The sequence below is a fragment of the Pseudomonas sp. TKO26 genome (assembly GCF_003225665.1).
Taxonomy (GTDB): domain Bacteria; phylum Pseudomonadota; class Gammaproteobacteria; order Pseudomonadales; family Pseudomonadaceae; genus Aquipseudomonas; species Aquipseudomonas saponiphila.
Window position 1 is genome coordinate 558,063 of the sequence record NZ_QKLN01000001.1, and the last position, 95,652, is coordinate 653,714.

Sequence of the window (95,652 nt, forward strand, 5' to 3'; positions counted from 1 at the left end):
GGTGCAGATGCCCAATGTCCTGCAGTACCCGATCGCGGTGTTCGGCGCGCTGCGGGCCGGGCTGGTGGTGGTCAACACCAACCCGCTGTACACCGCGCGGGAGATGCGTCATCAATTCAAGGATTCCGGAGCCCGGGCCCTGGTCTACCTGAACGTGTTCGGGCAGAAGGTTCAGGAAGTGCTGGGCGACACCGACATCCAGTTCCTGATCGAAGCCAAGATGGGCGACATGCTGTCCAGTGCCAAGGGCTGGCTGGTCAATACCGTGGTGGACAAGGTCAAGAAGATGGTGCCGGCCTATCACCTGCCCCAGGCCATTGCCTTCAAGAGTGCCTTGCGCCTCGGGCGTGGCCAGGGGATCAAACCGCTGCAGGTCGGCCTGGAAGATCTTGCCGTGCTGCAGTACACCGGTGGCACCACCGGCCTGGCCAAGGGGGCAATGCTGACCCACGGCAACCTGGTGGCCAACATGCAGCAGGCCCGGGCCTGCCTCGGCCAGCACGGACCCGATGGCCATACCCAGTGGCGCGAAGGCCAGGAAGTGATGATCGCGCCGCTGCCGCTCTACCACATCTATGCCTTCACCGCGAACTGCATGTGCATGATGGTCACTGGCAACCACAACGTGCTGATCACCAACCCGCGAGACATCGGTGGCTTTATCAAGGAGTTGAAGAAGTGGCGGTTTTCCGCGCTGCTGGGGTTGAACACGCTGTTCGTGGCACTGATGGATCATCCGGAGTTCAAGCACCTGGATTTTTCCAGTCTCAAGCTGACCAACTCCGGTGGCACGGCCCTGGTCAAGGCCACGGCGGAACGCTGGCAGCAGCTCACCGGATGCCGGATCACCGAGGGCTATGGCCTTACCGAAACCTCGCCGGTGGCGTGCACCAACCCTTATGGCGACCGCTCGCGGTTGGGCACGGTCGGTCTGCCGGTGCCGGGCACCACCTTGAAGGTCATCGATGACCAGGGCAGCGAGCAGCCACTGGGCGAGCGCGGCGAGCTGTGCATCAAGGGGCCGCAGGTCATGAAGGGCTACTGGAACAAGCCTGAAGCCACCGCGGAGGTGCTGGACGCCGAAGGCTGGTTCAAGTCCGGGGATATCGCGGTGATCGATCCGGACGGTTTCGTGCGTATTGTCGATCGCAAGAAGGACATGATCATCGTCTCGGGTTTCAACGTGTATCCCAACGAGATCGAAGACGTGGTCATGGCTCACCCCAAGGTCGCCAACTGCGCGGTGATCGGCGTGCCGGACGAGCGTTCGGGCGAGGCGGTGAAGCTGTTTGTGGTGCCCCGTGAAACGGGGGTCAGCCTGGAAGAGCTCAAGGCCTACTGCAAGGAGAATTTCACCGCCTACAAGGTGCCCAAGCACATCGTCCTGCGTGAGTCGCTGCCCATGACGCCCGTGGGCAAGATCCTGCGCCGCGAGTTGCGTGACATCGCCTGATCCTTGAGTTCCTCCCTCGGGGGGCGGCCGGTTGACGCAACGGGCTGGCCCCCGAGTCATTTCAGGGGCGCAAAGCCCCGAGCTAGAGCGGAATTCACAGCGATAGAATTTTTACTCTAAAAGTGACCATTAAATGTTCTTGAGTCACAAGTGTGACTATTCAGGTCTTCTTTGGCTCTAGGCGGCCTTTTTCAAAGCTGCTACTCTCGGCGCGCTTTGTGACTTCTCGGCCTAAGTAAACAGCCAGACTCACCAACAATAGACACCAATAAAAAACACAGACAAATAATAATCGCATCAACTGCGGTGATGAATTCGCGTTGCTGAGGAGTGGGCTTCCATGATCGAAGACTTTTGGAAGGATAAGTACCCAGCTGGAATTGCTGCCGATATCAATCCAGACGAGTATCCGAATATTCAGGCGGTATTGAAACAATCCTGCCAACGTTTCGCTGACAAACCGGCCTTTAGCAACCTTGGCAAGACAATCACCTATGGTGAGTTGTATGAATTGTCCGGTGCCTTCGCCGCGTACCTGCAGCAGCATACCGATTTGCGGCCCGGCGATCGAATCGCTCTGCAACTGCCCAACCTGCTGCAATACCCGATCGCGGTATTTGGTGCGATCCGCGCCGGCCTGATCGTGGTCAACACCAACCCGCTGTACACCGCGCGGGAAATGGAACACCAATTCAATGACTCCGGGGCCAAGGCCCTGGTCTGCCTGGCCAACATGGCCCATCTGGCAGAAAGCGTGGTGCCCAAGACTGGGGTCAAGCATGTGATCGTTACCGAAGTGGCGGATCTGCTGCCGCCACTCAAGCGCCTGCTGATCAACAGCGTGATCAAGTACGTGAAGAAGATGGTGCCGGCCTACCACTTGCCCCAGGCGGTCAAATTCAATGATGCCTTGAGCAAGGGCCGCGGCCAGCCGGTGCAGGAAGCCAATCCCGCCGGCGGCGATGTGGCCGTCTTGCAATACACCGGCGGTACCACCGGCGTGGCCAAGGGCGCGATGCTGACCCACCGCAACCTGGTGGCCAACATGCTGCAGTGCAAGGCGCTGATGGGCTCCAACCTCAATGAAGGCTGCGAGATCCTCATCACCCCGCTGCCGCTGTACCACATCTATGCGTTCACCTTCCATTGCATGGCCATCATGCTCATGGGCAACCACAACATCCTGATCAGCAACCCGCGGGACTTGCCGGCGATGGTCAAGGAACTGTCGAAGTGGAAGTTCAGCGGTTTTGTCGGCCTCAACACCCTGTTCGTGGCTCTGTGCAATAACGAAGCCTTCCGCAAGCTGGATTTCTCTGCGCTGAAAGTCACCTTGTCCGGGGGCATGGCCCTGCAACTGGCGGCCGCCGAGCGTTGGAAGGAAGTGACCAACTGCCCGATCTGCGAAGGCTACGGCATGACCGAAACCAGCCCGGTGGCCACGGTCAACCCGATCCAGAACATCCAGGTCGGCACCATCGGCATTCCGGTGCCTTCGACCCTGTGCCGGGTGGTCAACGACGCCGGCGAAGAGCTGGAGCTGGGCGAGGTCGGCGAGTTGTGCGTGAAGGGCCCGCAAGTGATGAAGGGCTACTGGCAGCGCCAGGACGCCACCGACGAAGTCCTCAGCAGCGAAGGCTGGCTGAAGACCGGTGACATTGCCCTGATCCAGCCGGACGGCTATATCCGCATCGTCGACCGCAAGAAGGACATGATCCTGGTGTCGGGCTTCAACGTTTACCCCAACGAACTGGAAGATGTGCTGGCCTCGCTGCCGGGCGTGCTGCAGTGCGCGGCAATCGGCATACCGGATGAAAAATCCGGCGAGATCATCAAGATCTTCATCGTCGCCAAGCCAGGGGTGAACCTGACCAAGGAGCAGGTGATGGAGCACATGCGCGCCAACGTCACCGGCTACAAGGTGCCCAAGGCCGTGGAGTTCCGCGATGCCCTGCCGACCACCAACGTCGGCAAGATCCTGCGCCGCGAACTGCGTGACGAAGAGTTGAAGAAGCTCGGCGTGAAGAAGTAGGCCGCAGTGCCCATGAAAAAGCCCCGCCAGTGCGGGGCTTTTTCATGGGCGCGCGCCAGGAGCGGCTTACTGCTGGAACTGGGCAAAGCTCACGCCGGTGCCGGCGGGGCGCACGTCCTTGAGGAAGGAGTCCTTGTCGGCGCTCAGCTCCAGGCTCAGGGCGGCCTTGCGCTTGCCTTGGTTGCGGATCACCAGGCCTTCGAGTTTTTCCCGCAGGAACACCGTCGGCACTTTCAGGTGCAGCAGCTGGTCGGTGTCCGGGGTGTGCAGCAGCAGGTGGACCCATTCGTACTGACCGATGGCCAGGCGGGTGACTAGGATATCGAACCACCAGATGTTGCGATTGCGGTTCAGCTCCGCGAAATGGCAGTTGTTGACGCCCAGCACCGCACCGCCCAGTTCCTGGTTTCTGCGGGCGATGGCCTGCTTTTTATCGAGTTTCATAACATTCCTACGGGGATTGGATCTTCAGTGCTTGGCCTGAACAGGTCGAGCATTCTCCCGGGTTGCCCGGCAAACATAAAGCGCAACCTGGCACCGCTGATGAAATGCCCGATGAAAAATAATTGAAACTCTGCGCAACGGCCACGAGTCAACCTTGGGTAACGACGCAAATCCTCTTTGTTTGATCAATGAATGTTCTACGGAGAAATACCATGGGCAGCACAGCAGATAAGGCAAAAGGTCTGGCCAACGAAGCCATTGGCAACGTCAAGCAAGGTATCGGTAAGGCCACCGACAACACCAAACTGCAGGTAGAAGGCAAGCTGCAGGAGAAGAAGGGTGAGGCCCAGCAAGCCTTGGGCAAAGCCAAGGATGCGGTGAAGAAAACCATCGACAAAGCCTGAAAACCTCGGGATCGATGATGCACGGCAGCGGCCATCCCAGGATGGCCGTTTTCACGTGCCGGCCCAGGGAAGCGATCAGCCAATCCACGTGTTGTCATGGTTGCGGTTCGCCAACTGAGCTAATTTGTTGTAGAAAACGCCCCCTGAGTCGCTTTCGACTTCAACCTTTTTGCGGCGAAAGGAGACGCTATGATTTTTCCGGACCTCAAAGGTTTGCCCTTGCATCGTGTGCTGATTCGCACGGTGCATGAATTCATCGCGGACGAGATGTCCACTTACGCCTCGGCACTGGCCTACCAGATGCTGTTCTCGCTGTTCCCCTTCATCCTGTTTCTCATCGCCCTGATCGGTTTCTTGCACTTGCCGGACTTTTTCAGCTGGCTGCGCCTGCAATCGGAACTGGTGTTGCCGCCTCAGGCACTGGAGCAGGTCAATCCGGTGATCGACCAATTGCAGCAGTCCAAGGGCGGGCTGCTTTCCGTGGGTATCGTCATCGCGCTGTGGACCGCCTCGGCGGGCGTGCGCCTGATGATGAGCGCGATGAACGCGGCCTACGATGTAGTCGAGGGGCGGCCGATCTGGAAGCGTTTTCCGCTGTCGATCTTCTACACCGTGGGGATCGCCGGCATGCTCCTGGCTGCTGCGGCACTGATGGTGCTGGGGCCGCAGGTGATGACCTGGCTGGCCGGGCAGGTGGGCCTGGAAGCGTTCATCGTCACCCTGTGGACCATCCTGCGCTGGCCGGTGATCGTGCTGCTGATGATGGTGGCCGTGGCCCTGATGTATTACGTGATGCCGGATGTGAAGCAGAAATTCCGCTTTATCACCCCCGGTTCGGTGTTGGCGGTGGTGGTGTGGATCGTCGCGTCCCTGGGGTTCGCCTACTACGTGAAAACCTTTGCTAACTACAACGCCATGTATGGCAGTATCGGCGCGATCATCGTGCTGTTGCTGTACTTCTATATCTCTTCGGCCGTGCTGTTGCTGGGAGCGGAGATGAACGCGGTGATCGAACACATGTCGGCCGAAGGCAAGGACCCTGGCGAAAAGGACTTTGACGGGCTCGGCGATAAACAACACGTTTCTGGACTGGGCCGGGACCACTCGCGCCATCCCACTACTGACGAAGCCTGAACATGATCCGTGAAATCCTCAAGATGGGCGATGAACGCCTGCTGCGTATTGCCCCGCCGGTGCCGCCCGAGATGTTCGACAGTCCGCAGTTGTGGGAGCTGATCGACGATATGTTCCAGACCATGGAAAGTGTCGGTGGCGTGGGGCTGGCGGCGCCGCAGATCGGTGTCGACCTGCAACTGGTGATCTTCGGCTTCGAGCACAGCGAACGTTACCCGGACGCCGAAGCGGTCCCGCAGACCATCCTCATCAATCCCCTGATCACCCCGCTGAGCCCGGTGCTGGAAGAAGGCTGGGAAGGCTGCCTCTCGGTTCCCGGTCTGCGTGGAGCGGTGCAGCGCTACCAGCATATTCGCTACGAGGGCTTCGATCCCAAGGGCGAGCCGGTGGTGCGCGTGGCGTCGGGCTTTCACGCCCGGGTGGTGCAGCATGAATGCGATCACCTGATCGGTCGGCTGTATCCGTCGCGGATCAGTGATTTCAGCAAATTCGGCTTCACTGAGGTGCTGTTTCCCGATCTCGATCCCAACGCCGACGACTGATCTTGCGGCCCCGGTTCATGGGGTCTGGTCGAAGGCCGGGGCGCCCATGGCCAGCAAAGGCTTGCTGCGTTGGTAGCGGGCCAGGCGCTCGGCCAGGGGCGCCGGCAGGTGGGGGGCACGGGTGAAGCCCATGCGTTGATACAGAATTTCCAGGTCCGGGTGGCAGAACAGCCAGAGCGGACCTGGCACAGCCTGTCGGGCTTGCCGCACCAACTGCGCCGCCAGCCCCCGGCCACGGAGCGATGGGGCGACGAACAAACCCGTCAGCCAATGCCCTTGAGCCACCGGGGTCAGGCTCATCCCGGCAATGATCTCGCCCTCTCTTATCACCCACAGCTGGCCCTCGGCCGAGGCGCGCATGGACGAACGGTGCTGGCGGTAGAACTTGTTCAGCAGGGGACGAGAGGCCTCGTCGAGCGGGCCGATCTGCAGGCAGGGCATGGTGTTTCCGGGGTTGTGACTGGGCGCGGCGGATTATAGAGGAACCCCGGCTGCCCCTAGGTGCTATACCTGAAGCTTATCCGGCATCAGTGGAGTCGCAGTCATGTCCAAAGGTATGAACGCCAAGAAAAACGCCAAGAAGAAACCGGCCAAGAGCGCGCACGAGAAGCGCGTCGAGAAAAAGGCCAAGAAAACCGAAGTGAACATCTTCGGCCATTGATCGCTTTGACCAAGCCCGCACGGCGGGCCTGGTCTTGTCTGCCCTTGAGCACGCCCCGGGCCTTTCCTGCTCCTCTATGCCAGCTCTAGCGCCAGTGCTTCTCGCACTGTCGGGCGCTGCTCGATTCGTGCCTGGTATTTCAGCAAGGCTGGCCAGGCGGCCAGGTCGATGGCAAACACCGCGGTCCAGCGCAGCACGGTGAACAGGTAGGCATCGGCAACGCTGAACTGTCCACCCTGCAGGTAGTCCTGTCGTTCCAGGATCTGTTCCAGCAGAGCCAAACGCTTGAACAGCTTTTGCCGGAACAGGTCCTTGGCCTGGTCATCCAGCGCTGAGTTGAACAGCCAGCCCATGATCCCGTGAACCTCGCTGGTGATGAAGTTCAGGGTTTCCTGCAGCCGTACCCGCTGCCAGCTGCCCTGTGGTGCCGCCAGACCGGCCTCGGGCTTGAGGTCGGCGAGGTACTGCAGGATCGCCGGGCCCTCGGTGAGCACTTCACCGTTGTCCAGTTGCAGGGCGGCAACGTAGCCCTTGGGGTTGATGGCGAGGAAATCCTCACCTTCGGCCGTGCGCTTGCTGCGATTGTCGACACGGATCGCTTCGAATGGCAGTTGCAATTCCCGCAGCACGATATGGCAGGCCAGGGAGCAGGCTTGAGGGACGTAGTAGAGTTTCATCGGCGGCTCTCGAGTGAAGGTTCGAAGCAGTGTCGGCGAGGCTGTGGGCATGGGTAAAATTCATTTTTCAGAAAACTGCCATAAGGATAGCTACTGCCGTGATGAACCTGATGCACTGGCGCCTGCTGGTGGCGATCGCTGAATGCGGCACCATCACCCGTGCCGCCGAGCAAGTGGGGATGACCCAGTCCGGGGCCAGCCAGGCTCTGGCGCAGATGGAGGACATGCTTGGCGTACAGGTGTTCATCCGCGAGCGTCGTCAGGCGCTGCCTACGGCTATCGGCCTGCAGGTGCTGGAGCAGGCGCGGGTGATGCTCGGTGCACTGGCCCAGGTGCGGCGCCAGGTCGACGCGGCCCGGGGCATGCCCCATGGCAGCCTGCGCCTGGCGGGGTTTCCCATGGTCCTGGCGCAGGTTCTGCCACCCTTGCTGCGACGCTTCAGGCAGTTGCACCCGGGGATCGAGGTGGTGCAGTTGGAGGTCAGCGACGATGAGGTCGAAGCCCTGCTGGAGGCGCAACTGGTGGACCTGGGGGTGGTGCTGAATCCCGCGGCCGGGCGTCGTTCGTGGTTGCTGGGGCTGGACTCGTGGGTGGCGGTATTGCCCCTGGAGCACCCCTGGCGGGCGGCGAGCATCGATCTTGCGAGCTTGCTGGCCCAACCCTTTGTCCTGGCCACTGGCGGTTGCTCGGTGAACGCCCGCAGTCTGGCTGCCGACGCCGGCCTGCCACTGGCGGACGTGCGGATCGAAGTGCGGGAGTGGAACAGCGCATTCAGTCTGGTGCGTGAAGGGCTGGGGGTGACCCTGGTACCGGAAAGCACCCTGCCGGAGCAGCGCCAGGGTTTGCGGGTGTTGCCGTTGAGTCGGCCCGTCGAGCGTCAGTTTGCCCTGGTAGCGGCACCGGGTCGTGAGAGCAACGGTATGGTTCAGGCGTTTGTGCAGATACTTGAGGGAGGTTAGTCAGAACATTCTTTAATGTCTTGTTGGGTACTTTTTGAGAATGCTTCCAATGATTTTGAAAGTTGTGAAAACCGACTGACTGGTGGCCTTGCATAGGGGGCGCGGCTGTCTATGCTCAGTTGTGAAAAAACCTATGTATTGCGTTGTCCGGTACTGTTCCTCACCCCCTGATGTTTGCCCTTGTACCGGTTGTTTGCACATTGTTTACCCGAGGGCGGCACCGAAAGCATGAACAAAGACGAGAGTGCGCAACTAGAGGCACCAGAGGTTCAGGAGTAATTAATTAGATGGAGTTTCTTTTCTTTGTTAGGTCGGCCCGTTTATAGGGCATCAAGAAAAGGATGGCTTGATAAGAGCGTTGCAATATGAACTCTCCGATTGAACATCATTGATCACCTGACAATTCCTCTCTCATATGAAGGGGGGTGTTTGCCGTGTTTTATCGAACGTTGTAGTGGCTCAGTTGAAAGACTAGGAACTTCCGTCAATCAAAAGACAGCGTTGAAGGTGATACAACCATGTTTAACCTACATCACAAGGCTGACCTGCAAGAGATCGAGCGTTTCAATTGTGCGCTGGCCGAGGCCAACGCCAAGCTGGCGGCAATCAGCCGCTCCATGGCGATGATCGAGTTTTCTCCCGATGGCATCGTGCTCGATGCCAACGACAACTTCTGCCAGACCATGGGTTATTCCGCTGAAGAGATACGTGGCAAGCATCACCGGATCTTTTGCGAGGAAGAGTTCTACCGCAGCGAGGAATACGCCAAGCTCTGGCGCGACCTGGGGCGGGGTGAACCGGTCAGTGGCACTTTCCTGCGGCTGAACAAGCGCGGCGAAGAGATCTGGCTCGAAGCCAGCTACATGCCGGTGTTCGATGCCGATCGCCGGGTCAAGAGCGTGATCAAGGTGGCTTCGGACATCTCCGAACGCATCCATGTCGAACATGAAAACCAGAGCCTGCTGAATGCCATCGGCCGTTCCATGGCGATCATCGAGTTCAGTCCGGACGGCAAGATCCTCAAGGCCAACGACAACTTCCTCAAGACCATGCAGTACCCCTTGAATGAAATCCTTGGTCAGCACCACAGCATGTTCTGTCACCGGGCTGAAGCCGAGTCATCGGAGTACAAGCAGTTTTGGGCTTCGTTGAACCGTGGCGAGTATCACTCCCATCGTTTCGAGCGGGAAAACAAGTACGGCCAGACGGTGTTCCTTGAAGCCTCGTACAACCCCCTGTTCGACACCAAGGGCCGCTTGTACAAGGTGGTCAAGTTCGCCAGCGATATCACCCAGCAGATGACCAGCCTGCAGTCCGCCGCCGAATCCGCCCATAGCACCTCGGTACAGAACGACGCCTGCGCCCAGAAGGGCTCGCAGGTGGTGCAGCAGACGGTGCAGATCATCCAGCAGATCTCTCACGACCTGAACGAAGCGGCGCGCAGCATCGATGCCGTGAGCAAGCAGTCGGAGATCATCGGCAGCATCGTCCAGACCATTCGCGGAATCGCCGACCAGACCAACCTGCTGGCGCTCAATGCGGCCATCGAGGCGGCTCGGGCCGGCGAGCACGGGCGAGGCTTTGCGGTGGTGGCCGACGAGGTGCGCAGCCTGGCGGCGCGAACCAGTCAGGCCACGGTGGAAATCGTCGAAGTGGTGCGCAAGAACCACGACCTGTCGATGAGCGCGGTCACCAGCATGCAATCGAGCCTGAGCCGCACCGGCGTCGGGGTCGAACTGGCCAACGAGGCGGGGGAGGTGATCCTGGAAATCCAGCAAGGCTCGCGACATGTGGTGGATGCCATCAGCCAGTTCAACTCGACCTTGCAGTTGCAGTGATCGGGTTGCGTCAGGCACAAAAAAGGGTTCCCGCTGGGAACCCTTTTTCGTCGTGCGCCATTACAGCGAGGCGAGGAATTTCTCGTCGATCGGCTTGGCGCTGGTCTTGGTATCAGCCTCTTCCTTGGCCAGTTGCATCTTGTCCTTCAGGCGCTGGGCGATTTCCTGGTTGATTGCCAGCTGGCGCTCCGGCGGCAGGTTTTTCAGGTCTTCTTCGGTCAGGCCCATATCCTTGAGGATGTTGTCGCGCAGACGCTGTTCGGGCGTCTTGCTCATGTAGTCCTTGAATTCGCTCAACGCGCTGGATTCGGTGGCGCTATTGGCCTGTGGCGTGCTGGCGGTCGGCGGTGTGGCCTGGAGCAGGACGCGGGTCTTGGCGAACGCGGCATTGACGTTGTCGTCCACGGTATTGCCTTGCAGGCTGGACTGGGACGTCGGCACGGTGACGGAGTTCTGGGCCTGTTGCAGCATGCCGCTGTACAGCGCGCTGGCGGCTGCAGTGGTCGGGTCCATATCGGTGCGCGAGGTGGGCTGCACCGAAACGGATTTCTGGGCGTTGACCAACATGATCGGGAACCTGTGTGAGAGAACTAGGCGAGTATTCCAGCAAGATCCATGCCTAATAAAATCACCCTTTAATATCAATGGATTGACGCCATCGAGTGCTGCCGGGTGGCCCGCGGGCGGACAAGTCTTGCCGCTTTCTGGCAAGCGCCGCCCGGGTTTGCCGAGGGCCGCGCTCAGTAGGTGATGGGTATGCCGAAGTCCTCCTGGAAGGCATCGTCCACTGGCTCATAACCGAGGACCCGCGTGGTTTCGCTGAGGTCCAGGCGCTTGAAGCGATTGTTGGAGATGCCGTGGCCGATGAAGTGCTGCACCCCGGGGGCTTCCACGGCCCGTTGCAGCAGTTGCAGGGCGTCTCGGGGGCTGAGCCAGGCGCTGAGGTCGCGGGCGCTGGTCAGCTCATGATGCTCGGGGAACTCGAAGGCGCCGATGCGCAGGGCAATGCAGGACAGCCCGCGTCTGGCGGCATAGAAGGCGCACAGCGCCTCGCCATAGCACTTGCTGACCCCATACAGGTTGGCCGGCATCACCGGCATGTTCGCCGTGATCTGTCGATCCACCGGGTAGCCTTCCATGGTCTGGGCGCTGCTGGCGAACACCAGGCGTCGGCAGCCGGCGTTAACGGCGGCCTCGAACAGGTAGGTGGTGGCGAGGATATTGTTGGGCAGCAGTTGCTCGAAACTGGCGCTGGCATGGGGGATGCCGGCCAGGTGGACGACGACGTCGATGCCCGGCAGGAGACGGCCGATGGTCTGCGGGTCGTCAAGATCCAGGCGCACGAAGCGGTGGGGCGCCGGGATCTCGAAGTCCGGTTCGACGCGGTCGGTCAGGGTGAAGCGGTAGCGCTCCTGCGAGCCCTGGAAGAATACCTTGCCGATCCGGCCACAGGCGCCGGTCAGCAATACATTGAGTCCATTCATGTCCAATCTCCGGTGGCCAGGTAAGGGCGTGGCTCAGGCTATGGGGTGCCGTTGCGTCCGTGCAGGCGAAAGCCCGGACGCAGGCTGAGGCGTTCGTAGTAGGCCTCTATGGCGGGGAAATCAGGGTGCTCCATGGGCGTCATCTTCCAGCGGTTGACCGAGAGCCCGAGGACGATGTCCGCCAGGCTCGGCTGCTCCCCGAGGACATAGGCTCCGGAGCGCTGCAGCTGTTGTTCGAGTATCGCCATCTTGGCGTTCCAGGCCCGCAGGCTGGCGTCGATGCGCCGAGAGTCCTGGTAGTCCGCATGCTGGCGCACCAGGCCCATGAAGGCGTAGCTCCAGGCCGGGTTGAGTTCGCAGGCCTGCCAGTCCATCCACTGTTCCACCAGGGCCCGGGCCCGTGGAGCGATCGGCAACAGGCCGCTGCCGGGATGCAGGTTGGCCAGGTAGCGGCAGATGCTGTTGGACTCCCACAGGGCGCCGGCGGCATCGATCAGCACCGGAACCTGGGCATTGGGGTTGAGGGCGAGGAACTCGGGAGTGTGGGTCGATTGGAAGCCGCTGCCCCAATCTTCCTGTTGGTAGGAAAGGCCAAGCTCCTCGCAGGTCCACAAGACTTTTCTGACGTTGATGGACGAGGCTTTGCCGAGAATTCTGTAGGGGGTTCCCATGACGCTTCCTTGTTCGTGGCTCAAGCGGGCCATGGGAATCTATCAGTGTGCCCGGTCCTCGGCGATGGCCAATGTGCCTCTGGATGTTTGTCCGCGCTTCAGGCCGGGTCGGGCAAGGCCGAGGCCGGCAGGCCGAAGACCCGGTCGAACAGCCAGTTGAAGACGAAGGTGTAGCAAGGGATGAACAGGATCAGCGCCAGATCCAGGAGAAAGGCCTGTACCAGGCTGATGCCCATCCACCAGGCGATCAGCGGGATCAGGAACACGATCAGGGTCAATTGAAAGCCAACGGCGTGGGCGATGCGTCGCTTGACGGTGCGGGTGCGTGACGGCTGGCGGCTTTCCCAGCGTTCGAACAGGCTGGTGTAGATGAAGTTCCAGGTCACCGCGATGCTGGTGATCACCACCGCCAGTGGGCCGGTACTGCTGGGCGAGGTGCCGGACAGCAGGGCCAGGCCGAGGGCCGAGAAGGTCATGCCGAACACCTCGAACAGGGATACATAGAGCAGTTTGCGTTTCACGCCTTGCATGGGAATTCCTCGGTATTGAATACAGGTGGCCAGGGCTGGGCTGGCACGGGGCGCGAAAGATAGCTTCAATGTCGATGACAGAAAAAGTCGGAAGCTTTCAGTTTTGCTGATAGGTTGTGCCCATGAATTTCTCCAGCGACAGCATCCAGTTGTTTCTCGCCGTGCTTGAGCGCGGTTCCTTTTCTGCGGCGGCCCGCGCGCTGGGCAAGGTGCCCTCGGCGGTGAGCATGGGCATTGCCAACCTTGAGGCCGAACTGGGCTATGCCCTGTTCGATCGCAGCCATCGCGAGCCGGTGCCGACGCCCCTGGCCCTGTCGCTCGCGCCCCATGCCCGGCTGATTGCCGACCAGCTCAAGCAGTTGCAGGTGCATGCCATCGAGCTGTCCCTGGGGCTGGAGAGCACACTCTCGATCGCGGTGGTGGATGACATCGACAAGCAGCGGCTGCTGGCGGCCATCAAGCTGCTGGCCGAGCGCTATCCGCTGCTGGATGTGGAAGTGCTCAGCGCTCCTCAGGATGACGTGCTGCAACTGCTGCACAGCGGACGGGTCAGCGTGGGTGTGGCGTTTGCCGGCCTGAGCGTGAATGCCCTGGAATATTTCCAGTACGCCGGCAGCGAACGGATCATTGCCTGTATTTCACCCCGGCATCCGCTGTTTGTGGCCAGTGATGGGGCGCTGTATCTGGAGGAGTTGATCCGGGTGCGCCAGGTGGTGGTGGCCAGCCGCGACCTGCCCATCAGCGATACCCGGCCCCTGGTGGGCGAGTCGCTGTGGCGCACCGACAGCCTGGCCATGGCCTTGCACATGGTGGAGGCCGGGATCGGCTGGGGCAATTTCCCGCTGTCGGTGATCCAGCCGCTGCTGGCGGCAGGTCGCTTGCAGCGCCTGAAGTTCAAGAATCTCGACAACGGCCTGTCGTTGCCGGTGCATGCGGTGTGGCTCAAGAGCCGGCCGCTGCAGAAGGGCGCTCTGGCCCTGGTGCAGTTGCTTAGTGGCGAAGATCCGGCGCTGGGGCCGCGGCCCGGCCCCGGGTTCTAGGCCAGGGCCTGCTGGCGCAACCAGCGCAGCAACAGACCGGCCGCCGAGTCGTCACTGATCGCTTGGGCCGAGAGCAAGTAGTAGGCACTGCCGTCGGCGACGAAGCCGAAAGGGGCGCACAGCAGTCCGTCGCGCAGATCGTCGCGCACCAGTTGCCAAGGGGCGATGGCCAGCCCCAAGCCCGCCACCGCAGCTTGCAGGCTGAAGTAGAAATGTTCGAAGACCTGCTCCGAAGACGCCTGAGGCAGCGGCATCGGGTGCAACTGCAGCCAGTGTTCCCAGGCTTGCGGCCGGGTCGCGCTGTGCAGGCGCGGGGCGTGGTCCGCGAGGACTGCCTGCTGGTTTGACTGCGGCGCCCAGTCAGGCTGTTGGTCCGGACGGCACACCGGGCCAATGGCTTCGTCGAACAGCCAGTGGGCGTGGGTCTGGTCGCTCCAGGCGAAATCATTGCGGCGGATCGCCAGGTCGATGCCGGCGTTGAACGAGAAGGGCCCGCCGCCGGCCAGCAACTGGATGGACAGGTCGGGGTGGGCGGCCTGGAAGGCCGGCAGGCGCGGAATCAGCCAGCGCATCAGCAGGGTCGGTTCACAGGACAGCACCAGCGGAGCTCCAGGGGGCGGAGCTCGCAGGCGGCGCGTGGTGTTTTCGATCAGGTCCAGGGCCTGGGTCACGCTGTGCAGCAGTTCGGCCCCGGCCGCGGTGAGAAACACCCGGTGGCTGCGCCGCTCGAACAGGGCGGTGCCCAGGTCTTCTTCCAGGCTGCGCACGGCGCGGCTGATGGCGCCGTGGGTCAGGTGCAGGGCGGTGCCGGCCAGGGTAAAGCTCTCCAGGCGAGCGGCCGCTTCGAAGCAGCGCAGGGCGCCGAGGGGGGGCAGGCGTCGGCGCGGTGTCTGTGAGTTTTCATCACCAAGAGTGTCAGTTTTCATCGTTGGCCTTGAACCAGAAGATCCCCATACAGTAGCGCCGGATTGTATAACCAAGGCGTTGGCAACGTGACAGAACTGTTAGTCGTAATCACCATCACCATTCTCGCGGTACTCAGCCCCGGGGTCGATTTTGCCCTGGTCACCCGTAACAGCCTGATGCTCTCGCGCCGTCATGGCGTGCTGACCGCACTGGGGATCGGGCTCGGGGTCATGCTGCATATCGGCTACAGCCTGCTGGGGGTGGGGCTGCTGTTGCAGCAGTCGCCGCTGTGGTTCACCGGGCTGAAGCTTGCCGGGGCGCTGTATCTGATCTACCTGGGCATTCGCTTACTGCGCAGTCCCGCCCAGGGGCCGCAGGAAGTGGCGGGGCGTGGCCAAGTGTCGTCCTGGGCGGCCTTGCGCAGCGGTTTCCTGACCAATGCGCTGAATCCGAAGACGATGATTTTCGTCCTCAGCCTGTTCATGCAGGTGATCCAGCCGGGTACGGGGCTGGCGGTACAGATCGGCTACGGAGCGATCATCGTCCTGGCCCACGTGCTGTGGTTCGTGGCCGTGGCGCTGTTTTTTTCGGCGCCGGCCATTGCCGAGCGGCTGTTGGGCTACAAGCGCCGTATCGATCAGCTGTTCGGGGTGGTACTGATCGGCTTCGGGCTGCTGCTCAGTGTGCTTGGCGTGCAGCCCTGAACCCTCAGGTGCTTTCCCGGATCCGCAGTTCGAACCCCATGTCCACCACGGGCTCGGTCACGCTGTTGCCGGCCAGCAGGGTCAGCATCTGCTCGGCGGCGCGGCGGCCGATGGCCTCCCTGGGGGTGCTGATGCTGCTCAAGCGCGGCACCATGTGTTCCGAGGACGGCAGGTCGTTGAAACCCAGCACCGCCACTTGCTCGGGGATCTTGATCCCGCAGCGCATGGCTTCGAGCAAGGCGCCCTGGGCCAGGTCGTCGTTGCCGAAGAAGATGGCGTCCACTTGCGGCTGGCTCTGCATCAGTTGCAGGAACAGTTCGCCGCCCAGGCCGACCGAAGACGGACGCGGGGTCAGCAGTTCCAGGTCGGGGTTGTACAGCCCGGCTTCCTGCAGGGCGCGGCGGAAGCCTTCGCCGCGCAGCAGGGTGCGCTGGTCCAGTTGTGCGCCGACGTAGGCCAGGTGCTTGCGGCCACGGGAAATCAGGTGCCGGGCCGCAGTCTCCCCCGCGTTCAACTGGGAAAAGCCCACGCAGTTGAGTCCGGCGCCGGAGTCCAGATCCATCATGTAGACGCAGGGGATGTTGTTGGCCTCGATCATCCGTCGGGAGCTTTCGGTGCGGTCGAAACCGGTCAGCAGCAGCCCGCGCGGCTGGTAGGTCATGTAGTTGCGCAGCAGGTTTTCTTCTTCGTCCCGGGAATAGTGATAGTTGCCGATCAGCACTTCGAAGCCCTTGGGGCGCAGTACCTGATGAATGGCTTCCAGGGTTTCGATGAACAGCAGGTTGGACAGCGACGGCACCAGCACCACCACCGACTGGCTCTGGGCCGAGGCCAGGGCGCGGGCGGCGGAGTTGACCACGTAGTTCAGCTCCTGCGCGGCCTTCTGCACTTTTTCCACCAGCTCGGTGGCCACGCTGCTGACGCCGCGCAGCGCCCGGGAGGCGGTGATCGGACTGACACCGGCCAGTCGCGCCACTTCGTTGAGGGTAGGGCGCCCCGTGGTACGGGAGCTTTTATCGTTTTTATGAGGGGTCATCAGACGGCTTGCCAAACAAAATTCAAGTCACTAAGGTAGCGCTGTCCTGAAACAGCTGCAATGCGTGAGCGAGGTGTGCCTGACCCTCGCTCTTTGGTTTGGCGGACTATATACGCGGCAACCCACAAAAATGACAAGAAGGCGTCGGCAGACACTGTTTTTGTACTAGAACTAGAACTAGCGAAGGTAGCGCTGTCTGCGCGCTGAGGTGTTACATGAGTCAACCAATTACCGCCCTGGTCATCATGGGTGTTGCCGGCTGTGGCAAATCCAGCGTCAGCCAGGCCCTGTGCCAGCGCAGCGGCGCCACGGCCATTGAAGGCGATACGTTCCACCCTGCCGCCAATATCGCCAAGATGAGTGCCGGCATTCCCCTCGACGACGACGACCGCGCCGGCTGGCTCGACAGCCTGTGCGAGGAGTTGCGCCGTACCCTGGCCGCCGGCCAGCGTCCGGTGCTGACCTGCTCGGCGCTCAAGCGCAAATACCGTGAACGCCTGCGCGCCGCCACCCCCGGCCTGGGTTTCATCTTTCTCGAACTGACGCCGGCAGTCGCCGCCGATCGCGTGGCACACCGGCCAGGGCACTTCATGCCTTCGACCCTGATCGACAGTCAGTTCGCCACCCTCGAATCCCCGGTGGGGGAGCCGCTCACCCTGGCCCTGGATGCCAGCACCCTGAGCGTCCAGCGCCTGGCCGAACTGGCCAACCAATGGTGGATGGAGCATGGCCTTGAACCTTCGCGCTAAGCGTCGGTTCGAAATAGGTAGCGCTATCCCACTCGGCCCTTGTTTTTAACGCTTAAATAAAAACAACAAACCGGAGGCAATCCCATGTTTGGCATGTCCCAAGAGACCTATCTGCTGGTTGATGCAGTGGTCACTATCATCGGCCTGATCGTGTTGATCACCCGATTCAAGCTGCATCCCTTCATTGCCCTGACCATCGCCGCGGGGTTCCTCGGCCTGACCTCGGGCATGCCAGTGGACAAGATCATCAAGGCGTTCCAGGACGGCTTTGGTGGCGTGCTCGGTTTTGTCGGCATCATCCTGGCGCTGGGCACCATGCTCGGCAAGATGATGGCCGAGTCCGGCGGCGCCGATCAGATCGCCCAGACCCTGATCCGTTCGTTCGGCAAGGAGCGGGTGCAATGGGCGATGATGTTCGCCGCCTTCCTGGTGGGCATCCCGCTGTTCTTCGAGATCGGCTTCGTGCTGCTGATCCCGCTGGTGTTCATCGTCGCCCGGCGCACCGGGGTGTCGCTGATCAAGATCGGCATTCCACTGCTGGCCGGCCTGTCGGCGGTGCACGGCCTGGTGCCGCCGCATCCGGGGCCACTGCTGGCCATCGGCGTGTTCGGCGCCGACATCGGCAAGACCATTCTCTACGGCCTGATCGTTGCCCTGCCGACCGCCATCATTGCCGGTCCGATCTACGGCACCTTCATTGCCAAGTACATCCCGGGTCATCCGTCCCAGGAGCTGGTGGACCAGCTGGCCCGTGAAAACACCTCGCAGAACCTGCCGAGCTTCGGCGTGACCCTGCTCACCGTGCTGCTGCCGGTGTTCCTGATGCTGCTCAAGACCTTCGCCGACGTGGCGCTGCCGGACGGGCACTTCTTCCGCCTGTGGATGGACATGATCGGCCACCCGATCAGCGCCTTGCTGCTGGCCTTGCTGCTGTCGCTCTATACCTTCGGCTACAAGCAGGGCATCGGCTCCAAGCAGATCCTCGGCCTGCTCGACGCCAGCCTGGCGCCGACCGCGGCGATCATCCTGATCATCGGTGCCGGCGGCGGTTTCAAGCAGATGCTGGTGACCAGCGGCGTGGGTGATGTGATCGGGCACATGGCGGTCAACGCGCAGATCTCGCCGATCCTCCTGGCCTGGCTGGTGGCGGCGGTGATTCGTATCGCCACCGGTTCGGCCACCGTGGCCACCATCACCGGCGCGGGCATCGTGGTGCCGGTGGTGGGGATGATCCCCGGGGTCAACCGCGAGCTGCTGGTGCTGGCCACCGGTGCCGGCTCCTTGATCCTGTCCCATGTCAACGACGCCGGTTTCTGGCTGGTCAAGCAGTACTTCAACATGACCGTGGCCGAAACCTTCAAGACCTGGACGGCCATGGAAACCATCCTCTCGGTGGTGGGCCTGATCTTTATCCTGCTGTTGTCGCTGGTGGTTTAAGAGCTTCGCCTGTAGGAGCGGGCTTGCCCGCAAAAAACCGCCAGCACGGCCACAAAAAAACCGCATCACTGCGGTTTTTTTGTGGCTGAAGGAGTCTCAGCTTTTCTGCACCAGGCCGTCGGCGCGGAACATGCCGCGAATCCCGCGCACCGCCTGGCGAATCCGGTCCTGGTTCTCGATCAGGGCAAAGCGCACGTGATCGTCGCCGTATTCACCGAAACCCACCCCCGGCGATACGCAGACCTTGGCCTCGGCCAGCAGCTTCTTGGCGAACTCCAGGGAGCCCAGGTGCGCGTAGGCTTCGGGAATCTTGGCCCAGACGTACATCGAGGCCTTGGGGTTCTCCACCATCCAGCCCAGTTCATGCAGGCCCTTGACCAGCACGTTGCGGCGCTGCCGGTACTGCTCGGCAATGTCCAGCACGCATTGCTGGTCGCCTTCCAGGGCGGCAATCGCCGCCACCTGCAGCGGGGTGAAGGTGCCGTAGTCGTGGTAGCTCTTGATCCGCGCCAGGGCGCTGACCAGCTCCGGGTTGCCGACCATGAAGCCGATGCGCCAGCCGGCCATGTTGTAGCTCTTGGACAGGGTGAAGAACTCCACCGCGATGTCCTTGGCTCCCGGCACCTGCATGATCGACGGGGCTTTCCAGCCGTCGTAGACGATGTCGGCGTAGGCCAGGTCGTGGATCACCAGCACGTCGTACTGCTTGGCCAGGGCGATCACCCGTTCGAAGAAGTCCAGCTCCACGCATTGGGCGGTGGGGTTGGAGGGGAAACCCAGGATCATCATCTTCGGCTTGGGGATCGAACCGCGAATGGCCCGCTCCAGCTCGGCGAAGAAGTCCACCCCGGGCACCAGTGGCACCGAGCGCACTTGGGCGCCGGCGATCACCGCGCCATAGATGTGGATCGGGTAGCTGGGGTTGGGCACCAGCACGGTGTCGCCCTGGTCCAGGGTGGCCAGCATCAGGTGCGCCAGGCCTTCCTTGGAGCCGATGGTGACGATGGCTTCGCTTTCCGGGTCGATGTCGACCTCGTAGCGGTCCTTGTACCAGCGGGAAATCGCCCGGCGCAGCCGTGGAATGCCTTTGGAGGTGGAGTAGCCGTGGGTGTCCTCACGCTGGGCAACGGTCACCAGCTTTTCGACGATGTGCGGCGGAGTCGCGCCGTCGGGGTTGCCCATGCTCAAGTCGATGATGTCTTCGCCGCGCCGACGCGCAGCCATCTTCAGCTCGGCAGTGATATTGAAAACGTAAGGGGGAAGACGATCGATGCGCGCAAAGCGGCGCGGCGAACCTTGTTCGGCCATTGTTGCCTCGAAAAGACGTAAGCGCCCGGAACCGTCCGAGCGACGTTGGCCACTGCGGTGGCCTGCGGGGCAGACGATAAGGGCGGCGCCGGCGGCTTGTCCAGAGGGGCGGAAAATTATTTTCGCGACGCCGGGGGGATTTGCGAGGGCCGATGATTTGCCGCTATAACGTGCACGCTTTTTGCCTGCAAGGGCTGCGAACCAGCTCTGCCGGCTTGATTTTCAAGGGCTCGGCGGACCTCGGCAGCTCTTCGAACAACAACGTCAAACGGGATGAATGATGGAGTTTACCAGCGGCTTCTTGCTGAGCCTTTCACTGTGCCTGGACATCGGCGTGGCCAATATCGCGATGATTACCCTGGCCATGCAGCGCGGCTATTTCCAGGGCTTCTGCCTGGGCCTGGGGACCTGCGTCGGCGACCTGATCTACGCGCTGCTGGCCCTGGCCGGGATGACCGTGCTGCTGCAGTACGAAAGCGTGCGCTGGGTGCTGTGGCTCGGCGGTTCGGCGCTGCTGGTGTACTTCGCCGCGAAGATGATTTACGCCGCGCTCCACCACAGCGCGGTGCTGGCCACGGCCGGGGAGGCGGACCGCGGCTCGCCGCGCAAGGAGTTCTTGCGCGGGATCTTCCTGGCCATGTCCTCGCCCAGCGCGATCCTCTGGTTCGCCGCCGTGGGTGGCACCCTGATTGCCCGATCCGGGGGCGGCGGGATCGCCAATTCCGGGCTGTTCCTCGCCGGTTTCTTCTGTGCCGGGCTGCTCTGGACCCTGGGCCTGTGTCTGGCCGCGACCCAGGGCGGCAAGCTCTTGGGGGACAAGCTGCTGCGCTATTCCTACCTGGCATCTGCGGCGATCTTCTGCTATTTCGCGGTGTACGTGATTCTATCCGGCTATCAGGAGTTCATCGTCGGCGCCGGCGTGACCGACCTTCCGGCGCTCTGATCCAGGCCCCGGCGATTGGCTTCTATACTTGCTGCCGAACCCATCATTTCTGCGGCAGGAGTGGCATTCATGGATGAGCAAAAACAGGGCGCAGGTCCCGAACCGCGCTTCGAAAGAGAGCGTTTTCTGCTGATCGCCGGCTTCAGCGAGCGGTTTACCCCAGGCGCCGGCCAGGACATCGGCCAGCTGTGGCAGCGTTTCATCCCCCACATCGGCCGGGTGCCGGGGCAGGTGGATGAGGTCACCTACGGCGTCTGCTGCAACCCCGATGGCCAGGGCAGCTTCGAATACCTGGCCGGGGTCGAGATCAGCAAGCTCGATGATCTGCCCGAGCGCTATCGCTGGATCGAAGTGCAGCCGCAGAACTACGCGGTGTTCGAGCATGGTGGTTCCCTGCAGGAATTGCCCCAGACCTTCAACTACATCTGGAACACCTGGCTGCCCCAGTCTGGCCGCGAGGCCGCCGATGCGCCGGAGTTCGAGCGCTACAGCGCCGATTTCAACCCTGACACCGGCACTGGCGTGGTGGAAGTCTGGTTGCCCCTCAAAAGTGCATGATCCCCTCGGGGGCGCGGTCCGGCCCCCGATTTTCCCCGCCTGCCGCGCAATCTATACGCCGTCTTAATACCGCCCCCGGCAATCAGTGCCCGACCTTGATACGCCCTCACCTAACCTGCGTGGCGCAGAGGAGAGTGGTGGACGAGGTGTTCCCGACTCCCTGCCGGCGCCCGTTCCCGGGCGCTCTGACCGGTTGCGCTGCGGGCCGCTAGCTGCGCTTGCGGCGCCGCCTCAATGAATTGAGGGGAAGAGCCTTGCTGACACTGGAATTCATCTACGGCGCCAGCGCTTTCTGCGCCGTGCTGCTGTTCGTCTACCTGGGTTACGCGCTGATCCGTGCCGAGAAATTCTGATGACCGCACCCAGCGCTACCCCGGCATTTTCATTCGCCCGTCCGGGCATTTACGAGAAAGGAAACCAGCCATGTACGACCTGATCTTCGTGGGCCTGTCCCTGGGGTTCTTTGTACTGACGGCCCTGGTCATCGTCGCCATGGGCAAGATTTGAACGGAGCATCGACATGTTGAGTACTGTGCTGGAATACGCGGTGATCCTCGGGGTAATGACCGGGCTCGCCGTACTCATGGGCCAATGGCTGGCCCGGGTCTTCAGCGGCCGTGGCCATGCCTTGCCGGAGCGGGCCACCTATCGCCTGCTGGGGATCAATCCCGCTGAAACCATGGGCTGGGCCCGCTATGGCTCGGCGCTGTTGCTGTCCAATGCGGCGATGATGCTCCTGGGCTACCTGGTGTTGCGCCTGCAAAGCGTCATGCCCCTCAACCCCCTGGGGCTGGCGGCGCAGACCCCGGACCTGGCGTTCAACACCGCCGCGTCCTTTATCACCAACACCAACTGGCAGGCCTATTCCGGGGAAAGCAGCCTGTCGAACTTCAGCCAGATGGCGGTGATCACCTTCCTGATGTTCGTCGGCGCCACCGCCGGGGTTGTCGCGGCGGCCGGTTTCATTCGCGGCCTGAGCCGTTCCAGCTCGGCGGATATCGGCAACTACTGGGTCGATTTCACCCGCACCCTGTACCGGGTGATGTTGCCGCTGTGCCTGGTCATGGCTCTGGTCTACGTCTGGCAGGGCATGCCCCAGACCCTCGATTCCGAGGCCCTGGCCACCACCCTGGAAGGCGCCCAGCAGCAGCTGATCGTCGGCGCCGTGGCCAGCTTCGAGTCGATCAAGCACATCGGCACCAACGGCGGTGGCTTCTTCAGCATGAACGCCGCCCACCCGTTCGAGAACCCGACGCCGCTGACCAACGTCCTGCACATCCTCAGCATGTTGCTGATCCCTTCGGCGCTGACCTACGCCTTCGGCAGCATGCTGCTGCGCCGGCGTCAGGGCTGGGTGTTCTTCGGCACCTTCCTGGTGATGTTCATCGGCTTCCTGGCCATCGTCTTCAGCGCGGAGCAGGGCGGCAATCCGCTGCTGACCCAGATTGGTGTCGACCAGCAACTGTCGGCGACCCAGAGCGGCGGCAACATGGAAGGCAAGGAACTGCGCTTCGGCATCGCCGACACTGCGCTGTTCGTCACCACCACCACCGGTGCCACCACCGGTTCGGTGAACGCCATGCATGACTCGCTGACCCCCATGGGCGGCTTCGTGCCTCTGGCGCAGATGATGCTCAACTGTGTGTTCGGCGGTGACGGCGTGGGCTTCATCAACCTGATCCAGTACGCCCTGCTGACGGTGTTCCTGGTGGGCATGATGATCGGCCGCAGCCCGGAATTCCTCGGCAAGAAGATCGAGGCCCGGGAGATCAAGCTGGTGATGCTCTCGGTGCTCGCGCATCCGATCTGCATCCTCGGTTTCACCGCCCTGGCAGCGCTGTGGCCGGACACCATGAACAGCCTCAACAACCTCGGCCCCCATGGCTTCAGCGAGGTGCTCTACGCCTACGCCTCGGGCACCGCCAACAACGGTTCGGCGTTTGCCGGGCTCAATGCCAACACGCCGTTCTTCAACACCACTATCGGCCTGGCGATGCTCATGGGGCGTTTCTTCACCATGCTGCCGATGCTGGCCGTGGCCGGTTCCCTGGCGGCGAAAAAGAACATCCCGGCCGGTGCCGGCACCATTCCCACCGCGACGCCGCTGTTCATGTTGCTGGTGGTGTTCGTGGTGCTGGTGGTCGGTGGCCTGACTTTCCTGCCGGCCCTCGCGCTCGGCCCGCTGGTGGAGCAACTGCAGTTGCTGGCCGGCCAGACCTACAAATAAGGGGTTGTGATGACTACGCAAATGCAAACCCAAGACACCCCTGTGGTGCTGTTCCAGGGCCTGTTGCGCCCGGTGCTGGTGTCGGCGGTGTTCTTCATGCTGCTCACCGGGCTGGCCTATCCGCTGGCGACCACGCTGCTGGCCAACCTGCTGTTCCCGTTCCAGGCCCAGGGCAGCCTGGTGCAGCGTGACGGCCTGGTGGTGGGATCAAAGCTGATCGGCCAGTCCTTCAGTCGCCCGGAGTATTTCCAGGGCCGCCCGAGCATGACCCTGGGCAGCGATCCGCTGGACCCGAGCAAGAGCGTGCCCCAGCCCTACAACGCCGGGGCCAGCGGTGCCAGCAACCTGGGCCCCACCAACCAGAAGCTGCTGGACAGCGTAGCCGCGCGGGTCAGCGCCTATCGCCAGCTCAACGGCCTGGCGGCGGACATCCCGGTGCCGGTGGACGCGGTGACCGCTTCGGCCTCCGGCCTGGACCCGCACATCTCCCTGGCCAACGCCCAGCTGCAATTGAACCGGGTGGCCCGCCTGCGCAACCTGCCGCCAGCCGAGCTGCAGGCGCTGCTGCAGGCGCACAGCGAAAGCCGCACCTTCGGCCTGCTCGGCGAGCCCCGGGTCAATGTGCTGCAACTCAACCTGGCGCTGGATGCCCAAGCGCCCCTGCATTCCTCGCCCGTTGCGGCCAGTGAGTAAGAGACGTCGATCATGAGTAGCAACCCTCGTATAGCGTTGTTCGACCGTGGGCTATTGCTCACCGCGTGCCTGGATGCCGTGAAGAAACTGTTGCCCCAGGCGCAGTGGAAGAACCCGGTGATGTTCGTGGTCTACCTGGGCAGCATCCTCACCACCCTGCTCTGGTTCCAGTCCCTGGGCGGTGCGGGCGAGGCCTCCAGTGGCTTCATCCTCAGCATCACCCTGTGGCTGTGGTTCACCGTGCTGTTCGCCAACTTCGCCGAAGCCCTGGCCGAGGGCCGCAGCCGGGCCCAGGCCGCCAGCCTCAAGGGCATGAAGCGCCAGACCCTGGCCAAGCTGTTGCAGCAGCCCAGGCATGGCGCGGCCTGGCTGCCCATGGCTGCCAGCGAGTTGCGCAAGGACATGGTGGTGCTGATCGAAGCCGGCGACCTGGTGCCGCTGGATGGCGAGGTCATCGAAGGCGTGGCCACGGTGGACGAGAGCGCCATTACCGGTGAATCGGCGCCGGTGATCCGCGAGGCCGGGGGCGACTTTTCCTCGGTCACCGGCGGCACCAAGGTGCTGTCGGACTGGCTGGTGGTGCGCATCAGCGTCAACCCCGGCGAGTCGTTCCTGGACCGCATGATCTCCATGGTGGAATCGGCCAAGCGCCAGAAGACGCCCAACGAGGTGGCCCTGACCATTCTCCTGGTGGGCCTGACCTTGCTGTTCCTGCTGGTGATCGTGACCCTGAGCCCGTACTCGATCTTCGCCGTGGCCATGAGCGGCACTGGCAGCGTGATCAGCGCCACGGTGATGGTGGCGTTGCTGGTGTGCCTGATTCCCACCACCATCGGCGGCCTGTTGTCGGCGATCGGCGTGGCGGGCATGAGCCGCATGATGTCGGCCAACGTCATCGCCACGTCCGGGCGCGCTGTGGAAGCGGCGGGGGGCGTCGACGTGCTGCTGCTGGACAAGACCGGCACCATCACCCTGGGCAATCGCCAGGCCAGCGCCTTCGTGCCGGCACCGGGAATCAAGGACAGCGAGCTGGCGGACGCCGCGCAGCTGGCTTCCCTGGCGGACGAAACCCCCGAGGGCCGCAGCATCGTGGTGCTGGCCAAGCAGAAGTTCGACATCCGTGGCCGCGACATCCAGGCCCTGGGCGCCAGCTTCGTGCCCTTCACCGCGCAGACCCGCATGAGCGGCGTCGACCTGCCGGACGGCCGCAGCATCCGCAAGGGCGCCGCCGATGCCATTCGCCGGCACATCGAAGCCCTGGGGGGCAGCTTCCCGCCGGCCTTGCAGGCCAAGGTCGATGAAGTCTCGCGGCGCGGCAGCACGCCGCTGGTGGTCAGCGACGGCGCCCAGGCCCTGGGCGTGGTGGAACTCAAGGACGTGGTCAAGGGCGGGATGAAGGAGCGCTTTGCCGAACTGCGGCGCATGGGCATCAAGACCGTGATGATCACCGGCGACAACCGCCTGACCGCGGCGGCGATTGCCGTGGAAGCCGGAGTCGATGACTTCCTCGCCGAGGCCCGTCCCGAGGACAAGCTGCAACTGATCCGCGACTACCAGGCCAAGGGCCGGCTGGTGGCCATGACCGGCGACGGCACCAACGACGCCCCCGCCCTGGCCCAGGCCGACGTCGCGGTGGCGATGAACAGCGGCACCCAGGCGGCGAAAGAGGCGGGCAACATGGTCGACCTGGACAGCAACCCGACCAAGCTGATCGAGGTGGTGGAAGTCGGCAAGCAGATGCTCATGACCCGCGGCGCCCTGACCACCTTCAGCGTGGCCAACGACGTGGCCAAGTATTTTGCTATCGTACCGGCCGCGTTCGTCGCCACTTACCCGCAGTTGGCGGCGCTCAACGTGATGCACTTGAGCAGCCCGAACTCGGCGATTCTCAGTGCGGTGATCTTCAATGCGCTGATCATCGTGTTCCTCATCCCCCTGGCGCTCAAGGGGGTGAAGTACCGGTCCATCGGCGCCGCGGCCCTGCTCAACCGCAACCTGCTGATCTATGGCCTGGGCGGGGTGCTGGTGCCCTTTGCCGGGATCAAGCTGATCGACATGCTGCTGGCCGGGCTTGGCCTGGTCTGAGGCAAGGACTGACAATGCGGCGCTCCCCGGAGCGCCGCATTGTTCATTTTAAGGAAGCTCATGACTGTGCTCGATGCGAGTTCCCCGTCCCGCGACGGGCGCCCCGACCCCGATGCGCTGCTGGAAAAGCTGCAACAGGAAGAGCAGGCGGCCCAGCGCGGCAAGCTGCGGATCTACTTCGGTTCCAACGCCGGGGTCGGCAAGACCTGCGCCATGCTCACCGCCGCCCGCAGCGAAGTGGCCCAGGGCCGCGATGTGGTGGCCGGGGTGGTGGAAACCCATGGCCGGCGGGAAACCGCCGAGCTGTTGCTAGGCCTGGAAGTGCTGGAGCGTCACCGCTTGATGCACCGCGACTATGCCTTGCCCGAATTCGACCTGGACGCGGCCCTGGCGCGGCGTCCCGCAGTGCTGCTGGTGGACGAGCTGGCCCACAGCAACGTCCCCGGCTCGCGTCACCCCAAACGCTGGCAGGACGTGGAAGAACTGCTGCGGGCCGGGATCGATGTCTGGACCACCCTCAACGTCCAGCATCTGGAAAGCCTCAATGACATCGTCAGCGGCATCATCGGCATCCGTGTGCGCGAAACGGTGCCCGATCACCTGTTCGATGAAGCCCACGAAGTGCTGGTGATCGACCTGCCGCCGGATGATCTGCTGCGTCGCCTCAAGGACGGCAAGGTCTACATGGGGCCGCAGGCCGAGCGCGCTTCACGGCATTTCTTTCGCAAGGGCAACTTGCTGGCCCTGCGCGAACTGACCCTGCGCCGCACCGCCGACCGGGTCGATGCGCAGATGCGCGACTACCGCCGCGAACGCTCGATCAATGCCCTGTGGCCGGCCCGCGAGCGCCTGCTGGTGGGGGTGGCCGGTGATCCGGCGGACGAACGCCTGGTGCGTGAGGCGGCGCGCCTGGCGCAAAAGCTCGAAGCCGACTGGATGGTGGTGCACGTGGCCTCGGCGCAGCGCCGTGGCCAGGGCTCCAGCCGTTATGCAGCGGCGATGAAGACCCTGGCCCTGGCCGCCGAGTTCGGCGCCGAAACCGCGACGCTGCCGGGCCTGGACGTGGCCGAGGCACTGGTGGCCTGTGCCCGCGAGCACAATGCCAACCGCCTGGTGCTGGGCCATTACCCGCGCAAGGTCTGGCAGTTCTGGCACCAGTCGGTGAGCGACCGGATCAGCCGCCAGCACCCGGAAATCGATCAGATCGTGATCGCCAACGGCCCCTTGAGCCGGCGTCCGGTAGCTGCGGACAAACCCGAGGCCGGGCTGCCGCCGAGCCGCGTACCGGCCTACCTGTGGGCCAGCCTGGCGTGCTTTGCCGCCACCGCGGTGGCGGCGCTGCTGCTCCAGGTGTTCGACCCGGCCAACGTGGTCATGCTGTTCCTGCTCACCGTGGTCCTGGTGGCCTTGCGCTTTGGGCGTGGCCCGGGCGTCTGGGCGGCGATGCTGGCGGTGTTGTGCTTCGACTTTTTCTTCGTCCAGCCGGTGTGGTCGTTCACGGTCAACGACACCCAGTACTTCTTCACCTTCGCCCTGATGCTCGGTATTGCCCTGATCACCGGCCAGCTCACCGCGCGCCTGCGCCACCAGGCGCGCACCGCCGCCGAGGGCGAGCGCCGCGCCACTTCCCTGGCCGGACTGGCCCGGGAACTGTCGGCGGCGCTGACCGAGGAGCAGATCTGCGCCGTGGCCCTGCGCACCTTCAGCGGGGTGTTCGAGGCCCGGGTCGGGCTGGCGCTGCCGGATGCCGACAATCGCGTGCGGGCCTTGAGCGCCAATGCCCTGGCCATCGACGAAAGCATCGCCCAGTGGGCCTATGACCACGCCCAGCCGGCGGGGCGCGGCACCGACACCCTGGCGGCGGCCAAGGGCTGCTACCTGCCGCTCAAGGCGCCGATGCGGGTGCGCGGGGTGCTGGTGCTGGAACTGGCAGATGCCGAACGCCTGGCCGAACCGGAGGAGCGGCGCCTGCTGGAAGCCTGCATGAGCCAGCTGGCGATTGCCCTGGAGCGCGTGCATTACGTCGAAGTGGCCCAGAGCACCGTGGTGCAGATGGAAGGCGAGCGCATGCGCAACACCCTGCTGGCGGCCATTTCCCATGACCTGCGCACGCCCTTGACCACCATCATCGGCGCCGCCGACGCCGCCTTGCCCCACGCCACCGAGGGCCCGCTCAAGCAGCTGCTGGCGGGTATCCACGATCAGGCCTCGTCCATGCAGCGCCTGATCGAGAACCTGCTGGACATGGCACGCATGCAGGAGCGGGGCGTGCGCCTCAAGCGCCAGTGGAACTCCCTGGAAGAAATTGTCGGCAGCGCCCTGCGCCAGTTGCGCGAGCCCTTGGCCAAGCATCAGTTGCGAGTGGCCATGGCGCCGCAGTTGCCCCTGGTGGAAGTGGACGCGCTGCTGCTGGAGCGGGTGCTGGTGAACCTTTTGGACAACGCCGCCAAGTACACTCCGGCCGGCACCCTGGTGCAGATCAGCGCCCGTCAGGTCGACCAGCAGATCATCTTGCAGGTCAGCGATTCCGGCCCCGGCTGCCCCAAGGGCAGCTCCCCGGACAGCCTGTTCGAGGCCTTCAGCCGCGGCCAGCAGGAATCCGCCGTGGCCGGCATCGGCCTGGGCCTGGCCCTGGCCAAACGCATCGTCGAAGCCCATGGCGGGCGCATCGAGGCCCAGCCTCACGCCGACGCCGGGTTGAGTTTTGTCATCACTTTGCCGGCGGGACAACCGCCTTCCCTGGAAGCCCTATGAGCAGCCCACGCATCCTGATCGTCGAGGACGAAGCCAACATCCGCCGCTTTGTCGGCATAGCCCTGGAGGACGAAGGCTTCCAGGTGTTCGAGGCCGATAGCGTCAAGCGCGCGCTGATCCATGCCGCCAGTCGTCAGCCGGACCTGGTGATCGTCGACCTGGGCCTGCCGGACGGCGACGGCAAGCAGTTGATCAGCGAGCTGCGTGGCTGGCTGGCGGTGCCGATCCTGGTGCTCTCGGCCCGGGACCGGGAAGACGAGAAAGTCGCCGCCCTGGATGCCGGGGCCGACGACTACCTGGTCAAGCCGTTCGGTGTGCCGGAGTTGCTGGCGCGGATTCGCGCGCAGTTGCGCCGTCATGGCCAGAGCGGCGCGGCAGCGGCCACCAGCAAGGTGAGCTTCGGGGTGATCGAGGTCGACCTGGCGACCCATGAAGTGCGCCGCGAAGGGCAACTGGTGCACCTGACTCCCATCGAATACCGCCTGCTCTGTGCGCTGATCCGCGGTCAGAGCCGGGTCCTGACCCATCGCCAGCTGCTGCTGGAGGTCTGGGGCCTGGACTATGTCGACCGCGCCCATTACCTGCGGGTGCACATGGCCCATCTGCGGCAGAAGCTGGAGGCCGATCCGGCGCAGCCCCAGCATCTGATCACCGAGTTGCAGGTGGGTTATCGCCTGGTGGGGCTCTGATCCCGGCGCGTGGCGCCGCTCAGGGATTTCTCGCCGCGACGCCGCTCATGCACGAAGTCGATGTACAGGGTGATGCAGCCGAAGGTGGCGATGCCGAACAGCAGAAGCAGGCCGATCTGGATGTTGCTCATGGGGAAGGTCCTGTGGGCAAGACGCGGCCCGACCGGCTCGACAGGGCCGGTCAGCAGGCGTCGGGGAGCTGATAGATAATCCCTGGGCGCCGCGCTTGCCAGGGTTTATATGAAAGCTTTACGGCGCCCCCGATGATCCCTATGCGCTGCATACGCCAGGCTCTGCGCGGCGCCACTCTTGCTAGAATCCGTCCCTCTTTCACCGACTTCAGGTTGCCGCCCCATGACTGCCCCGACCCCGCTGATCCGCACCGTTCTGCCTTGCGACCTGGAGCGCTGCTTCGCCATCGAAACCCTGGCCTACGAAGGCGATGAAGCCGCGACCCGGGACAAGATCGCTACCCGCATCGCCACCTGGCCCGAGGGTTTTATCGTCGCAGAGGTGGAGGGCGTGGTGGCTGGCTTCATCAACTCCGGCGCCACCTTCGAGGTGCAGATGGCCGATGAAGCCTTCAAGGAGCTGATCGGTCACGACCCGGCTGGTTCCGAAGTGGTGATCATGTCGGTGGTGGTGCACCCGGACTTCCAGGGGCTGGGCCTGTCCCGGCAACTGCTGCACGCCTTCATCGCGCGTATGGGCGAGCTGGGCAAGGCGCGTATCCACCTGATGTGCAAGGAACGCCACGTGGCGCTGTACCAGCGCTTTGGTTTTGTCTACGTCAAGGCGTCTGAGTCGGACCACGGCGGCATGGCCTGGCATGAGATGGTGCTGAGTCTTGCGCGCTGATGCCTTGAAAGCCTTGGTTTACTGAAGCGCAACGCGGCGGATCTGCAGCTTTGCGCGCCCATGCGGGTGACTCAGAACGCCAGCACCATCCGCCGCTCATAGCCGATCCGGCCCTTGCAGGCCTTGCCGTTCTCCACCCAGCCGAGCTTGCGGTACAGCTTGAGGGCCGGCTGGTTGTCGTCGTCCACCGCCAGGTTCAGGCCCTTGAGCCCGGGCCACTGTAGGCGCGCGGCGGCGGGAATGGCTTGCAGGCAGGCCTGGCCGAAGCCCCGGCCCTGGAACCGCTGGTCCACTTGCAGGGCGTGCAGGCTGGCGCTGTTAGCGTCGGCCCAGGCCGGCAGGCAGGGCGGGCGCTTGAGCAGTACAAAGGCCACCGGCCACTCGTCGTTGAGCAGGGCAAAGCCCTTGATCGCGCCTTGGGGCGCATTAGCCAGGGTGTGCAGCGCGCCGTGAATGTCGCCGCTGAAGGCCTTCTGCCCGGGCCGCACCTCAAGCTTCAGCAAGCGCGCATGTTGGTGACTGTCGAGCTGTTCATAAGGCACTAGGCGTGTGGTCACGGGCAAGGCGATCCGATCGAGAGGAAGGGGGCGGATTCTAGCGATTTTGCCCAGCGGATAAATTTTTTCCGTGGCGTGTCGATTGCGCCGATAGCCAGGCGACTAGGGGTGAACCGAACAGTCAAGGCTACCTATGCAGTGGCTGTTCAACCGCGGTTGATTTCACTCTTGAGGAGTTTGGCCATGCTCAATTCATCCAACGAAGCGCAGGTGCGCAGCCTGATCGATCACTGGCAGCAGGCGGTGCTGGCCCGGGATATCGAGCGCATCGTCAGCTATTACGCCGATGACATCACCTCCTTCGATGCGGTCGGTGCCCTGCAATTCAAGGGCAAGGCCGCCTATCGCGCGCACTGGGAGGCGTGCATGCAGGTCTGCCCCGGCCCGGGCATTTTCGAGTTTCACCAACTGCAGGTGCGGGCCGACGAAACCTTGGCCTTCGCCCACTGGCTGGCCCATTGCGGCGGCACCGACGCCGAGGGCGTGACCAAGGCCTGCTGGATGCGCGTCAGCGCCGCCTATCAACGTCGCGATGGTCAGTGGCAGGTGGTGCACGAACACTGGTCGGCGCCGTTCGACATGCTCACCGGGACCACCCTGTTCGACCTGCAACCCTGAACAGCGCGCTGTTCGCCAAAGCGCCAAACAGCGACCATAGTTGCTCAGCCCGAGTCCGGAGGTGCCCATGAAATACCTATGCCTGGTCTACAGCGACGAGCGCTTGCTGCACAGCCTGCCCGACAGTCCCGAGGACGCCGAATGCCTGGCCTATGCCGAGTCGGTGCAGGGCAGTGGGCGGATGCTCGCCGCCGAGGCGCTGCAATCGGTGCAGTGCGCCACCACGGTACGCATGCGCGGCGGCAAGCTGTCGATCACCGATGGCCCGTTCGCCGAAACCAAGGAACAGCTGGCGGGTTTCTACCTGATCGAGGCCCGGGACCTGAATGAAGCGATCCAGGTCGCCGGGCATATTCCGGCCGCCCGGGTCGGCAGCGTCGAAGTGCGTCCGGTACGTGAGTTGAATCCCTGAAAACAACGATAAACAGGAGTTTGGCGATGACATTCCAAACCGCGGGCCGCGGGCCCGCCGAGCATGAACTGTCGATCAGCCGCTTGATCGACGCGCCGCGCAACAAGGTGTTTCGCGCCTGGACTGAGCCGGCCTTGCTGGCCCAGTGGTGGGGACCCCATGGCATGACCACCCCTGAGTGCGAAATGGACCTGTGGGTCGGCGGCCGGTTTCGCACCCTGATGCGCGCTCCGGACGGCAGCGAGTACCCCACCATGGGGGTGTTTTTGGAGATCGACGCCCCGTCGCGGCTGGTGTTTACCGATGCCTACCTGCCGGGCTGGATCCCATCGGGCAAGCCGTTCATGACCGCTGAGGTGACCTTCGAGGAGCAGGGCGACAAGACCCTCTACACCGCCCGGGCCATGCACTGGAGCGAAGCCGACCGCAGGGCTCACGAAGCCATGGGCTTTCATGACGGTTGGGGGCAGAGCCTGGAGCGCCTGGTGGCGTTGGTGACCCAGGGCCTGCCGGACTGATGGCCGAGCCGGACCGGGAGGCGCTGGCGAAGCAGGTGGCGCAGGTCTATCGCGAGCAGTCGCGGCGCATCCTCGCCACCCTGATCCGCCTGCTGGGGGACTTCGACCTGGCCGAGGAGGCGCTGCACGAGGCCTTCTTCGTGGCCGTCGAACGCTGGCAGGCCGATGGCGTGCCCGACAACCCCCGGGCCTGGCTGGTGTCGGTCGGCCGCTTCAAGGCGATCGACGCCTTGCGCCGACGGGCGCGCTTCGCGGCTTCCCAGGCGGCGCTGCTCAGCCAGTTGGAACAGCTCGAACAGGACGACTGGAGCGTCGAGGATGTGCAGGATGACCGCCTGCGCCTGATCTTCACCTGCTGCCACCCGGCATTGGCGGCGGATGCCCAGGTGCCGTTGACCCTGCGCGAGATCTGCGACCTGAGCACCGAGGAAATCGCCCGGGCCTTCCTGGTCGCCCCGGCCACCATCGCCCAGCGCATCGTGCGCGCCAAGGCGAAGATCCGCGACGCCGGGATTCCCTATCAGGTGCCGCAACTGAGTGAATTGCCCGAGCGCCTGGAGAGCGTGCTGCGGGTGATCTATCTGGTATTCAACGAGGGTTACTCGGCCTCCATGGGCACCGAACTGACCCGAGATGAGCTGACCCGCGAAGCCATCCGCCTGGGCTACCTGTTGCTGGAGCTGTTGCCCGAGGCTGAGGTGATGGGCCTGCTGGCGCTGATGCTGCTGCACGAGTCACGGCGCGCGGCGCGGATATCCGCCACTGGCGAGTTGATCCTGCTGGATGAGCAGGACCGTTCGTTGTGGCAGCAGGACTTGATCGAGGAAGGTTGCGCCCTGGTGGAGCGCGGCCTGCGCAGTGGCCAGGCTGGGCCTTATTGCCTGCAGGCGGCGATTGCCGCGGTGCATGCCGAAGCCGCGAGTGCCGAACACACCGACTGGGCGCAGATCGTCGGTCTGTATGACGTCCTGCTGCGTTTGCAGCCTTCCCCGGTGATCCAGCTCAACCGCGCCGTGGCCCTGGCCAAGCGCGACGGGCCGGCTGCCGGGCTGGAGCAAGTGCAAGCCATCCTGGACCGTGGCGACTTGCAGGATTACCACCTGGCCCATGCCGCGCGGGCCGATTTCTGCCGGCAACTGGGGCAGATCGCCGCTGCGCGCGAATCCTACCAGCACGCCTTGGCCCTGGCCCGGCAAGACCCCGAGCGGCGCTTTCTCGAACAGCGCCTGGCCCAGCTCGGCTCCTGCTAGACCCTGGCGATTCAGGGCGGCTGGCGGAGCGCGGTCATTGCAGCATCCGCGCCAGCAACCAGCTGCCCGCCGGACCCGGTGGATGCAGGCGCGACCAGAGCGCATCCACCGCCACGCTGCGCGGCCAGCCACGGACCTGCAGCTCCTGCAACCTGCCGGCGCCGAAGCCTTCCACCAGCCAGCGTGGCAGGGGCGCCCAGCCAAAGCCGCCCTGGGCCATCTCCAGCAGCATCAGGTAGCTGGGGGCCGACCAGACCCGGCCCTGGCTGCGGCTCTCGTAGGGGTTGAGCACGGTCGCCAGACGCAGTTCCCGGTGCTGGCGCAGGGCTTGTTCATCGACTTGATCCAACTGCGCCAGGGGATGCTTGCGCGATACGTAGAGAGAGATTTCACCCCGTTCGTCCAGGGTCTGGTGCTCCAGGTCCGCCGGGTAATGGTCCTGCTTCTCGGCAAAGGCGATGTGCGCCCGGCCGCTTTGCACCAGGGCGATCAGGTCATCGCATTCGGCGATCAGGCATTCCAGCTCCAGGTCCGGGTAGCGCTGCTCGAAGGCGCTGAGGCAGCTTTCAAAACGATCCGACTGGTAGGTGTCGGACAGGGCAATGGTGAGTTTCGCTTCGATCCCCCGGGACAGTTGGCTGGCGGCCATTTCCAGGCGGCTGGTGGCGGCGAGGATTTCTTCGGCGCGCTGCAGCAGCACATGTCCGGCCGGGGTCAGCCCGGGCTTGCGGCTGCTGCGGTCGAACAGCTGTACATCGAGGTCGATCTCCAGGCTCGCCACCGCCGCGCTGATGGTGGACTGACTCTTGCCCAGCTTGCGTGCGGCCGCGGAAAACGAACCCTGGGTGGCGGCCTGGACGAACGCCAGGAGTACTTCATGTGAGGCCATGGACTATCGCCTTGATCGATGGTTATTGATTATCAAGTATCGGCCTGCTCCTGGATGATCGCCAGCACCTTCACTTCAGGAGTACGCCAATGAGCCTGCCCAAATCCCTTACCGAACGTATTTTCCAGGCGGTAGCCTTTGAGCTGCTGGCGGTGTCGATCTGTACTCCGCTGCTGTCCTGGATCATGGACAAGCCCATGGCCGACATGGGCCTGGTGACCCTTGCCATCGGCCTTCTGGCCCTGGGCTGGAACGTGCTGTTCAACGGTCTGTTCGATCGTTTGCTCAAGCGCCTGGGGCTTGAACACAGCGCCAGGACCCGGGTCCTGCATGCCTTGCTGTTCGAAGGCGGGCTGGTGGCTTTCTGTGTGCCGCTGATTGCCTGGTGGCTGGATATCAGCCTGTTGCAGGCTTTCATCCTGGACATCGGCGTGTTGCTGTTCTTCCTGCCCTACACCTACCTCTATCACTGGGCCTACGACGTGCTGCGGGACAAGTGGCTGCAAGCGCGTCTGGCCCATTGAGCGCAAAGGCGCTCCGGGATCGACCGCCTCGGCTTGCGGGCGGCGAAAATCTCCGGGGCGCCTATCATGGCTAGGACAGCGGCGGCGCAGCAGCAGAGAAAACTGGACACTGTCCCGGGGTTTTTCTGAAAATATGCGTCAGCAGGTTCCTGTCACTGAACCTGCCGCACTCCCGACTATCTGAAGACCATGACTATTTCCCGCAACTGGATCATCTGCGAGCACTGCGATTCGCTGTACGAATCCGTGCCGCTCGGCAAAGGCCAGGCCGCCCAGTGCTCGCGCTGCGGTGCGTTGCTGGCCCGTGCCCGGCACCTGAGCGTGCAGCAGCTGTTCGCCTTGTCGATCACCGCCGGGTTGCTGTTCGTCTTCGCCAACCTGTTTCCGGTGATCAAGATCAGCCTCGAAGGCCTGAGCAACGAGGCAACCCTCTGGCAATCGGTGGAGGCCCTGGCCCAGGGCCGCATCAGCCTGATCGCGGCGATCACCGGGCTGACCATCATTCTCGCCCCGTGCCTGCAGATCATCCTGCTGTGCTGGGTGCTGGGCTTTGCCAACGTCGGCCGCGCGGCGCCGGGCTTCAAGGCCTGCATGCGGGCCCTGGAACACCTGCGCCCCTGGAGCATGCTCGAGGTGTGCCTGCTGGGCATCCTGGTGGCCATCGTCAAGCTGGCGGGCATGCTTGATGTGCACCCGGGGATGGGGCTGTGGGCCCTGGCGATGCTCACGGTGCTGATCATCCTGATTTCCGGCAAGGACATCCGCTACCTCTGGGATGACCTGGAGGGCCGCTACTGATGAGTGCGCCGCCCTACGCCCGGGATTACCAACTGATGCTGTGCCATACCTGCGGCCAGGTCTGCCAGGACTTCGAGCACCGCTGTCCGCGCTGCGATGCCGTGGTGCATGCGCGCAAGCCCAACAGCCTGGCGCGCACCTGGGCCTTTCTCCTGGCCAGCCTGATCTTCTACATCCCGGCCAACCTGCTGCCGGTGATGCACACCAGCATCTTTGGCAGCGCCAGTGAAAACACCATCATGAGCGGCGTGGTGGAGTTCTGGAAACATGGCTCCTGGGACATCGCCCTGCTGATCTTCATTGCCAGCGTGGTGGTGCCCTGCAGCAAGTTCTTGGTCCTCGGCACGCTGCTGGTGACCTGCCAGCGCCGCAGCCTCTGGGCCCAGCGCGAGCGGGCCAAGCTGTACCGCTTCATCGAGCTGATCGGCTACTGGTCGATGCTCGACGTGCTGGTGGTGGCCCTGGTGGCGGCCCTGGTGCAGTTTCGTGCCCTGAGCTCCATCGATCCGCGCATGGGCATTCTGTTTTTTGGTTTGGTGGTGGTGCTGACGATGTTGGCGGCCATGAGTTTCGATCCCCGGCTTATCTGGGACGCAGAGGTTGAAGATGTCTGAGCATCCAGGTTCCAACGCAGCAAATTCCCGGCCCGCGCCTGGTGCTCCGGCGCTGCGCACGCGGCGCTTCAATGTCTCGCTGGTGTGGCTGGTGCCGATCGTCGCGGCCCTGGTGGGGTTGTCGATGGTGGTGCACAAGTCGCTGTCGGCGGGGCCGGAAATCACCATCAGCTTCCAGACCGCCGAGGGCCTTGAGGCCAACAAGACCCAGGTCAAGTACAAGAACGTGGTGATCGGCAAGGTGACCGCCATTGCCTTGAGCGACGACCGCAAGAAGGTGCTGGCCAAGGTCGAGCTGGATCAGTCCGCCGAACCCTTTACCGCCGACGACTCGATGTTCTGGGTGGTGCGCCCGCGGATCGGCGCCAATGGCGTTTCCGGGGTCGATACCCTGTTGTCCGGGGCCTTTATCGGTGCCGACGCCGGCCGCTCGGAAAAGCGCAAGGACAGCTTCAAGGGCCTGGAGACCCCGCCGCCCATCACCTATGGGCAGAAGGGCAAGCGCTTCACCCTGCACACCGATGACCTGGGCTCGCTGGATATCGGTTCGCCGGTCTACTACCGGCGCATCGAAGTGGGGCAGGTGGTGTCCTACCAGTTGGCCAACAGCGGCAAGGGCGTGGACGTGAAGATCTTCGTCAACGCGCCCAACGACAAGTACGTCACCACCGACACCCGCTTCTGGAACGCCAGCGGCGTCGACGTGACCCTCGGCGCCAACGGCCTGAAGGTCAACACCGAGTCGGTGTCGTCGATCCTCGCCGGCGGCATTGCCTTCGTCGAGCCCAAGTACAGCCCCAATGCCCAGCCGGCCGAGGAGAATGCCGAGTACACCTTGTTCGGCGACCAGGACACCGCCCTGGCCCCGCCGGACGGCGCGCCCTATTACATCCGCATGCGTTTCGACCAGGCCCTGCGCGGGTTGTCGCTGAATGCCCCGGTGGAGTTCCTCGGGGTGAACATCGGCAAGGTGGTGTCCATGGACCTGGACTACGACGAGCAGCGCAAGTATTTCCCGACCCTGGTCGGCGCGGTGATCTATCCCGAGCGCCTGGGCAAGGCCCACGAAAAACTGCTGAAGCAGACCGGCGGCGAAGACGATGCGCGCTCGGCCAAGCTGATTGGCGCCTTCGTCAAGAACGGCCTGCGGGCCCAGCCCCGCAGCGGCAACCTGCTGACCGGACAGCTGTACATCTCCCTGGACTTTGTCGCCAATGCCAAGCCGGTGGCTTTCGACGCCGCGGCACGACCGCTGGAGATCCCCACCATCCCGGGCAGCATGGACAAGTTGCAGGAGCAGTTGCAGGCGGTGGTGGACAAGATCAGCAAGCTGCCGATCGATTCGATTGCCGCCAACCTCAACGGCAGCCTGGTGGAAATGCAGAAGACCCTGAAGCAGGTCAACGGCGAAGTGTTGCCGCAGATGCGCGACACCCTGGAGCAATCGAAGAAGACCCTGGCCAGCGCCAACGAAAGTTTCTCCGAGGACTCGCCACAACGGCAGAAGCTTAGCCAGGCCATGGAAGAGGTGCAGCGCACTGCGCGTTCGGTGCGGGTGCTCAGCGACTTCCTCGGGCGTCATCCGGAGGCGCTGATCCGCGGGCGCCTCAAAGACAACCAACCGGATGCCTACCAGTCGCCATCCTCCTCTGTTCGCGAATCCGTACCGGAAGCCCAGCCATGAAAACCCGTGCCCTGTTGCTCTGCCTGACCCTGGGGCTGGCCGCCTGCAGTTCCGCGCCCACCCGCTACTACACCTTGCTGCCGCCGGTGCCCGAGGGCAGCGCTGCGGCACGCACCGGCAATCTGCAGTTCGAGATGTCCACGGTGCGCATTCCGGTGCAGGTGGACCAGCCGCAACTGGTGGTGCGCCAGGACAGCGGCAGCCTGGCGATCCTCGAAACTCAGCGCTGGAGCGCTCCGCTGGTGGACGAATTCCACGATGCGCTGGCCAGCCAGATGGAGCAGAAACTCGGCACCCGCAACCTTGAAGGGCTGCCCAAGCAGCCCGGGCGGCCGGTGCTGTCGTTGCAGACCGATGTGCGGCGTTTCGAATCCCTGCCCGGACGTTATGCATTGATCGATGTGGTCTGGAGCCTGCGTCAACGGGGCGAGGGCGGCCCGGCCCGCCACCTGACCTGCAGCAGTCAGATCCGTCAGCCGGCGGGTATCGAACTGAGCAGCCTGGTCCAGGCCCACCAGCAGGCCATCGCCCAGTTGGCCGGGCAGATCGCCGCCGCCGCGCAGCGCTGGACCTGCCCCTGAATCAGCCCTGTAGCCGCTGCCGCAGGCGACGAACGGCTTAGGCGGCATTGCGACGCAGCAGACGCAAGAATCCTGAGGCCACTGCTGGTTTGGCAGGCGATCGCCAGGCAAGGTCCAGTGGGCCTTTTCGCAGCCTCGCCGGGGCTCGGCAGCGGCTGCGAGGGGGCTCAGCGTCGTGCCAGGTGTTGCTGGGGCGCGAGGAAGGCGTCGTGGAAGTAGGCACGCAAGGCCTGCATCGCCGGGGTGAAGGTGCGTTCGCGATGCCAGGCCAGCCCCACGCTCATCGGCGTGACCGCATCGCTCAGGCTCAGGGTCTCGATGCGCTTGCCCTCCAGGGACCAGGGCCGGTGCACCAGGTCGGAAAGAATCGCCACGCCGCTGCCGTTGGCCACCATGCTGCGCACCGCTTCCACCGAGCTGGTGCGCACCCGCACGTTGGGCTGCTGGCCGGCCTGTTCCCAATAGCGCATGGCGCTCTGTTCGGCTTCGTCGACGGTGAGCAGGATGAACGGCTCAGCGGCCACGTCCGCCAGGCTGATGCTGGTGCGCTCGCACAGCGGATGGTGGGCCGGCAGCCATAGCCGGCGCTCGGAGTTGAACAGGGTCTGCGAGACGATGTCCGGGTGGGTCAGGTTGGCGGTGAGCACCACCGCCATGTCGAAGCGGCCTTCCAGCAAGCCTTGTTCGATGGCCTGGCGTTCCTGTTCATGCAGCTCGATGGTGACGTCCGGGTGCCAGTGTTCCAGGCGCTGCAGGTGGTGCGGCAGGAAGTAGCCGATCACCGTGTAGCTGGCCGCCAGGTGCAGCACGCCGCTGGCCCGGTAGTCCGGCAACGGGCTGTTCAGGGCATCCTCGACGCTGCGCAGGATCACGTAGGCGCGGTTGAGAAAGTGCCGCCCTGCATCGGTCAGGTTCATGCCCTGGGCCGAGCGCACGAACAACTGCACCGCGAGCATGGCCTCCAGTTCCTTGATCGCCGTGGTCACCGCCGATTGCGAGATATTCAAGTGAATCGCCGCCTGGGAGATCTGCCCGATCTCGGCCGTGGCCACGAAATAGCGCACCTGGCGCAAGGTCAACGACATGGCCCATTCCCCCCTTGTCCTGTAGGAGCCGGCTTGCCGGCGAAAGCGATGGTGCGAACGCCGTTGCCGCCAAATCCGGCATTGCTCTTTAGCTTTATCTGTTTTTCAGAAGAAGATCTATCTGATAATAGATCTTCCCAAGGGGTCAAGGCCGCTCTAATTTCCGTTGCACGAAGTCACGAGAGTTGGAGCAACAGTGATGCAGGCAGTGGATTTCAATTCGGACATGGGCGAGAGCTTCGGCCCCTGGACCATCGGCGATGGTGTCGACGACCAACTGATGGGCTTCATCAGCTCGGCCAACATCGCCACCGGCTTTCATGCTGGCGACCCCGGCACCATGCGCCGCACCATCGAGCAGGCCAAGCGCCGGGGCGTGGCCATCGGTGCTCACCCGGGGTTTCGCGATCTGGTGGGTTTCGGGCGCCGGCATATCAATGCCCCGGCCCAGGAACTGGTGGACGACATGCTCTATCAGCTCGGTGCCCTGCGTGAACTGGCCCGGGTACAAGGCGTGAAGCTGCAACACATCAAGCCCCACGGCGCGCTCTACATGCACCTGGCCCGGGACGAAGAAGCGGCGCGACTGCTGGTGGCAAACCTGCGCCTGCTGGAGCCCGAGCTGCTGCTGTATTGCATGCCCAATTCGGTGATCTGGCACGTGGCCCGAGAACTGGGCCAGCCGGTGATCCGCGAGTTCTACGCCGACCGCGACTACGACCTCAGCGGCTCCATCGTGTTTACCCGCAACGTCAGGGCCCTGGACCCGGCCGCGGTGGCGGCCAAGGTGCTGCGCGCCTGCCAGACCGGCCTGGTGCGCACCGTCGAAGGCGAGGATCTGCACATCGAGTTCGACTCCATCTGCCTGCACAGCGACACCCCCGGTGCCCTGGATCTGGTCGAGGCCACCCGTACCGCGCTGGACCAGGCCGGCATCGAGGTGCGCGCACCGCGCTGAGCGCATCGACGCCAATCACATCCACCAGAAGCACCGCGCACAGACGCGGGCCTCACCCGGGTTTTGAATTTTTGCCTGCCTTTCTACAACTATTCCAAGAGGAACAGACATGGCCGAACACAGTGTTATCACCCCTTTGCCGGGCACCTTCTATCGCAAGGCCACCCCCGATTCGGCGCCTTTTGTCGAGGTCGGCGATATCGTCAGCGCCGATACCGTGATCGGCCTGATCGAAGTCATGAAGCAGTTCTCCGAACTGACCGCCGGGAGCGCGGGTCAGGTCAGCGCCTTTGCCGTGGAAGATGGCGATCCGGTGGAACCGGGTCAGGTCGTCGCGACGCTCAAGCAGTGAGGGCCGGAGCATGACTCAAGCGATCAAGAAGTTGCTGGTGGCCAACCGCGGCGAGATCGCCGTGCGTATCATTCGCGCGGCCAAGGCCCTGGGCATTCCCACGGTGGCCGCGTGCAGCGAGGCGGATGCCGACTCCATGGCCGCGCGTCTGGCCGATGAAGTGCAGATCATCGGCCCGGCCCGGGCCGACAAGAGCTACCTGAATGTCCAGGCCCTGCTCGGCGCCTTGCAGGCCAGCGGTGCCAATGCGGTGCACCCGGGCTATGGCTTTCTTTCCGAGAACGCCGGTTTCGCCGAGGCGGTGGTCGAGGCGGGGGCGATTTTCGTCGGGCCCAGCGCCGAAACCATCCGCCGCATGGGCGACAAGGCCGAAGCCCGGCGCACCGCCCAGGCTGCCGGGGTGCCGGTGGTCCCGGGTTCTGCGGGCGAACTCTTCGACCTGGAGGCCGCGCTCAAGGCTGCCGAAGGCGTGGGCTTTCCGCTGTTGATCAAGGCCAGCGCCGGTGGCGGCGGGCGCGGGATCCGCCTGGCCCAGGATGCGGCGCAACTGGCCGAGGAATTCCCCCGGGCGCAACGCGAAGCCCAGACCGCGTTCGGCAATGGCGCGGTGTACCTGGAGCGTTTCATTGGCCGTGCGCGGCACATCGAAGTCCAGGTGCTGGGCGATGGCCAGCACGCGGTGCACCTGTTCGAGCGCGAGTGCTCGCTGCAACGCCGGCGGCAGAAGATCTTCGAGGAAGCGCCGTCGCCGGTGCTCAGCGCCGCCCAGCGTGAGCAGTTGTGCAGCAGCGCCGTGCGCCTGACCCAAGCCCTGGGTTACCAGGGCGCCGGCACCCTGGAATACCTGTATGACGACAGCACCGGCGAGTTCTTCTTCATCGAGATGAACACGCGGATCCAGGTCGAGCACCCCATCAGCGAGCTGATCACTGGCATCGATCTGGTCCAGGCCATGTTGCGCATTGCCGGGGGCGAGCCCCTGGGGTTGCGCCAGAGCGACATCGCGCTCAACGGCGCGGCCTTGCAGATGCGCCTGAATGCCGAAGACCCGGCGCGGGATTTCTTCCCCAGCCCGGGCCAGGTTGAGCAACTGATCTGGCCGCAGGGGCCGGGGGTGCGGGTCGATAGCCATCTGTACCCGGGCTATGCTGTGCCGCCTTATTACGACTCGCTGCTGGCCAAGCTGATCGTTCACGGGCGTGACCGGGGCGAGGCCCTGGCCCGGGCACGACAGGCGCTGGAGCAGACCACCTTGACCGGCATGGCCAGCACCTTGTCGCTGCACCGTGAACTGCTGGCCGAACCCTGGTTGCAGCAGGCCGATTTTCACACGGGAACCCTGGAAACCTGGCTGGCCGCGCGCCGCGCCGGAGGTGTCGCATGAACCAGCCGATCCGCTACAGCTTTGGTGCCGACGAGCACCTGTTCGCCGAAGTCAGCGACAGCATGTCCCTGGAAGCCTTCTTCAAGGGCATGGCGGTGACCCGCGCCGTGCAGCGCCTGGAGTTGGATGGGGTGCTGGATGTGTGCCTGGCCAACGCCTCGTTCCAGATCCGTTTCGACCCGGATCGCATCGCCCCGCAGGCCCTGCTGGAGGCGGTGCAGCAGGCCGAGGCCGGCGCCGTGGCCGAGCGCAGCCTGCACACGCGGATCATCGAGATCCCGGTGCTGTACAACGACCCCTGGACCCATGAAACCCTGATGCGCTTTCGCGACCGGCACCAGGACCCCAGCGCCACCGACCTTGAATACGCGGCGCGGATCAATGGGCTGGCGGACGTCGAGGCCTTCATTGCCGCCCACAGCGGCGCGCCCTGGTTCGTGTCCATGGTGGGCTTCGTCGCCGGGCTGCCGTTCATGTTCCAGATGGTCGAGCGCCAGCGGCAGTTGCAGGTGCCCAAGTACCTGCGGCCACGCACGGATACGCCAAGGCTGACCCTGGGCCACGGCGGCTGCTTCGGCTGCATCTACTCGGTGCGCGGCGCCGGTGGCTACCAGATGTTCGGCGTCACTCCGGCGCCGATCTACGACCCGCAGCAGCAACTGGCTTACCTCAAGGCGCACATGGTGTTCTTCCGCCCGGGGGACATCGTGCAGTTCAAGCCCATCGACCGCGAGGCCTATGACCAGGCGGTGGCCGAGGTCGAGGCCGGGCGCTTCGACCTGCGCATCCGCGAGGTGGAGTTTTCCCTGGATGCCTTTCTCGCCGACCCGGTCGGCTATCCCAAATCGCTGCAGGAGGTGCTGGCATGATCAAGGTCATCAAACCGGGCCTGGCCACATCGGTGCAGGATCTGGGTCGCGAAGGTTTCTATCACCTGGGGATTCCGCCGTCCGGGGCCCTGGATCAGTACGCCCTGAGCGCGGCCAACCACTTGGTGGGCAACCCGGCAGGCGCGGCCGGGCTGGAGTGCACCTTGCTCGGACCGGAGCTGGAATTCGCCAGCGATGCCCTGGTGGCGGTCTGCGGCGCGCACATGACCCCCAAGCTCGATGGCGTGGACATGCACCTGGACACCGCCTTTGCGGTCAAGGCCGGGCAAGTGCTGCGCTTCGACTTTCCCAAGGCCGGGGCGCGGGCGTATCTGGCGGTGGCCGGTGGCATCGATGTGCCGCAGGTCTTGGGCAGTCGCTCGACTTATGCCCTGGGCGCCCTCGGTGGTTTCCAGGGCCGGCGTCTGGCGGCCGGGGATGAGCTGCCAGTGGGGGTTGCCAGCGGCAAGAGTCGCCCCGGTGCCAGCCTGCCCATGGCGTTGCGTCAATCCCTGGGCGGCGAAATCACCCTGCGGGTGGTGCCGGGCCTGTACTACGAACGCTTGAGCGAGGCGGCCAAGGTCAGCTTTTTCGCCGAACCCTGGACCGTGGGCTCGGAAGCAGACCGCATCGGCTATCGCTTCAAGGGCGGCAGCGCCTTGAGCTTCCAGCCTCGGGAGCAGCCGTTCGGTGCCGGTTCCGATCCGTCGAACATTGTCGACAGTTGTTACCCGATCGGTTCGATCCAGGTGCCGGCGGGGCTTGAACCCATTGTCCTGCACCGGGACGCGGTGTCCGGTGGTGGCTACGCCATGATCGGCACAGTGATCAGCGCCGACCTCGATCTGATCGGCCAGATGCAGCCCAACCAGAAGGCCCGCTTCGTCGCGGTGACCCTCGAAGAAGCGCTGGAGGCCCGGCGCTCCTACAAGAAAAAGCTCAGCTGTCTGAGCAAGCTCTTTCCTTCCTGATTCTGCCCGCCGCATCGCGCGGGCCATGCCAAACGGTAGGCCAACGCCGCACTTCGGTGCGGTGACGGCTGCCCGCGCTTCAACCCTTGATCGGTTCTGGAGTTCACGCACATGGCAGCTTTATCGCAAGCGAATCAAACCGGGCAGACCCCGGCCAACCTGGCCCTTCCCAGCGAAGCCCGCATGGGCCGACTGTCCCTGACCATGGCCTGGTGGGCGGTGTGCAGCGCGATGTTCTACATCGTCGTCGGCGCCTCCCTGGCCTTGTCCTACGGCACCCGCAATGCACTGATCGGCATGCTGCTGTCGGTGCTCAGCTATGGCCTGATCAACAGCGTGCTCAGCCGCTTTGCCATGCGCAGCGGGCTCTCGGTGGCGCTGTTCTCGCGGTTGCTGTTCGGCAGCACCGGGGCTTGCCTGGCAACCCTGATCTTTTTCTCCACGGCCATCTACTACGCGGTGTTCGAGGGTTCGGTGATTGCCGTGGCGCTCAATCACCTGTACCCGCAACTGCTGTACCCGCTGGCGGCGCTGGTGGTGGTGCTGTACAGCGTGCCGCTGATCCTGGGCAGCGTGCAGCACTGGCTGGACAAGCTCAACGGCGTGCTGCTGCCGGTGTACCTGGGAGGCTTGCTGTTCGCCGTGGGCCTGTCGATCGCCCGTTATGGCTATCAGCCGCAATGGCTGGATTTCGGCCCGGCCAGCCCCAGCGGCAGCGGCTGGTGGGATTGCTTCGTGGCCTACATGGGAGTGTGGATCCTGATGCTGTTCACCTTCGACTACGCGCGCTTCGGCAAGCCCGAAGACGCCGACTACCACGGTCGCTGGAACTTCGGCATGCCGTTCTACGCGGTGACCTTTTTGCTCAACGGTGCAGCAGGGATCTACCTGGTGAGCAGCATTCCCCACGAGGGCGCGCTCAATGAAGTCTCGGTGGTGATGGCCATTCTGCAGTTGATGGGGCTCTGGGGCCTGTTGTTCGTCTGGGCCACCCAGACCCGGATCAACACCGCCAACTACTACCTGGCGACCCTGAACATGCAGGCGTTCTTCGGCCGCTTCGGCCTGCGCGGTTCCTACCTGATGTGGGCGGTGGCGGTGGGCATCATCGTCTATGGCCTGATGCTGGCGGACGTGTTCGCCTATTTGCTCAAGGCCCTGGCCTATCAGGGGATCTTCGTGGTGGCCTGGGTCGGCGTGGCCCTGGCGCAGATCCTGCTGGGGCGCACCGATGTGGCGGCGATTGATCGTGTGGCGGCCTTCAACCCGGTGGGGCTGACGGCCTGGTTCGGTGGCACGGCCCTGGGCCTGATGCTGATGTGGGCGGGGGGCGGCCTGGCGAGTTTCTCGGCGCCGCTGACCGGGGTCCTGGCGTTTGCCTTGCAGGCCGGGCTCGCCGCTCGCTTGCAGCAGCGCCTGCCCGCCGCCGGCTGAGCGGGCGACGGCGCAGGTGCTGGCTGCTCAGAACAGTTGGGTGAACAGCCAGTACAGGCTGCCGGAGAGCAGGATCGCCGCCGGCAGGGTCAGGATCCAGGCCATGGCCAGGTTGCGTATGGTGCGCATCTGCAACCCGCCGCCATTGGCCACCATGGTCCCGGCCACCCCCGAGGACAGCACGTGGGTGGTCGACACCGGCAAGCCGAACATGTCCGCCGCGCCGATGGTCAGCATGGCCACGGTTTCCGCTGAGGCGCCCTGGGCATAGGTCAGGTGGGTCTTGCCGATTTTCTCGCCGACGGTCACCACGATGCGCTTCCAGCCGACCATGGTGCCCAGGCCGAGGGCGATGGCTACGGCGATCTTCACCCACAGCGGGATGAAGCGGGTGGCGTTGTCGATCTGCTGCTTGAACAGTTGCAGCTTGTCCCGGGTGTCCTGGTCGAAGTGGCCGACCTGGTGCTTGTCCATCAGACGGATCGCTTCGCTGGTCAGGTACATGTCGTTGCGCACGTTGCCCATGGCTTCGGCGGGCACCTTGGCCAGGGAGCCATAGCCCTTCACTTCAGTGCCGATGGCTCCGGTCAGGGCGGCCAGGGCGGGGATCAGTTCCGCGGTCGCTTGCTTGCTGCGCATGTACTCCGAGAGCACCGCGCGAGGATCGGCCGGCGCCGGTTGCGGGGCGCTCTTGATCAGGGCCTGCTGGGTGACTTCGGCCACCGCGGCGAACTGCAGCGACTGGTCGGCGGGCATGGTGCGGTTCAGCGCATAGGCCATGGGCAGGGTGCCCACCAGGATCAGCATGATCAGGCCCATGCCTTTCTGGCCATCGTTGGAGCCATGGGCGAAGGACACTCCGGTGCAGGTCAGGATCAGCAGGCCGCGAATCCACCACGGTGGCGGCGCGTCACCCTTGGGCGCCTTGTACAGGGCGCGGTTCTTGACGAACAGGCGCAGGGCCAACAGCAGCAGGGCGGCAAACACGAAGCCGATCAATGGCGAGAACAACAGCGCGTAGCCGACCTTGGTCGCCTGGCTCCAGTCCACCCCGCTGGTGCCGTCGCGGCCGTGCATCAGTGCGTTGGCCACGCCGACGCCGATGATCGAGCCGATCAGGGTGTGGGACGAAGAAGCCGGCAGCCCCAGCCACCAGGTGCCGAGGTTCCACAGGATGGCGGCGATCAGCAGGGCGAAGATCATCGCGAAGCCGGCGGAGGAGCCCACTTGCAGGATCAGCTCCACTGGCAGCAGGGCGATGATGCCGAAGGCCACCGCGCCGCTGGACAGCAGCACGCCAAGGAAGTTGAACAGGCCGGACCAGACCACCGCGAACTGCGGCGGCAGGGAGTGGGTGTAGATCACCGTGGCCACGGCGTTGGCGGTGTCGTGGAAACCGTTGACGAACTCGAAGCCCAGGGCGATCAGCAGGGCCACGCCCAGCAGCAGGAACGGGGTCCAGGTGGTGACCGTGGTGCCCAGCTCGTGCATGTCGTGCACCAGGCTGTAGGCGGTGAACAGCAAGCCCATGGCCAGCACGGCGAAGAAGATCACCAGGGTGAAGGCACCGGGTTTTTTATCCAGTTGCGGTTTGACGTCGGGGCTGGGAGACGCGGCAGTCAGTGACGGGGTGGCCATTGCCGGACAATCCTGTTGCGGGAAAGGAATGTCGCCCATGATCGTAGCCAAATGTTACAGACAGACTGCCTCAGATCATGGTTTGCGCGATTGAGGCGTTCCGTTGATCCGATCCAGCCCGCGCCGTCATCGTGCTCAGTAGTCCTGGCGCTTGCGGAAGGCCCAGCGCCCGGCGATCAGGGTGAAGGTGGCCACCAGCGCCACGAGGATCCAGAAACCCTCCGGGTCGCCGGAAAACGGAATGCCGCCGACGTTCATGCCGAAGAAGCCGGCAATGATGTTGATCGGCAGCGCCAGCACCGTGACCACCGTCAGGGTGAACAGGGTGCGGTTGGTCTGTTCGTTGAGGTTGGCGGCGATCTCTTCCTGCAGCAGTTTGATCCGCTCGCCCAGGGCCGTGAGGTCGTTGATGATCAGGGCGAACTCTTCGGTGGATTTGCGCAGCTCCTTGACGTCTTCCTTCTGCAACCATTGCGGCGGGCGGTTGAGCAGGCGCAGCAGGGAGCCCGGTTCCAGGGCCAGCAGGCGTTGCAGGCGCACCAGCACTCGGCGCATGGCCCCCAGCTCGGCGCGGTTGCTGGACACCCGGGCGGCCAGCAGTTGGTCCTCGATCTGGTCGACGCTGAGGCTGGTCTTGCGCACGATCTGGGTCAGTACTTCGCCCTGGTCGCGCAGCAGGTGCACCAGCAGTTCCAGGGGGGAGCGAAAGCGTTCGCCGGCCTTGACCGAGGAGCGCAGCTTGTCCACCGAATGCAGGGGCTGCAGGCGGGCACTGATGATCAAGTTGCTGCGCACGCAGACCCACAGGGTGGAGATGTCCGAAGACACCATGCTGCTGAAGTTGAACACCACGTCGTTGACCACCGCCAGCAGGGCCGAGTCGACATGTTCGATGCGGGTCGAGCGCGAGCCTTCGTGCAGGGCTTCGAAGAACTCCTCGGGCAGTTGCAGGTGGGCCTTCATCCAGCGCTCGCAGGCGGCGTGGGCCAGATTCAGGTGCAGCCAGAGGAACTCATCACTGTCCTTCGGGTGTTGCAGGGCTTGCAGGGCCTTGGCTGAATCCAGTTCATGACCGCGTTCGCCGGGGCGAAAGCTGAAACCGTAGAGCAGGCCAAACAGATCGGAATCGCGGTGAATCTGGTCGAGGCTGTGGTTCATGGAGTCTCGCAGGAGGGACAGTGCCTGGCGCGGGTTTCACAGGTTCACTTGGGCCTCATCATGGCAAGGCTTTTTGACAGTTTTGTGACGTTTGCAAGTGCACAATCCGCAGCGCTCTACCGGTGGTCGGCGGCACTCAAGAATGCAGCACGAATGCCGATCACGCTCACATGCAACACGCATTCGACCCGGTTCGAATGTGCCTGACAGGGAAGTTCGGACCTACGCATGCCCTTGAATGGGCCTGCTCTATCCCTGTCATGAGATCTTCTCGATGTTTTTGCAAAAATCCCTGAGAGCGCAAATTCTTGCCCTGCTGAGCGGTAGCCTGCTGGCGATGCTGTTGATCGCCCTGGCATGTTTTCAATTGCTGTCCGGTGGCGTGCAGAGCTACCGCGAGCTGATCGACGGGCCGCTGCGCAGTTCACAGCTGATCGACGAGGCCAACCTGCAGTTCAAGAGCCAGGTGCAGGAGTGGAAGAACGTGCTGCTGCGGGGCAAGCAGCCCCAGGAACTGAACAAGTACTGGCAGCAGTTCGAGGACCGTCAGCGGGATGTGCAGAACATTCTCGGCCAGCTGGCCCAGACTCCCGGGCTGGATGCATCGCTCAAGAGCCGGGTGCAGCGCCTGGCGGATGAGCACCGGCAGTTGGGGGCGGCCTATCAGAAGGGCCGCGATGCCTATGTGGCTGGCGGTGCCGATCCAAGTGCCGGTGACGCCGCGGTGAAGGGCGTGGACCGCGCCGCCAGCGAGCAGATGAGCGAACTGGTGAACGAGTTGCGCAAGCACGGCGAACAGCAGTCCCGGGAGATCAGCACCGCGGCCGACCGCACGGTGTGGATGGGAATCCTGGTGATGCTGGTGTCCGGCCTGCTGATCGGCCTGCTCAGCCTGTGGCTGGTCAACCGCAGCCTGGTGGAGCCGATCCGCCAGTTGATCGATTACGTCGCCCAGCTCAGCCGCGGCCAGTTCGCCGAGCGGGTAGCCAGCCAGCGTCAGGACGAACTGGGCAAGCTGGCGGCCGCCGCCAACACCCTGCGCGACTTCCTGGCCCAGACCTTCAGCAGCCTGCAGCGCAGCGCCTCGGACCTGGACCGCTCCAGCGGCGAGCTCAATGCCATCGCCACGCTGATGTCCCAGGGCACCAACGAACAGTTCAGCCGCACCGATCAGGTGGCCACGGCGATGAACGAAATGTCCGCCACCGCCCAGGAAGTGGCACGGCATGCCGCCGACGCCGCGCGCGCTGCAGATGATGCCGACCAGTCGGCGCAGCAGGGCGAGCAGGTGATGCAGAGCACCATCCACAGCATCACCCAGATGCGCAGCGAGATTGCCAACACCGCCACCGTGATCCGTCGTCTGGAAGCCGACAGCGGACGTATCGGCAAGGTGCTGGAAGTGATTCAGGGGATTGCCGAGCAGACCAACTTGCTGGCGCTCAACGCCGCCATCGAAGCGGCCCGGGCCGGCGAGGCCGGGCGCGGATTCGCCGTGGTTGCCGACGAAGTGCGCAGCCTGGCGCAACGCACTGCGGCGTCGATCATCGAGATCAACCAGATCATCCACAGTGTGCAGACCGGCGCGGTGGACGCGGCCCAGGCCATCGAGAGCGGCCAGTCCCGCAGCGAGCAGAGTGTGCAGCAGGTGACCGAGGCCGGGGCCATGCTCGAACGCATCACCGAGGCCGTGGAGGCGATCCGCGACATGAACCGGCAGATCGCCACTGCCGCCGAAGAGCAGACGTCGGTGGCCGAGGACATTTCCCGCAACCTGACCGAGATCACCTCGATTGCCAGTACCAATCTCGACAATGTCCAGCGCACCGAGGCGGCGAGCCGCAACTTGCACGGCTTGTCGGGACAGTTGAACGAGGTCACGGCGCGTCTCGGCGGCTGATAACGCTCACCCTGTATGCGGGCCCAAAAGCACAAGGCCGCGCTCCCGTAACGGGGCGCGGCCTTGTGCTGTGCGCGCAGGCTTACTTGTCTTGCTTGTTGCTCAGGACCTTGCCGGTCTTGGCGTCCAGGTCCACGTCCCACTCGATGCCTTTGCTGTCGCGCAGTTCCACCTGGTAGACGTAGGCACCGCTGGCGGTCTGCTCCAGCTCGGTGTCGGTGATGCTGGCGGCGGTGGTGCCGGGGTGCTGGGCCAAGGCGGCCTGGTTGAGTTGTTCCAGGTCCATGATGGCTCCGGATTTGAGCAGGCCCGGGATCAGGTCCGGACGGACATCGGCCTGGGCCAGGCCCGCGGTCAGGGTCAGGGCGGCAGCGGCGAACAGTGCAGAGAAACGGGTCATGGTGTTGATTCCTTGAGGTGATGGCTTTCGATGGGCACAGGTTAGCCAGTGCAACTTAATTCACCCTTAATTCAGCGCAGTGTTTGCGTCGTTTGTTCAAGCCGGGGCCCGGGTGGCACCGGCAAGCTGGCCTCTCCCTTTATCGGAGACACCATGAATGAAACGCATGCTGGCGTGGTTGTATGGCCCCTTGATGTTTGGCGGATTCATCGCCGGCGGGCTGTGTTGGATGAGTGACGGGCAGGCTTCGGCCCTGGGTTTGCTGGTGCTGTTCGCCGGGGCGCTGCAGGTGTCGTTCCTGGCGGAGTGGGCGCTGCCCTACGAGCCGGCCTGGAACCGCTCCCAGGGCGACCGGCTGCGCGATAGCCTGCACGCGCTGGTCAATGAAAGCCTGAATGCGCTGGGGCTGCTGGCCTTGCCGGGGCTGGTGGCCCTGCTGGGTGGCGAGGGCTTGTGGCCTCGGGATTGGCCGCTCTGGGGGCAGTTGCTGCTGGCGATAGTGATCGCCGATGGCGGGATCAGCCTGGCCCATTACGCCAGCCATCGCTGGGCCTGGCTCTGGCGCCTGCATGCGGTGCACCACAGTGTGCAGCGCCTGTACGGTTTCAACGGGCTGCTCAAGCACCCCCTGCACCAGATGCTGGAGGCCTTGGCGGGATTGCTGCCGCTGGTGCTGCTGGGCATTACGTTGCCGGTGGCGCAACTGCTGGCCCTGGCCATCGGCATTGCCTTGCTGTTGCAGCATTCCAACGTCGATATGCGCATGGGGCCGCTGCGGCGGGTGTTTGCCTGGGCTCCGGTGCATCGCTTTCATCACATGAAGTATGGCCGCGCCGGCGATGTGAACTTCGGGTTGTTCTTCAACCTCTGGGACTGGCTGTTGGGCACCGGGTTCTATCGGGACGACTACCCGATGCGCCAGGGCGATCTGGGCATCGGCAGCCGTCCCGACTACCCGCGGGGGTATTGGCCGCAGTTGCTGGAGCCGTTCAAGGTCCAGCGCTATGCCGCCGAGCCCAAGGTGCCTGCCGCGTTGCGCCGGCCAGTCAAGCCAGCAGGCGAGGCCTGAGGGTTTTCAGGGCCTGGCCGGCGGTGACTCCGAACAGCGCTTTCAGGGTGCGGGAGAAGTGCGCGCTGTCGGCAAAGCCGGCGCCGTGGGCCGCCTGGGCCACGGGCTGGCCGTCGAGCAACAGGGCCATGGCCAGGCGCAGACGCCGCCAGAGCACCAGGCGCCGCACCGGCAAGCCCACATCGCGGGCGAACAGGCGCTCCAGCTGGCTCAGGGACAGGTGGGCCCGGGCCGCCAGTTGGCTCGCCACCACCTTGCCGGTGAGCGCTGCGTCCAGGGCCTGCAGGGCCCGCGCCACACGCCGGTCGGCCAGGGGCAGGCGCGGGCAGGCGCGCAGCGCCGCCTCCAGTGCGGGCAACGAGGGGCACAGGTTGTGGACACAGGCCAGCAGGTCTGCGGCCGCGATCGACAACGGCTCGGCATAGACCGTGAAGGCGTTGTCCGGCGCCTGGAGAATGGCATGCCGCTGCAGCGCCTGGATCACCAGGAAGTGCCCGCTGTGGCGCTTGCCGTCGAGTTCCAGCGTCACCGCTTGCTCGGGGGCGATGATCAATTGATGGGCGTAGTGGGCATGGGGCGCGGTGCGCCCCATGGCTCCCTGAATCAGGCCGAAGTCATGCCCCAGCCAGAGCTCGCCGCTCCAGTGCGAGACAGACATTCAGTAACCGCCGGCCTCCAGCAGTTGGGCCACGCTGGCGTTGGCCGGACGCTTGAAGTACTTGAGCAGCTCGGCGCTGCGGTTGGTGAAGATACCGTCGACCCCGGCGTCCATGACCTTCTTGAAGTCCACCGGCTCGTCGAGGGTGTAGGCGTGCACCAGCAGGCCCTGATCGTGGGTGTACTGATTCATCCAGGGTTGCACCAGATCCGCGTAGCTTTGCTCGCCGCCCGCTGCCAGCGCCGTGGAGGGACCGGTGCCAATCGCGCCCTGGGCCTTGGCGTAGCCGATCCAGCGTTTGAATTCGCCCGGGTCCTTGGGCTGCTGCTTGGCGTAGAAGGCCGCCTTGTCGGTTTCGCCGCTGTTGGCGAAGGTGACGCTGGACGCCGGTTCGATGCTGCCGGCCCCGACCCACAGCAGCAGCACCTTGGGCACCTGGGGCATTTCCTTGTGCAGCAGTTCCAGGCTGTGTCTGTCGAAGGTCTGCAGCACCACCTTGCCTTTGCCCTGGCCCACGGCCAGCTCGCTCTTGGCCAGCTTTGAGCCCGCCGGGCTCAGCCAGCCGCGGTCCTGGAGCTTTTCCTTGAGTTCGTGCTCGATGCCGGGGAACAGCTGCGGCTCCTTGGTTTCGATGTACAGCCCGGGTTTGTGCTGCGTGCTGCCTTGGGCGATGTCGATGATCTCGTCCAGGGTCAGGATCTTCAGGCCGGCAAATCCCGGCCGGGCGCGATCCGGGTGGGCCTGGTTGAACCAGCTGCCGGCGTCGAGGCGCTTGAGCTCGGCCATGGTGAAGGCGTTGGGCGGGCTGTCCTTGCGCTCGGGGAATTTCTGCGCCACGTCGGTGGTGCGTAGCAGGTTGTTGTCGTGCAGGGCGAAGAGCACGCCGTCCTTGCTGCGCTGCAGGTCCAGTTCCAGGTAGTCCGCCCCCAGATCCCGGGCCAGCCGGTAGGCCGCCGCTGTGGACTCGGGGGCATCGAAGGAGGCGCCACGGTGGGCGATCACGGCGGGCTGGGGGATGCCCAGGCGCGCCGCCAGGGCATTCGGATCCGCCTGTTCAGCGGCCTGGGCCAGGCCGCAACCGAGCATCAGGCTCAACATCAGGGCGCGAGGGGGGAAGGTCGCTGGCATGCTCGAAATCCTTTCGTGGAGGCGGGGGCAAGGACCTATCTTTTAGCAACACAATGACGCTTGTGCTATCTCGGGGGCGACATAAATCCTTCTCATGCGCATCATTCAGGGTTTTTTCCGGCGCTTTGCAGTACTCTTGGCCGCGCAGTTTCCCCAGCAGAGGGAAGCCTGAGAACAGCCCTTTCCTTGCCTCGCGTGTAGACCATCGATCACCCAGTCCCGTGGGACTTACCGTGAGGTTTACCATGAGCATCACCTCTGAACTCATCTGCCAGGCCGCCGACCAGCTCAAGGGTTTTGTCGGCTTCAATCGCAAGACCGGCCGTTACATCGTGCGTTTCAGCGAAGACTCCTTCGGCATGGATGTGGCCGACGACGCCATAGTGCCGGCCAGCGAATTTGTCTGGGCGCCGGTGTCCGATCAGGCCATGAGCCTCAAGCGCGAGCAGATCCAGTTATTGCTGGACCAGAACATCGACGACCGGATCAACATCAGTGAACCGTTGCGGGTCTATATGCGCCGTAGCGATCTGCCGGAAATCCAGGCCGTGCGCAGTCTGTTGCCGACGGCTCAGGATTGATCCGGCGGCCGGCCTGAACCGCTGTGGCCCGCGGTTCAGGCTTGGGCTTGAGGACTGAAGGCATAGGCCCGTTCGACCTTGCCGACCCGGGTATGAAAGAACTGGTACCAATCCTTGCGTCCGCGCTCGCGGATGGCGCTGTGTTCGGCGTGGTGCTTCCACGCCAGGATGGCCGCCTCGCTGCTCCAGTAGGACACGGTGATCCCGAAACCGTCCGCGCCCCGGGCCGATTCGACCCCGAGAAAGCCCGGTTGCCGACGCGCCAGTTCCAGCATGCGCTCGGCGGCCTGATCGTAGTCGGGGTCCGCAGCACCGCGTTGGGAGCTGAAGATCACCGCGTAGTAGGGCGGGGCGGGTGTCTGGCCGATCATCCTCGGGCCTCCAGGCAGGCATTGAGCAGGGCGCTGACCAGGGGCGGCGTGCGGCCCTTGAGAGCCGCGCGTTCGGGCTGGAACAGAGTAGCGACGAAAAATGGATGATCGGCGAGCTCAACGGCGCGCAGATCTCCCAGGCTGTCGTGGCCGCTGGCGCGCAGGGGGCCTGCGAGCAGGGGGCCGGCAAAGTCTGGATTGACGCCGTAGCGGCAGCGATAGCCTTCCTCGATGCTCCGGGTGCCATAGGCCTTGGCGATTCGACTGCCGTGTTGCAGTTCGATGCGCTCACGGGCCTCCACCAGGGCGCAGCTCAAAGGGGTGAGCAGTGCGCGCTCGGCATCGGGGGCGATCTCGCCGTGTTCGGTATCGGCCCAGCCCAGCACGTTGCGCGCGTATTCCAGGACCGCATGCTGAAAGCCGCCGCAGGTGCCGAGGAAGGGGCGCTGTAGCTCCCGGGCCACGCGGATCGCCAGCAGCGCGCCGTGGATGTTCCGGTAGGGGCTGCCGGGCACGCACCAGATGGCGTCGAAGCCTTGCAACAGGTGCTCGTGAGTCAGATCGGCAGTGGCCAGCCATTGCACGTCGAGGGTGATTGCGGCGTCGGCTGCGGCCCGATCCAGGGCCAGGGGAATGGCCTGGTGCGCGGTGATCAGTGGGTCGTGATCCCCCACCAGGGCGATGCGCAGGGGCGGTGTCGAGGCGGGTGCTTGCATGGGCTTCTCCGGTAAGGGCGCTGACTTGTCGATTGCCTGGGGCCACTATAGATTGGCGTCCACGCAATCAATATTGGCGTTTACCCAAGTGATCAATGCAGCAGTGCACTATCAGCTGGACTACCCCGATCTGTCGCTGGTCCTGGCCCTGGTCCGTGGCGGCTCCCTGGCCCGTGCCGCGGCCCTGCTCAAGGTGGATGTTTCGACGGTGTTTCGTGCCGTGCGTCGCCTGGAAGCCGGGCTCGGTCAGCAACTGTTCGACAAGAGCCGTGCCGGCTACCTGCCCACCAGCCTGGCCCAGGCCCTGGCACTGCAGGCCGAACAGGCGGAACAGGCCCTGGAGGCGGCGCGGATCGGTGTGGCCCAGGGCGGCGAGGTCATCAGCGGTACGGTGCGCCTGACCTGTACCGATTCGGTGTTGCAGGGCTTGTTGCTGCCGGCCCTGGCGCAGTTCATGCCCAAGTACCCCGCACTGGTCATTGAACTGTGCACCTCGAATGATTTCGCCAACCTCAACCGTCGCGATGCGGACATCGCCGTGCGCCTCACCGCGACTCCTCCGGAGCATCTGGTGGGGCGCTGCCTGGGGACGGTGGCGTATCGGGTATGCACCAGCCCGGCGTATCGGCACCGGGTGGATTGCACCGATCTGGCACGGGTGGCCTGGATTGCCCCGGATGACTTTCTGCCGGATCACCCCACGGTGGTCTGGCGCCGCCAGCAGTGGCCCGGCGTGCAACCCAGTTATCGCTGCAACAGCATGCTGGCGGTGACCGAGCTGGTGCGGACCGGCCTGGGGGTGGCGGCGTTGCCGGACTTTCTCCTGGGCAGTGGCGACCTGGAGGCGCTGGGCGAGCCCCTGGAGCATGCAACCGCCTTGTGGCTGTTGACCCGCCCGGACTGTCGGGCCCTGCGCTCGGTGGTGACGCTGTTCGATGAACTGGGGCGTCATCTGCGCTGGCCCTGAATACCTCAGGCCGCTGGTGGTTCCTTGCGGACGAAGTGCGCGTGCATCTCGCTGGTGAGGTTTTCGATGCGTTCGCTCAGTTGCTTGGTCATTTCCGTGAGGCGGGTGTTCTGCTCCAGCAACTCCAGCAGTTGCCCGGTGGTTTGCGCGGCCTGGGCCTGGCGTTCGCTGTTGACGATGGCCAGGGCCTCGCGGTGCTGGGCGTCGGCGTCGGACTGGGCCTTGTCGCGGGCGGCCTGGCGGGTCTGGGCCAGCAGGATCAGCGGCGCGGCGTAGGCTGCCTGCAGGCTGAAGGCCAGGTTCAGAAGGATGAAGGGATAGACGTCGAACTGAGTGACGCCGCTGAGGTTGAGGGCGATCCAGATCGCCACGATCAGGGTCTGTGCCCCGAGAAAGGTCGGGGTGCCGAAGAAACGGGCAAAGGCCTCGGCCTTCAAGGCAAAGGCATCGTTGCCGAAGGTAGGGGCCAGGTGGGCATGGGCGCGGTGAAAGCGCAGGTGATCGGTGACTGGGATGGTTTCTTTGGGGGTGTCGCTGGAACTCATGATGGCCTCCGCCAGGTACTGGGACGTCGGGCCACTATAGTCCTCGAGGCTGTCCCCGACGTCATTGTCGACGCCGGGAAAACCCTCCCCTACAGCGCATCGCGTTCGTTGGCGAACATGCTCACGGCTTGCACCGCGTCACTGGCCCCATCGCGAATCTGCAGGATCACGGTGCCGGCCTGATCCGCCAGTTGCACGCCCTTGGCCGCCCGTTCCCGGGTGCCGTCCATGCTCTTGATGGCTTGCAGGGTTTCGTTCTGGATCATGTCGATCATGCTGGCGATTTCCGCGGTCGAGCCGCTGGTGCGCGCCGCCAACTGGCGAACTTCATCGGCCACCACGGCGAAGCCGCGCCCCTGTTCGCCGGCCCGGGCGGCCTCGATGGCGGCATTGAGGGCCAGCAGGTTGGTCTGGTCGGCAATCCCGCGGATGGTGTTGACGATGGCGGTGATCTGTTCCGAACGTTCGCCAAGGCGGGCGATCAGGGTGGAGGAGTCCTCGATGTTGTGGGCGATCTGGCGCATTTCACTGGCGGCCTGCTGGATCACGCCGGTGCCTTGCTCGGCGACTTTCCGGGTCTGTACCGAGATGTGATAAGCCTGGCTCGCGCTCTGGGCGTCCTGCTCGTGTTTCTCCACTTGCTGGCTGACGTCGGCGGCGTACTTGATCACTTTGCACAGGCGTCCGCTGGCGTCGTAGACCGGGTTGTAGTTGGCTTCCAGCCACAGCGTGCGGCCGTGCTTGTCGATCCGTTCGAAGCGACCGCTGAAGAACTCGCCCTTGTTCAGGCGATTCCAGAAGTCCTGGTAGGCGCTGCTGTTGACCAGTTCGGGCTTGCAGAACATCCGGTGATGCTTGCCCTGGACCTGCGCCAGGCTGTAGCCCATGCAACCGAGGAAGTTGGCGTTGGCGCTGATGATGCTGCCATCGAGGTTGAACTCGATCACCGCCATGGCCCGATCGATGGCATCCAGCTTGTTGCGCGCCTCGGCTTCTTCCTGGATTCGAGTGGTGACATCCAGGGCGTACTTGACCACCTTGTACACCGCGCCCGAGGCGTCGCGGATAGGGTTGTAGCTGGCTTCCAGCCACAGGCTCTGCCCGGCACTGCCGACCCGTTCAAAGGTTCCGGACTGGAACTGACCTTCTCTGAGGCGTGCCCACAATTGCTGATAGTCGCTGCTGCGCGCGTACTCCGGGGTACAGAACAGGCGGTGCGATTGGCCGAGTACCTGGTCTTCGCGATAGCCCAGGGTCTTGAGGAAATTGTCGTTGGCGCGCAATACGCAGCCTTGCAGATCGAACTCGATCACCGCCATGGAGCGGTCGATGGCTTCCAGCAGGCTCGATTGTTCGGCAACGGTCCGGTTCAGGGCGTCGATGGTCTTGTTGTGGCGGTTGAATAGCATGTGGGCAGGTGCTCTGTGGGAGAAACGTTGCGTCGATCCCTATTGAGTGCGCCGGTACGCCGAATGCTCCCCGGCGCTCGGCATTATCTGCTCAATGTCAGCGTTCCATGACTGACAGAAGATACATTCGCAGCGATGCGACGGGGACGCTTCAGGCGCGCGTCGGTGGCCGCGTCAAGGGAGACGTAGCGGCTGCGAATCGATTTGGTTGGAGTGACTGGCTTCGGTGGCGGCAGTTGCGGTTGTGGGCATCCGTTGCAACGAAGTGGCGGCATTATGATGGCAACTGCCTGGATAAATCCAAATAAACTTGTACAAAAATGTTTTTTACTTCCTTTTTGTATAAGTTTTTTCGGTTTTATGCCAATTGCGATCGTGGCACGTAGCCGTTGGCGTCGTTGCTGGCTATCCGGTTGCGTCCGGTTTTTTTCGCCTGGTACAGGGCTTGGTCCGCGGCGTTGAGCCAGGTGGCCGGATCCTCGAAGCCGGCATCGAAGGCAGCCAGACCAATACTCAGGCTGACATTCAACTCGCTCACTTGTGGGTGCCGGTACTGGCTGAAGACCCGGCGCAGACGCTCCATGATATCGAGCGCCTGCTGCTGGCTCATGCGCGGCAGGATCACGCAGAATTCGTCACCACCGTAGCGGCCGGCCAGGTCATCGTGGCGCAGGTTGCGTCGCAGTTCGTTGCTCAAGTGACGCAGGACGGTATCGCCAATGATGTGGCCGTAGGTGTCGTTGATCGCCTTGAAGTGGTCGATGTCGATCAGGGCGATGCAGGCGTGCATCTGCTGCTGCCGGCACTTGTGGAACTTGATATGCAGCAGGTCCTTCCAGGAACCGTGGTTGAGCAGGCCGGTGAGGCTGTCGGTGCGACTCAGGGCGCTCAGGGCGCGCTTGTGTTCGGACAGTTTGATTGCCAGGCGATAGCAGACCATGCCCACCGCCAAGGGATAGAGAGTCAGCATGGGCAGGCAGGCGTAGATCTGCAGCGGGTTGATCCGGGTTGTGAAGTGTGGCCCGAACAGGGCCCAGGACAGCAGGACCCCGGTGCATTGGGCCAGAGTGCCGCGAATGAACAGGCGCAGGCCACCCGCGGCCACGTTGTTCATGGCCATCATCGAGAGGATGGTGACCGCCGGCAGCGGGTTGAACTGCATGGTCGCTGCCCAGAAACCGCCCAGCAACGAGTCATACAGCAGATTGCGGCGTTCTGCCCGGTAGGGAAACGCCGAACGGGCGGACAGTTGATAGGCCAGGTGGGGCCAGATCAGGCCGTTGAACAACAGCAGGCCCCATATCCAGTCCGGCAGTGCCAGGGGAGCGAGTGCCGCCAGGACACTGATGCCGCCGATGCCCAGGCCGATGATCCTTGGCCAATAGATGCGTCGGGCAAATGACAGCCCTTTGCCGCGTTGGTTTTCCATAAATTCCTGCACCAGATTTTGCACTGAAACACTTTTTGGTGTTTTTGCGGCATTGCCGTTTATCGGATCAGTCTGATGAATATTGTCATTTATTCCACTAGGAATAATCAGTGTCCTTCGAAGCCATTTCACGGTGGCAGGGGCAGGGCATGCTGGCAGATCGACCTGAATCAGGCCTGGTAGTGGCAGAGAAACATGTCCAGTGCCGATTCGATGACCCGGGTCTGCAGGTCCGCTGTCAGGGGCGGTTGGCCCATGGTGATCTGCGGCCAGAAGGCGAAGCTCTTGAGCAGCCCGTGCATCTGTTGGGCTGCGAACTCCGGGTCCAGCGGCTTGAGGCGGCCGTCGGCCAGGGCGCCGCGGATCCACAGGGTCAGGCCTTCTTCCCGTTCACCGAGCCGCGCCACCATGTCCTGAGCCCGTTCGGGGGAGTGGATGGCCGCAGCAATTGCTACTCGGGCCAGGTCAAGAAAGTTGTCGTCGGCCAGCAGTTGCAGCTTGGCCCGCAACAGTGCTTCCAGTTGCCCGCGCAGGGGCTGGTCGTGGCGGTAGGCGACTTCCGCTTGAGCGCTGATGCTGGCCCAGAGCTTGTGCAGGATCTCGGCGAACAACTCTTCCTTGCTCGGAAAGTGGTTGTACACCGTGCGCTTGGATACACCTGCCGTGGCGGCAATCTTGTCCATGCTGGTGATGTCGAAGCCGCTGGTGCGGAATTCGCTGATCGCCGCCTGGATGATGGCATTGCGTTTAAGGTCGGTGAGGCGCTTTGGAGCTGTCATAAGTTGGGTTCGATCAGGGTGGGCGGCTAAATCAATCGGCAGTCTACTTCGTCTTAATTCTGTTGCAATCTAGAAACTACACTGTGTAGTGTAGTTCTCCTTCAGAACGATGATTGGCGGCTGATGCTTGCGTGCCTTGGCCTGTAGATCGTCCCGTAGAACCACCTCGGAACCTTGCCGCGTTCCACGGAGTCCTTTCAATCATGGCCAATGTCTCGTCCAGCCTGACCCGCGCTTCTGGTCAGCCAACCTCTCGTCAGGAGCAGGGCGCCTTTCGCAACCATGCTCCGGTGCGTCGTGCCGGCTTCGGCAAAACCCTGCAGATCTTCTGGAACATGCTGTTCCACAAACCGCGCAACACCCGTCCAGCAGGGGCGATCCCGGTGCAGACGTTGACCCTTGAACAATTGTTGGCAGCGCCCAATCACAGCGTTTTTCGCCTGGGCCACTCCACCGTGTTGCTGAAGATGCGCGACAAGTTCTGGATCACCGACCCGGTGTTTGCAGAGCGGGCCTCACCGGTGCAATGGGCCGGACCAAAGCGCTTTCATCAGCCGCCCATCAGCCTGGAGGCGCTGCCGGAGATCGAGGCGGTGATCCTGTCCCACGATCATTACGACCACCTGGACCACCAGACGGTGCTGAGCCTGGCGGACAAGACCCGACACTTCCTGACTCCGCTGGGCGTGGGTGACACCCTGATCAAATGGGGCGTAGCGGCGAGCAAGGTGCGGCAGCTGGATTGGTGGCAGGGGTGCGACGTCGACGGCATACGTTTTGTCGCTACGCCGTCGCAGCATTTTTCCGGTCGCGGCCTGTTCGACGGCAACCGCACCCTGTGGGCTTCCTGGGTGATGATCGATGGGCCGACGCGGATCTTCTTCAGCGGTGATACCGGGTACTTCGACGGCTTCAAGCGCATCGGCCAGCAGTACGGTCCCTTCGACCTGACACTGATGGAAACCGGGGCCTACAACGTCGAATGGCCCCACGTGCACATGCAGCCGGAGCAAACCCTGCAAGCCCATATCGATCTGCGTGGCCGCTGGCTGCTGCCGATCCATAACGGCACCTTCGACCTGGCCATGCATGCCTGGCATGAACCCTTCGACCGTATCCTGGCCCTGGCCTGGGAACGCAGCATCAACATCACCACGCCGCAGATGGGCGAAGCCTTCAGCCTGGCGCAACCTCAGCGGGGCAGCGCCTGGTGGCTGGAGGTGGATGGCGTTCTGGAGCAGATGGGCATCGAGTCCGCGTAATTTCAGGACTGGCCACGAGGGTGGCCAGTTGCCTGATACATCGGGTTTGGATCCCGTCCTTGAGCGCCGGTCCGATGTCGGTAACTATCCGGGGCCCTCGATCATTCGATCATGGCGTAGTCAGGGCGCTCCATCGGATTGGGGGTCGCTCCGCGGATGTTCATGCCGCGGCCGGGAGTGAAGCCGGGGAAGAACACCAGGCCTTGCGCCTCAAGGCAGAACGCCAGGGCCAGCCGGGTGACGTCGCGCACCTCGTAGCCGGCCTCAAAGCGCTGAATGGCTTGCACCGAGACGCTGGACTCGTGGGACAACCGGTCCATGTCCCAGCCCAGCATGTCGCGGGCCTGAGCACAGTGCTGCGGAGTGAACTGATAAAGGGCGATACGTTCCAGGGTTATTTTCATCGCTAGAGAGGCCATGGTTTTCTCCGGGAGGTTAGGCAGCGCGTTGACTTGATACTGGTTATTTGTACAGTTGTTTTGCGTGCTGATCAAATTCAATTACTGCCAACCCCCGAGCTTTTGGTCACAAGGTTTTACCTGGGAACGCAGCCTCCTGATTCAGGTAGGTGCTGGGGGATTGCCCCAATACCCGGCGGAACATGGTGGAGAACGCCCCGGGGCTCTCATAGCCGAAGTCCAGGGCGATGCGGGTCACCGGTTCGGCCGCGGCCAGCCGGGCCAGGGCCAAGACTACGCAGGCCCGTTGTCGCCACTGAATGAAGCTCATGCCCGTCTGCTGGCGGAAGCTGCGGTTGAAGGTCCGCAAACTGATATGCAGCTGTCCTGCCCAGTGTTCCGGGGATTGGTGAATATCCGGGCGTGCGAGGAAGGCCTGGCACAGCCCGAGCAGTGCACCGGCGGCCGGCAGGGGAATATGCAGCGGTAGCGGGCGACTGCGCTGCAACTCATGCAGCAGCAGGTCGATCAGCAGTCCGTCCCTCCCGTGTTGCGGGTATTGCAGAGGAAGCTCCACCGCTTCCAGAAGCAACTGGCGCAACAGGGGCGAGACGCTGATCACCTGGCAGCCGTCGCTATCCAGAGGCGCTGCTGCGGGTTCGATGTACAGACTGCGGGTGCTGACCCCGAGCATCAGCACCTCGTGTTCCACTCCGGGCGGGATCCACACCGCCCGCTGCGGCGGCACCACCCAGTTTCCCTGGGCGGTGCCCACCTGCATCACTCCGGTGGCGCCATACAACAGTTGCGCCCGGCGATGACTGTGGCGCGGCAGGCGCTGGCCGTCGGCATAATCGGTGCCGATGGCCACGACCGGGCGCGGTGTCCGGTCCAGTGAGTCGATGGAGATATTGCGCATGCGACGAGGTTCCTGGCTGGCGTAAACGCAAACATTATTGGCTGGCATGCTGAAGTCGGCCAGGGCTCGATCTCTTATTGTCCGCAGCTTCTCTCTCGGACGGATGTGGCTCGATGTTCTATCTACTGCTGGCTATTTTTGGCTGCATGACCGGCTTCAGTGCGGTGCTGTTCGGCTTCGGCGGCGGTTTTGTGGTGGTGCCGCTGTTGTACTGGATGCTGCTGAGCAGCCAGGGGCCGGACTCGGCGGCGGGGCATTCGGCCATGCATGTCGCTGTGGCCACTTCGACCTGCGTGATGATCGTCAACGCTCTGTTGGCCAGCTGGCGGCATCAGCGGGCCGGCAATCTTGTCCGCCATTACCTGTGGCCTCTGGGCGCCTACATCGCCCTGGGGGCGATGTTCGGTGCGGCCTTGGCGATGTGGGTCAGCGGCGAGGTGATTCGCTATGCCTTCATTACCTACCTGGGCATCACCATTGCCGATTGCCTGCTGCGGCGCGGCTTTCTTGAGCAGGTTAAGCAGGGTCAGGCTCGTCGTTTGGGGACCGGCGAAACGCTATTGGGTGGTGTAGGAATAGGCGTAATCGCGACTTTTCTCGGGGTGGGGGGCAGCGTCATGACAGTACCTCTGTTACGTCGTTGCGGTCTGAGCATGACCCAGGCCACCTCCATGGCCAATCCCTTGAGCGTACCGGTGGCCCTGGCCGGAACCGCAACCTACCTGGCCCTGGCGCGCTTCAGTCCATCCGATTTGGGCCCCGGGTTCATCGGCTATGTGGACCTGCTGGCGTTCTCGGTATTGTCTCTTGGCTCGTTGCTGGGCATCCGTCTGGCCACGCCCTGGATCGGTCGCATCCCGGATCGGGTGCATGCGCGGGTGTATATCGGCCTGCTGCTGGCGGTGCTGATCAGCCTGTGCCTGACGTGACAGAGGCATAGCTCGAGCAGGAGTTGGTGGGGGCTGCAGCTACTGTGCGTGAAGCCCCGGTGCCTCGCGGATCACGAAGTGGTCCAGGTTCTCGATGTTGGCGCTGAAGACCCCGAAGGTTGCTTCGGGGTTTTTCTTGCTCGGTACTTGCTGGAGTGTCGGGGTGACACCGTAGAAGAAGCAGTACAACTCGCGCTGGCTGTCGATGGCGCTCTTGATCTCTTCGAGGAAGGCTTTGCGCTTGCGATAGTTATCGACCAGCTTCTTGCTCAGGTAGACGTTGACCGAGTAGGGCTTCTTCTTCGATTCGTCAGCGGCCTTGAACCAGACCTTCTGCTCGAAATCGATGCGAAAGCTCTGGGTGTAGTCCTTGATTTGCTTGATCTTGCCCCAGTAGATCAGCCCCTTGTTGTCCAGCAGGTACTCGATCTTCTTGAAGAACGAGGCGTAGGACGCGGTGTGCTCGCCGATTTTCAGCGGCATGCGCTTGAGCAGTTCCTTGTCGTCGATGTTCGACACGAAGCATTCCACCGGGTGGGCGAAGACACAGGTCTTGTCCGGAGTGCTATCGCGCCCGGCGTGGTTGTTTTGCAGGCCGGCTGGCGCAACGGGCGGATTGTTTCTGGGCGCTTCCACCGCCGCGGTCGGGCTGCTCGGTCGGCGTGTGTATTCGCGGCGGGTCAACAGCAGTTCCGAGGGGAAGTGTTCCTCGCGCTCATCCTCGGCGGCTGCGCCTTCGATGCTGCCGGCACCTTTACTGAGTCGGTAAGGGCAGCTTTCTATGTGCAGCGTGCCGGGCAGGTTCTTGAAGTGCGGGGTGCGAAGGTAATTGACGTTCTTGGCATTGAAGGTGCCCAACTGATTTGCGGCGTCGAAGGCGGCGCGACATTCATCGTTGGGGCACTGGAAGCTTTCCTGGGCGGAATCGAAAGCCACGGTTTCATCGAAATTCAGGTCCCGCACGTCATAGATCGACAACTTGTCGTCGAGGCTGATGCAGTAGGCGGTATCGAATTTCATGAGCGCTTTGATCCTTAAGCGGGGGAGGGGTCTTTATAACCACAGCTCTTGCAGCCTGCACGCAATTTAATGGGCCGGCTGCGCTGTCTGTTTTCACGGCCAATAAAAAAGCCCTGAACACGTCAGGGCTTCTTATTGGTTGCGTTGATCCGGGAATCAATCCCAGCTCAGTGCACCGCCAGTTTGATACTCGATCACGCGAGTCTCGAAGAAGTTCTTCTCTTTCTTCAAGTCCATGATCTCGCTCATCCATGGGAACGGGTTGGTGGTGCCTGGGTACTCTTCCTTCAGGCCGATCTGCGACAGGCGACGGTTGGCGATGAACTTGAGGTAGTCCTCCATCATCGCCGCGTTCATGCCCAGTACGCCGCGAGGCATGGTGTCGCGAGCGTATTCGATTTCCAGTTGGGTGCCCTGGAGGATCATCTGGGTGGCTTCTTCCTTCATCTCGGCATCCCACAGATGCGGGTTTTCGATCTTGATCTGGTTGATCACGTCGATGCCGAAGTTCAGGTGCATGGATTCGTCGCGCAGGATGTACTGGAACTGCTCGGCGACGCCGGTCATCTTGTTGCGGCGGCCCATGGACAGGATCTGGGTGAAGCCGCAGTAGAAGAAGATGCCTTCCAGCACGCAGTAGTAGGCGATCAGGTTGCGCAGCAGTTCCTTGTCGGTGTCGACGGTGCCGGTTTCGAACTTCGGATCGGAGATCGAACGGGTGTACTTCAGGCCCCAGGCGGCCTTCTTCGCGACCGATGGAATCTCGTGGTACATGTTGAAGATCTCGCCTTCATCCATGGCCAGCGATTCGATGCAGTATTGGTAGGCGTGAGTGTGGATCGCCTCTTCGAAGGCCTGGCGCAGGATGTACTGGCGGCATTCCGGGTTGGTGATCAGGCGGTACACGGCCAGTACCAGGTTGTTGGCAACCAGGGAGTCGGCGGTGGAGAAGAAGCCCAGGTTGCGCATGACGATGCGGCGCTCGTCGTCGGTCAGGCCTTCCGGGTTTTTCCACAGGGCGATGTCGGCGGTCATGTTGACCTCTTGCGGCATCCAGTGGTTGGCGCAACCGTCGAGGTACTTCTGCCAGGCCCAGTCATATTTGAACGGCACCAGCTGGTTGAGGTCGGCGCGGCAGTTGATCATGCGCTTTTCGTCAACCGCGACGCGGGCGGAAGAGCCTTCCAGCTCGGCCAGGCCCTCGGCGATGTCGAGCTGATCCAGGGACGCCTTGGCCCGGGCAACGGCAGCGGAGTCGCTGGCGGTCACGGCGCGGGCTTCCAGAGCTGCGGCACCACCGGCGCTGTCGAGGCGGTCCATGTTGGCTTCAGTGGCGTGGCCGGCGTTGGCGCCTTTGACTGCAACTTCGCCTTCTTCTTTGTCGAATTCGTCCCAGCTCAGCATGACGTGTCGTCTCCTGCTCGAGGGCCAGATGCCCGTGTGAAAACAAAAGGGTTGGCTTTTCACACGGCGCTACTGGCCGCGTTAAATCAATAGAAATCGTTTGTTGCAGCTGTGAACGCAGGCAATAAACAGAAATATGTGTCCGGGTGCCTTGAGGCTGCTGTCGGGCGGAACTGAGGCTTTCGGTTCCGGCGCGGGAATCAGCAGGTCGTTTTCATCCGGTAAGGGAATGTTGCAGGCCCGTTTTGAGGACGCATTATAAGGATATTTTCCGGCTCGTGGGGTGACCGATGGGCGCAGGCGGGCCAAGGAAGGCAGGGGACCCAGAGCAAAGCGCGGGTTTACAAGGCTTTGACCGCGGAAGATTTTTTTTCGGGCTGGAAAAAATCAGCCGGAAATGGCCAAAAAATAGCCAATTTTACTAGATGTTGTGTTTTTGCAAGCCATTTCGCTGTTTTGAACACAACTCAAATCGACCCGGATTGGGCCCGGTGGAGGCAAAAAGGTTGCGTGCGATTGCCGTGGTCGCACGTCGTGGGAGCGATGCTTCTGGCCGGACCCTGAACGGGCGCTGGCGAGGCATCTTTGCCGCAAGAGGGATTTCTTGCGGCCGGCAGTCATCAAGGTCTATGCAATGAACTTGGCTATTAACCGTTAGAGCAACCGTTGCCCATTACACGGTATTGAAGAATATGTCGTTGACCGTGGGAGTCTTCATATTCCATACGCGCTGGTACAACTTCGCAGACTTCTGGAACTTCGCTCATGGAGATAACTTTAGCGATATCCAGATCAGTGGAGTAAGTGTATTCCTCTACCGGTACTTGTTGCTGTGCGACATCAGTCGGGATCTCATCAGCCATCGCGGTAACGCACAGACTGCTGAGGGCCAGAACTAATAAAGCTTTCATTTGCGTTTTACCTTTCTAAGGTCGTGTGGGGTCACGCAGCCTTTATGAGGCTGCGTGTGGAGCTTGAGTAAACGATTGATTAACTGCCTTCGTGGGGGCTGCAACTTGGTTAATCAGATTGCCTGTTTGGCGAGACAGATTTTAGGCCCGGGGTGGCAGCTCATATAGGTGCACTTTTGATAAACACCTTTGACAGTTTTTGTAACAATCCCCGAAAAAGGCCTGGCCGGGTGCCCACTTGAATATTTTTGCCGAGGGTGAATGTCGCTGTAACCAGCGTTCTTGAAGGGGGGAGGCAAATAGCCGGGCATTTCGCAGGGGGTTGTTACTACCATCGTCGAATGGTTCTATAGGCGCCCCCCGGGCTACAACGGGGTCATACAAAAACAACTATGTCACCGAGGTAAGAAAGATGAGTGCGGCTTCTCTGTATCCCGTTCGTCCCGAGGTTTTGGCCAATACGCTGACTGACGAGGCGACCTACAAGGCCATGTACCAGCAGTCGGTCGTGAACCCGGACGGTTTCTGGCGTGAACAGGCCAAGCGTCTCGACTGGATCAAGCCTTTTACCACGGTGAAGCAGACTTCCTTCGACGATCACCATGTCGATATCAAGTGGTTTGCCGATGGCACCTTGAACGTCTCCTATAACTGCCTGGATCGTCATCTCGCCGAGCGTGGCGATCAGATCGCGATCATCTGGGAAGGCGACGATCCTTCCGAAAGCCGCAACATCACCTACCGCGAGCTGCATGAAGAAGTCTGCAAGTTCGCCAACGCCTTGCGTGGCCAGGACGTGCACCGTGGCGACGTGGTGACTATTTATATGCCAATGATTCCCGAGGCGGTGGTGGCCATGCTGGCCTGTACCCGTATCGGTGCGATCCACTCGGTGGTGTTCGGCGGGTTCTCCCCTGAAGCTTTGGCCGGGCGCATCATCGACTGCCGTTCGAAAGTGGTGATCACCGCCGACGAGGGCATTCGTGCCGGCAAAAAGGTTCCGCTCAAGGCCAATGTCGACGATGCCCTGACCAACCCGGAAACCAGCAGCATCCAGAAGGTCATCGTGTGCAAGCGCACCGGTGGCGACATCAAGTGGAACCAGCATCGCGACATCTGGTACGAAGACCTGATGAAGGTCGCCGGCAGTGTCTGCGCACCGAAAGAGATGGGCGCCGAGGAAGCGTTGTTCATCCTTTATACCTCCGGCTCCACCGGCAAGCCCAAGGGCGTGCAGCACACCACCGGCGGCTACCTGCTCTATGCATCGCTGACCCATGAGCGGGTGTTCGACTACCGTCCGGGTGAAGTCTACTGGTGCACCGCCGACGTCGGCTGGGTCACCGGCCACACTTATATCGTCTATGGCCCGCTGGCCAACGGCGCTACCACGGTGCTGTTCGAAGGCGTGCCGAACTATCCGGACGTGACCCGGGTGGCGAAGATCGTCGACAAGCACAAGGTCAATATCCTCTACACCGCGCCGACCGCGATCCGCGCCATGATGGCCTCGGGCACGGCAGCCTGCGAAGGCGCCGATGGCAGCAGCCTGCGCCTGCTGGGTTCGGTGGGCGAGCCGATCAACCCGGAAGCCTGGGACTGGTACTACAAGAACGTCGGTCAATCCCGTTGCCCGATCGTCGACACCTGGTGGCAGACCGAAACCGGCGCCACCCTGATGAGCCCGCTGCCGGGGGCGCATGCCCTGAAACCGGGTTCTGCCGCGCGTCCGTTCTTCGGTGTGGTGCCGGCCCTGGTGGACAACCTGGGCAACATCATCGAGGGCGCCGCCGAAGGCAACCTGGTGATCCTCGATTCGTGGCCAGGTCAGGCGCGCACGCTGTACGGCGACCACGACCGCTTCGTCGATACCTACTTCAAGACGTTCCGTGGCATGTACTTCACCGGTGACGGCGCTCGTCGCGACGAAGACGGCTACTGGTGGATCACCGGCCGGGTGGACGACGTGCTCAACGTTTCCGGGCACCGCATGGGCACCGCCGAGATCGAAAGCGCCATGGTTGCGCACCCGAAAGTCGCCGAAGCGGCGGTGGTGGGCGTGCCTCACGACATCAAGGGCCAGGGCATCTATGTCTACGTAACCCTCAACGGTGGCGAAGAGCCGAGCGAAGCCCTGCGTCTGGAACTGAAGAACTGGGTGCGCAAGGAAATCGGTCCGATCGCCTCGCCGGATGTCATCCAATGGGCGCCGGGACTGCCGAAGACCCGTTCCGGGAAGATCATGCGGCGGATTCTGCGCAAGATCGCGACTGCGGAGTACGACGGTCTGGGAGATATCTCTACCTTGGCCGACCCAAGTGTGGTGCAACACCTGATCGACACTCACAAGACCATGAACGTCGCCTGAGGCGGGTTCCGAGCCACCCAGCCCCGCCCGGCCTTGCGCCGGGCGGGGCTTTTTTGTGCCGGGGCGATTCGCCGGCAAGCCGCTCGCTACAGCCTCCGCGCGCCAGTTGTGAGGCCCGCTTGCCGCTGCAGGCGAGCGAATAAATATCGGATTTATCCATCTGCCAGGTTCGAATGTTACCGATTCCGTCGAAGATGTAACCCGGCGCCCATTTTCGGGGCAATGGGAAACGTGCGGCCCCAATTCAGGGCCGTTATTATCCACATAAAAAATAAGTCATCACGCTGCGCTTGCCGGAATAGAAGGCTTTGCCAATAATAGGCCCGCAATTTGCAGCGTAGATCGGTTCCCTGTCATTTGCTCTTGCATAGTTTTGAAGAGCTGTCAATGTGCTCCCCCGGTATTCTCGATGCTTCTGTAATTTGTTGTCGCATTGAGGAAATATCGGCTTCCAGCCTGTCGTTAGAATGCCGGTCACTCGCTCGTCGTTGCCTGTGTGTGAGTCCTCTTTCGGGCTTCTCAGGACGCAGCGCCGTCTTTGCAGTTTTACCCATTCGCATATTGGGCTGTCGCTCACTCTGCCGTTTTCGCCCTTTACCGATGGAGTTCTAAGATGAAGAAACTCGTGCTTCTTGGCGCCCTGGCACTGTCCGTGCTCTCCCTGCCGACTTTCGCCGATGAAAAGCCCCTGAAAATTGGTATCGAAGCGGCCTACCCTCCGTTTGCCTCCAAGGCGCCGGATGGCAGCATCGTTGGTTTCGACTACGACATCGGCAACGCGCTGTGCGAAGAGATGAAGGTCAAGTGCGTGTGGGTCGAGCAAGAGTTCGATGGCCTGATCCCGGCACTGAAGGTGCGCAAGATCGACGCCATCCTCTCGTCGATGTCGATCACCGACGATCGCAAGAAATCCGTGGATTTCACCAACAAGTACTACAACACTCCGGCGCGTCTGGTGATGAAGGCCGGTACTCAGGTCAGCGACGGCCTGGGCGAGCTCAAGGGCAAGAACATCGGTGTGCAGCGCGGTTCGATCCATGAGCGTTTTGCCCGTGAAGTGCTGGCTCCCCTGGGCGCGCAGATCAAGCCTTACGGCTCGCAGAACGAAATCTACCTGGATGTGGCCGCCGGTCGTCTCGACGGCACCGTGGCCGACGCTACGCTGTTGAATGACGGCTTCCTGAAGACCGATTCGGGCAAGGGCTTTGCTTTCGTCGGTCCGGCGTTCACTGACGTCAAATACTTCGGCGACGGCGTAGGGATCGCGGTGCGCAAGGGCGACAAGGCCGAGCTGGACAAGATCAACGCTGCCATCGCTGCCATTCGCGAGAATGGCAAGTACAAGCAAATCCAGGACAAGTACTTCGACTTCGACATCTACGGCAAGTAAGACCGTCGAAACAGTCAGTCCGAGATGGCGCAAGCAGCAGAATCTCTGAAGTTTGCGCCATTTTTTCATCCCAATTTTCGAGGACCTGAATCATGTTGAAAGGCTACGGGGCTGTCATCCTCGATGGCGCTTGGCTGACGCTTCAGCTCGCCTTGTCGTCCATGGCCCTGGCCATCGTTCTGGGTCTGATCGGGGTCGCCCTGCGTCTCTCGCCGGTGCGCTGGCTGGCCTGGCTTGGTGACCTGTATTCCACGGTGATCCGTGGCATTCCCGATCTGGTGCTGATCCTGCTGATCTTCTACGGCGGCCAGGACTTGTTGAACCGTGTCGCGCCGCTGCTGGGCTACGACGACTACATCGACCTCAATCCGCTGGCGGCCGGTATCGGCACCCTGGGATTCATCTTCGGTGCCTATCTGTCGGAAACCTTCCGTGGTGCCTTCATGGCGATCCCCAAGGGGCAGGCGGAAGCCGGCATGGCTTATGGCATGAGCAGTTTCCAGGTGTTCTTCCGGGTGATGGTGCCGCAGATGATTCGCCTGGCGATTCCCGGCTTCACCAACAACTGGCTGGTGCTGACCAAGGCCACCGCGCTGATTTCGGTGGTGGGCCTGCAAGACATGATGTTCAAGGCCAAGCAGGCGGCGGATGCCACCCGTGAGCCTTTCACCTTCTTCCTCGCAGTGGCGGCCATGTACCTGGTGATCACCAGTGTCTCGTTGCTGGCATTGCGTCACCTTGAGAAGCGCTACTCGGTAGGCGTAAGGGCGGCTGATCTATGATCTTCGACTACAACGTCATCTATGACGCCTTGCCGCTGTACTTCAGCGGCTTGCTGACCACCTTGAAACTGCTGGCCCTGTCGCTGTTCTTCGGCTTGCTGGTGGCCTTGCCCCTGGGGCTGATGCGGGTTTCCAAGCAGCCGCTGGTGAACATGACGGCCTGGCTCTACACCTACGTGATCCGCGGCACGCCGATGCTGGTGCAGCTGTTCCTGATCTACTACGGCCTGGCCCAGTTCGAGGCGGTGCGCGAGAGTTTCCTCTGGCCCTGGCTGTCCAGCGCAACCTTCTGCGCCTGCCTGGCCTTTGCCATCAATACCAGCGCCTACACCGCGGAAATCATCGCCGGCAGCCTGCGGGCCACGCCCAATGGCGAGATCGAGGCGGCCAAGGCCATGGGCATGTCGCGCTACAAGATGTACCGCCGCATTCTCCTGCCGTCGGCCCTGCGCCGTGCGCTGCCGCAGTACAGCAACGAAGTGATCATGATGCTGCAGACCACCAGTCTGGCGTCCATCGTGACCCTGATCGACATCACCGGTGCGGCGCGCACGGTCAACGCGCAGTACTACCTGCCGTTCGAGGCCTACATCACCGCCGGCGTGTTCTACCTGTGCCTGACCTTTATCCTGGTGCGCCTGTTCAAGCTGGCCGAAGGCCGCTGGCTGCGCTACCTGGCACCGCGGAAGCACTGATATGCAGCGTATCGATCATCCATTGCCCTGGAGCCATCTGGGCTGCGAGCGCAGTATCTCGGTGTTCCGTTTCGGCAGCGGCGAGCGCAAGGCCTATATCCAGGCCAGCCTGCATGCTGACGAACTGCCGGGCATGCGCACCGCCTGGGAGCTGAAAAAGCGCCTGGCCGAGCTGGAGGCCCAGGGCGCCCTCAACGGTGTTGTCGAGCTGGTCCCGGTGGCCAATCCGTTGGGTCTGGGGCAGTTGCTGCAAGGCAATCACCAGGGGCGTTTCGAGGCCGGCAGCGGCAAGAATTTCAACCGTGATTTCGTCGAGTTGAGCGCGCCCGCGGCCCAGCGTCTGGCAGGCGCTCTGGGGGATGACCCCCACGCCAACGTGCGCTTGATCCGTGAGGCAATGAGCGCGGTGCTGGCCGAGCTGCCCCCGGCTGCCAGTCAGTTGCAGGGCATGCAGCGGGTGCTGCTGAGTCATGCCTGCACGGCCGATGTGGTGCTGGACCTGCATTGCGATACCGAGGCGGCGCTGCACATGTATGCCTTGCCGCAGCACTGGCCGCAGTGGCGCTCGCTGGCGGCGCATCTGGATGTGAAGGTTGGCCTGCTGGCGGAGGATTCCGGTGGCAGTTCGTTCGATGAAGCCTGTTCGCTGCCCTGGTTGCGTCTGTCGCAACAGTTCCCTGAGGCGGCGATTCCCCTGGCCTGCCTGGCCACGACGCTGGAACTGGGCGGTCAGGCGGATACCGGGGGCATTGAGGCCCAGGCGCATGCCGAAGGCATCCTGGCGTTCCTGGCCGAGCAGGGGCTGATTGCCGGTGAGTGGCCGGCCCCCGGGCGCGATGCCTGCGAGGCCATGCCCTTTGAAGGCACCGAGTTGCTGTATGCGCCGCACCCCGGCGTGGTGAGCTTTCTGCGTCCGGCCGGGAGCTGGGTGGAAGTCGGCGAGCCGATTTTTGAAGTGATTGATCCCCTATCCGATCGGGTCAGTACGGTGTGTGCTGGCACCAGCGGCGTGTTGTTCGCCGTTGAGCGGCTGCGTTATGCCCAACCCGGTTTCTGGCTGGCCAAGGTGGCGGGGCGCGAAGCGCTGCGTCACGGGCGCTTGCTCAACGACTGACTGTTTTTGTGAGAACCGACCGCATGTACAAACTTGAAGTCCAAGACCTGCATAAGCGCTATGGCAGTCACGAAGTGCTCAAGGGCGTGTCCCTGAAGGCCGCCGCCGGCGATGTGATCAGCATCATCGGCTCCAGTGGCTCGGGCAAGAGCACCTTTTTGCGCTGCATCAACCTGCTGGAGCAGCCCCATGCTGGCAAGATCCTGCTGAACAACGAAGAGTTGAAGCTGGTGGCCAACAAGGACGGCGCGCTCAAGGCTGCCGATCCCAAGCAGCTGCAGCGCATGCGTTCGCGCCTGTCGATGGTGTTCCAGCATTTCAACCTGTGGTCGCACATGACCGCGATTGAAAACATCATGGAAGCGCCAGTGCACGTGCTGGGTGTGTCCAAGGCCGAAGCTCGCGAGAAGGCCGAGCATTACCTGGCCAAGGTGGGTGTGGCGCACCGCAAGGATGCCTACCCGGGGCACATGTCCGGCGGCGAGCAGCAACGCGTGGCCATTGCCCGGGCCCTGGCCATGGAGCCGGAAGTCATGCTGTTCGACGAGCCGACCTCAGCCCTGGACCCGGAGCTGGTGGGCGACGTGTTGAAGGTCATGCAGGCCCTGGCCCAGGAAGGCCGGACCATGGTGGTGGTGACTCACGAAATGGGCTTTGCCCGTGAAGTCTCCAACCAGCTGGTGTTCCTGCACAAGGGTGTGGTGGAAGAGAGCGGCAACCCGCGGGAAGTGCTGGTGAACCCGCAATCAGAACGTTTGCAACAATTCCTCTCCGGTAGCCTCAAGTAATCACTGCCGTTGTGCACCAAATTAGGTCATGCTGCGCACCGCGCGCCAGATGATCTAACTTGGTGCTGTCACCCTTGGCTTCTAACACTGTTTTCGTTTCGGATTGCCCGCCATGACTGCCCATCGAATTGGTTTCCTGATTTGGCCCAGCACTAAAGCCTTGACGCTGGCGCTGGCCGAGGAGGCCTTGCGTGTTGCTCAGCGGGTGCATCCGGAAGTGGTGTATGAGCTGGCGTTCCTGCAGGCCGAAGCCCCGGCCGAAGGCGCCTGGCAACTGCCGGGCGAGCCTTGGGCGGGCAAGCTGGAAGGGTGCCAGAAACTGTTCCTGCTGGCGGACGAGCCGCCCGCGCCGATGAGCGCCGGGCTCAGCAGCGCGCTAAAGCAGCTGGTGCGTGCCGGCTGTGTGATCGGCGGGCTGTCTGCCGGGGTTTATCCCTTGGCGCAACTGGGTCTGCTCGATGGTTATCGGGCGGCGGTGCACTGGCGCTGGCAGGATGATTTCGCCGAGCGTTTTCCCAAGGTCATCGCCACCAGTCACCTGTTCGACTGGGATCGTGATCGCCTGACCGCGTGCGGTGGCATGTCGGTGCTGGACCTGTTGCTGGCGGTGCTGGCGCGTGATCACGGCGCCGAACTTGCGGGGGCTGTGTCGGAAGAGTTGGTAGTGGAGCGCATCCGCGAAGGTGGCGAGCGCCAGCGCATCCCGCTGCAGAATCGCCTGGGCTCCAGCCATCCGAAGCTGACTCAGGCGGTGTTGCTGATGGAGGCCAATATCGAGGAGCCGCTGACCACCGACGAGATTGCCCAGCATGTCTGTGTATCCCGTCGTCAGTTGGAGCGGATCTTCAAGCAATACCTGAACCGCGTGCCCAGCCAGTACTACCTGGAGCTGCGCCTGAACAAGGCCCGGCAGATGCTGATGCAGACCAGCAAGTCGATCATTCAGATCGGCCTGTCCTGTGGTTTCTCCTCCGGCCCGCACTTCTCCAGCGCCTACCGCAACTTCTTTGGCGCTACCCCGCGTGAAGATCGCAATCAACGGCGCAGCAGCAGCCCGTTCGAACTCTCATCGGTTCCCTCCGAACGCGGCTGACCTGGCCCTGTAGGAGCCGGCTTGCCGGCGAATCGCGCGGGCAGCTCGTTATGCCCAGTGCAGCACGCCCGTGCGCCACACCCTTCTAAATCTCGATAGCCGCTACAGAAATGGTGCCGGGTTGCCGTCTAACTACCTGGATAATTACCTTGGGCGAAATGCCCGCTGAATCTGCCGCTAGAGCCCTGCGCAGTTTAAACTGCGCCTTTGCGACGCTATTTGTCGCATTGCCATAAACCCGCGTAAAACCGGGGTTGGCGCTATAAGAAGTTGTCGCTTGGCGACAAGGCCGGGCACAAAACTGTCCTTACAATCCCTCCATCGCTCGCCAGTTCCAGGCGGGTGTTCCTCTTCAGGAGACTCCGATGTCCGTTGAGCAAGCTCCGGTGCAACGCGCCGATTTCGACCAGGTGATGGTTCCCAACTACGCACCTGCGGCCTTCATTCCTGTGCGCGGCGCGGGGTCCCGAGTCTGGGATCAGTCGGGTCGGGAATTGATCGACTTCGCCGGCGGCATCGCGGTCAACGTACTGGGCCACGCCCATCCGGCACTGGTGGGAGCTCTGACCGAGCAAGCCAACAAGCTGTGGCATGTGTCCAACGTCTTCACCAACGAGCCGGCCCTGCGCCTGGCCCACAAGCTGATCGACGCCACCTTCGCCGAGCGCGCGTTCTTCTGTAACTCCGGTGCGGAAGCCAACGAGGCCGCCTTCAAGCTGGCCCGTCGCGTGGCCCACGATCGTTTCGGTGCCGAGAAGTACGAAATCATCGCCGCGCTCAACAGCTTCCACGGCCGTACCCTATTCACCGTGAACGTTGGCGGCCAGTCGAAGTACTCCGACGGTTTCGGCCCGAAAATCACCGGCATTACCCATGTGCCGTACAACGACCTTGCTGCCCTGAAAGCCGCGGTTTCTGACAAGACCTGCGCCGTGGTACTGGAGCCGATTCAGGGTGAGGGCGGCGTGCTGCCGGCCGAACTGGCCTACCTGCAAGGCGCCCGCGAGCTGTGCGATCAGCACAACGCGCTGTTGGTGTTCGACGAAGTGCAGACCGGCATGGGCCGCAGCGGCGAGCTGTTCGCCTACCAGTATTACGGCGTGACCCCGGACATCCTCACCAGCGCCAAGAGCCTGGGCGGCGGTTTCCCGATCGCGGCGATGCTGACCACCGAAGCGCTGGCCAAGCACCTGGTGGTCGGCACCCACGGCACCACCTACGGCGGCAACCCGCTGGCGTGTGCGGTGGCCGAGGCGGTGATCGACGTGATCAACACCCCGCAAGTGCTCAATGGCGTGAAAGCCAAGCACGATCGTTTCAAGACCCGCCTGCTGCAGATCGGCGAGAAGTACGGCCTGTTCACCGAAGTCCGTGGCCTGGGCCTGTTGCTCGGTTGCGTGCTCAGCGAAGCCTGGAAAGGCAAGGCCAAGGACGTGTTCAACGCCGCCGAGAAAGAAGGCCTGATGATCCTGCAGGCCGGTCCGGACGTGGTGCGCTTCGCTCCGAGCCTGGTGATCGAAGACGCCGATATCGACGAGGGCCTGGACCGCTTCGAGCGTGCCGTGGCGAAACTGACTCAAGCCTGATCCAGGTTGCAGTACTCCTCGGCGCCGGCTTTTGCAGCCGGTGTCGAGCCCAATTCCTGTGCCGGGCTGTCCCGGCATTTTTTTCCCTGCGTCGGACGGTTTCCGACCTGTTTTAGAGTAAGGAGTGACACCATGCTGGTGATGCGCCCCGCGCAAATGGCTGATCTGGGCGAGGTACAGCGTCTGGCTGCAGACAGCCCGATTGGTGTCACCTCCTTGCCGGATGATGTGGATCGCCTGCGCGACAAGATCGCCGCGAGCGAGGCTTCGTTTGCCGCCGAGGTGAGCTTCAACGGTGAGGAAAGCTATTTCTTCGTCCTCGAAGATACCGACAGCGGCAAGCTGGTGGGCTGTTCGGCCATCGTCGCGTCCGCCGGTTATTCCGAGCCGTTCTACAGCTTTCGCAATGAAACCTTCGTCCACGCCTCCCGCGAGCTGAAGATTCACAACAAGATTCATGTCCTGTCCCAGTGCCACGACCTGACCGGCAACAGCCTGTTGACCAGTTTCTACGTGGTGCCGGAGCTGGTGGGGTCACCCTGGTCGGAGCTCAACTCCCGCGGCCGCCTGCTGTTCGTCGCCAGTCACCCGGAGCGTTTCGCCGATTCGGTGGTGACCGAGATCGTCGGCTATAGCGATGAGCACGGTGATTCGCCGTTCTGGGATGCCATCGGGCGCAACTTCTTCGACCTCAACTACGCTGAGGCCGAGCGCTTGTGCGGCCTCAAGAGCCGGACCTTTCTCGCCGAGCTGATGCCGCATTACCCGATCTACGTGCCGCTGCTGCCGGACGCGGCCCAGGAAGCCATGGGCCAGGTGCACCCGCGGGCGCAGATCACCTTCGACATCCTGATGCGCGAAGGTTTTGAAACCGATCACTACATCGACATTTTCGACGGTGGCCCGACCTTGCATGCACGGGTTTCGGGGATTCGTTCGATTGCCCAGAGCCGCGTGGTGCCGGTGAAGATCGGCGAGGCGCTCAAGGGCGGCGGTCGTCAGTACCTGGTGTCCAACGGCCAGCTGCAGGATTACCGCGCGGTACTGCTGGAGCTGGATTACGCCCCGGGCAAACCGGTAACCCTGGATCTGCAAACGGCCGAAGCCCTGGGCGTCGGTGAAGGTGCCAGCGTGCGTCTGGTGGCGGTTTAAAGCCTGCTTCCACGACCTGGAAAGCATGCCTGGAAAGCAGCGAGTTTCGCGCAGGCCATCAGCGGCCTGCGTCTGAGGAGATAGCATGATCGTTCGTCCCGTACGCAGCAGCGATTTACCCGCGCTGATCGACCTGGCCCGCAGCACCGGCACCGGCCTCACCACCTTGCCGGCCAACGAAGAGCGCCTGACCCACAGGGTCGGCTGGGCGGAAAAGACCTTTCGCGGCGAAGCCGAGCGCGGCGATGCGGATTATCTGTTCGTGCTGGAAGACGACAACGGCCGGGTGGTGGGGATTTCCGCCATCGCCGGTGCCGTCGGGCTGCGCGAGCCCTGGTACAACTTCCGGGTCGGCCTGACGGTCAGCGCCTCCCAGGAACTGAACATCTACCGCGAGATCCCCACGCTGTTCCTGGCCAACGACCTGACTGGCAACTCCGAGCTGTGCTCGCTGTTCCTTCACGCCGATTACCGCACTGGCCTCAACGGCCGCATGCTGGCCAAGGCGCGGATGCTGTTCATCGCCGAGTTCCCACAACTGTTCGGCAACAAGATCATTGCCGAGATGCGTGGCATGTCCGATGAGAACGGCCGCTCGCCGTTCTGGGAAAGCCTGGGCCGGCACTTCTTCAAGATGGAGTTCAGCCAGGCCGACTACCTGACCGGGGTTGGCAACAAGGCGTTCATCGCCGAGCTGATGCCCAAGTTCCCGCTGTACACCTGCTTTTTGTCCGAGGATGCGCGCAACGTGATCGGCAAGGTCCACACCGACACCGAGCCGGCGCTGGCCATGCTCAAGAGCGAAGGCTTCAGTTACCAGGGCTATGTCGACATCTTCGATGCCGGTCCGGCGGTGGAGTGCGAAACCAGCAAGATCCGCGCGGTGCGTGACAGCCAGGCGCTGGTGCTGGCCATCGGCACCCCGGGCGACGACGCCACGCCGTTCCTGATCCACAACCGCAAGCGCGAGGACTGCCGCATCACCGCGGCGCCGGCACGTTTTGCCGCGGGCACCCTGGTGGTCGATCCCCTGACCGCCAAGCGCCTGCAACTCAACGCCGGCGACCAGGTCCGCGCGGTTCCGCTGTCTGCTTCTCGGGAGTCGAAATAATGAGCACGCTGTACATCGCTGGCCAATGGCTGGCAGGCCAGGGCGAAGCCTTCACCTCAGTCAATCCGGTGACCCAGGCGGTTATCTGGTCCGGCAACGGCGCCACGGCCGCGCAAGTGGAGAGCGCCGTGCAGGCCGCCCGCCAAGCGTTTCCAGCCTGGGCCAAGCGTTCCCTGGAAGAGCGCATCGGCGTGCTCGAAGCCTTTGCCGCCAGCCTCAAGGCGCGGGCCGACGAACTGGCCCGCTGCATCGGTGAGGAAACCGGCAAGCCGCTGTGGGAAGCCGCCACCGAAGTCACCAGCATGGTCAACAAGATCGCCATCTCGGTGCAGAGCTACCGCGAGCGCACCGGCGAGAAGAGCGGCCCGCTGGGCGACGCCACCGCTGTGCTGCGACACAAGCCCCACGGCGTGGTGGCGGTGTTCGGTCCTTACAATTTCCCTGGGCACCTGCCCAACGGGCACATCGTTCCCGCGTTGCTGGCCGGTAACAGCGTGCTGTTCAAGCCCAGCGAGCTGACGCCGAAAGTCGCCGAGCTGACGGTGCAGTGCTGGATCGAAGCCGGCTTGCCGGCAGGGGTTCTCAACCTGCTGCAAGGCGCCCGGGAAACCGGCATCGCCCTGGCCGCCAATCCGGGTATCGATGGGTTGTTCTTCACCGGTTCCAGCCGTACCGGCAATCATCTGCACCAACAGTTCGCCGGGCGCCCGGACAAGATCCTGGCCCTGGAAATGGGTGGCAACAACCCGCTGGTGGTGGATCAGGTCGCTGATCTGGACGCCGCGGTGTACACCATCATCCAGTCGGCCTTCATTTCGGCCGGCCAGCGCTGCACCTGCGCCCGCCGCCTGCTGGTGCCGCAAGGCGCCTGGGGTGATGCGTTGCTGGCGCGCCTGGTGGCGGTCAGCGCGAGCATCGATGTCGGTGCCTATGACCAGCAGCCGGCGCCGTTCATGGGGTCGGTGATTTCCTTGGGCGCCGCTCGCGCGCTGATGGATGCGCAACGGCAACTGCTGGCCAATGGCGCCGTGGCCTTGCTGGAAATGACCCAGCCCCAGGCTCAGGCGGCCTTGCTGACGCCGGGGATTCTGGACGTCACGGCGGTGGCTGAGCGTCCCGATGAAGAGCTGTTCGGGCCTCTGCTACAGGTGATCCGCTACGCTGATTTCGATGCGGCGATCGCCGAGGCCAACAACACTCAGTACGGCCTGGCTGCCGGTCTGTTGTCTGATTCCGCCGAGCGTTACCAGCAGTTCTGGCTGGAAAGCCGGGCGGGCATCGTCAACTGGAACAAGCAACTGACCGGCGCCGCCAGCAGCGCGCCTTTCGGTGGTGTGGGCGCTTCGGGCAATCATCGGGCCAGTGCCTATTACGCGGCGGATTACTGCGCGTACCCGGTGGCTTCCCTGGAAACCCCGAGCCTGGTGCTGCCGAGCGCGTTGACGCCGGGTGTGCGCTTGTCCTGATTTGCGGGGCCTTTTCGCCGGCAAGCCGGCTCCTACAGATTTGGGTGGGAGTTGGCTGGCCGGCGAACGAGCGCGAAACGCTCGCCCTGTGTAGATATCGATGCCTATAACAAACAGATTCGTGGAGCCTCGCTGATGAAATCCTATGAAGTCAATTTTGACGGTTTAGTGGGGCCGACCCATAACTATGGCGGCCTGTCCTACGGCAACGTGGCCTCCCAGAGCAACAGCCAGCAGGGCTCCAACCCCAAGGAAGCGGCGCTGCAAGGCCTGGCGAAAATGAAAGCGCTGATGGACATGGGCTTCCAGCAAGGTGTGCTTGCCCCGCAAGAGCGCCCGGATGTGGCGGCCCTGCGCAACCTGGGTTTTGCCGGGAGCGACGCGCAGGTCATCCAGCAAGCCGCCAAGCAGGCCATGCCCTTGCTGGTCGCCAGTTGCTCGGCGTCGAGCATGTGGGTGGCCAACGCCGCCACGGTCAGCCCGAGTGCCGATACCGCCGACGGTCGCGTGCACTTCACCGCCGCCAACCTGAACTGCAAATACCACCGCAGCATCGAGCACCCGACCACCAGTCGCGTGCTGGGCGCGATGTTCGCCGACCAGAAACACTTCGCTCATCACGCGGCCTTGCCGGCGGTGGCGCAGTTTGGCGATGAGGGCGCGGCCAACCACACGCGCTTCTGCCGTGACTATGGCGAGGCGGGTGTCGAGTTCTTCGTCTTCGGTCGCAGCGCGTTCGATACCCGTTACCCGGCGCCGCAGAAATACCCGGCACGCCAGACCCTGGAAGCCTCGCAAGCCGTGGCTCGCCTGCATGGCCTGAGCGAGGAGGGCGTGGTCTACGCCCAGCAGAACCCGGCGGTGATCGACCAGGGCGTGTTCCACAACGATGTGATCGCGGTGGGCAATGGCGAGGTGCTGTTCTATCACGAGGATGCATTCCTCGAGACCGACAAGATGCTGGCCGAACTGCAGGGCAAGCTGGGCAAGCGCGGCGGCAACTTCCAGTCGATCTGCGTGCCGCGCGCGCAGGTGACGGTGGAGGACGCTGTGCGTTCCTACCTGTTCAATAGCCAGCTGCTGTCCCGCGCCGATGGTTCGATGCTGTTGATCGTGCCCGAGGAGTGCCGCGGCAACGAGCGTGTCTGGCAGTACCTGCAAAGCCTCACCAGCTCCGGTGGGCTGATCCGTGAAGTGAAGGTCTTCGATCTCAAGCAGAGCATGCAGAACGGCGGTGGCCCGGCTTGCCTGCGCCTGCGAGTGGCCCTCAATGAAACCGAGCTGGCGGCGGTCAATCCCGGGGTTATCATGACCGCGCCGTTGTACGACACCCTGACCCAATGGGTTGGCAAGCACTACCGCGACCGTCTGTGCGAAAGCGATCTGGCGGACCCGCAACTGCTGCTTGAATGCCGGACGGCACTGGATGAACTGACGCAAATCCTTAAACTGGGCGCGGTTTATCCCTTCCAGATCAATTGAAAGCCCATGCCCGGCCCACTCGGCCGGGCGTGCCGCTTCACCCCAGACGAGAACGACCCCCATGAGCGATACCCTGCAGCTGATCCTTGAAGACAGCGACGGCACCCAACTGCAAACCTCCTGCACCCGTTTCGCGGTGCTGTGGCAGGGCAAGGAAGTATGGATTCAACAGGACGGCCGCGGCCAACTGCTGATCGGCGTGGATGTGGAGGAGGGTGACGACGAATACGCCAGCCTGCTGCTGCGCCCGCTGGCGACCAACCTGGTCAGCCTGCAACTGGAAATGGAGCCGGCCGACGCCGGTGACGATGATCACGTGCATGGCCCCGACTGCGGCCACGCTCACTAAGGAAGCCGCCTTATGCTCGCCCTCGGCAAACTGCTTGAACTGACCCTCGCCGGCCGTGAACCGGCGGAGAAGACTCAACTGACTGTCGACGGCGTGCGCATGCGCTGGCTGAGCGAGGGCGCGCTGGAAGTGCGGCCGCCCGAAGCTCGCGGCAACGGTCTGGACCTGCTGCTGTCAGCGGGCATCCATGGCAACGAGACGGCTCCCATCGAGCTGCTCGACCGTCTGTTGCACGACATCGCCCGGGGCGACCTGAAGCCCCGCGCCCGTATCCTGTTCCTGTTCGGCAACCCCGAGGCCATGCGCCGCGGCGAGCGTTTTGTCGAGCAGGACGTCAACCGGCTGTTCAATGGCCGACATGAATCGAGCAGTGGTGTCGAAGCCCTGCGTGCCTGTGAGCTGGAGCGTCTGGCGGCGAGTTTCTTCAGCCTGCCGGATCGCCAGCGCTTGCACTACGACCTGCATACGGCGATCCGCGGCTCGAAGATCGAACAGTTCGCCCTGTATCCCTGGAAGCAGGGCCGCCAGCATTCGCGGCGTGAACTGGCGCGCCTGCGGGCGGCCGGCATGCAAGCGGTGCTGTTGCAGAACAAGCCATCCATTGTCTTCAGCGCCTACACCTATGATCAGTTGGGGGCCGAATCCTTCACCCTGGAGTTGGGCAAGGCACGGCCGTTCGGGCAGAACCAGGGGGTCAATGTCGAGCGCCTGGAAACCCGCCTCAAGCAGATCATCGACGGCAGCGAACCCGAGCCAGAGCAGGACAGCCTCGACGGCCTGCAACTGTTCAGCGTGGCGCGGGAAGTCATCAAGCACAGCGACAGCTTCCACCTGCACCTGCCGGCGGACGTCGAGAACTTTTCCGAGCTGGAAGTGGGTTACCTGCTGGCCGAGGATATTGCTCAGACCCGCTGGGTCATCGAGGAGAAGGGGGCGCGGATCATTTTTCCCAACCCCAAGGTCAAGAACGGCTTGCGTGCCGGGATTCTGATCGTGCCGACCACGGCCGACGGCCTGGCCTGAGGTTCACCGGCAAGCTGGCCCCTCGCAGGGACCGGCTTGTCGGTGAGGCTAACGCTTAAACCGCGACCGCGCGCTGCTCATTGCGGCGCAGGGCGCGCAGCTTGTGCAGGGTGTCGGCGCAGGTCTTCGCCGCTTCCTGGCCCTTGTGCACGAAGTGCTCGAAGAAGAACTTCTGATGCTCTTCACCTGCATGGAAGTGATGCGGGGTCAGCACTACCGAAAACACGGGTACTTCAGTTTCCAGTTGCACCTGCATCAAGCCGCTGATCACCGACTGGGCGACGAACTCATGACGGTAGATGCCACCGTCCACCACCAGGCCCGCCGCAACGATGCCGCTGTAGCGACCGGTCTTGGCCAGCAGCTTGGCGTGCAGGGGAATTTCGAAGGCGCCACCGACCTCGAAGAAGTCGATATCGGATTCCTGGTAACCCTGAGCGAGCATTTCGGCGACGAAGCCCTGACGGCTCTGGTCGACGATCTCCTTGTGCCAGCAAGCCTGGATGAAGGCGACACGCTCGTTGGGGTGGTGTTTGCCTTTGCTATCGATTGCGGTGGGTTGCATCTGTTCTGACTCCTGTTTGTATGAAAAACAGGGCGTATATGAATCGAATGGGATTTAAGGGTACGCGCAGAGACCGCGTGGATGATCCACGTCTGCCCGGCTACGGCCCTTTGGCGCCAATCCCGTTCTCTCTTCATCCGGACTATGACCGTCGGCCCCGGGATCACACCGGGTCTGCTGACCTTGTCGGCACCTGTGGACTTGCCACGGGTGTCACCAAGCGCTCGCGGGCTATGCACATTGCGCGCAATTACCGCCGGTGGGGAATTGCACCCCGCCCTGAGAACGATTGCCCGAGGGTTTTCTCGGGCGGTGAGTTTTTAACACAGATCTGGCGGGGAAGCATCGCGCCTTTTGGATAATGTTCATCGGATTTTTCATCCTGTGGCGCAAGGTTTTCTACAGTTGCTGCTTGATTAATCGTCCACAGGGCCGCAGTAATTCGCTTTGACAGGGAATTCCCCCTGTCCAAGCCTGGGCCCTGATGTCCCCCTGTAGCCGGAGCCTGATGTGATGAGTTTGATCGATCTTCGTAGTGACACCGTGACCCAGCCGACCCCGGGCATGCTCGATGCCATGGCGCGCGCCCGTACCGGAGACGATGTCTACGGTGAAGACCCGACGGTCAATCAGTTGGAGGCCGAACTGGCCGGGCGCCTGGGGTTTGCCGCGGCCATGTTCGTGCCTTCCGGCACCATGAGCAATCTGCTGGCATTGATGGCCCACTGTGAGCGGGGCGACGAGTACATCGTTGGTCAGCAGGCTCACACCTACAAATATGAAGGCGGTGGCGCAGCGGTATTGGGTTCGATCCAGCCCCAGCCGCTGGAGCTGCAGGCCGATGGCTCCCTCGACCTGGAGCGGGTGGCGGCGGCGATCAAGCCGGACGACTTTCATTTTGCCCGCACGCGCTTGCTGGCCCTGGAGAACACCATGCAGGGCAAGGTGCTGCCCCTGGCCTACCTGGCCCGGGCCCGGGCCTTTACCCAGGAGCGGGGGTTGGCCCTGCACCTGGATGGCGCGCGGTTGTACAACGCGGCGGTGAAGTTGGGGGTGGATGCCCGGGTGATCGCCGAGCACTTCGACTCGGTATCGGTGTGCCTGTCCAAAGGGCTCGGCGCGCCTGTGGGTTCGGTGTTGTGCGGCTCCGCAGCGCTGATCGGCAAGGCGCGGCGCCTGCGCAAGATGCTGGGTGGGGGTATGCGCCAGGCGGGTGGGCTGGCGGCGGCGGGACTCTATGCCCTGGAGCATCAGGTGCAGCGTCTGGCGGATGACCATGCGCATGCACAGTTGCTGGCTCAGGGGTTGAGCCGGGCCGGCTACAGTGTCGAGCCGGTGCAGACCAACATGGTGTACGTAGAGCTGGGAGAGCGGGCCGAAGCCCTCAAGGCGTTCGCCGCCGAGCGGGGGATCAGGCTCAGTGCGGCGTCACGCTTGCGCCTGGTGACCCATCTGGACGTTGATGCCGGGCAAATCGAGCAGGTGGTGAGCACTTTTGCCGAGTTTTCTCGTAACTGACAGTGTTCTCCGTCCAATTGACTGTTTGTATCGTACAAACACGCTGTACCAAGTGATTAACGCCGATATAATGCGGCCCTTTGCCGTCGTTTCGTCTGTTGACGTTGCGCACAGGCCTTTGGCCGCAGTCTCCGTGGAAGATCCTAATGAAAAGCGCAGAAATCCGTGAAGCCTTCCTTCGCTTCTTCGAAGAGCAAGGCCACACCCGTGTAGCCTCCAGCTCTTTGATCCCAGGCAACGACCCTACCTTGCTGTTCACCAACGCGGGGATGAACCAGTTCAAGGACTGCTTCCTGGGCCAGGAAAAGCGCGCCTATACCCGCGCTGTCAGCAGCCAGAAGTGCGTCCGCGCCGGTGGCAAGCACAACGACCTGGAAAACGTCGGTTACACCGCTCGCCACCACACCTTCTTCGAAATGCTGGGTAACTTCAGCTTCGGTGACTACTTCAAGCGCGATGCCATCACCTTCGCCTGGACCTTCCTGACGTCCGACAAGTGGTTGAACCTGCCGAAAGAGAAACTCTGGGTCACGGTTTACGCCAGCGACGACGAAGCCTATGACATCTGGACCAAAGAGGTCGGGGTGCCGGCCGAGCGCATGGTGCGCATCGGAGACAACAAAGGCGCGCCTTACGCTTCGGACAACTTCTGGACCATGGGTGATACCGGTCCTTGCGGTCCTTGCACCGAGATTTTCTACGATCACGGCGCCGATATCTGGGGTGGCCCACCCGGCTCGCCGGAAGAGGACGGTGACCGCTACATCGAAATCTGGAACAACGTGTTCATGCAGTTCAACCGCACCGCCGATGGCGTTCTGCATCCGCTGCCTGCGCCGTCGGTGGACACCGGCATGGGCCTGGAGCGGATCAGCGCAGTGCTGCAGCACGTGCACTCGAACTATGAAATCGACCTGTTCCAGAGCCTGCTGGATGCCGCGGCCAAGGCCATCGGTTGCACCAACGATGCCCAGGCCTCGCTGAAAGTGGTGGCCGACCATATCCGCTCCTGCGGCTTCCTGATCGCCGATGGTGTGCTGCCGTCCAATGAAGGTCGCGGTTATGTGCTGCGTCGAATCATTCGCCGTGCTTGCCGCCACGGCAACAAGCTGGGGGCCAAGGGCAGCTTCTTCTATCAGATCGTTGCCGCCCTGGTGGCCGAGATGGGGGAAGCCTTCCCTGAGCTGAAATCCCAGCAGGCGCATATCGAGCGCGTGCTGAAAGCCGAGGAAGAGCAGTTCGCCAAGACCCTGGAGCAGGGCTTGAAGATCCTCGAGCAGGATCTGGCCGAGCTCAAGGGCTCGGTGGTACCGGGCGACGTGGTGTTCAAGCTGTATGACACCTACGGCTTCCCGATGGACCTGACCGGCGATATCGCCCGCGAGCGCAACCTGACCCTCGACGAGGAAGGTTTTGAGCGCGAAATGGAAGCTCAGCGCGTGCGTGCACGCTCCGCCAGCTCCTTCGGCATGGACTACAACAGCCTGGTCAAGGTTGATGTAGCCACCGAGTTCACCGGCTATCAGGCCACCAGCGGTTCGGCCAAAGTGGTTGCCCTCTATAAGGAAGGGCAGTCGGTAGACATCCTTAATGAAGGCGAAGAAGGCGTTGTGGTGCTTGACCAGACCCCGTTCTACGCTGAATCCGGTGGTCAGATCGGCGACTGCGGTTACCTGCAGGCCGGTAGTGCACGGTTTGATGTGCGCGACACCACCAAGACCGGCGGTGCGTTCCTGCATCACGGCGTGCTGGCCAAGGGCAGCCTGATCGTAGGCGCTCCAGTTGAAACCCAGGTCGACGCCGATGTGCGTCACGCCACTTCGCTGAACCACTCGGCCACCCACTTGCTGCACGCTGCGCTGCGCCAGGTACTGGGCGAGCACGTTCAGCAAAAGGGCTCGCTGGTGGACAGTCAGCGCCTGCGTTTCGACTTCAGCCACTTTGAAGCGATCAAGCCTGAGCAGATCAAGGCCCTGGAAGACATCGTCAACGCCGAGATTCGCAAGAATACGGCGGTGGAAACCGAAGAAACCGACATCGATACCGCCAAGAAGAAGGGCGCCATGGCGCTGTTCGGCGAGAAGTACGGCGACAGCGTGCGCGTGCTGAGCATGGGCGGCGACTTCTCGGTGGAGCTGTGCGGTGGTATCCACGCCAATCGTACTGGCGACATCGGCTTGCTGAAGATCACCAGCGAAGGCGGTGTGGCTTCCGGTGTGCGGCGTATCGAAGCGGTCACCGGTGCTGCGGCCCTGGCGTACCTGAACGCTGCGGAAGAACAACTCAAGGAAGCGGCGACCCTGGTCAAGGGCAGCCGTGACAACCTGATCGACAAGCTGTCGGCGGTGTTGGAGCGCAATCGTCTGCTGGAGAAGCAGCTTGAGCAGTTGCAGGCCAAGGCTGCCAGCGCTGCCGGTGACGATCTGTCCGCTCAGGCGGCAGACGTCAAGGGCGTGAAGGTGCTGGCTGCGCGCCTCGACGGCCAGGACGGCAAGGCGCTGCTGGCGTTGGTGGATCAGTTGAAAAACAAACTCGGCCGCGCAGTGATCCTGCTCGGCAGTGTCCATGAGGAAAAGGTCGTACTGGTTGCCGGTGTAACCAAGGACCTGACTGGCCAACTCAAAGCCGGTGATTTGATGAAGCAAGCCGCTGCGGCAGTGGGCGGTAAGGGCGGCGGTCGTCCAGACATGGCTCAGGGTGGTGGTGTTGATGCTGCTGCACTGGATGCCGCGCTGGCCTTGACCGTGCCATTTGTCGAGCAGGGCATTTAAGGCGCCGAGCCGGGCCCGTCGTCTAGTGGCGGGTCCTTGCGCTGTGCAGTTTGATTGTTTAACGGGCGCCCCTTTACGGGCTGAGGCGGCTTAGAAAATGGCTTTGATCGTACAGAAATTTGGAGGCACTTCGGTCGGCTCTGTGGAGCGGATCGAGCAGGTCGCCGACAAGGTGAAGAAGTTCCGCGAAGCCGGCGATGACCTGGTGATTGTGCTGTCGGCGATGAGTGGCGAAACCAACCGCCTGATCGATCTGGCCAAGCAGATCAGTGGCGAAGCCATACCGGTTCCCCGTGAGCTGGATGTGATCGTGTCCACTGGCGAGCAAGTGACTATCGCTTTGCTGGCCATGGCATTGATCAAGCGCGGTATTCCTGCGGTGTCTTACACCGGGAATCAGGTGCGTATCCTCACCGACAGTGCTCACAATAAAGCGCGAATCCTGCAGATTGATGATCAGAAGATTCGCAGCGATCTTAAGGCGGGTCGTGTGGTCGTGGTTGCCGGTTTCCAGGGCGTGGATGAGCACGGCAACATCACCACTTTGGGGCGTGGCGGTTCTGACACCACCGGCGTGGCGCTGGCGGCGGCCCTGAAGGCTGACGAGTGCCAGATCTATACCGATGTGGACGGCGTCTACACCACTGACCCGCGCGTGGTGCCCAAGGCTCAGCGCCTGGACAAGATCACCTTTGAAGAGATGCTGGAAATGGCCAGCCTCGGTTCCAAGGTGTTGCAGATCCGTGCGGTCGAGTTTGCTGGCAAGTACAACGTTCCGCTGCGCGTGTTGCACAGCTTTCAGGAGGGTCCGGGCACCCTCATTACTATTGATGAAGAGGAATCCATGGAACAGCCGATCATTTCCGGCATCGCTTTCAACCGCGATGAAGCCAAGCTGACTATCCGTGGCGTGCCAGACAATCCTGGCGTGGCCTTCAAGATTCTCGGCCCGATCAGCGCGTCGAACATTGAAGTCGACATGATCGTGCAGAACGTTTCGCACGATAACACCACCGACTTCACCTTCACCGTTCACCGCAACGACTACCTGGCTGCCCAGACCGTGCTGGAAAACACCGCACGCGAGATCGGTGCCCGTGAAGTGGTCGGTGATACCGATATTGCCAAGGTTTCGATCGTTGGCGTTGGCATGCGCTCTCATGCGGGCGTAGCCAGCCGGATGTTTGAAGCCCTGGCGAAGGAAAGCATCAACATCCAGATGATCTCCACTTCCGAAATCAAGGTATCGGTGGTGATTGAAGAGAAGTACCTGGAGTTGGCGGTACGTGCGCTGCACACTGCGTTTGAGCTCGACGCTCCGGCCCGACAGGGCGAGTGATGCGTGTTTGAAAGGGGCGCGGTCTGACCGCGCCCTTTGTGTTTTTGATCGGCACGGGAGAAAACTGTTCTTTTGCCCGTGCTAGTCAATACTTAGGCGTGTAGGACTGCAGCCGCCCTGGTTGTAGGCCGACACCCTTTTTTTTGCAGACTGTAGTCCCTGAAAATGTAATGCGTGAGGAGATAGGTATGCTGATTCTGACTCGTCGGTGCGCAGAAAGCCTGATCATTGGTGATGGCGAGATCACTGTGACCGTGCTCGGCGTCAAAGGTAATCAAGTGCGTATTGGTGTCAACGCCCCCAAAGAAGTGGCGGTTCACCGTGAGGAAATTTACCTGCGGATAAAGAAAGAGAAGGACGAAGAACCAAGCCATTAATTTTTATCGTTTTTTTTGTTTGCAAACGGGGAGAAAGCTGGTTAATATACGCCCCGTGTTGCGGAGAGCTGGCCGAGTGGCCGAAGGCGCTCCCCTGCTAAGGGAGTACACCTCAAAAGGGTGTCGGGGGTTCGAATCCCCCGTTCTCCGCCATTATTTGCTTAGTACGTTGTAATCTGGCTTCTTCTGTAAGTTGTTGAAATTACTAGAAAAAGTGCTTGACAAAGAGATTTAACGGCCTATAATGCGCGGCAACAAATGCACTCGTAGCTCAGCTGGATAGAGTACTCGGCTACGAACCGAGCGGTCACAGGTTCGAATCCTGTCGAGTGCACCATTTAAGAGTTAGTTGCAGTGATGTAGTTAACTCCGCTTCAACCAGTTGTGGTCTGGTCTAAAAACACAAAATGCACTCGTAGCTCAGCTGGATAGAGTACTCGGCTACGAACCGAGCGGTCACAGGTTCGAATCCTGTCGAGTGCACCATACAACAGAAAGCCCGCATCGAAAGATGCGGGCTTTTTGCTTTGTGCGATTTATCCATCTATCTCTCTTCTTGTGTTTTTTGGGGCTGGAACGGCTTGCTTCGCCGGCAGTCGAATGACGCGCCTGCCTAAAGGTTTTTTCTGTTGGTATGTGTTTTCTTTTTTTGCTGGGGCGTCGCAGTTTCACAGATTCGGACGCTGCTTAGGTTTGTGCCGCAAGCGCTTGTTCTTGCCACGATTTTTTAACGTTTAAAGCTGCCAAGGGGTGTATCATTGCGCCCGTCAGCCCCGCCGGGGCTTGTGGAATACCTCCATGGACTTACCCAGTAGTTATTCAGTATCCCGTTTTCACAATCATGAACTGACTGATTGATCCTTCCGGCGTGCTCCTCTGCTGGGAGTGGAGTTCGCCTATGACCGAAGTAGAAGTAAAGAAGACGCAGGAAAGCCTGCAAGACCGTCTCGCTCAAGTCGTCGAGCTGCTGCAGCGCCAGCGGGTGGTCGAAGATCTGACGCATCGTCAGGAAGGTCACCACCACGATCGGGTCGAGAACCTGGTTCATCGGCAAAATCTCGTCGAGTTGCAGCGCAAGCTTGATGATCTGCACTCTGCCGACGTTGCTTACATCCTTGAAGCCTTACCGCTAGAAGAGCGCCTGACCGTCTGGCAATTGGTCAAGGCCGAGCGCGATGGCGACATTCTTCTCGAAGTATCCGATTCCGTTCGTGAAACCTTGATCGCCGACATGGATGATCATGAACTCCTGGCTGCGGCCAAGGAGATGGACGCTGACGAACTTGCTGACCTGGCTCCTGAGCTGCCGCGAGACGTTGTCCATGAGCTGATGGAGGCTCTCGATGGTCAGCAGCGTGAGCGTGTTCGCTCTGCGCTGTCCTATGACGAGGAGCAGGTCGGTGCGTTGATGGACTTCGAGATGGTGACGATCCGCGAGGATGTCAGTCTCGAAGTGGTGCTGCGTTACCTGCGTCGGCTCAAGGAGCTGCCAAGTCATACCGACAAGCTGTTCGTGGTGGATTACGACGGTGTGCTCAAGGGGGTGCTGCCGATCAAGCGCCTGTTGGTCAATGATCCGGATAAGCAAGTCTCTGAGGTCATGGCCAGCGATCCGGTGAGCTTTCATCCTGATGAGGATGCCTATGACGCGGCTCAGGCATTTGAGCGCTATGACCTGATTTCTGCTCCTGTAGTCGATAAGAATGACAAGTTGATCGGCCGTTTGACCATCGACGAAATGGTCGACTTGATTCGCGAGGAAAGTGAAACCGAAGTCCTCAATATGGCGGGTCTGCGCGAGGAGGAAGATATCTTCGCCTCGGTCTGGAAATCCCTGCGCAACCGTTGGGCCTGGTTGGCCATCAATCTGATCACGGCGTTCGTTGCGTCGCGTGTGATTGGTCTGTTTGAAGGTTCCATCGAGAAACTGGTAGCCCTGGCGGCCTTGATGCCGATTGTTGCCGGTATTGGCGGCAACTCGGGTAATCAGACCATCACCATGATCGTGCGGGCCATGGCCTTGGATCAGGTGAGTACCGGTAATACGTCGCGCCTGATGCGCAAGGAACTGGCGGTGGCTCTGATCAATGGCCTGGTCTGGGGAGGGGTGATCGGTGCGGTTGCCTATATGCTCTACGGGAGTTGGTCGCTGGGAGTGGTGATGACTGCTGCGATGACCTTGAACCTGTTGCTGGCAGCCTTGATGGGGGTTCTGATTCCCATGACTCTGGCGCGCCTGGGGCGTGATCCGGCAATGGGTGCCAGCGTGATGATTACGGCAATGACCGACAGTGGTGGTTTCTTTATCTTTCTCGGTCTGGCGACGATCTTCCTGCTTTGACTCTCCTTTGTATATGGGTAACCTCGCGAAGCGCCTTTAATGGCGCTTCGTTGTTTTTATCGCAGGCAAAAAAAAGCCAGCAACTAGGCTGGCTTGAGTATTCTGGGAGCAGTCAGTTGGCGTCTGCGGCCATTTCAGCGTCATGGGCTATCAGTGAAACCAACGCGTTTTGCTGGCGATGTGAAAGTTGGCGGAAACGTTGAAGCAGTTCGCGCTCATGCAAGGACAGCTCTGGGCTGTCCAGGCGCATGCTCAGCTCTTCACCCAAGGCGCCTTCCTGAATAAGACTCTGTTCCAGGCGCGCGATGATTTCGGAGTTCATGCTGCGGTGATGATTGCGAGCCACCTCGGCAATGCGTTCACGCATCCCGTCGGGTAGACGTACGACGAACTTGTCAGCCGTACGGCTGGAATAAATTGCCTGTTTCAATGGGCGCATATTTTTAACCGGTTAGTTCAGGGGAGCGGTTCTCGGAATTGGCCGCGAGCTGTCTTTTAGGACAAGCCGTATTGCCAAATGTTCAACCTGAATTGTTAAGAGGCCCGCATCATGCCTCAAAATTGCCAGATCCTTGGCGTCAATTCTGTGACAAATATTGAACTGGATAAAGGCGTTATGCCAGCACCAATTATCAGAAATGCGGACTGGTTTGAAAAGATCGCCGACTCCACATTGTGGGCCGCATTCTCCCATCCGACGGGAGTGTCAGTGCACGGGCGAACGTGCATGCTATGCGGGTGAAAGCGTAATCCCTACTTGTTAGAGGATAGTGGCAAATGGCCGATTTACTAGTTGGGCTGCCCAGGACGGCGACCTATGCCGGGTAGAGTGATTTATCTGATGGGGCCCTCTGGGGCTGGCAAGGATAGCTTGATTGATGCTGCCAGGCAGCCTATCCGTAGATTGGGGTGTGAGGTGGCAAAAAGAGTGATCACCCGCTCGGCTGAGTCTGTGGGTGAGGAGGCGCTCGAAGTTACGTCCGAGGAGTTTGAGCGTCGTGTGACTTTGGGGGAGTTTGCTTTGTTCTGGCGTGCCAACGGTCTGGGTTATGGCATTCCCAGGCAGATTGATACTTGGCTGGCACGGGGGCGAAATGTTCTGGTCAATGGTTCCCGAGGGTATTTGCGTCAGGCGCGAGAACGCTATCCCGATTTGATTCCGATCGTTCTGACGGTCGATAACGAAGTGCTGCGCCGGCGTTTGCTGCGTCGTGCCAGGGAAAGCCTGTCGGAGATTGAGCGTCGTCTGCAGCGCAACCAGCAGTTTGTTAGTGCTACCTGGCTGGATGAAGAGCGTGTCATACGCTTGGATAATTCGGGCGAGCTTGAGGCTACTCTGGTGCGTCTGTTAGCCATACTCCGTGAGCAGGGTGTCAACCCAGTGCCGGGTCAAACTTGATCTTGCGTCCGGCGAGAAGTGCTAGCAGGGACAGGCCGAGCATTGAGTCGCAGATAATCAGTGCAGCATTTTCTAGTGAGTCGTCAGGTAGTAGCAAGGCGGAAATGCGCCAAGCAGGCTTCTGAAGCTTTTTAGAGAGTCCAGCGTATGTTTTGTTTGGTGCTGGGTTGCTGATGATGCTGTCAGAAAGCCTCGCCAGGTGCGGCTTAAGGCTTTGCTTGTAATCAGGTGGCGTGGGCTGCTGGTTAAAAGTGAAAAGTCGCAAGCACGATGATGGCGATCATACTCAATAGAAGCAGGGCGCTGTGTACAGCCTTTATCTCCGCAGTCCTCATCCGCTTACTCAAGCAGCTCTTGATATGAGTTTTTAAAAGGCAAGGGCTTGGCCTGGTGATGAGCGCGCGGCCAATTGCATTTTGCAAGGATGGCTTTTGGTGGTGCAATGTGCGTGCTGGGATCTTTAGCTAACAAGTCGCTTCTGGCAGTTTGTGCAAAAAGCCCTGTGGATGACATGACAAACGTGGCCTCGGCCGTTAACATGCTCGCCGTTCTTTGCGCCTGGCATCGTCGGGCGTTTGCTGTTTTGTCTCAGTAGCTCAATTGGATAGAGCATCCCCCTCCTAAGGGGAAGGTTGGCAGTTCGAACCTGCCCTGGGACACCATTTTTTCCGAGTACCCCTCTCTCTGCCTATTTATAGTCACCGCCTGTATCAAGGTTGGTCGTAGCATTCTCGTTCTAGCCAAACTCCTGGTTCTCCTCTTCAATACCTGATGTTCTCGGCGCTTACGTTGCTCAATGTTATGGTCTGGACGTCAATGTCATTGTTTGGTTGCTGCTTTGAGGCTGCTGTATGCCTAATAGCTTGGTTTCGTTGTTGGAGCGAAGCGCTGGGGGAGGTTAAGGCGGTGTGTTTTCGCCTTGTTAACGATTCGATCCTCTCGGTCGAAAGCGGTTGAAAAGAGGTGTTGACAGCAGCGTGTAACGCTGTAGAATTCGCCTCCCGCTAACGAGAGATCGAAAGCGCAAGTGGTTGAAGT

Annotated in this window: 93 protein-coding genes, 4 tRNA genes, 4 pseudogenes and 1 riboswitch (1 of these 102 cut by a window edge); of the genes and pseudogenes, 68 read left to right on the top strand and 33 right to left on the bottom strand. The window is 62.5% G+C overall.

Annotated elements, in window-relative coordinates:
- Together fadD2 and fadD1 are read left to right on the top strand one after the other, a co-directional pair.
- A protein-coding gene (gene fadD2, locus DNK59_RS02720) for a long-chain-fatty-acid--CoA ligase FadD2 (protein WP_110722190.1) crosses the window boundary here: on the top strand, window positions 1-1,453 show its 3' portion. Its footprint begins 236 nt before the window's first position; the window shows 1,453 of its 1,689 coding nt (coding positions 237-1,689); its start codon lies off the left edge, out of view; the stop codon is at window positions 1,451-1,453.
- 340 nt (window positions 1,454-1,793) lie between these two features.
- Window positions 1,794-3,485, top strand: coding sequence for a long-chain-fatty-acid--CoA ligase FadD1 (gene fadD1, locus DNK59_RS02725; protein ID WP_110722191.1), 1,692 nt, complete (start codon window positions 1,794-1,796; stop codon window positions 3,483-3,485).
- Window positions 3,486-3,551: 66 nt separating this feature from the next.
- Here fadD1 and DNK59_RS02730 read toward each other — a convergent pair whose 3' ends face one another.
- A complete protein-coding gene (locus DNK59_RS02730; protein WP_060840664.1) occupies window positions 3,552-3,929 on the bottom strand; it encodes a hypothetical protein in 378 nt (125 codons plus the stop codon).
- A 212-nt stretch (window positions 3,930-4,141) separates the two neighbouring features.
- On the opposite strand from DNK59_RS02730, the gene DNK59_RS02735 reads away from it, so the two are divergent.
- The 3 genes from DNK59_RS02735 (at window position 4,142) to def (ending at window position 6,009) form a co-directional block, all read left to right on the top strand.
- Window positions 4,142-4,333: a CsbD family protein gene (locus DNK59_RS02735; protein ID WP_110722192.1), complete on the top strand. Its 192-nt coding sequence runs from the start codon at window positions 4,142-4,144 to the stop codon at window positions 4,331-4,333.
- 189 nt (window positions 4,334-4,522) lie between these two features.
- Window positions 4,523-5,467, top strand: coding sequence for a YihY/virulence factor BrkB family protein (locus DNK59_RS02740; protein ID WP_092311421.1), 945 nt, complete (start codon window positions 4,523-4,525; stop codon window positions 5,465-5,467).
- 2 nt (window positions 5,468-5,469) lie between these two features.
- Window positions 5,470-6,009, top strand: coding sequence for a peptide deformylase (gene def, locus DNK59_RS02745; RefSeq protein ID WP_047305712.1), 540 nt, complete (start codon window positions 5,470-5,472; stop codon window positions 6,007-6,009).
- Between the two features lie 15 nt (window positions 6,010-6,024).
- Here the strand turns inward: def and DNK59_RS02750 are convergent, their stop codons facing one another.
- Complete coding sequence (locus DNK59_RS02750) at window positions 6,025-6,450, bottom strand: GNAT family N-acetyltransferase (RefSeq protein ID WP_110722193.1); 426 nt, start codon at window positions 6,448-6,450, stop codon at window positions 6,025-6,027.
- 294 nt (window positions 6,451-6,744) lie between these two features.
- Entirely contained in the window at window positions 6,745-7,347 is a 603-nt protein-coding gene (gstA, locus tag DNK59_RS02755; RefSeq protein WP_110722194.1) for a glutathione transferase GstA, read from the bottom strand.
- A 98-nt stretch (window positions 7,348-7,445) separates the two neighbouring features.
- Here gstA and DNK59_RS02760 point away from each other — a divergent pair, with 98 nt between their 5' ends.
- From DNK59_RS02760 to DNK59_RS32355, 3 genes and pseudogenes are all read left to right on the top strand, one after another.
- Entirely contained in the window at window positions 7,446-8,306 is an 861-nt protein-coding gene (locus tag DNK59_RS02760; protein WP_110722195.1) for a LysR family transcriptional regulator, read from the top strand.
- A 518-nt stretch (window positions 8,307-8,824) separates the two neighbouring features.
- Window positions 8,825-9,592: pseudogene (locus DNK59_RS32350) on the top strand (PAS domain-containing protein); the annotation flags it as partial.
- A gap of 123 nt (window positions 9,593-9,715) precedes the next feature.
- Window positions 9,716-10,144, top strand: a pseudogene (locus tag DNK59_RS32355) (methyl-accepting chemotaxis protein); the annotation flags it as partial.
- Window positions 10,145-10,204: 60 nt separating this feature from the next.
- Here the strand turns inward: DNK59_RS32355 and DNK59_RS02770 are convergent.
- From DNK59_RS02770 to DNK59_RS02785, 4 genes are all read right to left on the bottom strand, one after another.
- The gene (locus tag DNK59_RS02770; protein ID WP_092311437.1) at window positions 10,205-10,711 is read right to left on the bottom strand and encodes a hypothetical protein; all 507 of its coding nucleotides are present in this window, start codon (window positions 10,709-10,711) and stop codon (window positions 10,205-10,207) included.
- Between the two features lie 173 nt (window positions 10,712-10,884).
- Complete coding sequence (locus DNK59_RS02775; protein ID WP_110722196.1) at window positions 10,885-11,628, bottom strand: NAD(P)-dependent oxidoreductase; 744 nt, start codon at window positions 11,626-11,628, stop codon at window positions 10,885-10,887.
- A gap of 38 nt (window positions 11,629-11,666) precedes the next feature.
- The gene (locus tag DNK59_RS02780) at window positions 11,667-12,299 is read right to left on the bottom strand and encodes a glutathione S-transferase family protein (RefSeq protein ID WP_092311443.1); all 633 of its coding nucleotides are present in this window, start codon (window positions 12,297-12,299) and stop codon (window positions 11,667-11,669) included.
- Between the two features lie 98 nt (window positions 12,300-12,397).
- Complete coding sequence (locus tag DNK59_RS02785; protein WP_016967280.1) at window positions 12,398-12,829, bottom strand: PACE efflux transporter; 432 nt, start codon at window positions 12,827-12,829, stop codon at window positions 12,398-12,400.
- A gap of 122 nt (window positions 12,830-12,951) precedes the next feature.
- Between DNK59_RS02785 and DNK59_RS02790 the strand changes: the two genes are divergently transcribed.
- Window positions 12,952-13,869 carry a LysR family transcriptional regulator gene (locus DNK59_RS02790; RefSeq protein WP_110722197.1) on the top strand — a complete coding sequence of 306 codons (918 nt, stop codon included), beginning with the start codon at window positions 12,952-12,954 and terminating at the stop codon, window positions 13,867-13,869.
- Here the strand turns inward: DNK59_RS02790 and DNK59_RS02795 are convergent.
- Window positions 13,866-14,795 (bottom strand): LysR family transcriptional regulator, encoded by a 930-nt coding sequence (locus tag DNK59_RS02795; protein WP_110722198.1) that lies wholly within the window; start codon window positions 14,793-14,795, stop codon window positions 13,866-13,868. The genes DNK59_RS02790 and DNK59_RS02795 overlap by 4 nt on opposite strands.
- A gap of 66 nt (window positions 14,796-14,861) precedes the next feature.
- Between DNK59_RS02795 and DNK59_RS02800 the strand changes: the two genes are divergently transcribed.
- Window positions 14,862-15,479 carry a LysE family translocator gene (locus DNK59_RS02800; protein ID WP_110722246.1) on the top strand — a complete coding sequence of 206 codons (618 nt, stop codon included), beginning with the start codon at window positions 14,862-14,864 and terminating at the stop codon, window positions 15,477-15,479.
- 4 nt (window positions 15,480-15,483) lie between these two features.
- Here DNK59_RS02800 and DNK59_RS02805 read toward each other — a convergent pair whose 3' ends face one another.
- Window positions 15,484-16,515 carry a LacI family DNA-binding transcriptional regulator gene (locus tag DNK59_RS02805; protein WP_060844403.1) on the bottom strand — a complete coding sequence of 344 codons (1,032 nt, stop codon included), beginning with the start codon at window positions 16,513-16,515 and terminating at the stop codon, window positions 15,484-15,486.
- A 215-nt stretch (window positions 16,516-16,730) separates the two neighbouring features.
- Between DNK59_RS02805 and DNK59_RS02810 the strand changes: the two genes are divergently transcribed.
- Together DNK59_RS02810 and DNK59_RS02815 are read left to right on the top strand one after the other, a co-directional pair.
- Complete coding sequence (locus tag DNK59_RS02810; protein WP_110722199.1) at window positions 16,731-17,264, top strand: gluconokinase; 534 nt, start codon at window positions 16,731-16,733, stop codon at window positions 17,262-17,264.
- Window positions 17,265-17,348: 84 nt separating this feature from the next.
- Window positions 17,349-18,701, top strand: a complete 1,353-nt coding sequence (locus DNK59_RS02815) for a GntP family permease (RefSeq protein ID WP_092311455.1) — start codon at window positions 17,349-17,351, stop codon at window positions 18,699-18,701.
- Window positions 18,702-18,797: 96 nt separating this feature from the next.
- Here DNK59_RS02815 and alaC read toward each other — a convergent pair whose 3' ends face one another.
- A complete protein-coding gene (alaC, locus tag DNK59_RS02820; protein ID WP_092311458.1) occupies window positions 18,798-20,009 on the bottom strand; it encodes an alanine transaminase in 1,212 nt (403 codons plus the stop codon).
- Between the two features lie 280 nt (window positions 20,010-20,289).
- Between alaC and DNK59_RS02825 the strand changes: the two genes are divergently transcribed.
- The 9 genes from DNK59_RS02825 (at window position 20,290) to DNK59_RS02860 (ending at window position 29,958) form a co-directional block, all read left to right on the top strand.
- Window positions 20,290-20,952 carry a LysE family translocator gene (locus tag DNK59_RS02825; protein WP_110722200.1) on the top strand — a complete coding sequence of 221 codons (663 nt, stop codon included), beginning with the start codon at window positions 20,290-20,292 and terminating at the stop codon, window positions 20,950-20,952.
- Window positions 20,953-21,021: 69 nt separating this feature from the next.
- A complete protein-coding gene (locus DNK59_RS02830) occupies window positions 21,022-21,510 on the top strand; it encodes a GyrI-like domain-containing protein (RefSeq protein WP_092311464.1) in 489 nt (162 codons plus the stop codon).
- 254 nt (window positions 21,511-21,764) lie between these two features.
- The gene (gene kdpF, locus DNK59_RS02835; protein ID WP_092311467.1) at window positions 21,765-21,863 is read left to right on the top strand and encodes a K(+)-transporting ATPase subunit F; all 99 of its coding nucleotides are present in this window, start codon (window positions 21,765-21,767) and stop codon (window positions 21,861-21,863) included.
- Entirely contained in the window at window positions 21,847-22,017 is a 171-nt protein-coding gene (locus DNK59_RS31880; RefSeq protein WP_167365626.1) for a hypothetical protein, read from the top strand. The genes kdpF and DNK59_RS31880 overlap by 17 nt, the downstream gene beginning before the upstream one ends.
- A gap of 13 nt (window positions 22,018-22,030) precedes the next feature.
- Complete coding sequence (gene kdpA / locus DNK59_RS02840) at window positions 22,031-23,737, top strand: potassium-transporting ATPase subunit KdpA (protein WP_110722201.1); 1,707 nt, start codon at window positions 22,031-22,033, stop codon at window positions 23,735-23,737.
- Between the two features lie 9 nt (window positions 23,738-23,746).
- Window positions 23,747-24,430, top strand: a complete 684-nt coding sequence (gene kdpC / locus DNK59_RS02845; protein ID WP_110722202.1) for a potassium-transporting ATPase subunit KdpC — start codon at window positions 23,747-23,749, stop codon at window positions 24,428-24,430.
- A gap of 12 nt (window positions 24,431-24,442) precedes the next feature.
- Window positions 24,443-26,515, top strand: a complete 2,073-nt coding sequence (kdpB, locus tag DNK59_RS02850; protein WP_110722203.1) for a potassium-transporting ATPase subunit KdpB — start codon at window positions 24,443-24,445, stop codon at window positions 26,513-26,515.
- Window positions 26,516-26,575: 60 nt separating this feature from the next.
- A complete protein-coding gene (locus tag DNK59_RS02855; RefSeq protein ID WP_110722204.1) occupies window positions 26,576-29,269 on the top strand; it encodes a sensor histidine kinase KdpD in 2,694 nt (897 codons plus the stop codon).
- Window positions 29,266-29,958 carry a response regulator gene (locus DNK59_RS02860; protein WP_092311482.1) on the top strand — a complete coding sequence of 231 codons (693 nt, stop codon included), beginning with the start codon at window positions 29,266-29,268 and terminating at the stop codon, window positions 29,956-29,958. Before DNK59_RS02855 ends, DNK59_RS02860 begins: the two co-directional genes overlap by 4 nt.
- On the opposite strand, the gene DNK59_RS31885 is transcribed toward DNK59_RS02860, so the two are convergent.
- The gene (locus tag DNK59_RS31885; protein WP_167365627.1) at window positions 29,937-30,089 is read right to left on the bottom strand and encodes a hypothetical protein; all 153 of its coding nucleotides are present in this window, start codon (window positions 30,087-30,089) and stop codon (window positions 29,937-29,939) included. The genes DNK59_RS02860 and DNK59_RS31885 overlap by 22 nt on opposite strands.
- A gap of 223 nt (window positions 30,090-30,312) precedes the next feature.
- On the opposite strand from DNK59_RS31885, the gene DNK59_RS02865 reads away from it, so the two are divergent.
- Window positions 30,313-30,816, top strand: a complete 504-nt coding sequence (locus DNK59_RS02865; RefSeq protein ID WP_110722205.1) for a GNAT family N-acetyltransferase — start codon at window positions 30,313-30,315, stop codon at window positions 30,814-30,816.
- Window positions 30,817-30,887: 71 nt separating this feature from the next.
- Here DNK59_RS02865 and DNK59_RS02870 read toward each other — a convergent pair whose 3' ends face one another.
- Window positions 30,888-31,373: a GNAT family N-acetyltransferase gene (locus tag DNK59_RS02870; RefSeq protein WP_110722247.1), complete on the bottom strand. Its 486-nt coding sequence runs from the start codon at window positions 31,371-31,373 to the stop codon at window positions 30,888-30,890.
- Between the two features lie 183 nt (window positions 31,374-31,556).
- On the opposite strand from DNK59_RS02870, the gene DNK59_RS02875 reads away from it, so the two are divergent.
- From DNK59_RS02875 to DNK59_RS02890, 4 genes are all read left to right on the top strand, one after another.
- The gene (locus tag DNK59_RS02875; RefSeq protein WP_092311491.1) at window positions 31,557-31,991 is read left to right on the top strand and encodes an SgcJ/EcaC family oxidoreductase; all 435 of its coding nucleotides are present in this window, start codon (window positions 31,557-31,559) and stop codon (window positions 31,989-31,991) included.
- Between the two features lie 67 nt (window positions 31,992-32,058).
- Window positions 32,059-32,403, top strand: a complete 345-nt coding sequence (locus DNK59_RS02880) for a YciI family protein (RefSeq protein ID WP_016968142.1) — start codon at window positions 32,059-32,061, stop codon at window positions 32,401-32,403.
- A 26-nt stretch (window positions 32,404-32,429) separates the two neighbouring features.
- Window positions 32,430-32,921, top strand: coding sequence for an SRPBCC family protein (locus DNK59_RS02885; RefSeq protein WP_110722206.1), 492 nt, complete (start codon window positions 32,430-32,432; stop codon window positions 32,919-32,921).
- Entirely contained in the window at window positions 32,921-34,171 is a 1,251-nt protein-coding gene (locus DNK59_RS02890) for an RNA polymerase sigma factor (protein ID WP_110722207.1), read from the top strand. Before DNK59_RS02885 ends, DNK59_RS02890 begins: the two co-directional genes overlap by 1 nt.
- 34 nt (window positions 34,172-34,205) lie before the next feature.
- On the opposite strand, the gene DNK59_RS02895 is transcribed toward DNK59_RS02890, so the two are convergent.
- Entirely contained in the window at window positions 34,206-35,060 is an 855-nt protein-coding gene (locus DNK59_RS02895) for a LysR family transcriptional regulator (RefSeq protein WP_110722208.1), read from the bottom strand.
- Between the two features lie 89 nt (window positions 35,061-35,149).
- Here DNK59_RS02895 and DNK59_RS02900 point away from each other — a divergent pair, with 89 nt between their 5' ends.
- The 5 genes from DNK59_RS02900 to DNK59_RS02920 all read left to right on the top strand — a co-directional run bounded on the left by DNK59_RS02900 (window position 35,150) and on the right by DNK59_RS02920 (window position 39,261).
- Window positions 35,150-35,584, top strand: a complete 435-nt coding sequence (locus tag DNK59_RS02900; protein ID WP_110722209.1) for a multidrug/biocide efflux PACE transporter — start codon at window positions 35,150-35,152, stop codon at window positions 35,582-35,584.
- A gap of 189 nt (window positions 35,585-35,773) precedes the next feature.
- Window positions 35,774-36,382, top strand: coding sequence for a paraquat-inducible protein A (locus DNK59_RS02905; RefSeq protein WP_092311507.1), 609 nt, complete (start codon window positions 35,774-35,776; stop codon window positions 36,380-36,382).
- Entirely contained in the window at window positions 36,382-36,996 is a 615-nt protein-coding gene (locus tag DNK59_RS02910; protein WP_110722210.1) for a paraquat-inducible protein A, read from the top strand. Before DNK59_RS02905 ends, DNK59_RS02910 begins: the two co-directional genes overlap by 1 nt.
- A complete protein-coding gene (locus tag DNK59_RS02915; protein ID WP_110722211.1) occupies window positions 36,989-38,680 on the top strand; it encodes an intermembrane transport protein PqiB in 1,692 nt (563 codons plus the stop codon). Before DNK59_RS02910 ends, DNK59_RS02915 begins: the two co-directional genes overlap by 8 nt.
- A complete protein-coding gene (locus DNK59_RS02920) occupies window positions 38,677-39,261 on the top strand; it encodes a membrane integrity-associated transporter subunit PqiC (RefSeq protein WP_092311513.1) in 585 nt (194 codons plus the stop codon). The genes DNK59_RS02915 and DNK59_RS02920 overlap by 4 nt, the downstream gene beginning before the upstream one ends.
- 167 nt (window positions 39,262-39,428) lie before the next feature.
- Here DNK59_RS02920 and DNK59_RS02925 read toward each other — a convergent pair whose 3' ends face one another.
- Window positions 39,429-40,346, bottom strand: coding sequence for a LysR family transcriptional regulator (locus DNK59_RS02925; protein WP_092311516.1), 918 nt, complete (start codon window positions 40,344-40,346; stop codon window positions 39,429-39,431).
- Window positions 40,347-40,545: 199 nt separating this feature from the next.
- On the opposite strand from DNK59_RS02925, the gene DNK59_RS02930 reads away from it, so the two are divergent.
- From DNK59_RS02930 to DNK59_RS02955, 6 genes are all read left to right on the top strand, one after another.
- Window positions 40,546-41,304, top strand: coding sequence for a 5-oxoprolinase subunit PxpA (locus DNK59_RS02930; RefSeq protein ID WP_110722212.1), 759 nt, complete (start codon window positions 40,546-40,548; stop codon window positions 41,302-41,304).
- A gap of 109 nt (window positions 41,305-41,413) precedes the next feature.
- Complete coding sequence (locus DNK59_RS02935) at window positions 41,414-41,656, top strand: acetyl-CoA carboxylase (RefSeq protein ID WP_110722213.1); 243 nt, start codon at window positions 41,414-41,416, stop codon at window positions 41,654-41,656.
- A 10-nt stretch (window positions 41,657-41,666) separates the two neighbouring features.
- The gene (locus DNK59_RS02940) at window positions 41,667-43,040 is read left to right on the top strand and encodes an acetyl-CoA carboxylase biotin carboxylase subunit (RefSeq protein WP_110722214.1); all 1,374 of its coding nucleotides are present in this window, start codon (window positions 41,667-41,669) and stop codon (window positions 43,038-43,040) included.
- Complete coding sequence (locus DNK59_RS02945; RefSeq protein WP_110722215.1) at window positions 43,037-43,909, top strand: allophanate hydrolase subunit 1; 873 nt, start codon at window positions 43,037-43,039, stop codon at window positions 43,907-43,909. Before DNK59_RS02940 ends, DNK59_RS02945 begins: the two co-directional genes overlap by 4 nt.
- Window positions 43,906-44,880 (top strand): biotin-dependent carboxyltransferase family protein, encoded by a 975-nt coding sequence (locus DNK59_RS02950; RefSeq protein WP_110722216.1) that lies wholly within the window; start codon window positions 43,906-43,908, stop codon window positions 44,878-44,880. The genes DNK59_RS02945 and DNK59_RS02950 overlap by 4 nt, the downstream gene beginning before the upstream one ends.
- 111 nt (window positions 44,881-44,991) lie before the next feature.
- Window positions 44,992-46,314 (top strand): cytosine permease, encoded by a 1,323-nt coding sequence (locus DNK59_RS02955; RefSeq protein ID WP_110722217.1) that lies wholly within the window; start codon window positions 44,992-44,994, stop codon window positions 46,312-46,314.
- A gap of 27 nt (window positions 46,315-46,341) precedes the next feature.
- Here the strand turns inward: DNK59_RS02955 and DNK59_RS02960 are convergent, their stop codons facing one another.
- Together DNK59_RS02960 and DNK59_RS02965 are read right to left on the bottom strand one after the other, a co-directional pair.
- Window positions 46,342-47,952 carry an inorganic phosphate transporter gene (locus DNK59_RS02960; protein WP_110722218.1) on the bottom strand — a complete coding sequence of 537 codons (1,611 nt, stop codon included), beginning with the start codon at window positions 47,950-47,952 and terminating at the stop codon, window positions 46,342-46,344.
- Window positions 47,953-48,087: 135 nt separating this feature from the next.
- Window positions 48,088-49,110: a transporter gene (locus DNK59_RS02965; protein ID WP_092311538.1), complete on the bottom strand. Its 1,023-nt coding sequence runs from the start codon at window positions 49,108-49,110 to the stop codon at window positions 48,088-48,090.
- Between the two features lie 856 nt (window positions 49,111-49,966).
- Between DNK59_RS02965 and DNK59_RS32360 the strand changes: the two are divergent.
- Both DNK59_RS32360 and DNK59_RS32365 read left to right on the top strand, forming a co-directional pair.
- Window positions 49,967-50,077: pseudogene (locus DNK59_RS32360) on the top strand (hypothetical protein); the annotation flags it as partial.
- Window positions 50,078-50,305: 228 nt separating this feature from the next.
- Window positions 50,306-51,010 carry a methyl-accepting chemotaxis protein gene (locus tag DNK59_RS32365; protein ID WP_371920247.1) on the top strand — a complete coding sequence of 235 codons (705 nt, stop codon included), beginning with the start codon at window positions 50,306-50,308 and terminating at the stop codon, window positions 51,008-51,010.
- A gap of 82 nt (window positions 51,011-51,092) precedes the next feature.
- On the opposite strand, the gene DNK59_RS02975 is transcribed toward DNK59_RS32365, so the two are convergent.
- A complete protein-coding gene (locus tag DNK59_RS02975) occupies window positions 51,093-51,410 on the bottom strand; it encodes a PepSY domain-containing protein (RefSeq protein ID WP_092311540.1) in 318 nt (105 codons plus the stop codon).
- A gap of 157 nt (window positions 51,411-51,567) precedes the next feature.
- On the opposite strand from DNK59_RS02975, the gene DNK59_RS02980 reads away from it, so the two are divergent.
- Window positions 51,568-52,479, top strand: a complete 912-nt coding sequence (locus tag DNK59_RS02980) for a sterol desaturase family protein (protein ID WP_110722219.1) — start codon at window positions 51,568-51,570, stop codon at window positions 52,477-52,479.
- Here the strand turns inward: DNK59_RS02980 and DNK59_RS02985 are convergent.
- Together DNK59_RS02985 and DNK59_RS02990 are read right to left on the bottom strand one after the other, a co-directional pair.
- A complete protein-coding gene (locus tag DNK59_RS02985) occupies window positions 52,457-53,137 on the bottom strand; it encodes an AraC family transcriptional regulator (RefSeq protein WP_110722220.1) in 681 nt (226 codons plus the stop codon). The genes DNK59_RS02980 and DNK59_RS02985 overlap by 23 nt on opposite strands.
- Window positions 53,138-54,265 carry a glycerophosphodiester phosphodiesterase gene (locus tag DNK59_RS02990; protein WP_092311549.1) on the bottom strand — a complete coding sequence of 376 codons (1,128 nt, stop codon included), beginning with the start codon at window positions 54,263-54,265 and terminating at the stop codon, window positions 53,138-53,140.
- Window positions 54,266-54,510: 245 nt separating this feature from the next.
- Here DNK59_RS02990 and DNK59_RS02995 point away from each other — a divergent pair, with 245 nt between their 5' ends.
- Entirely contained in the window at window positions 54,511-54,846 is a 336-nt protein-coding gene (locus DNK59_RS02995; protein ID WP_016968120.1) for a DUF2025 family protein, read from the top strand.
- A gap of 35 nt (window positions 54,847-54,881) precedes the next feature.
- On the opposite strand, the gene DNK59_RS03000 is transcribed toward DNK59_RS02995, so the two are convergent.
- Entirely contained in the window at window positions 54,882-55,217 is a 336-nt protein-coding gene (locus tag DNK59_RS03000; protein WP_110722221.1) for an antibiotic biosynthesis monooxygenase, read from the bottom strand.
- The gene (locus DNK59_RS03005; RefSeq protein WP_110722222.1) at window positions 55,214-55,933 is read right to left on the bottom strand and encodes a CTP synthase; all 720 of its coding nucleotides are present in this window, start codon (window positions 55,931-55,933) and stop codon (window positions 55,214-55,216) included. The genes DNK59_RS03000 and DNK59_RS03005 overlap by 4 nt, the downstream gene beginning before the upstream one ends.
- On the opposite strand from DNK59_RS03005, the gene DNK59_RS03010 reads away from it, so the two are divergent.
- Entirely contained in the window at window positions 55,932-56,900 is a 969-nt protein-coding gene (locus DNK59_RS03010; protein WP_177431193.1) for a LysR family transcriptional regulator, read from the top strand. The two genes, DNK59_RS03005 and DNK59_RS03010, sit on opposite strands and share 2 nt — an antisense overlap.
- 5 nt (window positions 56,901-56,905) lie before the next feature.
- On the opposite strand, the gene DNK59_RS03015 is transcribed toward DNK59_RS03010, so the two are convergent.
- The 5 genes and pseudogenes from DNK59_RS03015 to DNK59_RS03030 all read right to left on the bottom strand — a co-directional run bounded on the left by DNK59_RS03015 (window position 56,906) and on the right by DNK59_RS03030 (window position 61,062).
- Window positions 56,906-57,445, bottom strand: coding sequence for a DUF1003 domain-containing protein (locus tag DNK59_RS03015; protein ID WP_110722223.1), 540 nt, complete (start codon window positions 57,443-57,445; stop codon window positions 56,906-56,908).
- An 89-nt stretch (window positions 57,446-57,534) separates the two neighbouring features.
- Window positions 57,535-58,083, bottom strand: a complete 549-nt coding sequence (locus DNK59_RS32370) for a methyl-accepting chemotaxis protein (RefSeq protein WP_371920248.1) — start codon at window positions 58,081-58,083, stop codon at window positions 57,535-57,537.
- Window positions 58,081-58,854 (bottom strand): annotated as a pseudogene (locus DNK59_RS32375) (PAS domain-containing protein); the annotation flags it as partial. The pseudogene DNK59_RS32375 and the gene DNK59_RS32370, both read right to left, overlap by 3 nt.
- Window positions 58,855-59,212: 358 nt before the next feature.
- Window positions 59,213-60,283, bottom strand: coding sequence for a diguanylate cyclase (locus tag DNK59_RS03025; protein ID WP_110722224.1), 1,071 nt, complete (start codon window positions 60,281-60,283; stop codon window positions 59,213-59,215).
- 170 nt (window positions 60,284-60,453) lie between these two features.
- Entirely contained in the window at window positions 60,454-61,062 is a 609-nt protein-coding gene (locus DNK59_RS03030) for a TetR/AcrR family transcriptional regulator (protein ID WP_110722225.1), read from the bottom strand.
- A 203-nt stretch (window positions 61,063-61,265) separates the two neighbouring features.
- Here DNK59_RS03030 and DNK59_RS03035 point away from each other — a divergent pair, with 203 nt between their 5' ends.
- Entirely contained in the window at window positions 61,266-62,324 is a 1,059-nt protein-coding gene (locus tag DNK59_RS03035; protein ID WP_092311571.1) for an MBL fold metallo-hydrolase, read from the top strand.
- 101 nt (window positions 62,325-62,425) lie between these two features.
- Here DNK59_RS03035 and DNK59_RS03040 read toward each other — a convergent pair whose 3' ends face one another.
- Together DNK59_RS03040 and DNK59_RS03045 are read right to left on the bottom strand one after the other, a co-directional pair.
- Window positions 62,426-62,743, bottom strand: coding sequence for an XRE family transcriptional regulator (locus DNK59_RS03040; RefSeq protein ID WP_110722226.1), 318 nt, complete (start codon window positions 62,741-62,743; stop codon window positions 62,426-62,428).
- A 106-nt stretch (window positions 62,744-62,849) separates the two neighbouring features.
- Complete coding sequence (locus DNK59_RS03045) at window positions 62,850-63,641, bottom strand: helix-turn-helix transcriptional regulator (protein ID WP_110722227.1); 792 nt, start codon at window positions 63,639-63,641, stop codon at window positions 62,850-62,852.
- A gap of 113 nt (window positions 63,642-63,754) precedes the next feature.
- Between DNK59_RS03045 and DNK59_RS03050 the strand changes: the two genes are divergently transcribed.
- Window positions 63,755-64,570, top strand: a complete 816-nt coding sequence (locus tag DNK59_RS03050) for a sulfite exporter TauE/SafE family protein (RefSeq protein WP_110722228.1) — start codon at window positions 63,755-63,757, stop codon at window positions 64,568-64,570.
- A gap of 39 nt (window positions 64,571-64,609) precedes the next feature.
- On the opposite strand, the gene DNK59_RS03055 is transcribed toward DNK59_RS03050, so the two are convergent.
- From DNK59_RS03055 to DNK59_RS03065, 3 genes are all read right to left on the bottom strand, one after another.
- Window positions 64,610-65,590: a hypothetical protein gene (locus DNK59_RS03055; RefSeq protein ID WP_110722229.1), complete on the bottom strand. Its 981-nt coding sequence runs from the start codon at window positions 65,588-65,590 to the stop codon at window positions 64,610-64,612.
- Window positions 65,591-65,746: 156 nt separating this feature from the next.
- Window positions 65,747-66,994 (bottom strand): ribonucleotide-diphosphate reductase subunit beta, encoded by a 1,248-nt coding sequence (locus DNK59_RS03060; RefSeq protein ID WP_011062780.1) that lies wholly within the window; start codon window positions 66,992-66,994, stop codon window positions 65,747-65,749.
- Between the two features lie 647 nt (window positions 66,995-67,641).
- Window positions 67,642-67,905, bottom strand: coding sequence for a DUF2790 domain-containing protein (locus DNK59_RS03065; protein ID WP_016968107.1), 264 nt, complete (start codon window positions 67,903-67,905; stop codon window positions 67,642-67,644).
- A 412-nt stretch (window positions 67,906-68,317) separates the two neighbouring features.
- Between DNK59_RS03065 and acs the strand changes: the two genes are divergently transcribed.
- The 14 genes from acs to astE all read left to right on the top strand — a co-directional run bounded on the left by acs (window position 68,318) and on the right by astE (window position 84,304).
- The gene (gene acs / locus DNK59_RS03070; RefSeq protein WP_060840603.1) at window positions 68,318-70,273 is read left to right on the top strand and encodes an acetate--CoA ligase; all 1,956 of its coding nucleotides are present in this window, start codon (window positions 68,318-68,320) and stop codon (window positions 70,271-70,273) included.
- A gap of 613 nt (window positions 70,274-70,886) precedes the next feature.
- Entirely contained in the window at window positions 70,887-71,663 is a 777-nt protein-coding gene (locus DNK59_RS03075) for an ABC transporter substrate-binding protein (protein WP_110722230.1), read from the top strand.
- 92 nt (window positions 71,664-71,755) lie between these two features.
- On the top strand, window positions 71,756-72,445 hold the full coding sequence (locus tag DNK59_RS03080; protein WP_016968104.1) for an ABC transporter permease: 690 nt from the start codon (window positions 71,756-71,758) through the stop codon (window positions 72,443-72,445).
- Window positions 72,442-73,140 (top strand): ABC transporter permease, encoded by a 699-nt coding sequence (locus tag DNK59_RS03085; protein ID WP_016968103.1) that lies wholly within the window; start codon window positions 72,442-72,444, stop codon window positions 73,138-73,140. Before DNK59_RS03080 ends, DNK59_RS03085 begins: the two co-directional genes overlap by 4 nt.
- 1 nt (window position 73,141) lies before the next feature.
- Window positions 73,142-74,254, top strand: a complete 1,113-nt coding sequence (locus DNK59_RS03090; RefSeq protein WP_110722231.1) for a succinylglutamate desuccinylase/aspartoacylase family protein — start codon at window positions 73,142-73,144, stop codon at window positions 74,252-74,254.
- Window positions 74,255-74,277: 23 nt separating this feature from the next.
- Window positions 74,278-75,042, top strand: a complete 765-nt coding sequence (locus tag DNK59_RS03095) for an ABC transporter ATP-binding protein (RefSeq protein ID WP_011062773.1) — start codon at window positions 74,278-74,280, stop codon at window positions 75,040-75,042.
- A gap of 112 nt (window positions 75,043-75,154) precedes the next feature.
- Window positions 75,155-76,135: a transcriptional regulator ArgR gene (gene argR, locus DNK59_RS03100; RefSeq protein ID WP_092311596.1), complete on the top strand. Its 981-nt coding sequence runs from the start codon at window positions 75,155-75,157 to the stop codon at window positions 76,133-76,135.
- Between the two features lie 365 nt (window positions 76,136-76,500).
- The gene (locus DNK59_RS03105) at window positions 76,501-77,721 is read left to right on the top strand and encodes an aspartate aminotransferase family protein (protein ID WP_102860682.1); all 1,221 of its coding nucleotides are present in this window, start codon (window positions 76,501-76,503) and stop codon (window positions 77,719-77,721) included.
- 132 nt (window positions 77,722-77,853) lie between these two features.
- The gene (gene aruF / locus DNK59_RS03110; protein ID WP_092311601.1) at window positions 77,854-78,873 is read left to right on the top strand and encodes an arginine/ornithine succinyltransferase subunit alpha; all 1,020 of its coding nucleotides are present in this window, start codon (window positions 77,854-77,856) and stop codon (window positions 78,871-78,873) included.
- An 85-nt stretch (window positions 78,874-78,958) separates the two neighbouring features.
- Window positions 78,959-79,984 carry an arginine N-succinyltransferase gene (gene astA / locus DNK59_RS03115; RefSeq protein WP_016968175.1) on the top strand — a complete coding sequence of 342 codons (1,026 nt, stop codon included), beginning with the start codon at window positions 78,959-78,961 and terminating at the stop codon, window positions 79,982-79,984.
- The gene (gene astD / locus DNK59_RS03120; protein ID WP_167365685.1) at window positions 79,981-81,450 is read left to right on the top strand and encodes a succinylglutamate-semialdehyde dehydrogenase; all 1,470 of its coding nucleotides are present in this window, start codon (window positions 79,981-79,983) and stop codon (window positions 81,448-81,450) included. Before astA ends, astD begins: the two co-directional genes overlap by 4 nt.
- Before the next feature lie 135 nt (window positions 81,451-81,585).
- Window positions 81,586-82,932 carry an N-succinylarginine dihydrolase gene (gene astB, locus DNK59_RS03125; protein ID WP_092311608.1) on the top strand — a complete coding sequence of 449 codons (1,347 nt, stop codon included), beginning with the start codon at window positions 81,586-81,588 and terminating at the stop codon, window positions 82,930-82,932.
- 61 nt (window positions 82,933-82,993) lie between these two features.
- Window positions 82,994-83,281, top strand: a complete 288-nt coding sequence (locus DNK59_RS03130) for a hypothetical protein (protein WP_016968178.1) — start codon at window positions 82,994-82,996, stop codon at window positions 83,279-83,281.
- A 12-nt stretch (window positions 83,282-83,293) separates the two neighbouring features.
- Window positions 83,294-84,304 (top strand): succinylglutamate desuccinylase, encoded by a 1,011-nt coding sequence (astE, locus tag DNK59_RS03135; RefSeq protein WP_110722232.1) that lies wholly within the window; start codon window positions 83,294-83,296, stop codon window positions 84,302-84,304.
- 55 nt (window positions 84,305-84,359) lie between these two features.
- Here the strand turns inward: astE and DNK59_RS03140 are convergent, their stop codons facing one another.
- Window positions 84,360-84,869, bottom strand: coding sequence for a 6,7-dimethyl-8-ribityllumazine synthase (locus DNK59_RS03140; protein WP_016968180.1), 510 nt, complete (start codon window positions 84,867-84,869; stop codon window positions 84,360-84,362).
- Window positions 84,870-84,989: 120 nt separating this feature from the next.
- Window positions 84,990-85,160, bottom strand: a riboswitch (FMN riboswitch).
- Between the two features lie 222 nt (window positions 85,161-85,382).
- Between DNK59_RS03140 and ltaE the strand changes: the two genes are divergently transcribed.
- The 8 genes from ltaE to mgtE all read left to right on the top strand — a co-directional run bounded on the left by ltaE (window position 85,383) and on the right by mgtE (window position 93,215).
- Window positions 85,383-86,387 (top strand): low-specificity L-threonine aldolase, encoded by a 1,005-nt coding sequence (gene ltaE / locus DNK59_RS03145; RefSeq protein WP_110722233.1) that lies wholly within the window; start codon window positions 85,383-85,385, stop codon window positions 86,385-86,387.
- Window positions 86,388-86,533: 146 nt separating this feature from the next.
- The gene (gene alaS / locus DNK59_RS03150) at window positions 86,534-89,158 is read left to right on the top strand and encodes an alanine--tRNA ligase (RefSeq protein WP_110722234.1); all 2,625 of its coding nucleotides are present in this window, start codon (window positions 86,534-86,536) and stop codon (window positions 89,156-89,158) included.
- A gap of 97 nt (window positions 89,159-89,255) precedes the next feature.
- Window positions 89,256-90,497, top strand: coding sequence for an aspartate kinase (locus tag DNK59_RS03155; protein WP_016968182.1), 1,242 nt, complete (start codon window positions 89,256-89,258; stop codon window positions 90,495-90,497).
- Window positions 90,498-90,685: 188 nt separating this feature from the next.
- The gene (gene csrA, locus DNK59_RS03160; protein WP_002554426.1) at window positions 90,686-90,874 is read left to right on the top strand and encodes a carbon storage regulator CsrA; all 189 of its coding nucleotides are present in this window, start codon (window positions 90,686-90,688) and stop codon (window positions 90,872-90,874) included.
- A gap of 62 nt (window positions 90,875-90,936) precedes the next feature.
- A tRNA-Ser gene (locus tag DNK59_RS03165) sits at window positions 90,937-91,027 on the top strand.
- 107 nt (window positions 91,028-91,134) lie between these two features.
- Window positions 91,135-91,211: transfer RNA gene (locus tag DNK59_RS03170), tRNA-Arg, on the top strand.
- A 72-nt stretch (window positions 91,212-91,283) separates the two neighbouring features.
- A tRNA-Arg gene (locus tag DNK59_RS03175) sits at window positions 91,284-91,360 on the top strand.
- A gap of 412 nt (window positions 91,361-91,772) precedes the next feature.
- The gene (mgtE, locus tag DNK59_RS03180) at window positions 91,773-93,215 is read left to right on the top strand and encodes a magnesium transporter (protein ID WP_092311621.1); all 1,443 of its coding nucleotides are present in this window, start codon (window positions 91,773-91,775) and stop codon (window positions 93,213-93,215) included.
- 112 nt (window positions 93,216-93,327) lie between these two features.
- Here the strand turns inward: mgtE and DNK59_RS03185 are convergent, their stop codons facing one another.
- Entirely contained in the window at window positions 93,328-93,654 is a 327-nt protein-coding gene (locus DNK59_RS03185; RefSeq protein ID WP_016968184.1) for an Arc family DNA-binding protein, read from the bottom strand.
- Between the two features lie 378 nt (window positions 93,655-94,032).
- Between DNK59_RS03185 and phnN the strand changes: the two genes are divergently transcribed.
- Both phnN and DNK59_RS03205 read left to right on the top strand, forming a co-directional pair.
- A complete protein-coding gene (gene phnN / locus DNK59_RS03195) occupies window positions 94,033-94,614 on the top strand; it encodes a phosphonate metabolism protein/1,5-bisphosphokinase (PRPP-forming) PhnN (RefSeq protein WP_110722235.1) in 582 nt (193 codons plus the stop codon).
- Window positions 94,615-95,199: 585 nt separating this feature from the next.
- Window positions 95,200-95,276, top strand: a tRNA-Arg gene (locus DNK59_RS03205).
- Window positions 95,277-95,652 lie beyond the last annotated feature (376 nt).

Excerpts from the sequence above, each read along its gene's own strand:
- fadD1 (WP_110722191.1), top strand. The coding sequence starts at position 1,794 with ATGATCGAAGACTTTTGGAAGGATAAGTACCCAGCTGGAATTGCTGCC.
- DNK59_RS02730 (WP_060840664.1), bottom strand. The coding sequence starts at position 3,929 with ATGAAACTCGATAAAAAGCAGGCCATCGCCCGCAGAAACCAGGAACTG.
- DNK59_RS02735 (WP_110722192.1), top strand. The coding sequence starts at position 4,142 with ATGGGCAGCACAGCAGATAAGGCAAAAGGTCTGGCCAACGAAGCCATT.
- DNK59_RS02740 (WP_092311421.1), top strand. The coding sequence starts at position 4,523 with ATGATTTTTCCGGACCTCAAAGGTTTGCCCTTGCATCGTGTGCTGATT.
- def (WP_047305712.1), top strand. The coding sequence starts at position 5,470 with ATGATCCGTGAAATCCTCAAGATGGGCGATGAACGCCTGCTGCGTATT.
- DNK59_RS02750 (WP_110722193.1), bottom strand. The coding sequence starts at position 6,450 with ATGCCCTGCCTGCAGATCGGCCCGCTCGACGAGGCCTCTCGTCCCCTG.
- gstA (WP_110722194.1), bottom strand. The coding sequence starts at position 7,347 with ATGAAACTCTACTACGTCCCTCAAGCCTGCTCCCTGGCCTGCCATATC.
- DNK59_RS02770 (WP_092311437.1), bottom strand. The coding sequence starts at position 10,711 with ATGTTGGTCAACGCCCAGAAATCCGTTTCGGTGCAGCCCACCTCGCGC.
- DNK59_RS02775 (WP_110722196.1), bottom strand. The coding sequence starts at position 11,628 with ATGAATGGACTCAATGTATTGCTGACCGGCGCCTGTGGCCGGATCGGC.
- DNK59_RS02780 (WP_092311443.1), bottom strand. The coding sequence starts at position 12,299 with ATGGGAACCCCCTACAGAATTCTCGGCAAAGCCTCGTCCATCAACGTC.
- DNK59_RS02785 (WP_016967280.1), bottom strand. The coding sequence starts at position 12,829 with ATGCAAGGCGTGAAACGCAAACTGCTCTATGTATCCCTGTTCGAGGTG.
- DNK59_RS02790 (WP_110722197.1), top strand. The coding sequence starts at position 12,952 with ATGAATTTCTCCAGCGACAGCATCCAGTTGTTTCTCGCCGTGCTTGAG.
- DNK59_RS02795 (WP_110722198.1), bottom strand. The coding sequence starts at position 14,795 with ATGAAAACTGACACTCTTGGTGATGAAAACTCACAGACACCGCGCCGA.
- DNK59_RS02805 (WP_060844403.1), bottom strand. The coding sequence starts at position 16,515 with ATGACCCCTCATAAAAACGATAAAAGCTCCCGTACCACGGGGCGCCCT.
- DNK59_RS02810 (WP_110722199.1), top strand. The coding sequence starts at position 16,731 with ATGAGTCAACCAATTACCGCCCTGGTCATCATGGGTGTTGCCGGCTGT.
- DNK59_RS02815 (WP_092311455.1), top strand. The coding sequence starts at position 17,349 with ATGTTTGGCATGTCCCAAGAGACCTATCTGCTGGTTGATGCAGTGGTC.
- alaC (WP_092311458.1), bottom strand. The coding sequence starts at position 20,009 with ATGGCCGAACAAGGTTCGCCGCGCCGCTTTGCGCGCATCGATCGTCTT.
- DNK59_RS02825 (WP_110722200.1), top strand. The coding sequence starts at position 20,290 with ATGGAGTTTACCAGCGGCTTCTTGCTGAGCCTTTCACTGTGCCTGGAC.
- DNK59_RS02830 (WP_092311464.1), top strand. The coding sequence starts at position 21,022 with ATGGATGAGCAAAAACAGGGCGCAGGTCCCGAACCGCGCTTCGAAAGA.
- kdpA (WP_110722201.1), top strand. The coding sequence starts at position 22,031 with ATGTTGAGTACTGTGCTGGAATACGCGGTGATCCTCGGGGTAATGACC.
- kdpC (WP_110722202.1), top strand. The coding sequence starts at position 23,747 with ATGACTACGCAAATGCAAACCCAAGACACCCCTGTGGTGCTGTTCCAG.
- kdpB (WP_110722203.1), top strand. The coding sequence starts at position 24,443 with ATGAGTAGCAACCCTCGTATAGCGTTGTTCGACCGTGGGCTATTGCTC.
- DNK59_RS02855 (WP_110722204.1), top strand. The coding sequence starts at position 26,576 with ATGACTGTGCTCGATGCGAGTTCCCCGTCCCGCGACGGGCGCCCCGAC.
- DNK59_RS02860 (WP_092311482.1), top strand. The coding sequence starts at position 29,266 with ATGAGCAGCCCACGCATCCTGATCGTCGAGGACGAAGCCAACATCCGC.
- DNK59_RS31885 (WP_167365627.1), bottom strand. The coding sequence starts at position 30,089 with ATGAGCAACATCCAGATCGGCCTGCTTCTGCTGTTCGGCATCGCCACC.
- DNK59_RS02865 (WP_110722205.1), top strand. The coding sequence starts at position 30,313 with ATGACTGCCCCGACCCCGCTGATCCGCACCGTTCTGCCTTGCGACCTG.
- DNK59_RS02875 (WP_092311491.1), top strand. The coding sequence starts at position 31,557 with ATGCTCAATTCATCCAACGAAGCGCAGGTGCGCAGCCTGATCGATCAC.
- DNK59_RS02880 (WP_016968142.1), top strand. The coding sequence starts at position 32,059 with ATGAAATACCTATGCCTGGTCTACAGCGACGAGCGCTTGCTGCACAGC.
- DNK59_RS02885 (WP_110722206.1), top strand. The coding sequence starts at position 32,430 with ATGACATTCCAAACCGCGGGCCGCGGGCCCGCCGAGCATGAACTGTCG.
- DNK59_RS02890 (WP_110722207.1), top strand. The coding sequence starts at position 32,921 with ATGGCCGAGCCGGACCGGGAGGCGCTGGCGAAGCAGGTGGCGCAGGTC.
- DNK59_RS02895 (WP_110722208.1), bottom strand. The coding sequence starts at position 35,060 with ATGGCCTCACATGAAGTACTCCTGGCGTTCGTCCAGGCCGCCACCCAG.
- DNK59_RS02900 (WP_110722209.1), top strand. The coding sequence starts at position 35,150 with ATGAGCCTGCCCAAATCCCTTACCGAACGTATTTTCCAGGCGGTAGCC.
- DNK59_RS02905 (WP_092311507.1), top strand. The coding sequence starts at position 35,774 with ATGACTATTTCCCGCAACTGGATCATCTGCGAGCACTGCGATTCGCTG.
- DNK59_RS02910 (WP_110722210.1), top strand. The coding sequence starts at position 36,382 with ATGAGTGCGCCGCCCTACGCCCGGGATTACCAACTGATGCTGTGCCAT.
- DNK59_RS02915 (WP_110722211.1), top strand. The coding sequence starts at position 36,989 with ATGTCTGAGCATCCAGGTTCCAACGCAGCAAATTCCCGGCCCGCGCCT.
- DNK59_RS02920 (WP_092311513.1), top strand. The coding sequence starts at position 38,677 with ATGAAAACCCGTGCCCTGTTGCTCTGCCTGACCCTGGGGCTGGCCGCC.
- DNK59_RS02925 (WP_092311516.1), bottom strand. The coding sequence starts at position 40,346 with ATGTCGTTGACCTTGCGCCAGGTGCGCTATTTCGTGGCCACGGCCGAG.
- DNK59_RS02930 (WP_110722212.1), top strand. The coding sequence starts at position 40,546 with ATGCAGGCAGTGGATTTCAATTCGGACATGGGCGAGAGCTTCGGCCCC.
- DNK59_RS02935 (WP_110722213.1), top strand. The coding sequence starts at position 41,414 with ATGGCCGAACACAGTGTTATCACCCCTTTGCCGGGCACCTTCTATCGC.
- DNK59_RS02940 (WP_110722214.1), top strand. The coding sequence starts at position 41,667 with ATGACTCAAGCGATCAAGAAGTTGCTGGTGGCCAACCGCGGCGAGATC.
- DNK59_RS02945 (WP_110722215.1), top strand. The coding sequence starts at position 43,037 with ATGAACCAGCCGATCCGCTACAGCTTTGGTGCCGACGAGCACCTGTTC.
- DNK59_RS02950 (WP_110722216.1), top strand. The coding sequence starts at position 43,906 with ATGATCAAGGTCATCAAACCGGGCCTGGCCACATCGGTGCAGGATCTG.
- DNK59_RS02955 (WP_110722217.1), top strand. The coding sequence starts at position 44,992 with ATGGCAGCTTTATCGCAAGCGAATCAAACCGGGCAGACCCCGGCCAAC.
- DNK59_RS02960 (WP_110722218.1), bottom strand. The coding sequence starts at position 47,952 with ATGGCCACCCCGTCACTGACTGCCGCGTCTCCCAGCCCCGACGTCAAA.
- DNK59_RS02965 (WP_092311538.1), bottom strand. The coding sequence starts at position 49,110 with ATGAACCACAGCCTCGACCAGATTCACCGCGATTCCGATCTGTTTGGC.
- DNK59_RS32365 (WP_371920247.1), top strand. The coding sequence starts at position 50,306 with ATGTCCGCCACCGCCCAGGAAGTGGCACGGCATGCCGCCGACGCCGCG.
- DNK59_RS02975 (WP_092311540.1), bottom strand. The coding sequence starts at position 51,410 with ATGACCCGTTTCTCTGCACTGTTCGCCGCTGCCGCCCTGACCCTGACC.
- DNK59_RS02980 (WP_110722219.1), top strand. The coding sequence starts at position 51,568 with ATGAAACGCATGCTGGCGTGGTTGTATGGCCCCTTGATGTTTGGCGGA.
- DNK59_RS02985 (WP_110722220.1), bottom strand. The coding sequence starts at position 53,137 with ATGTCTGTCTCGCACTGGAGCGGCGAGCTCTGGCTGGGGCATGACTTC.
- DNK59_RS02990 (WP_092311549.1), bottom strand. The coding sequence starts at position 54,265 with ATGCCAGCGACCTTCCCCCCTCGCGCCCTGATGTTGAGCCTGATGCTC.
- DNK59_RS02995 (WP_016968120.1), top strand. The coding sequence starts at position 54,511 with ATGAGCATCACCTCTGAACTCATCTGCCAGGCCGCCGACCAGCTCAAG.
- DNK59_RS03000 (WP_110722221.1), bottom strand. The coding sequence starts at position 55,217 with ATGATCGGCCAGACACCCGCCCCGCCCTACTACGCGGTGATCTTCAGC.
- DNK59_RS03010 (WP_177431193.1), top strand. The coding sequence starts at position 55,932 with ATGGGCTTCTCCGGTAAGGGCGCTGACTTGTCGATTGCCTGGGGCCAC.
- DNK59_RS03005 (WP_110722222.1), bottom strand. The coding sequence starts at position 55,933 with ATGCAAGCACCCGCCTCGACACCGCCCCTGCGCATCGCCCTGGTGGGG.
- DNK59_RS03015 (WP_110722223.1), bottom strand. The coding sequence starts at position 57,445 with ATGAGTTCCAGCGACACCCCCAAAGAAACCATCCCAGTCACCGATCAC.
- DNK59_RS03025 (WP_110722224.1), bottom strand. The coding sequence starts at position 60,283 with ATGGAAAACCAACGCGGCAAAGGGCTGTCATTTGCCCGACGCATCTAT.
- DNK59_RS03030 (WP_110722225.1), bottom strand. The coding sequence starts at position 61,062 with ATGACAGCTCCAAAGCGCCTCACCGACCTTAAACGCAATGCCATCATC.
- DNK59_RS03035 (WP_092311571.1), top strand. The coding sequence starts at position 61,266 with ATGGCCAATGTCTCGTCCAGCCTGACCCGCGCTTCTGGTCAGCCAACC.
- DNK59_RS03040 (WP_110722226.1), bottom strand. The coding sequence starts at position 62,743 with ATGGCCTCTCTAGCGATGAAAATAACCCTGGAACGTATCGCCCTTTAT.
- DNK59_RS03045 (WP_110722227.1), bottom strand. The coding sequence starts at position 63,641 with ATGCGCAATATCTCCATCGACTCACTGGACCGGACACCGCGCCCGGTC.
- DNK59_RS03050 (WP_110722228.1), top strand. The coding sequence starts at position 63,755 with ATGTTCTATCTACTGCTGGCTATTTTTGGCTGCATGACCGGCTTCAGT.
- DNK59_RS03055 (WP_110722229.1), bottom strand. The coding sequence starts at position 65,590 with ATGAAATTCGATACCGCCTACTGCATCAGCCTCGACGACAAGTTGTCG.
- DNK59_RS03060 (WP_011062780.1), bottom strand. The coding sequence starts at position 66,994 with ATGCTGAGCTGGGACGAATTCGACAAAGAAGAAGGCGAAGTTGCAGTC.
- DNK59_RS03065 (WP_016968107.1), bottom strand. The coding sequence starts at position 67,905 with ATGAAAGCTTTATTAGTTCTGGCCCTCAGCAGTCTGTGCGTTACCGCG.
- acs (WP_060840603.1), top strand. The coding sequence starts at position 68,318 with ATGAGTGCGGCTTCTCTGTATCCCGTTCGTCCCGAGGTTTTGGCCAAT.
- DNK59_RS03075 (WP_110722230.1), top strand. The coding sequence starts at position 70,887 with ATGAAGAAACTCGTGCTTCTTGGCGCCCTGGCACTGTCCGTGCTCTCC.
- DNK59_RS03080 (WP_016968104.1), top strand. The coding sequence starts at position 71,756 with ATGTTGAAAGGCTACGGGGCTGTCATCCTCGATGGCGCTTGGCTGACG.
- DNK59_RS03085 (WP_016968103.1), top strand. The coding sequence starts at position 72,442 with ATGATCTTCGACTACAACGTCATCTATGACGCCTTGCCGCTGTACTTC.
- DNK59_RS03090 (WP_110722231.1), top strand. The coding sequence starts at position 73,142 with ATGCAGCGTATCGATCATCCATTGCCCTGGAGCCATCTGGGCTGCGAG.
- DNK59_RS03095 (WP_011062773.1), top strand. The coding sequence starts at position 74,278 with ATGTACAAACTTGAAGTCCAAGACCTGCATAAGCGCTATGGCAGTCAC.
- argR (WP_092311596.1), top strand. The coding sequence starts at position 75,155 with ATGACTGCCCATCGAATTGGTTTCCTGATTTGGCCCAGCACTAAAGCC.
- DNK59_RS03105 (WP_102860682.1), top strand. The coding sequence starts at position 76,501 with ATGTCCGTTGAGCAAGCTCCGGTGCAACGCGCCGATTTCGACCAGGTG.
- aruF (WP_092311601.1), top strand. The coding sequence starts at position 77,854 with ATGCTGGTGATGCGCCCCGCGCAAATGGCTGATCTGGGCGAGGTACAG.
- astA (WP_016968175.1), top strand. The coding sequence starts at position 78,959 with ATGATCGTTCGTCCCGTACGCAGCAGCGATTTACCCGCGCTGATCGAC.
- astB (WP_092311608.1), top strand. The coding sequence starts at position 81,586 with ATGAAATCCTATGAAGTCAATTTTGACGGTTTAGTGGGGCCGACCCAT.
- DNK59_RS03130 (WP_016968178.1), top strand. The coding sequence starts at position 82,994 with ATGAGCGATACCCTGCAGCTGATCCTTGAAGACAGCGACGGCACCCAA.
- astE (WP_110722232.1), top strand. The coding sequence starts at position 83,294 with ATGCTCGCCCTCGGCAAACTGCTTGAACTGACCCTCGCCGGCCGTGAA.
- DNK59_RS03140 (WP_016968180.1), bottom strand. The coding sequence starts at position 84,869 with ATGCAACCCACCGCAATCGATAGCAAAGGCAAACACCACCCCAACGAG.
- ltaE (WP_110722233.1), top strand. The coding sequence starts at position 85,383 with ATGAGTTTGATCGATCTTCGTAGTGACACCGTGACCCAGCCGACCCCG.
- alaS (WP_110722234.1), top strand. The coding sequence starts at position 86,534 with ATGAAAAGCGCAGAAATCCGTGAAGCCTTCCTTCGCTTCTTCGAAGAG.
- DNK59_RS03155 (WP_016968182.1), top strand. The coding sequence starts at position 89,256 with ATGGCTTTGATCGTACAGAAATTTGGAGGCACTTCGGTCGGCTCTGTG.
- csrA (WP_002554426.1), top strand. The coding sequence starts at position 90,686 with ATGCTGATTCTGACTCGTCGGTGCGCAGAAAGCCTGATCATTGGTGAT.
- mgtE (WP_092311621.1), top strand. The coding sequence starts at position 91,773 with ATGACCGAAGTAGAAGTAAAGAAGACGCAGGAAAGCCTGCAAGACCGT.
- DNK59_RS03185 (WP_016968184.1), bottom strand. The coding sequence starts at position 93,654 with ATGCGCCCATTGAAACAGGCAATTTATTCCAGCCGTACGGCTGACAAG.
- phnN (WP_110722235.1), top strand. The coding sequence starts at position 94,033 with ATGCCGGGTAGAGTGATTTATCTGATGGGGCCCTCTGGGGCTGGCAAG.